Source organism: Pseudomonas sp. BF-R-19 (assembly GCF_019956445.1).
GTDB lineage: Bacteria > Pseudomonadota > Gammaproteobacteria > Pseudomonadales > Pseudomonadaceae > Aquipseudomonas > Aquipseudomonas fluorescens_BH.
Map to the genome: position 1 here is coordinate 1 of NZ_JAHBDN010000042.1, position 85,935 is coordinate 85,935.

General features: G+C 60.3%; 87 protein-coding genes and 6 pseudogenes. 49 read left to right on the forward strand and 44 right to left on the reverse strand.

The window, feature by feature from the left end:
• Nucleotides 1–1,727: RHS repeat-associated core domain-containing protein (locus KGB28_RS09445; RefSeq protein ID WP_223444414.1), on the forward strand; the 1,727-nt coding region annotated here is incomplete at its 5' end.
• 21 nt (nucleotides 1,728–1,748) lie between these two features.
• Here the strand turns inward: KGB28_RS09445 and KGB28_RS09450 are convergent.
• Nucleotides 1,749–1,991 (reverse strand): annotated as a pseudogene (locus KGB28_RS09450) (class I SAM-dependent methyltransferase); the annotation flags it as partial.
• 104 nt (nucleotides 1,992–2,095) lie between these two features.
• Between KGB28_RS09450 and KGB28_RS09455 the strand changes: the two are divergent.
• Nucleotides 2,096–4,888, forward strand: a complete 2,793-nt coding sequence (locus KGB28_RS09455) for an RHS repeat domain-containing protein (protein ID WP_223444416.1) — start codon at nucleotides 2,096–2,098, stop codon at nucleotides 4,886–4,888.
• A gap of 35 nt (nucleotides 4,889–4,923) precedes the next feature.
• Here the strand turns inward: KGB28_RS09455 and KGB28_RS09460 are convergent, their stop codons facing one another.
• Entirely contained in the window at nucleotides 4,924–5,865 is a 942-nt protein-coding gene (locus tag KGB28_RS09460; protein WP_223444418.1) for a class I SAM-dependent methyltransferase, read from the reverse strand.
• Nucleotides 5,866–6,146: 281 nt separating this feature from the next.
• Between KGB28_RS09460 and KGB28_RS09465 the strand changes: the two genes are divergently transcribed.
• The 5 genes from KGB28_RS09465 (at nucleotide 6,147) to KGB28_RS09485 (ending at nucleotide 9,311) form a co-directional block, all read left to right on the forward strand.
• Nucleotides 6,147–6,764 (forward strand): cytochrome b/b6 domain-containing protein, encoded by a 618-nt coding sequence (locus tag KGB28_RS09465; protein WP_223444420.1) that lies wholly within the window; start codon nucleotides 6,147–6,149, stop codon nucleotides 6,762–6,764.
• Nucleotides 6,761–7,546, forward strand: a complete 786-nt coding sequence (locus KGB28_RS09470) for a molybdopterin-dependent oxidoreductase (protein ID WP_223444422.1) — start codon at nucleotides 6,761–6,763, stop codon at nucleotides 7,544–7,546. Before KGB28_RS09465 ends, KGB28_RS09470 begins: the two co-directional genes overlap by 4 nt.
• 53 nt (nucleotides 7,547–7,599) lie before the next feature.
• A complete protein-coding gene (locus KGB28_RS09475; protein ID WP_223444424.1) occupies nucleotides 7,600–7,869 on the forward strand; it encodes a pentapeptide MXKDX repeat protein in 270 nt (89 codons plus the stop codon).
• A gap of 308 nt (nucleotides 7,870–8,177) precedes the next feature.
• Nucleotides 8,178–8,585 carry a response regulator gene (locus KGB28_RS09480; RefSeq protein ID WP_223444425.1) on the forward strand — a complete coding sequence of 136 codons (408 nt, stop codon included), beginning with the start codon at nucleotides 8,178–8,180 and terminating at the stop codon, nucleotides 8,583–8,585.
• A 60-nt stretch (nucleotides 8,586–8,645) separates the two neighbouring features.
• On the forward strand, nucleotides 8,646–9,311 hold the full coding sequence (locus tag KGB28_RS09485) for an HAD-IA family hydrolase (protein ID WP_223444426.1): 666 nt from the start codon (nucleotides 8,646–8,648) through the stop codon (nucleotides 9,309–9,311).
• A 122-nt stretch (nucleotides 9,312–9,433) separates the two neighbouring features.
• Here the strand turns inward: KGB28_RS09485 and KGB28_RS09490 are convergent, their stop codons facing one another.
• Together KGB28_RS09490 and KGB28_RS09495 are read right to left on the reverse strand one after the other, a co-directional pair.
• A complete protein-coding gene (locus KGB28_RS09490; RefSeq protein ID WP_223444427.1) occupies nucleotides 9,434–10,093 on the reverse strand; it encodes a methyltransferase family protein in 660 nt (219 codons plus the stop codon).
• Nucleotides 10,094–10,165: 72 nt separating this feature from the next.
• Entirely contained in the window at nucleotides 10,166–11,110 is a 945-nt protein-coding gene (locus KGB28_RS09495) for a GlxA family transcriptional regulator (RefSeq protein ID WP_223444428.1), read from the reverse strand.
• Nucleotides 11,111–11,234: 124 nt separating this feature from the next.
• Between KGB28_RS09495 and KGB28_RS09500 the strand changes: the two genes are divergently transcribed.
• Both KGB28_RS09500 and KGB28_RS09505 read left to right on the forward strand, forming a co-directional pair.
• Nucleotides 11,235–12,026: an SDR family NAD(P)-dependent oxidoreductase gene (locus tag KGB28_RS09500; protein ID WP_223444429.1), complete on the forward strand. Its 792-nt coding sequence runs from the start codon at nucleotides 11,235–11,237 to the stop codon at nucleotides 12,024–12,026.
• 102 nt (nucleotides 12,027–12,128) lie between these two features.
• Nucleotides 12,129–13,061, forward strand: a complete 933-nt coding sequence (locus KGB28_RS09505) for a pyridoxal-phosphate dependent enzyme (RefSeq protein WP_223444431.1) — start codon at nucleotides 12,129–12,131, stop codon at nucleotides 13,059–13,061.
• A 53-nt stretch (nucleotides 13,062–13,114) separates the two neighbouring features.
• Here KGB28_RS09505 and KGB28_RS09510 read toward each other — a convergent pair whose 3' ends face one another.
• Entirely contained in the window at nucleotides 13,115–13,435 is a 321-nt protein-coding gene (locus KGB28_RS09510) for a DUF2388 domain-containing protein (RefSeq protein ID WP_223444433.1), read from the reverse strand.
• Between the two features lie 122 nt (nucleotides 13,436–13,557).
• On the opposite strand from KGB28_RS09510, the pseudogene KGB28_RS09515 reads away from it, so the two are divergent.
• Both KGB28_RS09515 and KGB28_RS09520 read left to right on the forward strand, forming a co-directional pair.
• A pseudogene (locus KGB28_RS09515) lies at nucleotides 13,558–13,662 on the forward strand (hypothetical protein); the annotation flags it as partial.
• Between the two features lie 72 nt (nucleotides 13,663–13,734).
• Nucleotides 13,735–14,331 (forward strand): DinB family protein, encoded by a 597-nt coding sequence (locus tag KGB28_RS09520; RefSeq protein WP_150756555.1) that lies wholly within the window; start codon nucleotides 13,735–13,737, stop codon nucleotides 14,329–14,331.
• On the opposite strand, the gene KGB28_RS09525 is transcribed toward KGB28_RS09520, so the two are convergent.
• Entirely contained in the window at nucleotides 14,252–15,172 is a 921-nt protein-coding gene (locus KGB28_RS09525; protein WP_150756554.1) for a LysR substrate-binding domain-containing protein, read from the reverse strand. The genes KGB28_RS09520 and KGB28_RS09525 overlap by 80 nt on opposite strands.
• A gap of 275 nt (nucleotides 15,173–15,447) precedes the next feature.
• The gene (locus KGB28_RS09530; protein WP_223444435.1) at nucleotides 15,448–16,347 is read right to left on the reverse strand and encodes a LysR substrate-binding domain-containing protein; all 900 of its coding nucleotides are present in this window, start codon (nucleotides 16,345–16,347) and stop codon (nucleotides 15,448–15,450) included.
• Between the two features lie 116 nt (nucleotides 16,348–16,463).
• Here KGB28_RS09530 and KGB28_RS09535 point away from each other — a divergent pair, with 116 nt between their 5' ends.
• From KGB28_RS09535 to KGB28_RS09545, 3 genes are read left to right on the forward strand one after another with little or no spacing between them, the layout of a single operon-like run.
• Nucleotides 16,464–17,480 (forward strand): aldo/keto reductase, encoded by a 1,017-nt coding sequence (locus KGB28_RS09535; protein ID WP_223444437.1) that lies wholly within the window; start codon nucleotides 16,464–16,466, stop codon nucleotides 17,478–17,480.
• A 2-nt stretch (nucleotides 17,481–17,482) separates the two neighbouring features.
• On the forward strand, nucleotides 17,483–18,280 hold the full coding sequence (locus KGB28_RS09540; protein WP_223444439.1) for an SDR family NAD(P)-dependent oxidoreductase: 798 nt from the start codon (nucleotides 17,483–17,485) through the stop codon (nucleotides 18,278–18,280).
• 26 nt (nucleotides 18,281–18,306) lie between these two features.
• Nucleotides 18,307–18,717 carry an SRPBCC family protein gene (locus tag KGB28_RS09545; protein WP_223444440.1) on the forward strand — a complete coding sequence of 137 codons (411 nt, stop codon included), beginning with the start codon at nucleotides 18,307–18,309 and terminating at the stop codon, nucleotides 18,715–18,717.
• Nucleotides 18,718–18,854: 137 nt separating this feature from the next.
• Here the strand turns inward: KGB28_RS09545 and KGB28_RS09550 are convergent, their stop codons facing one another.
• Nucleotides 18,855–20,258 carry a sensor histidine kinase gene (locus KGB28_RS09550; RefSeq protein WP_223444441.1) on the reverse strand — a complete coding sequence of 468 codons (1,404 nt, stop codon included), beginning with the start codon at nucleotides 20,256–20,258 and terminating at the stop codon, nucleotides 18,855–18,857.
• On the reverse strand, nucleotides 20,236–20,919 hold the full coding sequence (locus KGB28_RS09555) for a response regulator transcription factor (protein WP_020796732.1): 684 nt from the start codon (nucleotides 20,917–20,919) through the stop codon (nucleotides 20,236–20,238). The genes KGB28_RS09550 and KGB28_RS09555 overlap by 23 nt, the downstream gene beginning before the upstream one ends.
• Nucleotides 20,920–21,094: 175 nt before the next feature.
• Between KGB28_RS09555 and KGB28_RS09560 the strand changes: the two genes are divergently transcribed.
• Nucleotides 21,095–21,403: a hypothetical protein gene (locus tag KGB28_RS09560; RefSeq protein ID WP_223444518.1), complete on the forward strand. Its 309-nt coding sequence runs from the start codon at nucleotides 21,095–21,097 to the stop codon at nucleotides 21,401–21,403.
• Nucleotides 21,404–21,558: 155 nt separating this feature from the next.
• Here KGB28_RS09560 and KGB28_RS09565 read toward each other — a convergent pair whose 3' ends face one another.
• Entirely contained in the window at nucleotides 21,559–22,164 is a 606-nt protein-coding gene (locus KGB28_RS09565) for a glutathione S-transferase (RefSeq protein WP_223444442.1), read from the reverse strand.
• A gap of 369 nt (nucleotides 22,165–22,533) precedes the next feature.
• On the opposite strand from KGB28_RS09565, the gene KGB28_RS09570 reads away from it, so the two are divergent.
• The 3 genes from KGB28_RS09570 to KGB28_RS09580 all read left to right on the forward strand — a co-directional run bounded on the left by KGB28_RS09570 (nucleotide 22,534) and on the right by KGB28_RS09580 (nucleotide 25,114).
• Nucleotides 22,534–22,938 (forward strand): TraR/DksA family transcriptional regulator, encoded by a 405-nt coding sequence (locus tag KGB28_RS09570; RefSeq protein ID WP_007907888.1) that lies wholly within the window; start codon nucleotides 22,534–22,536, stop codon nucleotides 22,936–22,938.
• A 619-nt stretch (nucleotides 22,939–23,557) separates the two neighbouring features.
• Complete coding sequence (locus KGB28_RS09575; protein ID WP_411740582.1) at nucleotides 23,558–24,781, forward strand: methyl-accepting chemotaxis protein; 1,224 nt, start codon at nucleotides 23,558–23,560, stop codon at nucleotides 24,779–24,781.
• 129 nt (nucleotides 24,782–24,910) lie between these two features.
• On the forward strand, nucleotides 24,911–25,114 hold the full coding sequence (locus KGB28_RS09580) for a hypothetical protein (protein WP_150726044.1): 204 nt from the start codon (nucleotides 24,911–24,913) through the stop codon (nucleotides 25,112–25,114).
• Between the two features lie 91 nt (nucleotides 25,115–25,205).
• Here KGB28_RS09580 and KGB28_RS09585 read toward each other — a convergent pair whose 3' ends face one another.
• Together KGB28_RS09585 and KGB28_RS09590 are read right to left on the reverse strand one after the other, a co-directional pair.
• Complete coding sequence (locus KGB28_RS09585) at nucleotides 25,206–25,436, reverse strand: hypothetical protein (RefSeq protein WP_007973761.1); 231 nt, start codon at nucleotides 25,434–25,436, stop codon at nucleotides 25,206–25,208.
• Between the two features lie 161 nt (nucleotides 25,437–25,597).
• Entirely contained in the window at nucleotides 25,598–25,846 is a 249-nt protein-coding gene (locus KGB28_RS09590) for a hypothetical protein (RefSeq protein WP_223444443.1), read from the reverse strand.
• Between the two features lie 412 nt (nucleotides 25,847–26,258).
• On the opposite strand from KGB28_RS09590, the gene KGB28_RS09595 reads away from it, so the two are divergent.
• From KGB28_RS09595 to KGB28_RS09610, 4 genes are all read left to right on the forward strand, one after another.
• Complete coding sequence (locus KGB28_RS09595) at nucleotides 26,259–26,729, forward strand: hypothetical protein (protein ID WP_007986246.1); 471 nt, start codon at nucleotides 26,259–26,261, stop codon at nucleotides 26,727–26,729.
• Nucleotides 26,729–26,932 carry a hypothetical protein gene (locus KGB28_RS09600; protein WP_223444444.1) on the forward strand — a complete coding sequence of 68 codons (204 nt, stop codon included), beginning with the start codon at nucleotides 26,729–26,731 and terminating at the stop codon, nucleotides 26,930–26,932. Before KGB28_RS09595 ends, KGB28_RS09600 begins: the two co-directional genes overlap by 1 nt.
• A 118-nt stretch (nucleotides 26,933–27,050) precedes the next feature.
• A complete protein-coding gene (locus KGB28_RS09605; RefSeq protein WP_223444445.1) occupies nucleotides 27,051–28,064 on the forward strand; it encodes an ABC transporter substrate-binding protein in 1,014 nt (337 codons plus the stop codon).
• Nucleotides 28,065–28,165: 101 nt separating this feature from the next.
• Nucleotides 28,166–28,603, forward strand: a complete 438-nt coding sequence (locus tag KGB28_RS09610; RefSeq protein ID WP_223444447.1) for a DUF3995 domain-containing protein — start codon at nucleotides 28,166–28,168, stop codon at nucleotides 28,601–28,603.
• A gap of 133 nt (nucleotides 28,604–28,736) precedes the next feature.
• Here the strand turns inward: KGB28_RS09610 and KGB28_RS09615 are convergent, their stop codons facing one another.
• From KGB28_RS09615 to KGB28_RS09645, 7 genes are all read right to left on the reverse strand, one after another.
• Nucleotides 28,737–29,099, reverse strand: coding sequence for a Na+/H+ antiporter subunit G (locus KGB28_RS09615; protein ID WP_007973772.1), 363 nt, complete (start codon nucleotides 29,097–29,099; stop codon nucleotides 28,737–28,739).
• Nucleotides 29,096–29,374: a K+/H+ antiporter subunit F gene (locus KGB28_RS09620; RefSeq protein WP_007986253.1), complete on the reverse strand. Its 279-nt coding sequence runs from the start codon at nucleotides 29,372–29,374 to the stop codon at nucleotides 29,096–29,098. The genes KGB28_RS09615 and KGB28_RS09620 overlap by 4 nt, the downstream gene beginning before the upstream one ends.
• A complete protein-coding gene (locus KGB28_RS09625; protein WP_223444449.1) occupies nucleotides 29,371–29,859 on the reverse strand; it encodes a Na+/H+ antiporter subunit E in 489 nt (162 codons plus the stop codon). The genes KGB28_RS09620 and KGB28_RS09625 overlap by 4 nt, the downstream gene beginning before the upstream one ends.
• Nucleotides 29,856–31,541: a monovalent cation/H+ antiporter subunit D gene (locus tag KGB28_RS09630; protein WP_223444451.1), complete on the reverse strand. Its 1,686-nt coding sequence runs from the start codon at nucleotides 31,539–31,541 to the stop codon at nucleotides 29,856–29,858. Before KGB28_RS09630 ends, KGB28_RS09625 begins: the two co-directional genes overlap by 4 nt.
• Nucleotides 31,538–31,882, reverse strand: a complete 345-nt coding sequence (locus KGB28_RS09635; protein WP_007986256.1) for a Na+/H+ antiporter subunit C — start codon at nucleotides 31,880–31,882, stop codon at nucleotides 31,538–31,540. The genes KGB28_RS09630 and KGB28_RS09635 overlap by 4 nt, the downstream gene beginning before the upstream one ends.
• On the reverse strand, nucleotides 31,882–34,800 hold the full coding sequence (locus KGB28_RS09640; protein ID WP_223444452.1) for a monovalent cation/H+ antiporter subunit A: 2,919 nt from the start codon (nucleotides 34,798–34,800) through the stop codon (nucleotides 31,882–31,884). Before KGB28_RS09640 ends, KGB28_RS09635 begins: the two co-directional genes overlap by 1 nt.
• Before the next feature lie 266 nt (nucleotides 34,801–35,066).
• Nucleotides 35,067–36,068: a DMT family transporter gene (locus KGB28_RS09645; protein WP_411740581.1), complete on the reverse strand. Its 1,002-nt coding sequence runs from the start codon at nucleotides 36,066–36,068 to the stop codon at nucleotides 35,067–35,069.
• 15 nt (nucleotides 36,069–36,083) lie between these two features.
• Between KGB28_RS09645 and KGB28_RS09650 the strand changes: the two genes are divergently transcribed.
• The 3 genes and pseudogenes from KGB28_RS09650 to KGB28_RS09660 form a co-directional block, all read left to right on the forward strand.
• Nucleotides 36,084–36,647, forward strand: coding sequence for a helix-turn-helix domain-containing protein (locus KGB28_RS09650; protein ID WP_150726054.1), 564 nt, complete (start codon nucleotides 36,084–36,086; stop codon nucleotides 36,645–36,647).
• A gap of 14 nt (nucleotides 36,648–36,661) precedes the next feature.
• Entirely contained in the window at nucleotides 36,662–38,068 is a 1,407-nt protein-coding gene (locus KGB28_RS09655; protein ID WP_223444454.1) for an FAD/NAD(P)-binding protein, read from the forward strand.
• A gap of 294 nt (nucleotides 38,069–38,362) precedes the next feature.
• Nucleotides 38,363–38,626, forward strand: a pseudogene (locus KGB28_RS09660) (leucine zipper domain-containing protein); the annotation flags it as partial.
• Here KGB28_RS09660 and KGB28_RS09665 read toward each other — a convergent pair.
• Together KGB28_RS09665 and ppnN are read right to left on the reverse strand one after the other, a co-directional pair.
• The gene (locus KGB28_RS09665) at nucleotides 38,580–39,023 is read right to left on the reverse strand and encodes an NUDIX hydrolase (RefSeq protein ID WP_223444455.1); all 444 of its coding nucleotides are present in this window, start codon (nucleotides 39,021–39,023) and stop codon (nucleotides 38,580–38,582) included. The pseudogene KGB28_RS09660 and the gene KGB28_RS09665 overlap by 47 nt on opposite strands.
• Nucleotides 39,024–39,112: 89 nt before the next feature.
• Complete coding sequence (gene ppnN / locus KGB28_RS09670; RefSeq protein ID WP_223444460.1) at nucleotides 39,113–40,486, reverse strand: nucleotide 5'-monophosphate nucleosidase PpnN; 1,374 nt, start codon at nucleotides 40,484–40,486, stop codon at nucleotides 39,113–39,115.
• A gap of 171 nt (nucleotides 40,487–40,657) precedes the next feature.
• On the opposite strand from ppnN, the gene KGB28_RS09675 reads away from it, so the two are divergent.
• Nucleotides 40,658–41,248 carry a DUF3087 family protein gene (locus KGB28_RS09675; RefSeq protein WP_411740583.1) on the forward strand — a complete coding sequence of 197 codons (591 nt, stop codon included), beginning with the start codon at nucleotides 40,658–40,660 and terminating at the stop codon, nucleotides 41,246–41,248.
• Nucleotides 41,249–41,332: 84 nt separating this feature from the next.
• A complete protein-coding gene (locus tag KGB28_RS09680) occupies nucleotides 41,333–42,877 on the forward strand; it encodes a sensor domain-containing diguanylate cyclase (RefSeq protein ID WP_223444461.1) in 1,545 nt (514 codons plus the stop codon).
• Nucleotides 42,878–42,957: 80 nt separating this feature from the next.
• On the opposite strand, the gene KGB28_RS09685 is transcribed toward KGB28_RS09680, so the two are convergent.
• The 3 genes from KGB28_RS09685 to KGB28_RS09695 all read right to left on the reverse strand — a co-directional run bounded on the left by KGB28_RS09685 (nucleotide 42,958) and on the right by KGB28_RS09695 (nucleotide 45,477).
• A complete protein-coding gene (locus KGB28_RS09685) occupies nucleotides 42,958–43,320 on the reverse strand; it encodes a DUF2784 domain-containing protein (protein ID WP_223444466.1) in 363 nt (120 codons plus the stop codon).
• Nucleotides 43,321–43,380: 60 nt separating this feature from the next.
• The gene (gene dapA / locus KGB28_RS09690) at nucleotides 43,381–44,256 is read right to left on the reverse strand and encodes a 4-hydroxy-tetrahydrodipicolinate synthase (RefSeq protein WP_223444467.1); all 876 of its coding nucleotides are present in this window, start codon (nucleotides 44,254–44,256) and stop codon (nucleotides 43,381–43,383) included.
• A gap of 285 nt (nucleotides 44,257–44,541) precedes the next feature.
• Nucleotides 44,542–45,477 carry a sensor domain-containing diguanylate cyclase gene (locus tag KGB28_RS09695; RefSeq protein WP_223444468.1) on the reverse strand — a complete coding sequence of 312 codons (936 nt, stop codon included), beginning with the start codon at nucleotides 45,475–45,477 and terminating at the stop codon, nucleotides 44,542–44,544.
• Nucleotides 45,478–45,645: 168 nt separating this feature from the next.
• On the opposite strand from KGB28_RS09695, the gene KGB28_RS09700 reads away from it, so the two are divergent.
• Genes KGB28_RS09700 through KGB28_RS09710 form a run of 3 tightly spaced genes read left to right on the forward strand, consistent with a single transcriptional unit; the run spans nucleotide 45,646 to nucleotide 46,867 of the window.
• Nucleotides 45,646–46,344, forward strand: a complete 699-nt coding sequence (locus KGB28_RS09700) for an AzlC family ABC transporter permease (RefSeq protein ID WP_223444469.1) — start codon at nucleotides 45,646–45,648, stop codon at nucleotides 46,342–46,344.
• On the forward strand, nucleotides 46,344–46,655 hold the full coding sequence (locus KGB28_RS09705) for an AzlD domain-containing protein (protein ID WP_162130365.1): 312 nt from the start codon (nucleotides 46,344–46,346) through the stop codon (nucleotides 46,653–46,655). Before KGB28_RS09700 ends, KGB28_RS09705 begins: the two co-directional genes overlap by 1 nt.
• A gap of 59 nt (nucleotides 46,656–46,714) precedes the next feature.
• The gene (locus KGB28_RS09710) at nucleotides 46,715–46,867 is read left to right on the forward strand and encodes a hypothetical protein (RefSeq protein ID WP_158273957.1); all 153 of its coding nucleotides are present in this window, start codon (nucleotides 46,715–46,717) and stop codon (nucleotides 46,865–46,867) included.
• A 60-nt stretch (nucleotides 46,868–46,927) separates the two neighbouring features.
• On the opposite strand, the gene KGB28_RS09715 is transcribed toward KGB28_RS09710, so the two are convergent.
• The gene (locus KGB28_RS09715; RefSeq protein WP_223444470.1) at nucleotides 46,928–47,608 is read right to left on the reverse strand and encodes an SOS response-associated peptidase family protein; all 681 of its coding nucleotides are present in this window, start codon (nucleotides 47,606–47,608) and stop codon (nucleotides 46,928–46,930) included.
• A gap of 197 nt (nucleotides 47,609–47,805) precedes the next feature.
• On the opposite strand from KGB28_RS09715, the gene KGB28_RS09720 reads away from it, so the two are divergent.
• Entirely contained in the window at nucleotides 47,806–48,705 is a 900-nt protein-coding gene (locus KGB28_RS09720) for a polysaccharide deacetylase family protein (RefSeq protein WP_223444471.1), read from the forward strand.
• An 84-nt stretch (nucleotides 48,706–48,789) separates the two neighbouring features.
• Here KGB28_RS09720 and KGB28_RS09725 read toward each other — a convergent pair whose 3' ends face one another.
• Nucleotides 48,790–49,677 (reverse strand): LysR family transcriptional regulator, encoded by an 888-nt coding sequence (locus KGB28_RS09725; RefSeq protein WP_223444473.1) that lies wholly within the window; start codon nucleotides 49,675–49,677, stop codon nucleotides 48,790–48,792.
• Nucleotides 49,678–49,804: 127 nt separating this feature from the next.
• Between KGB28_RS09725 and KGB28_RS09730 the strand changes: the two genes are divergently transcribed.
• The 9 genes from KGB28_RS09730 (at nucleotide 49,805) to KGB28_RS09770 (ending at nucleotide 58,246) form a co-directional block, all read left to right on the forward strand.
• A complete protein-coding gene (locus tag KGB28_RS09730) occupies nucleotides 49,805–50,944 on the forward strand; it encodes a muconate cycloisomerase family protein (protein ID WP_223444475.1) in 1,140 nt (379 codons plus the stop codon).
• A gap of 10 nt (nucleotides 50,945–50,954) precedes the next feature.
• Nucleotides 50,955–51,245 carry a muconolactone Delta-isomerase gene (gene catC, locus KGB28_RS09735; RefSeq protein ID WP_223444477.1) on the forward strand — a complete coding sequence of 97 codons (291 nt, stop codon included), beginning with the start codon at nucleotides 50,955–50,957 and terminating at the stop codon, nucleotides 51,243–51,245.
• Between the two features lie 52 nt (nucleotides 51,246–51,297).
• Nucleotides 51,298–52,227, forward strand: a complete 930-nt coding sequence (gene catA / locus KGB28_RS09740; RefSeq protein WP_223444482.1) for a catechol 1,2-dioxygenase — start codon at nucleotides 51,298–51,300, stop codon at nucleotides 52,225–52,227.
• 196 nt (nucleotides 52,228–52,423) lie between these two features.
• Entirely contained in the window at nucleotides 52,424–53,383 is a 960-nt protein-coding gene (locus KGB28_RS09745; protein WP_150724243.1) for an AraC family transcriptional regulator, read from the forward strand.
• A 261-nt stretch (nucleotides 53,384–53,644) separates the two neighbouring features.
• A complete protein-coding gene (benA, locus tag KGB28_RS09750) occupies nucleotides 53,645–55,009 on the forward strand; it encodes a benzoate 1,2-dioxygenase large subunit (protein ID WP_223444483.1) in 1,365 nt (454 codons plus the stop codon).
• On the forward strand, nucleotides 55,006–55,494 hold the full coding sequence (gene benB, locus KGB28_RS09755) for a benzoate 1,2-dioxygenase small subunit (RefSeq protein ID WP_223444484.1): 489 nt from the start codon (nucleotides 55,006–55,008) through the stop codon (nucleotides 55,492–55,494). The genes benA and benB overlap by 4 nt, the downstream gene beginning before the upstream one ends.
• Nucleotides 55,495–55,504: 10 nt before the next feature.
• Nucleotides 55,505–56,518, forward strand: a complete 1,014-nt coding sequence (gene benC, locus KGB28_RS09760) for a benzoate 1,2-dioxygenase electron transfer component BenC (RefSeq protein ID WP_223444485.1) — start codon at nucleotides 55,505–55,507, stop codon at nucleotides 56,516–56,518.
• Between the two features lie 213 nt (nucleotides 56,519–56,731).
• On the forward strand, nucleotides 56,732–57,505 hold the full coding sequence (locus KGB28_RS09765) for a 1,6-dihydroxycyclohexa-2,4-diene-1-carboxylate dehydrogenase (protein WP_223444486.1): 774 nt from the start codon (nucleotides 56,732–56,734) through the stop codon (nucleotides 57,503–57,505).
• Nucleotides 57,506–57,547: 42 nt separating this feature from the next.
• Nucleotides 57,548–58,246: an alpha/beta hydrolase gene (locus KGB28_RS09770; RefSeq protein WP_223444487.1), complete on the forward strand. Its 699-nt coding sequence runs from the start codon at nucleotides 57,548–57,550 to the stop codon at nucleotides 58,244–58,246.
• 3 nt (nucleotides 58,247–58,249) lie between these two features.
• Here the strand turns inward: KGB28_RS09770 and KGB28_RS09775 are convergent, their stop codons facing one another.
• Entirely contained in the window at nucleotides 58,250–58,612 is a 363-nt protein-coding gene (locus KGB28_RS09775) for an NUDIX hydrolase (RefSeq protein WP_150724237.1), read from the reverse strand.
• A gap of 216 nt (nucleotides 58,613–58,828) precedes the next feature.
• On the opposite strand from KGB28_RS09775, the gene KGB28_RS09780 reads away from it, so the two are divergent.
• The gene (locus KGB28_RS09780; RefSeq protein ID WP_223444488.1) at nucleotides 58,829–59,029 is read left to right on the forward strand and encodes an SPOR domain-containing protein; all 201 of its coding nucleotides are present in this window, start codon (nucleotides 58,829–58,831) and stop codon (nucleotides 59,027–59,029) included.
• A gap of 51 nt (nucleotides 59,030–59,080) precedes the next feature.
• Here KGB28_RS09780 and osmE read toward each other — a convergent pair whose 3' ends face one another.
• Both osmE and KGB28_RS09790 read right to left on the reverse strand, forming a co-directional pair.
• The gene (gene osmE / locus KGB28_RS09785) at nucleotides 59,081–59,431 is read right to left on the reverse strand and encodes an osmotically-inducible lipoprotein OsmE (protein WP_223444489.1); all 351 of its coding nucleotides are present in this window, start codon (nucleotides 59,429–59,431) and stop codon (nucleotides 59,081–59,083) included.
• Between the two features lie 13 nt (nucleotides 59,432–59,444).
• The gene (locus KGB28_RS09790; RefSeq protein WP_223444495.1) at nucleotides 59,445–59,684 is read right to left on the reverse strand and encodes a hypothetical protein; all 240 of its coding nucleotides are present in this window, start codon (nucleotides 59,682–59,684) and stop codon (nucleotides 59,445–59,447) included.
• A 252-nt stretch (nucleotides 59,685–59,936) separates the two neighbouring features.
• Here KGB28_RS09790 and KGB28_RS09795 point away from each other — a divergent pair, with 252 nt between their 5' ends.
• Nucleotides 59,937–60,272, forward strand: coding sequence for a hypothetical protein (locus KGB28_RS09795; RefSeq protein ID WP_223444527.1), 336 nt, complete (start codon nucleotides 59,937–59,939; stop codon nucleotides 60,270–60,272).
• A 93-nt stretch (nucleotides 60,273–60,365) separates the two neighbouring features.
• On the opposite strand, the gene KGB28_RS09800 is transcribed toward KGB28_RS09795, so the two are convergent.
• Nucleotides 60,366–60,926 carry an RrF2 family transcriptional regulator gene (locus tag KGB28_RS09800; RefSeq protein ID WP_223444496.1) on the reverse strand — a complete coding sequence of 187 codons (561 nt, stop codon included), beginning with the start codon at nucleotides 60,924–60,926 and terminating at the stop codon, nucleotides 60,366–60,368.
• Nucleotides 60,927–61,235: 309 nt separating this feature from the next.
• Between KGB28_RS09800 and KGB28_RS09805 the strand changes: the two genes are divergently transcribed.
• From KGB28_RS09805 to KGB28_RS09825, 5 genes are all read left to right on the forward strand, one after another.
• The gene (locus KGB28_RS09805; protein WP_223444497.1) at nucleotides 61,236–62,438 is read left to right on the forward strand and encodes an NAD(P)/FAD-dependent oxidoreductase; all 1,203 of its coding nucleotides are present in this window, start codon (nucleotides 61,236–61,238) and stop codon (nucleotides 62,436–62,438) included.
• 136 nt (nucleotides 62,439–62,574) lie between these two features.
• The gene (locus KGB28_RS09810; RefSeq protein WP_223444498.1) at nucleotides 62,575–63,864 is read left to right on the forward strand and encodes an NAD(P)/FAD-dependent oxidoreductase; all 1,290 of its coding nucleotides are present in this window, start codon (nucleotides 62,575–62,577) and stop codon (nucleotides 63,862–63,864) included.
• Between the two features lie 25 nt (nucleotides 63,865–63,889).
• Entirely contained in the window at nucleotides 63,890–64,444 is a 555-nt protein-coding gene (locus tag KGB28_RS09815) for a helix-turn-helix domain-containing protein (protein WP_007976194.1), read from the forward strand.
• A 20-nt stretch (nucleotides 64,445–64,464) separates the two neighbouring features.
• A complete protein-coding gene (locus tag KGB28_RS09820; protein WP_223444499.1) occupies nucleotides 64,465–65,811 on the forward strand; it encodes a glutamine synthetase family protein in 1,347 nt (448 codons plus the stop codon).
• A gap of 56 nt (nucleotides 65,812–65,867) precedes the next feature.
• Entirely contained in the window at nucleotides 65,868–66,257 is a 390-nt protein-coding gene (locus tag KGB28_RS09825) for a hypothetical protein (RefSeq protein WP_223444500.1), read from the forward strand.
• 311 nt (nucleotides 66,258–66,568) lie between these two features.
• On the opposite strand, the gene KGB28_RS09830 is transcribed toward KGB28_RS09825, so the two are convergent.
• The 12 genes and pseudogenes from KGB28_RS09830 to KGB28_RS09885 form a co-directional block, all read right to left on the reverse strand.
• Entirely contained in the window at nucleotides 66,569–67,480 is a 912-nt protein-coding gene (locus KGB28_RS09830) for a DKNYY domain-containing protein (RefSeq protein WP_223444503.1), read from the reverse strand.
• Nucleotides 67,470–68,735, reverse strand: a complete 1,266-nt coding sequence (locus KGB28_RS09835; RefSeq protein WP_223444529.1) for a DUF6396 domain-containing protein — start codon at nucleotides 68,733–68,735, stop codon at nucleotides 67,470–67,472. The genes KGB28_RS09830 and KGB28_RS09835 overlap by 11 nt, the downstream gene beginning before the upstream one ends.
• Before the next feature lie 19 nt (nucleotides 68,736–68,754).
• Nucleotides 68,755–70,017, reverse strand: a pseudogene (locus KGB28_RS09840) (sel1 repeat family protein).
• Nucleotides 70,017–70,859: pseudogene (locus tag KGB28_RS09845) on the reverse strand (phospholipase D-like domain-containing protein); the annotation flags it as partial. The pseudogenes KGB28_RS09840 and KGB28_RS09845, both read right to left, overlap by 1 nt.
• Nucleotides 70,860–71,024: 165 nt before the next feature.
• Nucleotides 71,025–72,287, reverse strand: a complete 1,263-nt coding sequence (locus KGB28_RS09850) for a sel1 repeat family protein (protein ID WP_046044019.1) — start codon at nucleotides 72,285–72,287, stop codon at nucleotides 71,025–71,027.
• On the reverse strand, nucleotides 72,287–74,116 hold the full coding sequence (locus tag KGB28_RS09855; RefSeq protein ID WP_223444505.1) for a phospholipase D-like domain-containing protein: 1,830 nt from the start codon (nucleotides 74,114–74,116) through the stop codon (nucleotides 72,287–72,289). Before KGB28_RS09855 ends, KGB28_RS09850 begins: the two co-directional genes overlap by 1 nt.
• A pseudogene (locus KGB28_RS09860) lies at nucleotides 74,113–76,858 on the reverse strand (type VI secretion system Vgr family protein). Before KGB28_RS09860 ends, KGB28_RS09855 begins: the two are co-directional and overlap by 4 nt.
• 491 nt (nucleotides 76,859–77,349) lie before the next feature.
• Nucleotides 77,350–78,708: a purine-cytosine permease family protein gene (locus KGB28_RS09865; RefSeq protein WP_223444507.1), complete on the reverse strand. Its 1,359-nt coding sequence runs from the start codon at nucleotides 78,706–78,708 to the stop codon at nucleotides 77,350–77,352.
• Nucleotides 78,709–78,713: 5 nt separating this feature from the next.
• Entirely contained in the window at nucleotides 78,714–79,391 is a 678-nt protein-coding gene (locus KGB28_RS09870; RefSeq protein ID WP_223444508.1) for a cysteine hydrolase family protein, read from the reverse strand.
• A gap of 92 nt (nucleotides 79,392–79,483) precedes the next feature.
• Nucleotides 79,484–79,636 (reverse strand): hypothetical protein, encoded by a 153-nt coding sequence (locus KGB28_RS09875; protein WP_223444509.1) that lies wholly within the window; start codon nucleotides 79,634–79,636, stop codon nucleotides 79,484–79,486.
• Nucleotides 79,637–79,784: 148 nt separating this feature from the next.
• The gene (locus tag KGB28_RS09880; RefSeq protein ID WP_046043514.1) at nucleotides 79,785–80,828 is read right to left on the reverse strand and encodes an LLM class flavin-dependent oxidoreductase; all 1,044 of its coding nucleotides are present in this window, start codon (nucleotides 80,826–80,828) and stop codon (nucleotides 79,785–79,787) included.
• Between the two features lie 245 nt (nucleotides 80,829–81,073).
• Nucleotides 81,074–81,559, reverse strand: coding sequence for a flavin reductase family protein (locus KGB28_RS09885; protein ID WP_008000480.1), 486 nt, complete (start codon nucleotides 81,557–81,559; stop codon nucleotides 81,074–81,076).
• Nucleotides 81,560–81,882: 323 nt separating this feature from the next.
• Between KGB28_RS09885 and KGB28_RS09890 the strand changes: the two genes are divergently transcribed.
• Nucleotides 81,883–83,289: a purine-cytosine permease family protein gene (locus KGB28_RS09890; RefSeq protein WP_223444511.1), complete on the forward strand. Its 1,407-nt coding sequence runs from the start codon at nucleotides 81,883–81,885 to the stop codon at nucleotides 83,287–83,289.
• Between the two features lie 70 nt (nucleotides 83,290–83,359).
• Here the strand turns inward: KGB28_RS09890 and KGB28_RS09895 are convergent, their stop codons facing one another.
• Both KGB28_RS09895 and KGB28_RS09900 read right to left on the reverse strand, forming a co-directional pair.
• The gene (locus tag KGB28_RS09895; RefSeq protein ID WP_223444512.1) at nucleotides 83,360–83,980 is read right to left on the reverse strand and encodes a glutathione S-transferase family protein; all 621 of its coding nucleotides are present in this window, start codon (nucleotides 83,978–83,980) and stop codon (nucleotides 83,360–83,362) included.
• A gap of 32 nt (nucleotides 83,981–84,012) precedes the next feature.
• Entirely contained in the window at nucleotides 84,013–84,225 is a 213-nt protein-coding gene (locus tag KGB28_RS09900; RefSeq protein WP_223444514.1) for a hypothetical protein, read from the reverse strand.
• 111 nt (nucleotides 84,226–84,336) lie between these two features.
• Between KGB28_RS09900 and KGB28_RS09905 the strand changes: the two genes are divergently transcribed.
• Nucleotides 84,337–85,662: an OprD family porin gene (locus KGB28_RS09905; RefSeq protein WP_223444516.1), complete on the forward strand. Its 1,326-nt coding sequence runs from the start codon at nucleotides 84,337–84,339 to the stop codon at nucleotides 85,660–85,662.
• The last annotated feature ends 273 nt before the right edge of the window (nucleotides 85,663–85,935 follow it).

Below are 85,935 nucleotides of genomic sequence, written 5' to 3' on the forward strand. Positions count from 1 at the left end.
AGCGCTTCGAGTACGACCGGGGCGGGAACTTGATCAGCCGCCAGCGCAGCGGTGCGCCCGGCTTCTCGATGTTCACCTCGGCACGAAGCAACCGTAGCCTCGCGCAGCGCGATGACGGCTCGCTGCCCGGCGAGCCCGAAGTCGCCTTGGCTTTCGATGCCTGTGGCAACCAGTTGGAACTGCAACGCGGGCAAGCCATGCTCTGGGACAACCGCAATCAATTGAGCCGCGTGACGTTGGTCAAACGCGAAACCGAGCCCGACGACTACGAATGCTACCGCTACGACCGCCCTGGCCATCGCTTGCGCAAAACGGGATTCGCCCACAGCAGTGGCCGAACCCTGCGCAGCGAAGTCCGTTACCTCCCCGGTCTGGAAATCCACCGCCAGGCCGATGGCGCAGAGCACCACGTCATCAGCGTCGAAGCCGGGCGCAGCAACGTGCGGGTACTGCACTGGCCCGAAGGCGCGCACCGTGACCAGTTGCGTTACAGCCTCAGCGATCACCTCGGTTCCAGCACCCTGGAACTGGATGACGAGGCGGGCATGCTGACCCAGGAACACTATTACCCCTTTGGCGGTACGGCGTGCTGGGCGGGGAAAAGTGCGTTGGTGGCTAAGTACAAAACCATCCGCTATTCGGGCAAGGAGCGGGATGCGACCGGGCTTTATTTCTATGGCTATCGGTATTACGCACCGTGGTTGCAGCGCTGGGTTTGTCCGGATCCGGCCGGGGAAGTGGATGGTCCCAATCGTTATGCAATGGTGGGCAACAACCCAATCATCTTCGCTGATCGATTCGGGTTGAACGGAGAACAGGTTACGGGCACCCAGATTTTTGGAGGGGTCATTCTCGTGTTCTTGCTGACCTTGATCGGGGCCGGATTGGGTTGGTTGGCGGGCAATGCCATGACAGGTGCTTCAGTCGGGGCCCTGCTGGGTGGGGCGCTGTTTGGGATTGTACGAACGCACGAGTATCTACAGTTACGACCAGAGGCTGTAGCCGCCAATTCCGACGCAGTGGAACGGCAGTTTGGTCAGGACCTTAGAAATCTGGCTACCAGCCTTGCGGCAAACGAAAACCTGACACGGGAGGAAGCTGCGAGGTTTTCGAACTTTGCTTTTGACCACCGTAATATTCCAGGGGGTGATGGGTTGGTGCTTAGACTTTTCCGTGCGCAAACAGGAAAAATCTTTGGGTATACAGGCCCCGAAAACAACGCTGATAAGACATGGCGTGTCCTTAGTACGGAAAAAAATCCAGTTCAAGGGCTCAAGCGGCTTGGCTACAGTACGCTGTTAATTCGAGACACGCCGAGTGAGCAATCATCCACTGAACAGTCTCCCTACGTTGAATCATTTGATGTAGGAGGTGCCGCCTCTGTCGCGAGCGTGCGCAAGGCCGGAAAAAAATCACACTTCAGTTTGGGCTCGGCCACATCATCAGCGGCACCAGCATCTATCCAGCACTGGGAAATTGATACCCGAGCGGTGGATTCAATCCTGGATGATCCGACTGACCCTAGCCACAAAAGCGTTTCCTCAACGATCAACAGTTTGCGTGAGCGTCGCACTGGAGCGATCAGTTGGCATCGCCATCAGGACGGTTTGTGGTCAGCGGATCTGCGGGGGGTTCCTGGAACTACCGGGCGGGGAGCTTACCGTCTGATGTTGAGCCACCAAGGTGGCGTTCACTACAAGGTCGAAGGGATACGGAATCCGCATTAATGGTGTCCAGGCTGCGAACTTTTAGCCTTGCAACTTGAACACCAACGCCTTCAACCCGCACTCCACATCAGCATCCGGAAACTCCGGCGGATTCTCCAGCCGCTGCTCAAAGTGCAGGCTCGGAGCCTCACGGGTCACGCCATCGATCAGGAAGTCGACACCAAACGCCGGGTCGTTCATGCAGGCCAGTACGGTGCCTTGAGGGCTGAGCAGTTCCGGCAGGCGGCGCAGCACGCGCTGGTAATCATTGGTTAGCAGCCTGCTCGCGAAGGCGATTTCACAGGCGCCGACCTGTAACTTCTTACAGTTTCGGTCCGGCGAAAAAAGGCTCAGTCTGTCCTCAGTCAGAGCGAAGGACCGTCAATGCCGTGAGCGCTCACCACCACACCGCGACACCGACGCTGTCGGTCATCGACCCTCGTGCACTGTCGATTCGCAGCGTGGGTTACTGCCGTCATCCCGACAGCCCGGACATTGACCCAAGGATCACCCGGCAATGCTTCGACGCGGCAGGCCGCTTGGTCGAGTCGTGGGACCCACGGTTGTGGGGCACGGCGCCGAAGCCGAACCTGACCACGGTCTACGGCTTGAGTGGGCAACCGTTGTTGACGGACAGCGTCGATGCCGGGTGGCAGTTGAGTGTGCTGGACCAGGTTGGGTTACCTCTCTCGTTCTGGGATGCACGAGGCAGTCAGCGTCACACCGAGTTTGACGAACAACAGCGGCCCATCACCGTCACGGAACAGGCCGCGGGGGAACGACTTCGCGTGGTGGAACGCTTGACCTATGGTGGCTCAGAACCCGCGTACGCCGCACACAACCAATGCGGGCAGGTGATCCGTCATGACCACCCGGCAGGCACACACTGGGCTGCCGACTACGGGCTCGCCGGTTCGGTACTGGTTGAAGAGCAACGCTTGCTCCTCGAACTTGAAACACCCGACTGGCCAATCGAAATCGATGCCAGAGATGAGTACCTGGAAGCTCAATCATTCATCACCCGCCACAGCTTCAATCCCACCGGCGAGCTTCAGGAACAAACCGATGCCATGGGCAACGTTCGCACCTTTGCCTACGACGTGGCAGGAAAATCGAGTGAAGTCTGGCTGCAAATGGCCGGTGAGAACAAGCAGCGACAATCCTTGGTCAGCGACATCCGCTACAACGCCCAGGATCAGGTCGAACGCGAAACCGCCGGCAATGGCGTGCTGACCCTCATCGAGTACGCTGCCGAAGACGGACGGCTGATCCGGCTGGTGGCGGCAGTCGGGAGTCAAAAACCGTTGCAGGACCTGAACTACGTCTACGACCCGGCGGGCAATATCGTCAAACTGCACGACGAGTCCCAAGCTGTCAGCCATTTCAACAACCAGCGCATCGAGCCGATCAACCGCTACCGCTACGACAGCCTGTATCAGCTGGTCGAAGCCCAGGGCTGGGAGGTCAGCCAGCCGAGCCATGGCCCGGCGCTGCCGACACTGCTGCCCACGCCGCTGGACCCCAATCAGCGGCGCAATTACACCCAGCGCTTCGAGTACGACCGGGGCGGGAATTTGATCAGCCGCCAGCACAGTGATGCGCCCGGGTTTTCGATGTTCACCTCGACACGAAGCAACCGCAGCCTGGCGCAACGGGACGATGGCTCGCTGCCGGGTGAGCCCGATATCGATTCGGGTTTCGATGCCGGCGGCAATCAACAGGAACTGCAATGCGGGCAAGCCATGCTCTGGGACAGCCGCAATCAATTGAGCCGTGTGACGTTGGTCAACCGCGAAACCGAGTCTGACGACTACGAATGCTACCGCTACGATCGCCCCGGCCACCGCTTGCGCAAAACGGGATTCGCCCACAGCAGCGGCCGCACCCTGCGCAGCGAGGTGCGTTACCTCCCGGGGCTGGAAATCCACCGCCAGGCCGATGGCGAAGAGCATCACGTCATCAGCGTCGAAGCCGGGCGCGGCAACGTGCGGGCACTGCACTGGCCCGAAGGCGCGCACAACGATCAACTGCGCTACAGTCTCAGCGATCACCTCGGCTCCAGCACCCTGGAACTGGATGACGAGGCGGGCGTGCTGACCCAGGAACACTATTACCCGTTCGGCGGCACGGCGTGCTGGGCGGGTAGACGTGCGCTGGTGGCGCAGTACAAAACCATCCGCTATTCAGGTAGAGAGCGGGATGCGACCGGGCTTTATTACTATGGCTACCGGTATTACGCGCCGTGGTTGCAGCGCTGGATTTGTCCCGATCCTGCGGGGAGTGTAGATGGTCTTAATATCTATCAAATGGTTGGAAACAATCCAGTCAGCTTCTACGACTGGCAAGGCACGTTAAAGATTCCGGCGGACATTTTTATTGCCGATATTGTTAATCCCACCGCAAAAAGTATTGGAACAGGGTGGTTCGAAGAACTTGTGTGGAATGAACAAAAAAGTACTTTCGTGAGTGTCGGGCCCGTTTATGGTCGTGGGTTGAAAGTAATCGAGGGGGAAAGTTCCGAGTGGACACCTGGTTCATTCGGGCACGCGGTTGCCCTGTTTCGCGATCAGGACCGTAAGCTTCGACTTTTTGTAAATATGTACTTTCAGCATATGGGCATACAACCCGAGATGGGCCTGCCAGAGTTTGCCGGGGTGTTGAAGGTTGATGAACAGGACTCGTCAAGATTCATTATCACCAACCATTCCGGGCACTACAAACCGGAGTCATCGATTGACGTCGAGGCGATGATTCGTGAGGTCGTTCCGCAACAACAGTCAGTGAGCTATGTCCCGACTCCTGAAAGTTCGACCTTTGATTCAGCGCTGCGATTGAGTTTCATTGATTCCCCCGAGAAATATTCGGACCTCGTAAAGAAGTTTAGAAGTGATTTCACTGGTTTTATCGGGTATCTAAAAGAGCAAGATGTTTGGGAAGCAGCCAAAGAACGTTGGGCCGATAGCGAAGGGATGAATATCATTTTTGAGATGGACGCTACAGGATTGACAGCCCAGCAAATCTATAGCAAAAAATCCGAATCCAGGAAAGCCGAATCAAGTAAAACTGAACCTTTGAATAAACTTGGAGGAGCCAACAGAGCTTTGGCTACCGCGCCACCTCCACCGGCCCGTAGAGATCCCAGGAAGCCTTCGTTTTTACAAAAACTGTTTGGTAAGCGGTGAGAGGGCGACGTTGATCCTTGATGCGAAACATCACGTTATTTAGCCAGTTTGAACACCAACGCCTTCAACCCACACTCCACATCAGCATCCGGAAACTCCGGCGGATTCTCCAGCCGCTGCTCAAACCGCAAGCTCGGCGCCTCACGGGTCACGCCATCAATCAGGAAATCGGCACCAAACGCCGGGTCGTTCATGCACGCCAGCACGGTACCCTGAGGGCCGAGCAATTCCGGCAAGCGGCGCAGCACACGCTGGTAATCCTTGGTCAGCAAAAAGCTGCCTTTCTGGAACGACGGCGGGTCGATGATCACCAGGTCGTAAGGCCCTTTGCCGATCACCTTGCCCCAGGACTTGAACAGGTCGTGGCCGAGAAAGGTCACGTTGCTCAGGTCGTGGCCGTTGAGCCGGTGGTTGTCGCGGCCACGGCTCAGGGCCGGGCTGGACATGTCGAGGTTGACCACGTGGCTCGCGCCGCCTTCGATGGCCGCCACCGAAAAGCCGCAGGTGTAGGCGAACAGGTTCAGTACCCGCTTGCCCTCGGCATTGGCGCGGACCCAATCGCGGCCGTAGCGCATGTCGAGAAACAGCCCGGTGTTCTGCTTGCGGCCCAAATCTACACGGTACTTCAGGCCGCCCTCGGTGATGGTCATTTCCTCGATGATGTCCCCCAGCAGCCACTCGGTGGTGCTTTGCAGCAGGTAGCGATGTTGCAACAGCAGCGTGTGGGCACCGGATTTTACCCACTGCTCAGACTGGGTGATCGCCATCAGCACCTGCTTCAGGTCTTCCAGCTGCGCCGCTTCCGGCTCCTTGAACAGCGCTACCAGCACCACGCCCTGCAACCAGTCCACGGTCACTTGCTCCAGCCCCGGCCAGCAGCGGCCACGGCCGTGGAACAGGCGGCGGGTTTCGGCGGGGGCGGCCGCCAGGGCGGTCAGCAGGTGCTGGTTGAGGGTGGCGAGGGCTTCAGGGTTCATCGGGTCGGGTCGGTCATTTGTGGGGGGCGGCATTTAAACATAATTGCGCAATGGGCGGACCACACAAAACCCTGTGGGAGCGGGCTTGCTCGCGAAAGCGGTGTGTCGGCCAACATCGATAGCGACTGACACTACGCATTCGCGAGCAAGCCCGCTCCCACAGGATTCCGGGGCGCATTCGGATGCGAGTTATCACGTTTAATTTAACTTTACGTGAGGATTTGGCGATCTTCCGGCTCCCATACTCGGCCCCAACGAACAACAACAAACGGGAGCCGGACATGTCGCAGAGCACTGCTTCACCCAAGTCCAGTCATCCACGCTGGCTACGCCTGACCCATTGGCTCAACGCCTTGGCGGTGCTGGTGATGGTCACCAGTGGCTGGCGCATCTACAACGCCTCGCCGATCTACGATTTCAGTTTTCCCAATTCGATCACCCTCGGTGGCTGGCTGGCAGGCGCGCTGCAATGGCATTTCGCGGCGATGTGGTTCCTGGCGATCAACGGCCTGATATACCTGGCCTTCAACCTGTTCAGCGGACGCCTGAAGCGGCGTTTCTTCCCGGTTTCGCCCAAAGGTGTGCTGCATGACCTGTGGGCCGCCTTGCGCGGAAAACTCGGGCACGCCGATCTCAGTCATTACAACCAGGTGCAGCGTTTTGCATACCTGTTCGTGATGGTCGACATCCTGCTGCTGGTGCTCTCCGGGCTGGTGTTGTGGAAGTCGGTGCAGTTTCCGCTGCTGCGTGAATTGCTGTTCGGCTACGAGGGCGCACGCCGCGTGCACTTCTTCGCCATGGCATTGCTGGTGGCCTTCGTGGCGGTGCATCTGCTGATGGTCGCATTGGTTCCAAAAACGCTGTTGGCCATGATCGTCGGCCGCAAGGAGCAGGTATGAAAAAGCGCATTCAGGTACCCGGGCTGGACGAGGCTTCGATCCTGACCGACGCCCGCAAGATCCTCGCGCCACAGATCGAAGACCGCTCGCGCCGCTCGTTCCTGTTGCGCGGCCTGACCCTTGGCGGCGTGGCGATGTTGTCCGGTTGCAACATCACCGACAACGACAGCGTCGAGACCGCGCTGTCGTCCATGTCGCGCTTCAACGACCGGGTGCAGGGCTGGCTGTTCAACCCCAACGCGATGGCGCCGACCTATCCCGAATCGATGATCACCCGGCCGTTTCCCTTCAATGCCTTCTACGGCATCGACGAAGCGCCGACGGTGGAGGAGGAGGGCTATCGCCTGGAAGTCACCGGGCTGGTCGCCGACAAGCGCAGCTGGCGCCTCGAAGAACTGCGGGCCATGGCCCAGACCGAGCAGATCACCCGGCACATTTGCGTCGAAGGGTGGAGCGCGATCGGGCGTTGGGGCGGCGTGCGCTTCAGCGATTTCCTCAAGCGCATCGGCGCCGACACCGACGCCAAATACGTCGGTTTCAAATGCGTCGACGACTACTACACCAGCATCGACATGGCCACCGCGCTGCATGCGCAGACCCTGCTGACGCTGACCTGGGACGGCGCGGTGCTGCCGCGTGAATACGGCTTCCCGATGAAGCTGCGCATGCCCACCAAGCTTGGCTACAAGAACCCCAAACACATTCAGGCGATTTTCGTCAGCAACACCTACAACGGCGGCTACTGGGAAGACCAGGGCTACAACTGGTTCGGTGGCAGCTGACGGGTGCCTGGCCATTTCACACCTCCACAACCCACGCTCCAAGGAGTTTCATCATGAAAAAGTTGACCACTGTTGTTCTGTCCATGTGCCTGGCCGTTGGTGCTGCCTCTGTGTTCGCCGCTGACACCATGAGCAACGACAGCATGAGCAAGGATTCGATGTCCAAGGACGCCATGTCCAAGGACGCGATGAAGAAGACCGATTCGATGTCCAAGGATGCGATGTCCAAAGACGGTATGTCCAAGGATGCGATGTCCAAGGACGCGATGAAAAAAGATGCGATGTCCAAGGAAGCGATGAAAAAAAGCGAAATGTCGCAGTAAGTCCAAACAGCCGAAATCCCCTGTGGGAGCGGGCTTGCTCGCGAAGGCGGTGTATCAGTCAACATTGATAGCGACTGACACTACGCCATCGCGAGCAAGCCCGCTCCCACAGGTTTTTGTCGCCGCTCAAAAGGACATCGATCAAGTGATCCAGGGCCGCCACCTGATGGGCAAAATTGATCAGCACACTTGATACCGGTCACCTGGCTGCAACAAAAATGAATTTCCGCCGAGTCCGCTGCTCATACCTTTTAGGTAGCGGATCAGAACCCGCGAAATCATTGAGGCAATCAGGGAGCAGCACGGTCATGAGTCGAGTACCGACGGCGGGTGGGGATCTTCCTGGCGGGTTGATTCTGGTGGTTGAGGACGACCCGCTGATCCTGGAGTTTCTCTGCGAGATTCTTCAGGAGGAGGGTTTTGTCGTCGAGCCGCAAATCAGTGCGGACGCAGCAGCGATCTATCTGGAACAGCATGCACCGCAGGTGCACATGTTGCTGACAGACATCACCATGCCCGGCACGCTCAATGGCGCGGACCTGGCCAACCAGTTCGGCGATCGCTGGCCGGACAAGCCGATCATGATCATGTCCGGTTTCGAAACCCCTGAAAGCGCAGGTGTGCGGCACGCGGTCTCGTTCATCAAGAAACCCTGGATGATTGGCGGGCTGCTCGATTGCGTGGGCCAGACCTTCAAGTCCAAACGACTCAACTGAGCTGCGCGCAGATGCTACATTGCCGGGCAAATCCGTCTGGCACCTGCGAGGTTCTGTTCCTTGTCCGATCACTCTGTATTCAACTCGACTTACCGTGCCTTTCTGTTCGACATGGACGGTACGGTCCTGACGTCCATTGCCGCCGCCGAGCGGGTCTGGACCACCTGGGCCGTGCGCCATGGTGTCGATGTCGACGCCTTCCTGCCGACCATTCACGGTGCCCGTGCCATCGACACCATCAGGCGCCTGGGCTTGCCCGGGGTGGATGCCGAGGCGGAAGCCGCGTGGATTACCGAAGCGGAAATCGTCGACGTCGAGGGGGTATTGGAAGTGGCTGGCGCGGCGAAGTTCTTGCGGTCCTTGCCAGCCAGCCAATGGGCCATCGTCACTTCCGCCCCGCGGGAGCTGGCGTTGCGGCGGATGGCGGCGGCGGGGATTCCCGAGCCTGCCGTGATGATTACCGCCGAGGATGTGACTGCCGGCAAACCGGACCCCGCGGGTTACCGCCTCGCAGCCCGGCGCCTGGGTGTCGAGCCTGGGCAGTGCCTGGTTTTTGAAGATGCCACTGTGGGGATTCTGGCGGCCGAGGCGGCGGGGGCGGACTTGATGATTGTCACGGCGACCCATGAGCAGCCGATCGAGACGTTGCATGGGACGTTGGCGGGTTATGACATGGTTGCCGCGAGCGTGGATGCCGACGGTCTGATTCGTTTGCAGTTTTTGTGAACGACACATTTCCCCTGTGGGAGCGGGCTTGCTCGCGAAGGCGGTGTGTCATGCAATTGCAATTTCGACGGATACTCCGCTTTCGCGAGCAAGCCCGCTCCCACAGGGGATCAGTGTTCCAGTTAGTAAAGCCCGGGGATCAGCCGCCAGCTGCGGGCGCAATAGGCCTCGTATTCGCTGCCGAACTGTGCCCTCAGCAAGGCCTCTTCCGAGTGAATGCGCGCGATCAGCGGGATCAGCGTCAGCGCCACCAATATCAGCCCGACACCCGAACGAAAGGCCAGTGCCCAACCCATGCCGATGACCATCATCCCCAGATAACTGGGGTTGCGCAGGTTGCGGTAAATGCCCTCGGTGACCAGTCGATGCCCCGGCTGAATGGCCACCAGCCCGCTGAAGCGCTTGCCCAGCACAAACACCGGCCACAACCGCAGCGCGCCGCCGACGATGAACAACAGCGCCCCGAGCCAGCGCACACCCTCACCGCCAAAGGTCCAGAAATCGATGCGGTCGGTATAGGCCGGCAGAAAGCCGCTCAGTAAACCGATCACGCCGAAGGCCGGAATGACCCAGCGATTGGCCCGGTCTTCGCGTTCCCCCGAACTCAGATTGACTTCGGTGAACAGTGATACGACGGCCATGATCAGGGTGACCAGGGCAATGACGACCAGTGCACCGTGGCTGAAGTAAGCCGCGAAACCACCCAGTCCCCAGATCGCCAGGGCGAGGTAGGCGAGGGTGCTGACGACGGCGAAAAACGCCAGTTTGGCCGAAATTTTCATGGTGCCTCCAAAAGTAACCTCCGTCAGGTTGAGTGTAGATTCCGATGGTTCTCAAGCCGGGCGAGGGCGCGATCAAGGCACCTCTGCTCGAGCATTGCGCCGAATCACCTGTGGCGGTTGCCCGAACACCCGCAGGAAGGTTTCGCGCATGCGTCGGCGGTCGGTGAACCCGGTTTCCAGGGCGATCTGGTCGAGGGTCAGGCGTCCGCGTTCGAGCATCTGGCGCGCCGCTTCCAGGCGCAGGCTTTCGATGGCCTTGGCCGGCGATTGCCCGGTTTCGGCGCGAAATGCCCGGCTGAATTGTCGGGGGCTGAGGTTGGCCACTTGTGCCAGTTGCTCCACCGAAAGGGGCTGGGCCAGGTGTTCCCGGGCGTAGCCGAGCACGGTTTGAATACGATCGGATTTCGGCTCCAGCTCCAGCAGCGCCGAGTGTTGCGACTGGCCGCCAGCGCGGCGGTGGTACATCACCAGTTTTTGCGCCACGGCCCGGGCCAGCTCGGCGCCGTGGTCCTTTTCCACCATGGCCAGTGCCAGGTCGATACCCGCCGTCATGCCGGCGGAGGTCCAGATCGAACCGTCGATCACATAGATGCGATCGGCCTCGACCTTGATCGCCGGAAACCGTGCCTGCAGTTCCCGGGCGTAGGCCCAGTGGGTGGTGGCCCGCCGTCCGTCGAGCAAACCGGCCTGGGCCATGACGAACGCCCCGGAGCAGATCGACGCCGTACGGCGTGCAGTGTTGATGCTGGCCTGCAGGTAATCCAGCACGGCCTTGGGCGCCTGTTCGACGATGGAGTCGCCACCGACCACGATCACCGTGTCGAACACGCGCCCGTCGAATGCCTCGGTGCCGACGCTCAAACCGCCGGAGGCGCGCAGGTTGTGACCGTTTTCGGACAGCACGCGCACGTCATACAGCGTCTCGGCGGCACTGAAATTGGCGTACTCGAACACCGGCATGGCGGCCAGCGCCATGGACTGGAAACCCTCGAAAACCACGAACGCCACGCTGATCATCGACCTGTCCTCAAACGGTTGTGTCCGAAAAACGTACTTTAAACGTCATTTGAGACATTCGAAAGTCCCTTTATAACGGTCAGCACCCGGCGACTCTCTCGCCTCACCGTAGAGGAATTGCACCATGGCGCTCTCATCCAAAGGCACTGCACTGATCACCGGCGCTTCTTCGGGCATTGGCGCGATGTATGCCGACCGCCTGGCCCGGCAGGGTTACGACCTGATTCTGGTAGCCCGCAGCCAGGGCAAGCTCAATGCCCTGGCCAGTCATTTGAGCGACGAAACCGGGCGCACCGTGGAGGTGGTGGCCGCCGACCTGACGAACAAGGCGGACTCGCTGCGGGTCGAACAGATCCTGCGCAGCGACGCCAGCATCACCCTGTTGGTCAACAACGCCGGGGTCGGTGGCGTCATGCCGCTGCTGGCAAGTCCCGTGGACGACATGGAAGCGATGATCGACCTCAACGTGACGGCGTTGATGCGCCTGGCCTATGCCGTCGTACCGGGCTTTGTCGCCCGGGGCACCGGCACCGTGATCAACATCGCCTCCATCGTCGCCATCGCCCCGGAAATCCTCAACGGCGTGTACGGCGGGACCAAGTCGTTCGTCTTGAGCCTGAGCCAGTCGATGCAACATGAACTGGCGGACAAGGGCGTACGCATCCAGGCGGTGTTGCCGGGGGCGACCGCCACCGATTTCTGGAGCGAGGCCGGCAACCCGGTGGAAAACCTGCCGCAGGAAATCGTGATGTCCGCCGAAGACATGGTCGATGCCGCGCTCGCTGGCCTGGCGGCTGGCGAAGTGGTGACCATTCCGGGGCTGCACGATGGCAGCCAGTGGGACCGCTACGAAGCCCAGCGCCGGACGCTGTCCGGGTTGTTTGGCAATTGCGTGGCGGCGCCGCGTTATCGCTGAGACGGTCGCCCCGAGGCCGGGTGAACTAAGCTTGGGAGAGAGGACCGTTCACCACCGGCTCGCGCAAGCTCCGCGAGCCGGTGGCGTGTAACAGGAGCCCATATGCTTCACATCCGAACACCTTTGATCCTGCACCCAGGCCTGTCGACCCCGACCCGCCGTATCTGGCTGAAACTGGAAAACCTGCAACCCAGCGGCTCGTTCAAATTACGCGGCATGGGTTTGCTGTGCAGCCGGGCTCAGCAGCAGGGCAAGCGCAAGGTGGTCTGTCCCTCAGCCGGGAACGCGGGGCTGGCCACGGCCATGGCCGCTGCCCGCCTGGGGCTCAAGGCATGCATCGTGGTACCGCACACCACCCCGCAAAGCACCCGGGCGCGGATCAGCAAGACCGGCGCCGAAGTGATCGTGCACGGCAAGGTCTGGGACGAAGCCAATCAACGGGCAAAGGAACTCGCCCAGGACCCACGCAGTGAATTTGTGCCGGCCTTCGACCACCCGCTGTTGTGGGAAGGGCACAGCACCATGGTCGATGAAATCCTTGAAGACTGCCCGCCAGTGGATGTGCTGGTGACATCGGTGGGCGGCGGTGGCTTGCTGGCAGGGCTGCTCACCGGACTGATTCGTCATCGGCACACCGATTGCCGCATCGTAGCCTGCGAAACCGAAGGCGCGGCGTCGTTCGCCGCGGCGGTGGCGGCCGGGTACCCGGTCAAACTGGCGAAAATCGACACCGTCGCCACTTCCCTGGGCGCCGCGCAAGTGGCCGCCTGGCCGGTCAGGCACATCGGCGATTTTTCCCATGAGTGCGTGGTGCTCAGTGATGATGACGCGATCATGGGCGTGGTGCGTTACGCCAATGATTTGCGTCAGTTGGTCGAACCGGCGTGCGGTGTTTCATTGGCGATTGCCTACCTGGATCACCCGGCGATTGCCGACGCCCGTGACGTGGTGATCGTGGTATGCGGCGGGGTGAGTATCAACGCGCAACTCGTGGCCGGGTGGGCACGCTTGTCCACTGGCACGCACGCCAGGTAGGGCTGGAAACGCTATCCCGGTGTCACAAGCCCCACCGCTGGCGATGACGATCTTCAGTGATCGGTGGCAACACCTTCCTGGACGAGAATGGCGCGGGCCAGGTCCTCGTCGCTTGCGTTGTTGAGGGCGGGATTGTCCTGGCGGATCTTTTTCAACACCGACTCCAGGTAAGCACCACGAATTGCACCGCCGCTGGCGACGAAGCTGGATGCGTCATCCCGGGCGGGAATCATGAGTTTGTGGTCTTTGAACGTCGAGTACAGCGAGGCGGATACCCCGGCGGAAGTGGCGACGTCACCCGCATCCACATCGGCCAGAGCCGAGCCGAAAGGTAAACAAAGTACCAGGGAAGAAATGATAAACATCCGGCGCATGACGGTGTCCTCCGACAGCATGAAGCATAAGGGAAGTACCACATAGTTTAGGATGCGCGGCGATCACCAAGAGTTCCGTGGAGCGTTTTCGCTTTATTGCCGACAACGCCGATCAGTCCATACATGGCGTGGCGGGGCTGGTGAACCTGTTCGGCATCGAATCACCGGGGCTGACCGGTTGCCTGGCGCTCGCCGAGCGCGTGGTGAAACGCCTGAATGACCGATGATCAGTGCTCGCGCTGCATTGCGGGCATCGGGTCTATGCTAGGGGGTGCGCTTACTGCCATCGGAGAACTCTGATGATCACCGTACGCACTGCCTGCCTGCTGGCCGATTACAAACGCTGGGCCAATCAGCGCCTCTTTGACAGCCTCGCGGCGCTCCCTCCGGGCGAAGTCAAAAAAGAACGGGTGTCGGTGTTCAAGAACATGATCGGCACCCTCAATCACGTGTACGTGGTGGATTGCATCTGGCAGGCGCACCTCGAAGGCCGGGGGCATGGCTTCAAGACCTCACACGACCTGCTGCATGCCGACCTGTCCGAACTGCGCATGGCGCAAAAAGCCATCGATCGCTGGTACTGCGACTGGAGCGCCCGGCAAACCGATGCCTCCCTGGACAAGCTCCTGGAATTCACCTTTGTCTCAGGCGAAAGCGGCACCATGAGCGCCGGCGCGATGCTGATGCACGTGGTCAACCACGCCAGCTATCACCGTGGCTGGGTGGTGCAGATGTACTTCGAGATTCCGGCCATGCCACCGGTGACCGACATGCCGGTGTATTTGCGCGAGTCCGAGCCGGTGGTCCTGCAGTCGCTCAATGCCCCGATAGTGGCGCCGCCATGTGCTGTACAATTTTCGAGCGCAACCAGCGTTCTGCCGGATCGTTATCGTTGACCCCGTTCCAGACCATCGACAGTTCGGACAGGTTGATATCAAACGGTGCATCGTCTGCCCGTAACTGGCTGCTGCCTTCGATCAACGCACTGGCCGCGTAATCCGGCACGGTGGCGAGCATGTCAGTACCCGCCAGCAAGGCCCGCAACCCCGCGAACTGTGGCACCGCCAGCACCACCCGGCGTGAGCGGCCGATCCGGGCCAGGTCATTGTCGATGGCGCCGCTCAGATCCCCGGAAAACGACACCAGCGCGTGAGGTCGTTCGCAGAACTCGTCCAGGGTCAACGGGCCCGGACGATCGTCGCCGCGCAGGATCTTCACGCTCAAATCGCGCAATTTCTTGCGCTTGGCATTGGCCGGCAATTCCGTGGTGTAGCTGATGCCGACAGAAATCTCGCCGCTGGCCAGCATCGACGACATCAGCAGGAAATTCACCCGGCGCACCACCACCACAACGTTCTGCGCTTCTTCACGAATCTGCTTGAGCAGCGGCGGAAACAGCCCGAACTCGGCGTCGTCGGACAGGCCGATACGAAACACCTCGCGGCTGGTGGACGGATCGAAATCCTTGGCTCGGCTGACGGCCCCGGAAATGGTGTCCATCGCCGGCTGCAATTCCTTGAGAATCTGCAATGCCCGCAGGGTCGGCTCCAGGGTTCGTCCGTTGCGCACCAGCAACGGGTCGTCGAACAGATCGCGCAACTTTGCCAGCGACGCGCTGACAGCGGGCTGGCCGAGGAACAGCTTTTCCCCGGCCCGGGTCAGGTTCTTCTCGAACATCAGGGTTTCGAAAATCACCAGCAGGTTCATGTCCACGCGGCGCAGGTCGTTGCGGTTCATGGTGGAGGGCTCGCTGGGGATTGGGGTCTTTTCAGTAAAGCACCAAACCCTGTAGGAGCGAGCCTGCTCGCGATAGCGGTGTGTCAGCTACATAAATGTTGAATGTGCCGCCGCCATCGCGAGCAAGCTCGCTCCCACACTGGATTTTCAGCGAGCACAAATGCTGCGTACGACCCCCATCAACTGTGGGAGCGAGCTTGCTCGCGATGGCGGTCTGACAGTCACATAGAGCTGAATGTGCTGCCGCCATCGCGAGCAGGCTCACTCCTACAAGGTTATGTGGCGGAGTCTGGCTCCGTCAGCACCTTCCTGAACGTCTCCACCAGCGGCCGCAGGTTGATCCGGTGCCACGCTGCCCACAGCGGCGTGGTGAAGCAAATCCACGGCACTTCCCGCAGCACCACACCCGGCGGGGCGTTGCGGCTCAGGCCTTTCTGGATCATCGCGATGCCCAGCCCCGGCGCCACCAACCCAAGCGCGGTGAAAGGCTCGGTGGCTTGCATGCGGATGTCCGGGGTGAAGCCGGCCCGGATGCAGGCGCTGACGAAGTCGTCGTGGCAGCTGGCGTTCTGTCGGTGTTGCACGCCGATCCATTCCTGGTCGGCGAGGTCCGCCGGGGTCAGCACAGTCTGCTGCGCCAGCGGATGGTGCTCGGGCAGGGCCAGCAGCATCGGATCGTCCAGCACCTGAAAACCCAGCAGGTCCGGGTCGTCATCGGTCGGTGGTTCGCTCACCAGGGCAATATCCAGGCTTCGCTGGCGCAAGCCTTCGAGTTGTTCGGCCGAGCTGAGGTTGTACAGCGCCACGTGTACGTTCGGCCGGTCGACCCGCAGCACGCGCAAGGCATTGGGCAGCACGCCGGCGTGCATGGCATTTTCGATGTAGCCAATGCACAGGCCGCCTTCTTCGCCACGCCCCAGACGCTTGCCAAGGGATTCCAGTCGATTGGCGTGGATCAACAGGGCGCGGGTTTCGGCGAGGAACGTCTGGCCGTCGCGGGTCAGGCGGATGCGTTGCTGGCTGCGCTCGAACAGGGTCAGGCCCAGGCGCTCTTCGAGCTGGGCGATCTGCCGGCTCAGGGGCGACTGGGAAATGTGCAGGCGTTCGGCGGCACGCCCGACGTGTTCTTCCTCGGCGACAGCGACGAAGTAGCGCAATTGGCGGATGTCGATCATGTTAGACCTGTAGGGACTCAAGTGCTGCATATTATGTCTTGGACGGTCCGATCCTCGCAATCTAGGATCTGCTCAACGGTCATCACTGACCCCTGACTACTGACGAGGAATCATCCATGAGCTTGAAAGACAAACTGCCCGGCGCGCTGGGTCTCGGTACCGCGCCGTTGGGCAACATGTTCCGCGCCATCCCGGAAGAAGAAGCGCAAGCGACTGTCCATGCCGCCTGGGATGCCGGCGTGCGCTACTTCGATACCGCGCCGTTCTACGGATCGGGTCTGTCGGAGATTCGCCTTGGCACCGCACTGTCACGCTACAACCGTGACGACTTTGTACTCAGCAGCAAGGTCGGCCGGGTGATCCTCGATGAAATCGAAGACGCCGCCGCCCGTGACCTGGGCGAGAAGAGCGGAGTGTTCGAGCATGGCCGGCCGAACAGGATCGTCAACGACTACAGCGCCGATGCAACGATGCGTTCGATTGAAGACAGTCTCAAGCGCTTGCAAACCGATCGCCTGGACATCGTCTGGGTGCACGATATCGCCCAGGATTTCTACGGCGATCAATGGCTGGAGTACTTCAACCAGGCCCGTACCGGTGCCTTCAAAGTGCTGACGCGTTTGCGCGAAGAGGGCGTGATCAAGGGCTGGGGCCTGGGGGTGAACAAGGTCGAGCCGTGCGAGCTGACCCTTGATCTGAGCGAAGCGCAGCCGGACGGTTTTCTGTTGGCCGGCCGCTACACTCTTCTCGACCATGATCGTGCCTTGCAGCGTCTGATGGACGCTGCCCTGGCGCAGAACGTCGAGATCGTGGTCGGTGGCCCGTACAGCTCGGGCATCCTCGCCGGTGGTGCGCACTTCGAATACCAGAAGGCCAGCCCGGCGATCATCAACAAGGTCGAGCAGATCAAACGCATTGCGGCGGCCCATGGTGTCGACATCAAAGCGGCGGCGTTGCAGTTCTCGTTGGCCAACCCGGCAGTGGCCGCGGTGATTCCCGGTTCCAGCCGCCCGCAGCGGATTGCCGAAGATGTGGCTGCGTTGTCGGCGGTGATTCCCGCTGCATTCTGGCAGGCGATGCGTGAGGCGAAGCTGGTATCAGAGCGCGCACCCTTGCCCCTCATTGGAGCTTGAGCATGAAAATCGATTTGAGCGGAAAACTCGCAATTGTCAGCGGCAGCACAGCCGGCATCGGCCTGGGCATCAGCAAGGCACTGGCCGAGGCGGGCGCCACGGTGGTGGTGATCGGCCGCGACACGGCCAAGGTCGAGCAGGCAATGGCGAGCATTCGCCAGCGTGTTCCTGCTGCGCAATTGCGTGGGGTGACCGCCGACCTCGGCACCGCCGAAGGTGCCGAAATATTGTTCGCCGCCGAACCTCGGGCGGACATCCTGGTGAACAACCTCGGGATCTTCAACACGGTCGATTTCTTCGACGCCCCGGACAGTGAGTGGACGCGCTTCTACGAGGTCAACGTGATCTCCGGCGTGCGCCTGTCCCGGCATTACACGCCGGACATGGTCAAGCAGGGTTGGGGGCGGGTGATCTTCCTGTCTTCGGAATCCGGCGTGGCGACCCCGGCGGACATGATCAACTATGGCGTGACCAAAAGCGCCAACCTGGCCGTGTCCCATGGCCTGGCCAAACGCCTGGCCGGCACCGGTGTTACGGTCAATGCGATCCTGCCCGGCCCGACCTTTACCGATGGCCTGGAAGACATGCTCAAGGACGCCACGGCCGAATCCGGACGCAGCGCCCGGGACGAAGCCGATGCGTTCGTGCGTAAGGCCCGGCCGACGTCGATCATCCAGCGTGTGGCGGATGTCGAGGAGGTCGCCAATCTGGTGGCCTACATCGCTTCGCCGTTATCCTCGGCCACCACCGGCGCGGCTCTGCGGGTCGACGGCGGTGTCGTCGACAGCCTGGCCATCTGAACCTTATTGATTGGAGAGAGTATTTCATGGCAACTGCATCAGCCTTCATCGACATCCCGGCTTCGGCCGATCAGGTCTGGCAATTGATTGGCGGTTTCAACTCGCTGCCGGACTGGCTGCCGTTCATTCCCAAGAGCGAACTGAGCGAAGACGGGCGCGTGCGCAGCCTGCAAACGGCGGACGGCGCCGTGGTGATCGAACGCCTGCAAGCCTTCGACAACGCGAGCCAAACCTACAGCTACTCGATTTTGCAGGCACCGTTTCCGGCGACTGATTATCTGGCGACGATCAAGGTTCAAGCGCAAGGCGAGGGCGCGCGGGTGACCTGGTCCGGAAGGTTCGAGCCGGTGGGTGTGAGCAACGAGGAAGTGGAGGCGTTGTTTACCGGCATCTATCAGGGCGGGCTTGAAGCGCTACGGGCCAATTACCCGGCCTGACAGTCACGACACCAACTCCTGTGGGAGCGAGCTTGCTCGCGATGACGGTGTATCAGGTAAAAATGTATCGCCTGACACTCCGCCATCGCGAGCAAGCTCGCTCCCACAGGGGATCTGTTTTGTTCTTCAGATGAACGCTAGGCTTGAGGAATCAGACTCTCCCGACAATCAAGCACCAGCCGCGCGCCACCCAGTTCGCTGCTGCCCACCTCCAGCGTAAACCCGTGCAGGCTGACAATCGCCGCGACGATGGACAGCCCCAGCCCGAAGCCGCTTTTGTGATTGCCCGCCTCGGCGCGATAGAAACGCTGGAACACCGCTTCACGTTCCGCCTCGGGAATGCCCGGGCCGGAGTCAAGCACTTCGATCCGCGTGTGCCCGCCATCATTGACCCCGCGCAAGATCACCGCGCCACCGGGCGGGGTGAATTTGATCGAGTTGCTGAGCAGGTTCGCCACCGCTTCGAACATCAGCGCACGGTCGCCATTGAGGGGCGGCAATGACGCGGGCAGATGCAGTTGGAACATAAGGTCGTCGTCTTCCGCCAGGGGCAAGTAGAACTCATGCAGCTCTTGCAACAACGCCACCGGGTCCACTTGCACGAAACCGGAGCGACGCTGACGGTCTTCCAGTTCGGAGATCCGCAGCAAGCCACGGAAACGCGCCATCAGCGTATCGGCTTCGGCCAGCACCAGGTCCAGTTGCATGGCCTGCGCCGAGCCCTCGCCGGCTTGCTGCTGCATGCGGTAAAGCTGCGCGCGCAGACGGGTCAGGGGTGTGCGCAGGTCATGGGCGATGTTATCGCACACGCCCTTGACCTCGTTCATCAAGCGCTCGATGCGTTCGAGCATGGCGTTGACGATGGCGGCGAGCATGTCCAGTTCGTCACGCCGATTGGACAGTGGCAAGCGCCGGCTCAGGTCGCCGGCGACGATGGCTTCGGCACTGGCCTGAATCCCGCGAATGCGCCGCAACGGCCGGCGCCGCAGCAAAGTCCAGCCGACGATGCCCGGCACGATGGTCAGGGTCACACCCCAGAACAAGGCGTGAAGGATGATCCGGGTCACGGCGAACAGCGAACCGTTGTCGCGCACCAGCACCAACCAGCGGCCGTCGAGGGTGCGGGTCGCCACGGCGTCGCAACTGTCGGCGGGTAGCGTCTGCTCGTCGCTGTCGTCGGAGGCATCGCAATCGCGCAGCATGTGGATCTTGCCATCGAGCGGCAAGCCGTCCGGAATGTAGCGCAGGGCGCCGCTGAGGTGACGGTGTTGGCCATCGAACAGGCCGTAGGCGTCGATGCCGCGGATGTCGAAGGTCATGCTGACGGCGAGGGCGTCCACCAGTTGCTCGCCAGAGAAGCGCGAAAACAGGTGCTGGCGTTGCATCAGCGAATGCTTGGCCAGGTTGTCCAGGTAAGCGGAAACCTCGTAGTACATGACCCCCATGAGGATCCCGCTCCAGAGCACGAACAGCGAACTGTAGAGCGCCAGCAGACGGCTGCTGGAAGAGCGCCAGCCTTTAGACGGGTTCGGCAATGACATAACCCGAGCCTCGCACGGTCCGAATCAGTGGGACATTGCCAGGCGGGTCGATCTTCTTGCGCAGACGGCCAATGTGTACGTCGATCAGGTTGGTGCCGGGGTCGAAGTGATAACCCCAGACTTCTTCGAAAATCATCATCCGCGAGAGGATTTGCCCGGTATTGCGCATCAGGAATTCCAGCAGTTTGTATTCGGTGGGCAATAGCGTCAGCAGTTGACCGTCGCGGCTGGCTTCGTGGCTGATCAGGTTCAGCTCCAGATCCGCCACCCGCAGCGTGGTGGCCTGTGCGGTCACGGTGTTCTGCCGGCGCAGCAGGACTTCGACCCGGGCAGCCATTTCATCGGTGGCGAAGGGTTTGGTCAGGTAGTCATCGCCACCGGCGCGCAGGCCGCGCACTCGCTCATCGACGTCGGACAGGGCGCTGATCATCAGGATCGGCGTGGCCACTCCCATGGTCCGCAGGGTGGTGACAATCGCCAGGCCATCGAGCTCGGGCAACATGCGGTCGAGGGTAATCAGGTCATAGTTGCCGCTGACCGCGCGCTCCAGCCCTTCGCGGCCATTGTCGACCCAGTCGACGTCGAGGCCGTGGCTACTCAGTTCGGCGACAATTTCCCGGGCGGTCACGGCGTCGTCTTCGATGGTCAAGATGCGGGTCATAGGGCTGGCCTGATAAGCAGTTCATTACGAAGTTGCGAGCATTTTGCCAAGAATTGCCCGCGACTTAATAAATTAACTTTCATCTAGCAGGGATCGCAGTTCTCAACGTTGATATCATTGGGCCACAGCTTCAATAGGGTGATGCATTGTGCGCAACTCGATCCGCTGTGGCTGGATGCCGATTTGTCTGTTGCTGTTCAGTGTTTTCAGTTCGCCTGCCTGGGCTGGCAATACCCCCTGTTCCGGGAAGAAAGGTGGAATCGATCGATGCGACGGCGATCTGTTCCTGTGTAATGACGGCTCCATCAGTGGTTCGAAGAAAAGTTGCTCGGCAATGTTTGGCGGTAAAAACCAGGCACGACCGCAAGCATTGTTCCAGGACACACAGGGCTGCTCCTGTGGCACCGGATCGTTTTGTACGGGGCCCAGAGGCGGCGTTTACTGCCTGACCCCCAGTGGTAATAAAAGCTATAAGCGCAAATAGCCAATGCATGTGTCGAATGACCCAGCGTCATCGGCGGAACGCCGCCCGGAGCAAGCTCGCTCCATTGATGTTGAACACAAAGTCCGCGTACGACGAAAATTACTGTGGGAGCGGGCTTGCTCGCGAAGACGGCAGGTCAGGCGAAGCGAATCTATCTATTCGATCGGCGTATCCACAAACACCTCAAGCCCCTCGGCATACTTCGTGAACGCTGCGATCCGCGGAAACTGCGCCGCACTCACCTGGTCCGGTACTACCAGATTGGTAAAACTCCAGGCTACGGCGAGGGTAATGCCATCCTGCTCGATCGAGCCGTCAGTCTTCAGCGGCTGCTTTTCCAGCTCCCGCTCCAGCGCCGAATAGGCTGCCTTCAGCTGTCCTTCGACCCGCTGCACCCAGGGTTCGAATTGAATCTCCTCGGGCCGCAGGTTGCGCTCGTAGTAAAGCTGCACGGATTTTTCGCTGGCGGCCAGCGCCAGGCCAATCAGACGCAACGCGCGCAGGCGTTGTCTCGGCTCGACGGGCAGCAGGCTGTTGCCGGCCAGGGTTTCCAGGTAGTCGATGATCAGCGTCGAGTCCATCAACACCTCACCGTCATCCAGCACCAGGGTGGGCGCCTTGACCACCGGGTTGATCTGCTGGAATTGTTCGAAGTGGCGGAACACCGAGACCGATCGGTGTTCCAGCGTGATTCCCAGGCATTTGGCAGAAATGGCGGCGCGCCTGACATAGGGCGAGTCCAGCATACCGATCAGCTTCATGGTCCTTTCCTTTATATGGCCATTTCGGGAGGGACAACCTTAGCTGAGGTTCCCGGCCCTGCAAATGACCGTGAATAATGCCCGGTGCCGCCGTTTGTCTTCTATATACAGCCGCTCGATTGAATTTCTTGCTATAAACGCACTCCGATTACCGCCTCAAAGCCTGTCTTAGAGCATTTTCAGGGCTTTGTCGGACAAATTCGCAGTCTTTTCAGTTGCTGAGGCCTCAAGTCGGCCGTAGACTGCCGCCCCTCGTAAATTGAGTGCCGGGTGGCGCTTGGAACAAACGGCGCCTTTCCGATGGCCTGCCCAGGTCTGCCGGAACGCTCCCTTATTCGCCTTAATGCACGTTTTTTTATAGAGATATCAATGACAAAGGACAAGTTGCTGGCCATGCCGGCGGATGACTACATGAATGCCGAGCAACATGCTTTTTTCTCCGAGCTGTTGCAGAACATGAAAGTCGAAACCCATGAGCGCATCGAACAGAACCGTATCGCCATCGAAAGCCTGGACACCCCGGCCGATCCGGCAGACGCGGCTTCGGTCGAAGAAGAGCGCACCTGGCTGGTGAACGCGATCGATCGCGACCAGCGCATGCTGCCTCAGTTGGAACAAGCCCTTGAGCGCATCAAGGAAGACAGCTTCGGCTGGTGCGACGACAGCGGCGAGGCGATTGGCCTCAAGCGCCTGCTGATCAGCCCGACCACCAAGTACTGCATCGAAGCTCAGGAACGTCACGAGCAAATCGACAAGCACCAGCGTCAGGCCTGATTCTGCGAGGCAGTCCATCAAGATGGACTGCCTTTGAAAAGATCGCAGCCTGCGGCAGCTCCTACGCAATTGAAGTAGGGCGCTGCCGCAGGCTGCGATCTTTGTTTTCTGCCGTCTTCGATTTCCCGGTTCTTCTATTGATCTCCTGCAACGTTCGCGACTAAAGGCTCATGGATAATGGCCTTATAGTGGCGTTTAATGCGAAGACAACAATTAGAAGCTTTCCGGGGTGACGATGATGACGAGAGACGGGTCTCTGGTTGCGGCAGTGCCCGCACCCGTGCTGTTGCCGAACAACCGCTGGCTGACGCCAACGCTGCAAAGCATCGCCCTGATGCTGTTGTTAAGTGGCATGACGCTGGGCGACGGGTCGCTTTACCTTGGCCTGCCCCTGGCCGTATTGATTATCTGGCTGCCTCGACTGCGCTCGCGCGCGACCCCGCAGGCGGCTGCCCCCGCCAACCCCGATGCCATCGGCGAATTGACTCGCGATCTTTCCTGCACCACCAGCCATAACGCACTGTCGGCCGCCGGTGTGGCGTTTTCGGTTCGGCAACTGGCGGACAAACTGCAATCGCAGCTCACGGCGGCAGCACAGATCGTCAGCAATGCCGAAGTCATGATCACCACCGAACAGGCCACCTCGACGCTCAGTCGCCAGGCGCTCAGTGCCGCCAGCGAAGCTCATCAAAGCGGAGTGGTCGGGCGTACTGAATTGATCGAGTCCATCGCGCGCATGCATCAGCTCAGCCAGCGCGCCAGCAACAGCCGTGAACTGATCGAAGCCTTGAGCCTGCGCAGCGATGATATCCAGCGAGTGACCCTGGTGATTCAGTCCATCGCCAGCCAGACCAACCTGCTGGCGTTGAACGCAGCGATAGAAGCGGCGCGGGCGGGGGAGCACGGTCGCGGCTTTGCAGTGGTGGCCGACGAAGTTCGCGGGCTTGCCGCACGCACGGCGACCGCCACGGGCGAAGTGGGCGAAATGGTGGCCGACATCCAGCAACGCACGGCGCAGGTGGTGGAGCAGATCCGTCAACTGTCCAGCGACCTTGACTCCGGCGTCGAGCAGGTAGAGCGCACGGGGCAGCACCTGGAAAACATTGCCCGACTGGCGGCCAGCGTCGAGTCCCAGGTCGGAGCAATCGCCCAAGGGGCAGACACCAACCGTGAGCAACTCGACAGCCTGTTTCACGCCATCGAACAGATGCGCAGCGATCTGGCGGTCAGCGACCAGCAGACTCAGCGCCTGGCCCAGGCGGCGGTGCAAATGGAAGGGCAAGCCGAAACCATCAGCGAGCGTCTTGCCGAGGTGGGGCTGGATGACTATCACCAGCGTATCTATGACCTGGCCCGGGAAGCCGCGAGGCAGATTGCCGCGCGTTTCGAGGCGGACATCGATGCCGGTCGAATCAGTCTCGACGATCTGTTCGACCGCAATTACCAGGCCATCCCCAATACCAGCCCGACCAAGTACCAGACGCGTTTCGACCGTTATACCGATCAGGTGTTGCCAGCGATTCAAGAACCGTTGTTACCGCGTCACGAAGGATTGGTGTTCGCCATTGCCTGCACCCAGCAGGGTTATGTGCCGACCCACAACAAGGCGTTCAGCCAGCCGCTGACGGGAGATGCGCAGGTCGATGCGTTGCAGAGCCGGACCAAGCGCAAGTTCGCTGACCGCACCGGGATCCGCTGTGGCAGCCATCAGAAGGCCGTGTTGCTGCAAACCTATACGCGCGACACCGGCGAGTTGATGCATGATCTCTCGGTGCCGATCATGCTCAAGGGCCGGCATTGGGGTGGTTTGCGCCTGGGCTACAAACCGGAAAAGCCGCGCTAGAAAGCCCGGGCTGCAGGACGATTGTTACGAATCCTGTAATGAACCTGTGCAGGGTTTTGCTGTTTCCTCGTCGGTAAACTGATTAACATACCTACTAATTAGGTTGCTAATGAATTTCGAGGGGTCAGCATGCAAGGCAAAGTTGATGTCGCGGTCATGATCGGCAGCGGAGTACCCGCCAATTTGCGATCCATGGGGCGCAGGGTCTGCTGGGTCGTGTTGCTCAATGGCGAGCGCCGGGGTACGGCGTTCTCCAGTCGCGACGAAGCGGAGGAGTGCAAGGCTGCCTGGGTGGCGCAATTGAGCGCCGAAAGCCCTGGCAGCCTGCATTGAGGTTGTTGTCAGTGGGTCTGGTGCATGCGCAGGTTCAGGTCGTCGACCACCTGCGCCCAGTCAGCGTCTTCGCTCACCGCCAACCCGGCAATCAGGCTTTCAATGCCCCCGCATCGACTGCGGCCTTCAGTTCCCTGGCCGATTCCTGGGCCGCAATGGCGGCGACATCCGGGGTTTTGAACCAGCGATCCTTTTCGACCTGGTGATACGTCACGGTCTTCAGCGGTGGTTTGGCCCGCATGACAATCACGGCCTGGAATTCACCCTCGACTTCTCTGGCTTCACCCCGGATAAAAAACTCGCCGATATCAAATTCCGTCACGTTGCCGACTTCCCCTGGAAAAACATTGTTGTTGTCAACGCAACCCGATTTTCTGCGGGTCCGTTTTATTTGGCGGGCAGTATGGCAGTAGTTGCCCGTCGACGGCTGAGATAAGTCGGCGGGCAGACGAAATGTCGATGGAAATGAGCACGGCGGGCATGTCAACAATGTGATTCCAGAAACCGGGCGAGGGCACAGGCTTCGTTATGATCAGCTCGGAAACCTCTTACGCAGCCTGTCGAAATATCCTTGATATGAAAGAAGGCAATGCCCGCCATCACCACCTGAAATCGCGGGCGGGCCGGGACATCGGGAAGCGGTTCATGGTGGCGAAACCGTATCGGGTGCGGGATCGGCGCTGTTTTCGAGTCAGGCACCACGGGATAAGCAAAGTGAGTCAGCGTGCACATATGAAGTCCTTTTCATTGTTTACCGACGTATGTACGTCGTTTTGGCTAGTCTCCAAGAGCATCGCTGCTCTAGAATCACCCCCACTGGTGGGTGAATGATGTTTATCTAAAGCAATTTTTTGCGGACGATATGTAGGAAAAGATTTTTTCTTGATGAGATTTTTCCCCGAAGTTGATAGTCCATGATTTTCTGGCAGCAGGGAGGGCGTTTTCCTTCAGTCTGTGACGAACGCCAGGCAGGACGACGCGAGTGACGTTCCAGTAGTCTTCTCAAGCTTCGTGATGAATGAGTGCACTGCTCATTCAGGACTTCAATCCGGGTTCTTTGGCGACACCTTCGGCATTGCCGCTTTTTTGGCTGTGCGTTTATTTTTCGCGCACGGCACCATTTTTCAGATGTGGGGATGTTTCCTTGGCAGTAAGTAATCTCGATATGCATGCTTTGTTCGTGCTGGGTGATTTGCGCGCAAAGCTGGTCAAGCAGTTTCAGTCACGTTTCGTTTACATCACTGAACAGAACGCTGAAGGCATTTACATTGCCGAAATCGACACCGAATCAGCCCTGGTGGTGGACGACAAACCCGGACTCAAACTCAAGGTCGGCGATCATTTCAGCGCGTCCGTGCTGCCCAGTCGCGAAGGCGGCAAGCTGGACATCAAGTTCCGCGACATCAAGCTGACGGTTTACGGCATTGGCGACTACGCCTTCGTGACCACGGCCGACGGTCAGGGGATCGTGTTCAAGGAAGGTCACAGCGTGGTGATGGTGTTCGCCGCCCATCAACAGTTGCAGGAAGGCCTGACCAAGACCCTCAAGGCCGTGACCGCCAAGGCGGCCAAGTGGCGCAAGGGCGAGCTGGTGACTTTCAAGGCCAGCGAGTGATGACCCTGACCCGCGCCGACTTCCACGAACAGAACCTGGCCAGCGCTCAAGATGAAGCGCGGCGGCTGTTCGGGCAGAAGACCATTCTGCAGGGAGCCTGGCTGAATTGGGTGGCGTCACAGCTTTACCAACTGCAACCGGCGGCATACGCCAGCATGGTCAGACGTGAACTGATGCGTTTGCAGGAAACCTCCGAAAACTGACCCACGCACCTCGAAAGCAGGAACCTCTACTACAGTCAGTGGACTGAGTATTCAGAGGCTTCGCGGTCTACTGCCAGGCCATCCTGCTATTGCTGTGAACAGCACGAGGTGCAAAAGCATGAACGGATTTCGACGGTTGCTGGCTGCGGTCCTGGCCACTTTCGGTTTGCTGGCGACACCCGCCCCGGTGTTTGCCGCCCAGACGCCGATCCACTTCGCCGACCTGAACTGGGAAAGCGGCAGCCTGATCACCGACGTCTTGCGCATCATTGTCGAGAAGGGCTACGGGCTGCCGACCGACACCTTGCCGGGCACCACCATCACCCTGGAAACCGCGCTGGCCAACAATGACATCCAGGTCATTGGCGAAGAGTGGGCCGGTCGCAGCCCGGTGTGGGTCAAGGCGGAAGCCGAAGGCAAAGTCGTCAGCCTCGGCGACACGGTCAAGGGCGCTACCGAAGGCTGGTGGGTGCCGGAATATGTGATCAAGGGCGACCCGGCCAAGGGCATCAAGGCGTTGGCGCCGGACCTGCGCAGCGTCAGCGACCTGCCGCGTTACAAAGACGTGTTCAAGGACCCGGAAGCCCCGACCAAGGGACGTTTCCTCAACAGCCCCATCGGCTGGACCTCGGAAGTGGTCAACAAGCAGAAGCTCAAGGCGTATGGGCTGGACGACAGCTACGTGAACTTCCGCAGCGGTTCGGGCGCGGCACTGGACGCAGAGATCAGTTCGTCAATTCATCGTGGCAAGCCGGTGCTGTTTTACTACTGGTCACCCACGCCGTTGCTCGGCCGCTTCAAGCTGATCCAACTCGAAGAGCCACCGTTCGACGCCGAAGCCTGGAAGACCTTGACCGACGCCGACAACCCCAATCCACAGCCGACCCGCTCCCTGGCCTCCAAGTTGTCGATCGGTGTGTCCACTCCCTTCCAGAAGCAATACCCGCAGATTGCCGAGTTCTTCGCCAAGGTCGACTTTCCGATCGATCCCCTGAACAAAGCACTGGCCGAAATGAGCGAGAAACATACGCCGCCACGTCAGGCGGCGGAAGCGTTCATGAAGGCTCATCCGGACGTCTGGCGGGCGTGGTTGCCCAAGGACGTGGCGGATAAAGTCGCCGCCGGAATGTGAGCGGCCGCCGGTATGAGCTTTTGGTCTTGCACTCGACCGCGCACTTCAGGAAAAGCCGACTAGCCTGTTCAGTTCATATCCCTTTCAAGGATCTCTGAACCATGACCCTGTTGTTGGCTCAATGGCTGGTGACGATCTTCGCAGTGATCAGTCTGGTGCATGTGTATTGGGCGTTGGGTGGCGAGTGGGCGGCGGTGGCGGCGGTCCCGCAAGTACCGCAGGAGGGCAGCGCGCAACTGCGACCGGCGTTCAAGCCACGAGGCTGGATCACGCTGGTGGTGGCCGGGGTGTTGCTGTTGATTGCCGTGCTGGTGTGCTTGCGGGTGGGTTGGTGGCTGCCATCGTTGCATCACTGGTCGTTGCAGTGGGTGATCAGTGCGATTGCGATTTTGCTGTTTGCCCGGGCCATTGGCGATTCGGAGCTGGTGGGGTTTTTCAAAGAGGTTAAAGGCTCGAAGTTTGCCCGGCTCGACACCTGGGTTTACTCGCCGTTGTGTGTGGTGTTGGGGGCGGGGTTGTTGGCGGTGGCCTGGGTCTGAGGCAGACCGGTCTTGCTGTGTTGGCTGGTCTATAGCCTTCGCGAGCAAGCCCGCTCCCACAGGGTTCAGCGCAATCCCTGTGGGAGCGGGCTTGCTCGCGAAGAGGCCGGTCCAGTCAATACAAAACTTTGGTCTAACTACCACTCTCCGTACGCCGGCTGCTCACTTCGGCCGGCACATCATCCCCGGCCATGCGTTTGCGAAACAGCGCCGCCCGGGCCAACAGCAAGGTCGTCACCGGCACGGTAATCGCCAGCAGGATCGGAATCAGCCAGGCGTGCAATACCGGCGCGGACTTGAGCGCCGAAAAGTAGATGATCGAAGCCAGCGCCACGCACCAGGCGCCGAGCGTCGAGGCCAGGGCCGGTGGGTGCATGCGCTGGAAGTAGTCCTTCATGCGCAGCAGGCCCGTGGCGCCGATCAATGCAAACAGGCTGCCGAGCACCAGCAGGATCGCCACCGGGATTTCCACCCACAACGACAATGGCGTATTCATTCGATCACCTCACCACGCAGCAGGAATTTCGCCAGGGCGAACGAGCCGACGAAACCGAACAGGGCGATCAGCAGCGCTGCCTCGAAGTAGGTGTCGCTGGCATAGCGAATGCCCAGCGCCAGCATCATCAGCATCGCGACGATGTACAGGTAGTCCAGCGCCAGAACCCGATCCTGGGCCGACGGCCCCTTGAACAGGCGGATCAGGGTCAGGATCATCGCCAGGGAAAAGAAGAACAGGCTCAGCAGGATCGCGTTCGACAGCAACGGGCTCATTCGAAGATCTCCATCAACGGACGTTCGTAGGTCGCCTTGAAGTGCTGGATGAACAGCGCCTCGTCGTCCAGGTCGAAGACGTGCAACAGTAGAATGCTGCGGTCCAGCGCCAGCTCCGACCAGACCGTACCGGGCACTACCGTGGTGATCATGGACAGTGCAGCCAGGCCGTTGGCGTCCCGCAAGTCCAGCGGCACCTTGATGAATTGCGAGCGGGGCGGGCGACGCCCCGCATTGAGCACGCTCCAGGCCACGGCAATGTTGGACACCAGTACATCGCGCCCGACCAGCAGGACCAGGCGCAGGATTACCCAGGGACGACGGATGCGCACCGGCAGCGGACGCAGCCTGCGCATCATCAATGGCGCGCAGAACCCCAGCGCAGCACCCAGCAGCAGGTTGCCGGGGCTGATCGACAGGTTCAGCAACAGGCACAGCAACCACAGGGCCAGCGACAGCAAGGGTGCCGGAAACAGGCGCTTCACGGTTGCACCTCCTGCGGGGCCGCTACGGCCGACGGGTTCGGTACGACGCGTGTGTCGAGCACCGCCATTACGTATTGCTGCGGGTTGTACAAGGCATCGGCGGCGGCCTGGGTGTAGCGCAGCAGCGGATCGGCCTTGAAGGTCAGCGCAATGCTCAAGCCCAGCAGGGCGAAGATCGGCACGCATTCCAGGCGTCGCAGCAGGGGCGATGGTCGTTCCGCTGGCGTCCAGAAGCGCTGGATGCCCAGGCGCGAGAACGCGATCAGCGACGCCAGCCCCGACACAATCAACAACACCAACAGGCCCCACGCGGCGTTGGAAACCGGTGTGTCGCCGCTGTTGCCCAGACCCAAGGGGTTGAGCAGGGCGCCGATCAACCCGAGTTTGCCGATAAAGCCGGAGAGCGGCGGCATGCCGATGATCAGCAAGGCGCAGGCGATGAAGCTCAGGCCGAGAAACGCCATGGTCCAGGGAATCACCTGGCCGACCACGGCTTTCTGGTCGTCGTCGAGGTTGGTGCCTCTGGGCGGATGCAGGGATTCCAGTGGCCGCGGCAGCAATTCGGTTTCATCTTCGAGCAGGATTTCGTTGGCCGAGCGCGAGCGCTCGATCAGTTCGGCCAACAGGAACAGCGCGCTCAGCGCCAGGGTCGAGCTGAACAGATAGAACAGCGCCGCGCCGACCAGATTCGGCTGGGCGAAACCGATGGTCGACAGCAGAATGCCCGCCGACACCAGAATGCTCAGGCTGGCCATGCGCTCCAGGCGTTGCGCGGCGAGGATCGCCATGGCGGCGCAGACGATGGTCGCCATGCCGCCATAGATCAGCCAGTCACCGCCAAAGAACGCCGATGCCCCGGCCTGGGCGGAGAACAGCAGCGTCCACAGGCGCAGCAAGGTGTACACGCCGACCTTGGTCATGATTGCGAACATCGCCGCCACCGGTGCGCTGGCCGAGGAATAGGCCGGCACCAGCCAGAAGTTCAGCGGCCACATGCCGGCCTTGGCCAGGAACGCGACGGCCAGGATCCCCGCACCGGCGTGTAGCAAGCCACGATCAGCCTCGGACACCAGCGGGATTTTTACCGCCAGGTCGGCCATGTTCAGCGTGCCGGTGACCCCATAGATCAGCGCCGCGCCAATCAGGAACAGCGACGAGGCCAGCAGGTTGATCGAGATGTAATGCAGCCCCGACGACACCCGCGCCCGGCCCGAGCCGTGGAGCATCAACCCGTAGGACGCGGCCAGCAGCACCTCGAAGAACACGAACAGGTTGAACAGGTCAGCGGTGAGGAACGCACCGTAAAGGCCCATCAACTGGATCTGGAACAGCGCGTGAAAACTCGAACCGGCGCTGTCCCAGCGTGCCATGGCGAACAGCAGGGCACTGACGCCGATGATGCCGGTCAGCACCAGCATCAACGCCGACAGGCGGTCGACCACCAGCACCAGGCCGAACGGCACTTGCCAGTTGCCCGGCAGGTACACACCGATGGAGCCGGGCACGCCGGTGGTTTGTGTCCATTGCAACAATGCCACGGCAATGCCCAGCCCGAGCAGGCTGGAGAACAGATTGATCTTCGCCTTGAGCGGCCGGTGCTTCTCGCCGAGCATCAGCATGATCGCGGCGGTCAGCAGCGGCAGCAGAATGGGCGCGACGATCAGGTGGGTCATCGCCATCATTCTTTAGGCTCCCGGCCATCCACATGGTCGGTGCCGGTCAGGCCCCGGGAAGCCAGCAGCACCACCAGGAACAGCGCGGTCATGGCGAAGCTGATGACGATCGCGGTCAGCACCAAGGCTTGTGGCAACGGGTCGGTGTAGTGCAACAGGTCCTGCGGCACGCCGTCCTTGATGATTGGCTCCTTGCCGATGAACAGGCTGCCCATGCTGAAGATGAACAGATTGACGCCGTAGGACAGCAGGCACAGGCCCATGACCACCTGGAACGTCCGTGGGCGCAGGATCAGCCAGACGCCGGACGCGGCCAGTACGCCGATGGCGATTGCGATGACTTCTTCCATCAGACGGCTCCTTTGGCGGCAACGGATCTGGGTTGGGCAGCAGTTTTGTGGCCGCGCACTGATTGGTGGGCGAGGGCGGTGAGGATCAACAGGGTCGAGCCGACCACCACGCCGTACACACCGATGTCGAAGAACAGCGCGCTGGCCAGGTGAATGTCACCCAGCAGCGGCAACGAGAAATGCCAGGTGTGGGTGGTCAGGAACGGATAGCCGACGACCATCGCGCCCAGCCCGGTGGCCGTGGCAATCATCAGTCCGGTGCCCATCCAGCGCAGCGGCCTCAGGCTCATTTGCGCCTCGACCCACTGAGTGCCGGCGACCATGTATTGCAGGATGAACGCCACCGACATCACCAGCCCGGCGACAAAACCGCCGCCCGGTTGATTGTGCCCGCGCATGAACAGGTAGAACGACACCACCAGCGCCACCGGCAACAGCAGGCGCACCAGCACCGCCGGCACCATCATGAAACCGAGCGCGGTGTCGCTGGCGTGACGCGGGTTGACCAGGTCGGTGACCACATCCGGCGCGAGCAAGCGTTGCTGGGCCGGCAGTTGCAGGCTTTCTTTCGGCGGACGGAAGCGGCGCAGCAGGGCGAACACGGTCAGGGCCACGGCCACCAGCACGGTGATTTCACCAAGGGTGTCGAAACCACGGAAGTCCACCAGCATCACGTTGACCACGTTGCTGCCGCCGCCTTCGGGCAAGGCGCGGCTGAGGTAGAACGAGGAAATGTCGTTGGGGGTCTGGCGCGTCAGCATGGCGTAGGCCAGCAACGCCATGCCGACACCGACCGCGGTCGACAGCAGCAAGTCGCGGATACGTCGCACCCGCGCCCGACGCAGGCTGCCCGGCAACGGCGAGACCTCCTCGATCCGTCGTGGTAGCCAGCGCAGGCCCAGCAAGATCAGCACCGTGGTCACCACTTCGACTGCCAGTTGGGTCAGGGCCAGGTCCGGCGCGGAAAACCAGACGAAGGTGACGCAGGTCATCAGGCCGCAGACGCTGACCATGGTCAGGGCCGCGAGACGGTGATACTTGGCCTGATAGGCCGCGCCAAGGGCGCAGGCGATGGCCAGCAACCACAAGGTGACGAACACGATCGACCCGGGGATTTTCGGCCGGTCACCCCAGTGAAGGCTGCTGTGGAGCATGGGAATCAACCCCGCCAGCACGGCGGCGAGTACCACCAGGAACAACTGCATTTGCAGGCGCCTGGTGCCAATCCGCGGCTCCAGGCGACGGGCCAGGCGCATGATGGCGACCAGCGCGTATTCGAACAGGTGCTTGCCGTCCAGGCGACCGATGACGGGCGGACGGTCGAAACGCCCGTGCTTGAATTGATTGCGCAGCAGCAGATAGAGCAGGGTGCCGCAGGACAAGGCGATCAGGCTCATGATCATCGGCGCGTTCAGTCCGTGCCAGATCGCCAGGCTGTACTCGGGCAGCGTGCCGCCGACCACCGGTTGCGCCGCCGCCGCGAGCAGCGGGCCGACTATCTGGGCCGGGAAGATCCCCACCAGCAGGCAAGTGAACACCAGCAATTCCACCGGCGCGCGCATCCAGCGCGGTGGCTCGTGGGGCGTGTGAGGCAAGTCGGTCGCGGGCGGGCCGAAGAACACATCCACGGTGAAACGCAGGGAGTAAGCCACGCTGAAGGTACCGGCAATCGTTGCCACGATCGGCAAGCTCAGTTCGACCCAGCGCGTGGCATTGATGAACACGGTTTCGGCGAAGAACATCTCTTTGGAGAGAAAACCGTTGAGCAACGGTACGCCGGCCATCGAGGCGCTGGCGACCATGGCCAGGGTGGCGGTGAACGGCATCAGCTTGTACAGGCCGCTGAGTTTGCGGATATCGCGGGTGCCGCTTTCGTGGTCGATGATGCCCGCGGCCATGAACAACGAGGCCTTGAACGTCGCGTGGTTGAGGATGTGGAACACCGCGGCGACGGCGGCCAGCGGGCTGTTCAAACCGAGCAACAGGGTGATCAGGCCCAGGTGGCTGATGGTCGAGTAGGCCAGCAAGCCCTTGAGGTCGTTCTGGAACATCGCGCAGTACGCCCCGAGCAACAGGGTGCAGGCACCGGCGCCGCTGACGATGTAGAACCATTCTTCACTGCCCGACAGCGAAGGCCATAGCCGCGCAAGCAGGAAGACCCCGGCCTTGACCATGGTCGCCGAGTGCAGATACGCCGACACGGGCGTCGGCGCGGCCATGGCGTGGGGCAGCCAGAAGTGAAAGGGAAATTGCGCACTTTTGCTCAGGGCGCCGATCAGGATCAGGGGTAATAGAATTGGGTAGAGGGCATGGGCGCGAATCAGGTCGCCGGCGGCCAGGACCTTGTCCAGGTCATAGCTGCCGACCACATGGCCAAGCAGCATGACCCCCGCCAGCAGGCACAAGCCGCCCGCACCGGTCACCATCAGCGCCATGTAGGCACCGCGCCGGGCATCGGCGCGATGGTGCCAGTAGCCGATCAACAGGAACGAGAAGAGGCTGGTCAGCTCCCAGAAAAACACGATCTGGATCAGGTTGCCGGAAATCACCAGCCCGAGCATGGCGCCCATGAAGGCCAGGAAAAACGCGAAGAAGCGTGGCACCGGATCGTTCGGCGACATGTAGTAGCGGGCGTACAGCGAAACCAGGGTGCCGATGCCCAGCACCAGCATGGAGAACAGCCAGGCGAAACCGTCCATGCGCAGGACGAAGTTCAGGCCCAGGCTGGGCAGCCAGGAAAACTCTTCACGAATGACGCCGCCATCGGCGATCTGCGGGTACAGGAACGCGACTTGAACAGTGCCGATCAGGGCGATCAGGCCAGCCAGCAGGGATTCGGCGTTACGGGCATTGTGCGGCAACACGGCCGCCAAACAGCTGCCTATGAAAGGCAGAAGCAGTAGAACTATCAGGGACATAGGCTTCTAATCTGCGGAGGTTTGTGAAGCATCATACGTGCCAGTTCCCGGATCACCAAACGCCAAGCTGTCGCAGAATCCTACACGGTAGACGGAAAAGCCCTGATTCACATTGTTTCAGAGAGAGGTCGGGGAGCCAGTTCCGGCCCCTTCGCGAGCAAGCCCGCTCCCACATTGAATGGTGTACGCGGTCAAATGTGGGAGCGGGCTTGCTCCGGGCGGCGTTCCGACGAAGGCGGCCTATCCAGCCATACAGAACCCGCGGTTTATCGCTGGGTTTCCTGCTCCAGCTCTTCCTCAGCCGCAGTCTTGCCCTTGGTCTTCAACTCACTGACTATCACCGCCGCCACAATCAACCCGGCCCCGACCAGGGCAATCGCCGGCAAGCGTTCCCCGGCAATGCGCCCGACAATCCCGGCCCATACCGGCTCGCCGGCATAGATCAGCGTGGCGCGGGTCGGTGAAACGCTTTTCTGTGCCCAGTTCATCGCCACCTGAATCGCCGCACTCGCCGCCCCCAGGCCCAACGCGCTGCACAGCAGCAACCAGGAGAAGTCCGGAATCGCCTCGTTGGTCGGCACCACCATCAGGAACGACAGCACCGAAGTGACTGCCAGTTGCACCGTCGTCACCCGGCGCACATCGACCTGGCCGGCATAGGTGCTGATCAGGATGATCTCGGCCGCAATGGCCACGGCGCTGATCAAGGTGGCGATTTCACCGGGGCTGAAGTTGAACGACGCGCCGGACGGCCCGGACAACAGCATCAACCCGGTAAAGGCCAGCATGATGCCGATGCTCGGCATCAACCCCGGACGCCGTCCCAGCACCAGCCATTGCAGCAATGGCACGAAAGGCACGTACAGCGCGGTAATGAATGCCGATTGGCTGCTGGGAATGCTCTGCAGCCCGACCGTCTGCAAGCCGTAGCCGAGCATGATGGCCACGCCGATAAACGCCCCGGCCTTGAGTTCGAACAAGGTCAGGTCGCGCAGGTGACGCCAGGAAAACAGGGCGACGATGCTCGCGGCGGCGGCAAAGCGCAGGCCGACGAAAAACATCGGGCCACTGACGGTCATCGCATGCTGTACCAGCAGGAAGGTACCGCCCCAGACCATCGTGATCAGTACCAGCACGCATTCGGCCTTGCTGAACCTTGTAAAACGGGAGGAAGCCTTTGGGGAGTTCACCGACGTCATGACCTTGCACGCTACTGGAGGGGGACGCACAATGCGCCGAATGTTGGGCAGTATACTGCCCAACCCCACTCAGTGAGCAATATAGTGCACAAAGATTCTACCCAACGGGCTTCGGTCCTCCAGCACGTCAGTCAAAACGTCCGTCGCTTGCGCCATGCCGCCGACCTGAGCCAGACCGCGCTGGCCGAAAAGTCCGGTGTCAGCCGTCGAATGCTGGTGGCAATCGAGGCGGGGGAAAAGAACGTCAGCCTGACCACCCTCGACCGCGTGGCCGAAGCCCTCGACGTCGCCTTCAGTGATTTGATCCAGGCGCCCGACGCCCGCGATCCCAGCCGTATCAATGAGCTGGCCTGGACCGGCACGATCCCCGGCAGTAAAGCGGTGTTGCTCTCCAAAGCCCAGGCCAGCCGCGAAGTCGAGCAGTGGGAATGGTGCCTGCAACCGGGCGAGGTGTATCCGTCGGAGCCGGACGCCGATGGCTGGAGCGAGCAGATTTATGTCTTCGAAGGTTGCCTGACCGTTATGCTCGGCGACCAGGCGCAAAATATCGCGGCGGGTGAATTCTTCATGTTCGCCAGCAACCAGCCACACTGTTATCGCAACGACGGGGCGGTGGCGGCGAAGTTTGTGCGTAATGTGGTGATCTGAACAGGGAGTGCACGATGGGCCAGACCTTGACCAATGACGCCGACATCCTGATTGTCGGTGGCGGCCTCAGTGGCGCGCTGCTGGCGGCGCAATTGATGCGTTTGCCGGGCCGGCGCCGGGTGCTGGTGATCGAGCCCCGGGCCGAGTTGGGGCGGGGCGAAGCCTACAGCGCGGTGGAGCTGGGCCATACGCTCAACGGCAACGCGGCGCGGATGAGTGTCGACCCGGACAACGCCGACGACCTGACCCAATGGTTGACCGGGTACATCGAGGCTGGCGGCTGGCCGGAATCGGATCAGCAGCACGTGCCGATCAGCGAACTGTTTCCGCCACGGGGGATTTTCGGCTTGTACGCCCGGCAACGCCTGGCTGAAGCGCAGGCGGTGGGCGCCTTGAACGGTTCGACGGTCGAGCATGTGCAGGCCGAGGTGGCCGATTTGCAAACCGATGCCGACGCCGTGCGGTTGACCTTGAGCGATGGCCGATGCTTGCAGGGCGCTTTTGCGGTGCTGGCCACCGGGATGTTTCCCGCCGCGCGCACGCCACAAACCCGGTCCAGCGGCTTGAATGCGGCCGCCCTCGATCCGTGGGACGTGGCGGCCATGCAGCGGCTCGATCCGCAATCGACGGTCATGATCATCGGCTCGGGCCTGACCATGGTCGACGCCGTGGTGTCCCTGGAACAGGCCGGGCATCGCGGGCCGATCGAAGTGTTTTCCCGGCATGGCCTGCTGCCCCATGTGCGTCGCCAGCCACCGGCCTGGGTGGATTTTCTCGCTGAGGATCAGAGCATCCGCACACCTCGCCAGTTGATGCGCGAACTGCGTCGGCACTGTCGGGACGCGATCGCCCAGGGCATTGACTGGCAGGCGCCACTGGACACGGTGCGGGCACATATCGGCCGCCTGTGGCATCAGGCGACGGACGTGCAGCGCCGGCAGTTCGTGCGGCATGTGCGGCCGTGGTGGGAAAGCCATCACCACCGCTCGCCACCCTTGAGTGCCGAACTGGTGGAGCGCTTATATAAAGAAGGGCGGTTACGTATTCACGCAGCCTCTTACCAGGGCCTTGAGCCTTCGCTGAATGGCGAGGTGAGTATTCGCCTTCGACGGCGCGGCGAGGCGCACAGCTGTGTGGTCAGCGGTGCCGCCCTGATCAACTCCAGCGGTATCGAATACGACTGGCGCCGGGTTGCGCGGCCGTTGCCCCGGCAATTGCTCGCCCGTGACCTGATCCGGCCCGGGCCGCTGGCCTTGGGCATCGCGGCAGAGGTCGATGGCGCGGTCCTGAACGCCGAGGGTCAGCCCGCCCGCCGCCTGTTTGCCATGGGCCCGCCGTTGCGCGGTCTGTGGTGGGAAAGTACCGCCGTCACCGACGTGGCGAGCCAGGCCAAGGCGTTGGCCGGGCGGCTGGTGCGCTAGTCTTCCATTCAACACACCGCGCAGTCAGCGCGGTGTGTTGGCGCTCAGCCAGCACCTCTTGCCAGTGTGCCACTGACGGGACTCGTCGATCAGGTTGTGGGTCTGAGTGCATATCCGTTGCTGCGGTAACGGCGGCTGGCGGTTTCGCCCTTACTGCGCCTTCCTTTTTTACAAGCGCCTAAAAAAGGAAGCGAAAAAACGCTCGGGTATGACTCACCCACATAGGTAACAAAACAGTTCAAGCACATAGGTAACAGTTTTTAACTGGCACTGGTCGATTCCGAGGATCTGACCATGCCGTGGCGAGAGCTGAAACCTATGGACCTGAAAGTGATGTTCATTGCCGACTATCTGTCTGGTCGACTCAATTTCAGCCAACTCTGTGCGGCTCACAGCATCAGTCGCAAGACTGGTTACAAGTGGGTGGCCCGCTACAGCGCGGACAGCATCAATGGCTTGGCCGAGTGCAGCCGCAAGCGCCACTCCCAGGCTCAGGCCGTGCCGTTTGCGGTCAAGGAGGCCATTGTTGAGCTGCGCGGCCAAGGGCAAACCACACCGTTTCTCGGGTCTCTCGCAGCTCGGCTACGGACCACCATTTATGGTCCGCCATTACCCGGACTTCGTTAGCTGTCCATCCCTCACGGGACAGGCGTTCAGTGTCGGTATGAACCACAAAATACCGTTCAACCGACAGCACCGTTTCACCACTGGGCAACATCATCGGAAAACGCCGCTCTGCAACGCTGGCTCCCACAGCAGCGACATTCAGTCCGGTTTCTTCAAACAGTTCACGAACCGCCGCCGCCTCAAAGGATTCACCCTGCTCAAGCCCCCCACCAGGTGTCGCCCAGTGGCTTTGGCCGGCGAGGGCATCGTTTTTGTGTTGGAAGTGAAACAGCAGAACCTGTTGCGAGGGATTGATCACCAGCAGTCTGGCGGAATTACGTTGGCGCATTTTTTTCTTTCCATAGAGTGCCGCGAACCGCAGCTTTCACTGCGGTTCGCGACGGTACAGCTCATGTCGGCGTTATTACACCGAAAGGGTTATGCCACGACCCGATAACACGGCACATACGCCGCGCCACCCGGCAGTTTCATGCGGTGCTGGGCGACGAAGGCTTTGAGCAGCAGGTCCAGCGGTTGCATGATCGCCGCGTCGCCACGGATCTGGTACGGCCCGTGTTCTTCGATCAGGCGGATGCCCTTGTCCTTGACGTTGCCGGCGACGATGCCGGAGAACGCGCGACGCAGGTTGGCCGCCAGTTCGTGGGACGGCAGGTCGAGGCTCAGTTTCAGGTTGGCCATGTTTTCGTGGGTCGGGTCGAACGGGCGCTGGAAGCCTTCGTCGATTTTCAGTAGCCAGTTGAAGTGGAAGGCATCGTTGCGCTCGCGGCGGAACTGCTTGACCGCTTTGAGGCCCTGGGTCATCTGCCGCGCCACTTCGGCCGGGTCATCGATGATGATCTGGTAGTGCTGCTTGGCGGTTTCGCCCAGGGTCGCACCGACGAACGCATCCAGTTGTTCAAGGTACGGCGCAGCATGTTTCGGCCCGGTGAGGACGACCGGGAAGGGCAGGCCTTCATTGCCCGGGTGCATCAGGATGCCCAACAGGTACAGGAACTCTTCGGCCGTACCGGCGCCGCCCGGGAAGATGATGATGCCGTGGCCGACGCGGACGAAGGCTTCCAGTCGTTTTTCGATGTCCGGCAGGATCACCAGTTCGTTGACGATCGGGTTCGGCGCTTCGGCGGCGATGATCCCGGGTTCGGTCAGGCCCAGGTAGCGGCCGCCGTGGATGCGTTGCTTGGCGTGGGCGATGGTCGCGCCTTTCATCGGGCCTTTCATCACGCCGGGGCCGCAACCGGTGCAGATGTCCAGGCTGCGCAGGCCCAGTTCGTGGCCGACTTTCTTGGTGTATTTGTATTCTTCGGTGTTGATCGAGTGCCCGCCCCAGCACACCACGATCCTCGGCTCGACGCCGGGGCGCAGGGTGCGGGCGTTGCGCAGCAGGTGGAAGACGTAGTCGCTGATGCCCTGGGAGCTGCTCAGGTCAATGCGTTGGCTGTCGAGTTCGTTTTCGGTGTAGACGATGTCACGCAGGGCGCTGAACAGCATTTCCCGGGTACTGGCGATCATTTCGCCGTCGACGAAGGCGTCGGCCGGGGCGTTCAGCAGTTCCAGGCGTACGCCGCGGTCCTGCTGGTGAATGCGGATTTCAAAATCCTTATAGGCTTCAAGGATGGTCTTGGCGTTGTCGACATGGGCGCCGGTGTTGAGGATGGCCAGGGCGCACTGGCGGAAGAGGGTGTAGGTGCTGCCGGAACCGGCTTCGCTCAGTTGCTGGACTTCCCGTTGCGAGAGCGTTTCCAGGCTGCCTTTGGGACTGACGGAGGCGTTGATTACTTGGCGTTGGGTCATTCAATGATCCTTAAAACGATGTCATTCACACAGCAATCACGAATGGCATCCGAATAATGTGTATTCATGAAAGAAGATGGCACGAACTACGCAGTCTCGCCATGTCCCCCGCTTGACGATGAAAAAATGAAAAGGAGCCCCAGCATAGCTAAATCCCACGCAGAGGCGATAATGGCCCGCTGTCTTTTTGCCTCAGACCCCTTTTTACCATTGAAGCTCAGGAAACCCGACGCAATGTTCGAAATCCAGCCGATGAACGCCGACACCTACCGGCAACAGACACGGCGCAGCACGGTCATCATTGCCCTGATCTTTCTGGCGCTGGCGATGGTGCTGTCCACGGCGGCGGTGGCTCTGTTCGGCACGCCGGGGGGCGACAATCTGCGCTTCAACATCGGTGGCGTGTTTGTTGCGGTGCTGGCGATGGCGGCGCTGATGCGCAAGGTGTTCTGGCGCCAGGAATGGATGGCGCCAGCGGTCTATAGTTGGCAACTCAAGCGCAGCCTGATGGGTATTACCAATGTCATGCATCATGTAACGGCGGCCGTGGAAAAGGCTGATCCGGTTGCCATGAAGCTGTTGCGTTTCTACCATTTGGGGTTGAACCAGATGCATCAGCTCGATGGCAACTCCAGCGACCACGGCCAGTTGATCCGTGAAATGGATCAGCACAAGGAACGAATGCAAGCGCTGGGGATCGATACCGAACAGACGCGGCTGAATCCGACGTGGCTGGAGGCGGTAAAGCAGGCGTCGCGCTAACATCATCGCGAGCCTGGATCAGGCATAGTGAGCAACAGCGGCGATCAGGAAGACTCGTCCGGTCATAGATACTCAGGGAGCACCATGGGACATCCGTCGATCAACGATCATATTGAAATGCTCCGGCCAGCCGTGACCCGGCTCAAGGTTCGCTCGGCGGTGATCCTGCTGATCGCGGTGTGCCTGTCGATGACGGCGATCGTGATCTGGGAAGCCTGGAGCTCGCGCCAGTACTACCTGCATGACAAGGAAGTGGCGATGTCCAACCTTGCGCAGACCCTGGCATCGCAAGCGCAGGCCACGATCAAGCAGGCCGACACGCTGCTGTTCACCCTGGTCGATCGTCTGGAACACGACGGCGTGGATCAATCCCGGTTGCCGCTATTGCTCAACGCCCAGCGCAGTGAGTTGAGCCAGCTCCATGGTGTATTTGTTTTCGACGAAAAAGGGCAGTGGGTCGCCAACTCCAATGGTGCCGGCCAGACCGGCGTCAACAATTCCGACCGCGAATACTTCATCTTCCATCGCGATAACCCCAGCCGTGGGCCGCACATCGGGCCGTCGATCAAGAGCCGTTCGAGCGGTGAATGGATCATGACGGTTTCGCGCCGGGTCAATCATCCCGACGGCAGCTTTGCCGGGGTGGCGCTGGCGTCGATCTACCTCAGTCATTTCCTGCAGCTCTACGACAGCATCGACATGGGCAGTAACGGCGTGATCAACCTGATCGCCGACAATGCCACCATTGTCATTCGCAGACCCTTCAAGGAGACGGAGATCGGCACCAGCCTCGCCAAGAGCCCGTTGTTCACCCAGTTGTTGTCCAAGGGCGATGCGGGTACGGCCACGATCAGGTCGGTCATCGACGGTGTCGAACGGGTGGCGGGGTATCGCCGGGTCGAGGGTTATCCGTTGACCGTTTTTGCCGCGCTGAACAAGGATGAAGTGCTCGGCAGCTGGCGCAAGGAGACGCTGCTCAGCGTCTGCATCGTCACGCTGTTGCTGGGTTTTCTCGGGGTATTGGGGATGCGGCTCATCAAGCTGATGAAGCAGCAGAATCTGGTGCAGGTCGAGTTGCTGGACACCCAGGACAAGCTCCTGGAGGTCAATCGCAACCTCGAAGGCCTGGCCCTCAAGGACGCGCTGACGGGGCTGGCCAACCGGCGTCAACTCGACGCTTTCATCGATGCCGAAATGGGACGTGCCCGGCGCAGCCAGACCGAGTTGGCACTGCTGATGATCGATGTCGATCATTTCAAACCGTTCAACGACCGCTACGGCCACCTGGCCGGTGATGAGTGTTTGCGCAGGGTCAGTGCGATCATCACGGACAATATCAAGCGCCCCGGTGGCCTGGCCGCCCGTTATGGTGGTGAAGAGTTCGCCGTGGTGCTGCCCGGCACCGACTACGTGGGGGCATTTCTGGTGGCGGAGAAAATCCGCCACGCGGTGCTACAGGCCGACATTGCCCACAGTGACAGCCCGGAAGGCACCGTGACCGTCAGCGTCGGCGTGTGTGCCTGCAATACCGCTAGCCAGGTCCGCCCCGAGGACCTGATCGGTGCGGCAGACAAGGCGCTGTACGTGGCCAAGGCCGGTGGGCGGAACATGAGCGTGATTGCCAACTGAACGCCCGGCGTCAGACAAGCCGGTCCGTTCCCTGGATCAACCACCATGCCCAGGGCATGACCGTCAGGGTGGCTGAAGATTCAGGCGGCCCATCGCTTGATCAATCGAAGATAGACCACCAGATTGATCACCAACACCACGCTGCCCAATCCCAGTTGAATGGTCGGTGTCAGGCCCGCCGGGTAAATCACCGGCCAAACGTAATGCTCGATGAATCCACCGCCATAGCCGGTTTGCCCGGCTCCATGGCGCATGCGGTTCTCCCAGTCGGTCAGCGGGCAGGGCAGGTGGAAGAGCTCCACCGCCATACCCCACAACGCGGCCGGCGGATGCCACCAGATCAGGTGGCGCCATTTGAGCACCAGCAACCCGCCGAACAACACGAACACAATGAACAGCAAGTGAAACAGCATCAGCCCATCGGCGGCGATTCGGTACAGCATGTCGGTGCCCCTGAAGGCTGAACGAATCGCTCCATGGTACTCGGGCCGGCGGCGGACGCTCTATCGATTGTCGCGGCCCAATGCGCCGAGCACGCCTTTCAAACGCTCGGTCATCGATTCACTGCTGCGCTGCATCGGTGCGCGCAGTTCGTCACCGATCAGACCTTCCAGGGCCAGCGCGGTTTTCACCGGGGCCGGGTTGGGCTCCAGGAACAGGCTGTTGATCAGCGGCAGCAAACGGAAAAACGTGGCGCGGCCTTCAGCCAATTGGTTGTCGCGGATCTGCCGGTGCAACTGCACGAACAGTTCGGGATGGACATGCGCCGACGCGGCAATCGCGCCTTTGGCGCCAAGGCACAGGGCATTGAAGATCTGGTTGTCTTCGCCACACAGCACGTCGACCTGGCCGCTATTGAGCAAGGCGAGGGTGTTCGAAAAATTACCGCCGCAATCCTTGATGGCGACGATCCGCTCGTGGGCGACGATGTTGAGCAGGGTCGCCTGTTCGAAGGCCACGCCGGTACGGTAAGGGATGTCGTAGAGAATCAGCGCAACGCTGGAGGCATCGGCGACCGTGCGGAAAAACGCTTCGAGGCCGGCCTGGGACGGGCGGATGTAATACGGCGCCGGCACCAGCAGGCCAGCCACCGGGCGCTTGAGGATCTCGCTCTGGAACTGCAACAACTCGGTCAGGTTGTTACCGGCCAGGCCCATGGCCACCCGTTGCGCCGGCACCAGCTCCAGCACCGCATCCAGCACCGCCAGTTGCTCATGCTTGCCCATCGCCGCCGGTTCACCGGTGGTGCCGCAAACGATGAGGCCGTCGACACCTTTTTCCAGCAGATGGCTGACGAGCCGGCGCAAACCGACGAAATCGATGGCGCCGTTGTGGAAGGGTGTGACCAGTGGAACCCAGATACCTTGAAACGCTGACATGCACTTTCTCCTGATGGTTGACCGATTTCGTCACCGTCAGGAGCGTGGAAGGAGAGTAAGCAAGGGGAGGGTGGTCCGTCGCGCTCAATGTCCTGTCAGCTCATCTGACGGGACAGCGCGCCCCGGTCACATGAGCGACTGTTTCTTCGATTTGAGGGCGCGCGCAACGCAACCTTGCGCCTTGGCAATCAAGCCAATGACGGAAAAGTCGAGATTGAAGGTTGCGGACATACTTGCTTACACCCTGAGTGAGGCGCCCAGTTTTAAAAGCCGGCGCGCCGTTTGTCAATCACGAAAATCAGCGAACTCGGCGCGCATCCGGCCATTGTGCTTGGCCTTGTAGAGCAGGTGATCGACCTGTTCGACGAATTCCAGCGCCGTGGCATGCGGTGAAACGGCGGTGGTACCGACGCCGAGGCTGACGCTCAGCAGGTTCGACACCCTGGAGAATTCATGGGGGATCTGCTGCTGGCGAATCAGGTGCAGGCATTTGTGCGCCACCATCCGCGCGGACTCGGCATCGGTTTCCGGCAGCAGCCAGACAAACTCTTCACCGCCGATCCGCGCAATGAAATCCCGTGGCCGGTTGGCCGCCAGGGACAAGGTCTGCGCGACGCGGCGCAGGCATTCGTCGCCCTTGATGTGGCCGTAATGGTCGTTGTATTGCTTGAAGTAATCGATATCCAGCACCAGCACCGACAATGGCAAACCGGTGCGCTGGGCGTGGTTCCACTCGCGCTCCAGCACGGTGTCGAACATGCGCCGGTTGGCGATGCCGGTCAGGCCGTCCTGGAAGGAATACTCTTCAAGCTGCTTTTGCAGGCGGATCAGGTGCTCTTCGGTTTTCTTGCGCTCGCTGATATCGAACATGAAGCCCACCAGCGCCTCGATTTCACCGTTCTTGCGCACCACATGCACCACATCGCGGATCCACACGTACTCGCCGCTTTCGGTGAGTGCGCGATAGTCGGCCTCGTGATCGATACCGGCGCGCGATTGCGAGACGCAGAAGTCCATCACGTAGTCGCGGTCATCGGGGTGCATGCGCTCGACCCAGTCGTTGACCGACGCCCAACTGTCCTGTTTCCAGCCCAACAGCTCTTCGATCTGTGGCCCGATGTAGCTGAACGTCATGGTTTTCCAGTCGATGCGCCAGGGAATCGCCCGGGTTGACTCAAGCAGGGTTTTATAAACGTCGCTGTCTGTTTCGACTGAACTCATGAAGGGCCTGCCTCGATGAAAATGCAGCGCAATCATGTTGCTAGCACTTTGGCGAATCAAGCGGGCAGCCGATGAATGGCACGTTGTCGTATGAGTGAGCAAGATTGTTCAAGCCTTCGGCCGCGACTGCTGGCAAAGTCTGGGGTCTTTCCCTGTCTGTAGAGCGTTATGTCCAACTCAACCATGCCGCGCAGTGCCTTTTTGCGTGGCGCAGCGGCGATCATGCCGTTGTCCCTGGCCACCGCGCCCTGGGGCTTGCTGGCCGGTTCCATGGCCATCGAAGCCAACCTCACGCCCCTGCAAGGCCAGGGCCTGTCGAGCATTGTGTTTGCCGGTGCGGCGCAACTGGTGGCCATCGGCATGCTCAAGGGTGGTGCCGGGATTTTTTCGATCTTGCTGACCACGCTGCTGCTGACTTCCCAGCATTTGCTCTACGGGATGAGCATGCGCTCGGTGATTTCGCCATTGCCGGGGCGCTGGCGTGCAGGGCTGGGGTTCTTGCTCACCGATGAGTTGTTCGCCCTGACCAGCCAGCACGACAAACAGCAGTTCAACCGCTGGTACGCCCTGGGCGTGGGCCTGACGTTCTACATCGCCTGGAACCTGTTCACCCTGGCGGGCATTGTGCTTGGCAGCAGCATTCCCGGCCTTGAACACCTGGGCCTGGATTTCTCCATCGCGGCGACCTTCATCGCCCTGATCACGCCGGTGGTGCGCAACGTGCCGACCGTGGTGTGCGTGGCGGTGTCGCTGTTCTGCTCGGTGCTGTTCAGCTATTGGCAATGGGGCTCGGCGCTGGTGCTGTCGGGGCTGGCGGGCATGACCGCCGGGTTTGTCTGCAATAAATTCTACGGTGGCCGCACATGATGGTCTGGGCAGTGATTATCGGAATGGGCGTGTTGGTGTTCCTCAACCGCTATGTTTTTCTGGAGCCGCGACTGCCGCTACGCTTGAGCAGCAATGCCCGGCAGTTCCTCGGGTTTGCCGTACCGGGCATGTTGACCGCCATCTGCGGGCCGATTGTGTTCATGCCGGAAAAACAGCTGAATCTGCACTGGGACAATCCCTATCTGATCAGCTCGCTGGTGGCGGTCGCTCTGGTGCTTTACACACGCAATACGTTGCTCAGCATGCTGTTGAGCATGGGCTTCTTCTTTTTGCTGCGCTGGTGGCTCTGAGCGGAGCAGGGGAACTGATCTAAGCTTAAAGTTGATGACCGATCCCTTCAGGAAGCGAGGTGAACATGGCCAATGAACCCAAGCAACCGGACCTGGAAGAAGACGAGGACGAACCCACGGAAGAAGAGATTGAGCAGCAGAAACGTTCGGTACCGGACTGGAAGCATCCTGACGACGGTAAGGAACTGTCAGAGCCTGACCGCAAGTTCTGACCGGCACGCGAATACAACAAAGCCCCGCCATCAAACGGGGCTTTGTCGTGATTGATAAGTTCATGGAGCTTTATTGATGAGCGCGGCGCCCTGGTTCCTGACATTGCCAATGGCCTTGTCGACCTGGTACCACTCAAATACCTCACTGACTTCGCCCTGGGATAGCGCCATTTCCTCGGCCCGTTCCTTGGGCGTGGCCGGGTCCAGCCATTCCCGCGCCAGTTCGGGCGAGAACACCACCGGTCGCCGGTCATGCACGTCAAGCAGACCGCCTGCGCTGTCTGCCGTCAGGATGACGAAACCGTCGTGCTCCCTGTGAGGCGCTCCGCCGATGGGGTACTGGCCGATAGCCGCGCAGAAAACCGGTGCCCGGTTCCGTCGCCGGATCAACCACGGTTGTTTGTTGCCGTCACCGGCGTCGACCCATTCGAACCAGTTATCAATCGGGCAGATCGCACGATGCGGCCAGATCGCCCGGAAGTACGGGCCGTGGGCGACTTTCTCGACCCGGGCATTGACCGGCTCCGTGCGATCCGTCGCCCAGTGCGGTCGCCAACCCCAGCGCACGGCGTCGGCGTGCAGCCGCTCGTTCTCCAGATGCAGCAGGGCGAGTTGCGTGGTGGGCGCGGCGTTATAGTGCGCCAGGGGTTCGTTGCCGACGTGGTTGATCAGCGCGTCGGGGATGCTCAGCACCGCCACGAAGTCGTGGATTCCGCGGTATTGCGACAGTCGTCCGCACATGGCCTGACACTCTGGTTGAGCATTTTTTTCAGTTTAGTTGGTGGCGACGAAACAGGCCTGGCAAGCACCGGAACCAAACCCTGTGTACCCTATCCAACCTCGGCCCGCCGTCTCGATGCGGGCCGACGACGGATGAGCGGGCGAAGGATCCTTGCCCATTGAAGTATCGCCCGTGATGGTCTGGCCCAAGGCAAAAGATGAAACGATTGTTCAAGTGTTTAACGGTGTGCGCCCTGGCAGTGGGTCTGCTGGGCTGTATCGCTGCACCGATCGAAATGACTCCGCAGACCGAACAGCGTTTGCAGGCGCAACCGCCTATCCGGTTTCTGCTGACGTTCGATGACGGTCCCAGTGCCTCGAGCTGGTGGAATCCGACCGTCACGGTATTGGAGAGCCTGGCGCAAAACCCGCTGCAATCGGACATCAAGGCGGTGTTCTTCGTGCAAACCCGCGCTCCGCGAGCCGGTGGCAGCGAGTTGGGCCGGGACATCATGCGTCGTGAACATGCCGAAGGTCATATCCTGGGCTTCCACACCGCCACGCCCCGGCACACCAATCATCGCTCCCTTGACCCGCCAGCGCTGGAGCAGGCCCTCACTGATGGCTGCGCCGACATCGCCGCGATTACCGGCGCTCCGCCAACCCTGTTGCGCCCGCCATTCTGGAACTACGACAAACGCACCTTCGCCGCCTATCAGCAGCATGGCCTGCACGTGCTGCTCACCGACTTGAGCGCCAACGACGGCAAGATCTGGGGCTTCAACGCCAGTCCCCGGCGCCGGTCGCACATGTTGCGCTCGATGTCTGAAGTTCGCGAGCGCATTGCCCGCGGCGAATTGCCGGTGGTCGATGGGGTGATTCCGGTGGTGGTGACCTTTCACGACCTCAACCGCTATACCGCCCGGCATACCCGCGAATACCTGCAGATCCTGCTCGACAGCGCCCGGGAGACCGGGGTGAAAACCGCCGACAAGCCGTTTTACGACGACCAGTTCGCGTTGCAGCGCGCGGCCATGGCGCGAACCGTGCGCGACGATTCGCAGCCGGTCGAGTTGCCGGGGTTCTGGAACTGGATCTGGGGCGGGAACACCCATTAGAAAACGTGCAGATAGGGCCGCGGCGCGCCCCAGCGGGGTGGTGCGGCGTTCCGACAAGCGCCCTCGCCACAGGTATTTACTGCGTTAAATTGCCGGTGGCAACAGCTCATCTATCATCCGCAAACAATGGTTCAACCCCGGCGACACATCGCCCACCCGTCGGCTGAGAATGATCGGCGAGGTGGCGTTATCCTCCAGCAGCGGGGTGAAGCCGATGTCGTCGCGGTGCAGCAACTGCACCGAGGCCGGCACCAGCGTGACTCCGATTCCTGCCCCCACCAGACCGATCGCCGTTTGCAGCTCGTTGGTCCATTGCGCGACGTGGATGCGCACGCCGTAGGACTCGAACAGGGCAATCACATGGTCGGCGTAACTCGGTCGCGGATTGCCGGGGTACAGCACAAAAGGTTCCTTGGCCAGTTCCCGCAGGCTGATGGGACCTGCAAGCAACGGATGCCCGGCGGGCAGGGCGGCGACCAGGCGGTCTTCGGTAAGCACGGTCTGGATGATGGCCGGGTCGTCGATACGGATCCGGCCGAAACCGATGTCGATGCGCCCGGCCTTCAAGGCCTGCACCTGTTGCAGGGTGGTCATTTCCGAAAGCCCCAGCTCCAGCTCCAGCGGTTCGCCACTGCGTAACCGCCGGATCAGTTCCGGCAGCACGCCATACAGTGTCGACGGCGCAAAACCGATACCCAGCCAGGTTTTCTCACCCAACCCGATACGCCGGGTGTTGTCGCAGACCTTGTTCAGTTGTTCGAGCAGGGCGGTGGAGTGCTCATGGAAAAACCGCCCGGCGTCGGTCAGCTTCAGCGGTCGGCCGCGCTCGAGCAGCATCACCCCCAGTTCGTCCTCCAGTTGCTGGATCTGCCGGCTCAAGGGCGGCTGGGCGATGTGCAGCAGCTCGGCGGCGCGGGTGAAGTTGAGGGTTTGAGCCAATACCTGGAAATAACGCAGGTGACGCAGTTCCATGGAGCCTCCAGACGCGGATCGGTTGCATACCTTTAAGGTATCAAGTCAGACCAATTCTATATTGGCATCGGGAAAAAAGCCGTACGAGAATCGATTCCAGAACTTCAAGAACCTGACGGGTATCGAAATGCTTGCAACAGCCATTGAGTCGATCGAGACGATCATCGTCGATCTGCCGACCATCCGCCCGCACAAGCTGGCGATGCACACCATGCAGAACCAGACCCTGGTGATCATCCGCGTGCGTTGCGCCGACGGCATCGAAGGCATCGGCGAATCCACCACCATCGGTGGCCTGGCCTATGGCAATGAAAGCCCGGACAGCATCAAGACCAACATCGACACGCACTTCGCACCGCTGTTGATCGGCCAGGACAGCAACAACGTCAACGCTGCCATGTTGCGCCTGGAGCGCAGCATTCGCGGCAACACCTTCGCCAAATCCGGTATCGAAACCGCACTGCTCGATGCCCTGGGCAAACGCCTCGGCCTGCCGGTCAGCGAATTGCTTGGCGGCCGTGTTCGCGACGCGCTGCCAGTGGCCTGGACTCTGGCCAGCGGCGACACCGAGAAAGACATCGCCGAAGCGGAAAAAATGCTCGACCTGCGCCGCCACCGCATCTTCAAACTGAAAATCGGCGCCGGTGAGGTCAACCGCGACCTGGCCCACGTCATCGCCATCAAAAAAGCCCTGGGTGACCGCGCCAGCGTGCGGGTCGACGTCAATCAGGCTTGGGACGAAGCGGTGGCGCTGCGGGCCTGCCGGATTCTCGGCACCAATGGCATCGACCTGATCGAACAGCCGATCTCGCGCAACAACCGCGCCGGCATGGCTCGCCTCAACGCCATGAGCCCGGCGCCGATCATGGCCGACGAATCCATCGAATGCGTGGAAGATGCGTTCAACCTGGCCCGCGAAGGCGCGGCTTCGGTGTTCGCCCTGAAGATCGCCAAGAACGGTGGCCCACGTGCTGTATTGCGCACCGCCGCCATCGCCGAAGCGGCCGGTATCGCCCTGTACGGCGGCACCATGCTTGAAGGCGGCCTGGGCACCATGGCGTCGGCCCATGCCTTCGTCACCCTGAACAAACTGGCGTGGGACACCGAGCTGTTCGGCCCGCTGCTGCTGACCGAAGACATTCTCAGCGAACCGCTGGTGTACCGCGATTTTGAACTGCACGTGCCGAACACCCCGGGTCTGGGCCTGAGCCTGGATGAAGAGCGCCTGGCATTCTTCCGCCGCGACAAGACCATTCATCAAGCCTGAGGAGAGCATTATGCTGTTCCACGTAAAAATGACCGTGAACCTGCCGGTCGACATGAATCCGCAAGCGGCAGCCAAACTCAAGGCTGACGAAAAAGCCCTGGCCCAGCGCCTGCAGGAGCAGGGCAAGTGGCGCCACCTGTGGCGCATCGCCGGGCACTACGCCAACTACAGCGTGTTCGATGTCGACAGCGTTCAGGAACTGCATGACCTGTTGATGCAATTGCCGCTGTTCCCGTACATGGTCATCGAGATCGACGCGATGTGCCGGCATCCTTCTTCCATCCGTGACAATGACCGCTGAGCCCAGCCTGTTCAGCGCGCTACGCTAATAATTACAAGATGAGGAACCCAGAATGAACGTCAAGATTTCCCACACTGCCGAAGTCCAGAAATTTCTCGAAGAGGCCAGCGGCCTGCTCAACGACGCCGGCGACCCACGGACCAAGGCACTGGTCTACCGCATCCTGCGTGATTCGGTGAACATCATCGAAGACCTGGCCGTGACCCCGGAAGAGTTCTGGAAAGCCGTCAACTACCTCAACGTACTGGGCGCGCGCCAGGAAGCCGGGCTGGTGGTGGCCGGTCTCGGTCTGGAGCACTACCTTGACCTGCTGATGGACGCCGAAGACGAGCAGGCCGGCAAGTCCGGCGGCACCCCGCGCACCATCGAAGGTCCACTGTACGTTGCCGGTGCACCGCTGTCGGAAGGCGAAGCGCGTCTGGATGACGGCGTCGATCCGGGCGTGACCCTGTTCATGCAAGGCCGCGTATTCAACACCGCTGGCGAACCTCTGGCCGGCGCCGTGGTAGACGTCTGGCACGCCAACACCGGTGGTACCTACTCGTACTTCGATACCACGCAATCGGAATTCAACCTGCGTCGCCGCATCGTTACCGATGCCGAAGGCCGTTACCGTTTCCGCAGCATTGTGCCGTCGGGCTACGGCTGCCCACCGGACGGTCCGACCCAGCAACTGCTCGATCAACTGGGCCGTCATGGCCAGCGCCCGGCGCACGTGCACTTCTTCATTTCTGCGCCGGATCATCGCCACCTGACCACCCAGATCAACCTCGACGGTGATCAATACCTGCACGACGATTTCGCCTACGCCACCCGCGACGAGCTGATCGCCAGGATCACCTTCAGCGACGATCAACAGCGCGCGGCGGCCCATGGTGTGAGCGGTCGCTTTGCCGAAATCGAATTCGATTTCACCCTGCAGTCGTCGGCCCAGCCTGAAGAGCAACAGCGCCACGAACGGGTTCGTGCACTGGAAGACTGATAGCAAATCCATGTGGGAGCAGGCTTGCTCGCGAAAGCGGAGTGTCAGTCAACGTTGATGTTGAAGCTGACTCCGCCTTCGCGAGCAAGCCCGCTCCCACAAGGGGTTCGGTTAACGGTCCGGAAAAACCTCAAGGGACTGACGCAGTGTTCTAGAATGGCCCGACGCAACCTATAACAACAATGAGAGTGACCCGATGATGCAAGCTCAACTGTTGAGTCAGCGCAGCAGAGTATTCGACCATGCCGACCCTTATGCGGTGTCGGGCTACGTCAATCAGCATGTCGGTAACCACTGCATTCTCATGCCCCGTGCCGGCAGCCCGCTGGCCAGCCTTGACCATCGAAAGTTCGCCAGCCTCGACCTGTGCCGCATCAGCTACGGCGCCAGTGTGCGCGTGACGTCCGGTGCGCTGGACAGCATTTATCACTTGCAAGTGCTGCTGCGCGGCAATTGCCTGTGGCGCGGCCACGGCCAGGAACATTACTTCGCTCCCGGCGAATTACTGCTGATCAACCCCGACGATCCGGTGGACCTGACGTATTCCGCCGATTGCGAAAAATTCATCCTCAAAGTCCCGACCCGCTTGTTTGAATCGGTCTGCGATGAGCAGCGCTGGCGCTATCCGGGGCAGGGCGTGCGGTTCCTGGAAAACCGTTATCAGCTCAATGAACTGGAAGGTTTCGTCAACCTGCTGGCGATGATCTGCCAGGAGGCCGAATCCACCGAGCAGATCCCCAGGGTGCAGGAGCATTACACGCAGATCATCGTCAGCAAGATGCTCAGCCTGATGAAAACCAATGTCTGCCGCCTCGAACTGGGCTCGCAGACGGCCACGTTCGAGGCGATTGCCGATTACATCGCCAACAACCTCAAACAAGACATCGACAGCGAAGCGCTGGCACGCCAGGCGCACATGAGCTTGCGCTCGCTGTACGGACTGTTCGAGCGCAATGCCGGCCTTACGCCGAAAAACTACCTGCGCCAGAAACGCCTGGAACGCATCAACGCCTGCCTCAGCGACCCGACCTGCAACGTGCGCAACGTCACGGAAGTGGCGATGGATTACGGCTTCCTGCACCTGGGACGGTTCTCCGACAGCTATCGCAAGCAGTTCGGCGAGTTGCCGTCCGATACCCTCAAGCGTCGGCATTGAGCCTTCAGGTTTGATGTTGTCTGGTCTGGCGCCATCGTCGGAACGCCGCCCGGAGCAAGCTCGCTCCCACATTGGATTGCTTCGCCCCTGTGGGAGCGAGCTTGCTCGCGATGGGGCCGGCACATTCAACATTGATGTCGCCTGACACAACGCTGACTCCCTGCACAAAACGGATAAAGGTCTGCACCCCGCGGATATTCCAGCCTGCCCCCCCGTCCTAGCATGACCCCTGCCTGAACAATAACAATGGAGGCGGCGGCCATGACCCTGCGACCCGAATACGTGCATTCCCTGCTTGAAGACGATCCCGAGCAGGGCCTCTATCGCTGCAAACGCGAGATGTTCACCGACCCCCGGTTGTTCGACCTGGAGATGGAGCACATCTTCGAGGGCAACTGGCTCTACCTGGCCCACGAAAGCCAGATTCCCAACATCAACGATTTCTACACCACCACCATGGGGCGCCAGTCGATTTTCATCGCGCGCAACAAGGACGGTGTACTCAACGCCTTCATCAATGCCTGCAGCCACCGTGGCGCGACCCTGTGCCGGCACAAGTCCGGCAACAAGAGCTCCTACACCTGTCCGTTCCACGGCTGGACCTTCAACAACTCCGGCAAGCTGCTCAAGGTCAAGGATCCGGCCAACGCCGGCTACCCGGCGAGCTTCAACTGCGAAGGCTCCCACGACCTGACCAAGGTTGCGCGTTTCGAGTCCTATCGCGGCTTCCTGTTCGGCAGCCTCAAGGCCGATGTACTGCCACTGGTCGAGCACCTGGGCGAGTCGGCGAAGATCATCGACATGATCGTCGATCAGTCCGCCGATGGCCTGGAAGTGCTGCGCGGCTCCTCCAGCTACATCTACGAAGGCAACTGGAAACTCACCGCCGAGAACGGCGCCGACGGCTACCACGTCAGCTCCGTGCACTGGAACTACGCGGCCACCCAGAACCAGCGCAAGCAGCGCGAGGCCGGCGACAGCAATCCGACCATGAGCGCCGGCAGCTGGGCCAAGCAGGGCGGTGGTTTCTATTCCTTCGACAAGGGCCACATGTTGCTCTGGACCCGTTGGGCCAACCCCGAGGACCGTCCGCTGTACGAGCGCCGCGATGAGCTGGCGCAAGACTTCGGCAAGGCCCGCGCCGACTGGATGATCGAGAACTCGCGCAACCTGTGTCTGTACCCGAACGTGTACCTGATGGACCAATTCAGCTCGCAGATCCGCATCGCCCGGCCGATCTCGGTCAACCGCACGGAAATCACCATCTACTGCATCGCCCCCAAAGGCGAAAGCGATCACGCCCGTTCGAGCCGGATTCGCCAGTACGAGGATTTCTTCAACGTCAGCGGCATGGCCACGCCGGACGATCTGGAGGAGTTCCGTTCCTGCCAGACCAGCTACCAGGGCAGCGTCACCACCTGGAACGACATGTCCCGTGGTGCCGAGCACTGGATCGAAGGCGCCGACGAGGCAGCCAAGGAAATCGACTTGCATCCGCTGCTCAGCGGCGTGCGCACCGAAGACGAGGGCCTGTTCGTGCTGCAACACAAGTACTGGCAGCAGACCATGCTCAAGGCCCTGGCGGCCGAGCAGTCGAAGCTGATCGCCGTGGAGGACGTGCAATGACCATTTCCTATGAAACGGTGCGCGACTTCCTCTATCGCGAAGCACGCTACCTCGATGACCGTCAGTGGGACGAATGGCTGGAAATGTACGCCCCCGACGCGACGTACTGGATGCCGTCCTGGGACGACAACGACGAGTTGACCGAGGACCCGCAGCGGGAAATCTCGCTGATCTGGTACGGCAACCGCACCGGCCTGGAAGATCGCATCTTCCGCATCAAGACCGAGCGCTCCAGCGCCAGCGTGCCGGACACCCGCACCTCCCACAACATCAGCAACATCGAGCTGCTCGAACAGAGCGACGGACTGTGCAAGGTGCGCTTCAACTGGCACACCCTGAGCTTTCGCTACAAGACCGTCGACAGCTATTTCGGCAGCAGTTTCTACACCCTCGACGTGCGCGGTGAAAACCCGTTGATCAAGGCCAAGAAAGTGATCCTGAAGAACGACTACGTTCGTCAGGTCATCGATGTTTATCACTTGTGAGACTGCCGTCATGACCCATTCCATTGCGTTCAACTTTGAAGACGGCGTCACCCGGTTCATCGACGCCAACGTCGGCGAAACCGTGGCCGATGCCGCGTACCGCCAGGGCATCAACATCCCGCTGGACTGCCGCGACGGCGCTTGTGGTACCTGCAAGTGTTTTGCCGAAGCCGGCACCTACGATCTGGGCGAGGAGTACATCGAAGACGCCCTCAGCCCTGAAGAGGCCGAGCAAGGCTTTGTCCTGACCTGCCAGATGCGCGCCCAGAGCGATTGCGTGGTGCGGGTGCCGACGTCCTCCGAGGTCTGCCGCACCCGTCAGGCCAGCTACGACGCGACCATCAGCGCCGTGCGCCAACTGTCCGACAGCACCATCGCGCTGTCGATCAAGGGCGAAGCCCTGAGCAAGCTGGCGTTCCTGCCGGGTCAATATGTGAACCTGGGGATTCCCGGCAGCGAGCAGACCCGCGCCTATTCGTTCAGCTCGTTGCAGCGCGACGGTGAGGTCAGTTTCCTGATCCGCAACGTGCCCGGCGGCCTGATGAGCAGCTTCCTGACCGGCATGGCCAAGGCCGGCGACTGCATGAGCCTGGCCGGTCCCTTGGGCAGCTTCTACCTGCGGGACATCCGTCGGCCGCTGTTGCTGCTGGCCGGTGGCACCGGGCTGGCGCCGTTCACCGCGATGTTGGAGAAGATCGCCGAGCAGGGCAGCGATCATCCGCTGCATCTGATCTACGGCGTGACCCACGATTTCGACCTGGTGGAAATCGACCGCCTCGAAGCCTTTGCCGCGCGCATCCCCAACTTCACCTTCAGCGCCTGCGTCGCCAGCCCCGAGAGCCAGCACCCGCTCAAGGGCTATGTGACCCAGCACATCGAGCCCAGGCATTTGAACGATGGCGACGTCGACGTCTACCTGTGCGGCCCGCCACCGATGGTCGAAGCGGTCAGCCAGTTCATTCGCGAACAAGGCATCGCACCGGCCAACTTCTACTTCGAGAAATTCGCCGCCAGCGCGGCGTGAGTCACGCACGAACTCCCGGTGTCGGTAAAGACCCAATGTGGGAGCGAGCACAAATACCGTGCACGGCGCAGATCCAATTTGGGAGCGGGCTTGCTCGCGAAGGGGCCGGAACATTTAGCATCTATGTCGCCTGTCAGGCCGCTTTCGCGAGCAAGCCCGCTCCCACAGGACTGGGTTTCGACCGATACATCGTCATTGACCGATGAGGTACACATGAACAGATTTCAAGAAAAAGTCGCCCTGATCACCGGCGCTGCCCAAGGTATCGGGCGACGGGTGGCCGAGCGTATGGCCGCCGAAGGGGCGAAGCTGATCCTGGTGGATCGCTCCGACCTGGTGTTCGAAGTCCAACAGCAGCTAGCCTCGACCACCCAGGTATTGGCCCTGACCGCCGACCTTGAGCAATACGAGGAATGCAGTCGGGTGATGCAAACCGCTGTCGAGCGCTTCGGTCGCCTCGATGTGCTGGTCAATAACGTCGGCGGCACGATCTGGGCCAAGCCATTCGAGCACTATGAAGCGTCGCAGATCGAGGCCGAGGTTCGCCGTTCGCTGTTCCCGACCTTGTGGTGTTGCCATGCCGCGCTGCCGTTGATGCTGGAGCAGGGCAGTGGTGCGATCGTCAACGTATCCTCCATCGCCACCCGCAGCCTCAACCGCGTGCCCTACGGTGCGGCAAAGGGTGGGGTCAATGCCTTGACCGCTTGTCTGGCGTTCGAAACCGCCGGTCGTGGCGTGCGGGTCAACGCCACGGCGCCTGGCGGCACCGAAGCACCGCCGCGACGCATACCCCGCAACGGTGCCGAGCAGAGTGAGCAGGAAAAACTCTGGTACCAGCAGATCGTCGACCAGACCCTCGACAGCAGTCTGATGAAACGCTACGGCACTCTGGATGAGCAGGCTGGGGCTATTCTGTTTCTGGCCAGCGACGATGCGTCCTATATCACCGGCATGGTCATGCCCGTGGGCGGTGGCGATCAGGGCTGACGCGAGCGATTAACAATCCAATCCGCAAACGGAGTCATGGTGATGAGTGACAAACCCACGATCGTGCTGGTCCATGGTTTCTGGGGCGGTGCCGCCCACTGGAACAAGGTCATCGTCAAATTGCTCAGCCGGGGCGACACGCACATTCGCGCTGTCGAGTTACCGCTGACGTCCTTGGCCGAGGATGCCGAACGCACGCGCAAGATGGTCGCCCAGGTGCCCGGTCCGGTGCTGCTGGTGGGGCATTCCTATGGCGGCGCGGTCATCACTGAAGCGGGGGATATGCCGAATGTGGCCGGGCTGGTGTACATCGCCGCATTCGCGCCGGACGCCGGTGAAAGCCCCGGCGGCATCACGCAACGGCACCTGCCTGCGGCAGCGGCCAACCTGACGCCGGATAGCGACGGTTACCTGTGGGTCAAGCCTGAGCTCTACCACGAGAGCTTTTGTCAGGACCTGCCGGCGACCGAAGGGTTGGTCATGGGCCTCACCCAGAAAGCGCCGTTGGCGAGCACCTTCGACGACACCATTGGCACGGTGGCCTGGAAGAACAAGCCATCGTGGTATCAGATCTCGACCGCAGACCGGATGATCGCGCCGCAGAACCAGCAATGGATGGCTGCGCGGCTCAACGCCCGGGAGATTCTGACCTTGAACGCCAGCCATGCGTCATTGGCGTCGATGCCCGCCGAAGTGGCGGCATTGATCGACAGGGCCGCGATGGCGTTGGCCAACGGCTAGGGCCTACAAGCGGCGCACAAAGGTGCTGACAATACTGCGCATGGTGTCGCTGATGTTCAGATTGTGTAGCGCATCCAGCGGGTGCCAGATGCAATCGGTGATTTCGTTCAGCGGTCGCAATTGCTCCAGGTTCAGCACCGACACCTCGAATACGTGGTGTCGGGTGCCGTCCGATTCCAGCTCCAGCACGTACATCAACTCGTCGACCCGCAGGCCGGTTTCTTCCAGCAGCTCGCGAACGGCGGCATCGGCTGCGCTTTCACCCCGTTCGAGCTTGCCGCCGGGCAGCGTCCAGCGTCCTCCTGGCTTGCGTACCAGCAATACATGCCTGTCCTGCTCGAAGATGATCGTTGCGCGTACTTTCATGGATTACCCGATGGCCGTTGTCATGGAACAGGCATGGACGTGCAGCATTCGGGCGAGGGCCGCGATTGTGCTGCTATCTGAGTAATTTGAGGTGCCAATGTGACGAAAAGTGCAACCAGAAGGAATTTCCATGGCGACGTCTGGTCGGTATTTTGGACAAGGGTGGGTGTAAGGTAAGCAAGTCAACCTGAGATCACTGCCCAAGAGGAGGTGACTATGAGCGTTCCGATGCTGAACAAAATGCACATGAACGGTTACGACGTACTCAGCGTGAACCACGGCCCCTGGCGGGTGTGCACCCAAGGCGACCGACTGGGCTCGTTTGCCAGTCGGGAAGAAGCACTGGCGTTTGCCGCTTCGCTGCCCGGCTACAGGGCGCGTGCTGGCAGGCCTGGCGGCAGCCATCAAGCAAAATGAAGTCGTGCCCGAAGCCCCGGTTTTCCGGGGCTTTTTCATGATGCGACGGCGCTAATAGCCACCGCCTCCGCTAGGGCGGGAGGGTTCCCGGGCCTTTTGTTGCGTGTGGCTCCACTGCGCGCAGGTCATGAAGCTTTTGTTGTCGACCATGCCACGGTCGTCAAAGCTGACATTGAACGCTTGTTGATGGCCGGCCTGAGTCAGTTTGTAGTCAAAGCACGTGCCGGGTACGACAGTCCGGCCGGTGACCGCCAGGGGCTGGCCGCCGATTTTCCGGACTTGCTCCTGGGTCATGCCGGTGTCGACTTTCGCGACCAGCGGCTGGTCCTGGTAGATCGAGTTGGTGCTGCAGCCTGCCAACGCGGTCAGTGCGACGACCAACGTAAATAGAGGCCTGTTCATGGCAGCGCTCCCGCTATTGAGTCTTGTTGCGGCTAATGACCTTGGCTTTCACTTCCTCGGCATAGCCGGACAGTTTTTCTTCATCACCCTGAAACAAAGCACACAGTTTCTGAACGGCTTGCGCGTCGGCTTCGTTGCCGAGCAGGCGCAATTGCTGCTCGATGCGCAAAAGCTCCACGGCCGACCAGCGCAAATCCGACGCAAGCCCTTGCAGATCACGCCGAAGTTCCTGTTCCGATTCGTTAAGCCACATGATGACCTCCTGAACTCCTCACTCAGGAATTTTAGACCTGTTTACCGCACCGGATGTTGTGTTCGTCTGAATCAGCGGGGGCTCCCTTGGTCGGGAAAACTCCAGCGAGTGAGAAAACAAGCTGTCCTGTTTTATCTGAACGCAAGGAACTAACCGGGCGAAGTGATATCAATGACAGTCGCCGAATCGTTGGGGATGGCTGTAGGGACGACGGCGAGCTACATTTTCTTATTTCGAATTAAAGGAAACAGCATGCGGATGTTGATGGGGGGAGTCGTGTTGGCATTGCTGGGCGGGTGCTCGTTGCCGGCGTCGCTGGTACCGGGCGAGCCGAATGTCAGCAAGCACAGCGAGAAGACGCCAAAAGAGTATGCGGCGTGCGTGTTGCCTGCCTGGCAAAAGGAAGTATCGAATACGACCCAGGTTTCGATATCCAACGGATTTCGCATCACCGCGCCCAGCGTAATCACAGCCGACGAAGTGCTGGATATCGTGAAGTACAAGGACGGCAGCCGGGTTTCGCTGTATCAGGGGCCACCTTGGGCCAAGTCCGGCGACCTGCGCAAAATCGTGCGCGACTGTTTGTAAACGCGAGAGGGTGAAAATCGGTCACCGACCGTTTTTCGACTCAATTGAGAAAAAACCGGATGCCTGGTGTGCATCCGGTTTTTTTTGTGTGGATCAGTCTGGAAGGTTGGTGGTCGGGATGATTTGCTCGTTCGCCTGGGCGGCACTTTTACGTTCCCGACGCTCGTTCATCCAGCTTTCCACCTTGACGCCGAATTCTGGCGGGGCCTTGCGCCCGAATTTCCTGGCGATGTCGAGGATGGTTTGTTGGGCGAGTGCCTCTTCCATGCGTTTTTGCGCAACCATCATCGCGCCATGGATCGCGCACAGTCCGTCCAATGCCCATTCAGGCGGGACGCCGTCAAACACAGCGCAACGGCCACGGATCTCCCGGCAATCGAAGATCGACTTGCGGCCGTCGATGGCATTGACGATATCCAGCAAGGTGATTTCGTCAGCGGGCCGGGCCAGCTTGAAGCCACCGCGCATGCCTTCGGTGGCGACCACCAGATTGGCCTTGGCCAACTTGGTGAAGATTTTCGCCAGATAGTCCTGGGGGACGCCTTGCAGATCGGCAAGGTCGCGCACGCTCGCTTCGCGCGAGTCGCCACCGTTACCCACCAGAAAAAGCAGGCAGTGGATGCCGTATTCGACACCCGCGCTGTAAAGAGACATGCAGATCTCCGACTGAATTAGTCGCAAATTCTAACAGCCGAAAGCAAGTCAGGCAACGAATCCCTCCTCGTTCAATCTTTTTTCATGACAGCGAACGCTCTTCTGATGCGCTGAATACATGGCGTTCAGGTCAGGGATCAGGGTTTTCGATGGCAGCCATTGATCAAAATCTGTTGCAGGATTTAACTTGGATCAATAGAGTCGTAGTTGTTCGGTCGGAGTGGCAGGCACTTATCCCGGTACAACCCGACGGCGGTCCTTGAACCCCTCAACGATTTTCAACACTTGGTTATCCCTCTGGAGTTAAAGATGAAGCAGCACATTCTGGTAATCGGCGCAGGTTTCGGTGGCATGTGGACCGCTTTGAGTGCCACGCGCCTGTTCGACATTCATGGCCACAACGACGTTGAAGTGACCGTGCTGGCTCCTCAGGCCGAACTGCGTGTGCGTCCGCGCTTCTACGAGCCGAACGCCCACCGACTGGCTGCACCGATTGGCGACTTGTTCGATGCCGTAGGGGTCAAGTTCATCCAGGGCGCGGCGCAAACCATCGACGTCGGGCAAAAACAGGTCGGCTATGTCGATGCCACAGGTGCCCGACAAGTCCGCAGCTACGACAAACTCGTTCTGGCCACCGGCAGCCGCCTGGCTTCGCCGAACACTCCGGGCGTGGCTGAACATGCGTTCGACGTCGATCAGATCGAACAGGCCGTGCGTCTGGAAAACCACCTCAAGGCGCTGGCCAATCAGCCGGAAAGCAAGGCGCGCAACACGGTGGTGGTAGCCGGTGGCGGTTTCACCGGGATCGAAACGGCGACTGAAATGCCGAGCCGCCTGCGGGCCATCCTCGGCGACCGTGCCGACATCAATGTGATCATCGTCGACCGTGGCGACAAGATTGGCGGCTCGATGGGTGAGGAAATCGCCGAATCGATCGTCGAGGCCAGCCTGGCAACCGGCGTGGAATGGCACTTGAAAGCCTCGGTTGTGTCGGTCGATACCAACGGCGTGACCCTGTCCGACGGTACTCGTATCGATGCCAACACCGTGGTCTGGACCACCGGCGTTCGCGCCAGCTCCCTGACCGAGCAGATTCCGGCCGAGCGTGACCACCTGGGCCGTCTGCATGTCGACGCGCACCTGAAAGTCATTGGTCAGGACGACATCTTCGCCACCGGCGACGTCGCCTACGCGGCCAGTGACGAGATCGGCAACTACGCCTTGATGACCTGCCAGCACGCCATTGTCCTGGGGCGTCACGCCGGCAATAACGTGGCGGCGCAAATCCTCGGTGTCGATCCGACGCCGTACAGCCAGCCGAAATACGTGACCTGCCTCGACCTGGGGGCCTGGGGCGCGGTGTACACCGAGGGTTGGGATCGTCAGGTCAAGTTGGTCAAGGAGGAGGCCAAGTCGCTGAAAACCCAGATCAACACCCAATGGATCTACCCGCCAGCGGCGAACCGCGACACCGCGTGGGCCGCAGCGGATCCGTTGATCCCGATTGCCTGATACGGTCGCTGACGCGTCTGATTAAACATCCCGCCCAAGTCTTCTTGGGCGGGATTTTTTTGCGTGCCATTTGCCTGTGTGAAATTTACCGTGTATTTTTTCATGAAATTAAAAATACAAAATTTCACGAGGCCGTATGTTTCAGCAATCCACCCGGCATGTCGCCAGTTACTACGCCCATACCTGCGCCGATCGCCTGGTCGATCGAGCCGCACTGGAAGGTGAGCAAGACACCGAAGTGCTGATCATCGGGGCCGGTTTCAGTGGATTGCACACGGCTTTGCGCCTGGCGCTGGCCGGCAAGCGCGTGACCTTGCTCGAAGCCAGCCGGGTAGCCTGGGCCGCGTCCGGGCGTAATGGCGGACAGGCGATTCTCGGCTGGTCGTGCGACATGCCACCGCTGGAAGCGGCACTGGGTTACGAACGGGCGCGGCGCTTGTGGGACGGCATGCGCTGGGCCGCGCGCGAGTTGCGTGACTTGCCCGGCCGCCATGAGTTCGATTGCGACTACCGCGCCGGCCATCTCTGGACCTCGGTGATGCCCCGTCGGGTAGGCCTGCTGACCGAGTGGCAACACGAGGCCAGCCACAAGTGGGGCCACGACAAACTGCAATTTATCGAGCGCAGCGAATTGCCCCAGTGGGTTGCCAGCGAGCGCTATCAGGCCGGGCTTTTCGATCCCGAAGGCGGGCATTTGAACCCGCTGAAACTGGCCCTCGGCCTTGCCGATGCGATCGAGCGCGCCGGTGGCCGCATCCACGAGCAAAGCAAGGCGCTGAGTTATGGCGAGGAGGGCGACGGGTTTGTGGTGACCACCGAGCGCGGTCGTATTCGCGCCGATGTGCTGGTGCTGGCGTGCAACGCTTACCTGGATCGACTCGACCCGCAACTGGCCAGTTGCGTGTTGCCGGTCGGGACTTATCAGGTCGCGACCGCACCGCTCACCGAGGAGCAAGCCACCGCGCTGCTGCCGAGCAACGTGTGCGTGACCGACAATCAGTTCGTGCTCGATTATTTCCGGCGTACCCCGGATAACCGCCTGCTGTTCGGCGGCGGTTGCACTTACCTGGGCGGGATGCCCAAGGATATCGCCGCCGCGACCCGGCCGTTCCTGGAACGCGTGTTCCCGCAACTCACCGGCGTCGGGCTGGAGTTTGCCTGGGGCGGCCACATCGACCTGACCCTCAAGCGCACGCCGGATATCGGACGGCGCGGCGATCTGTACTGGATGCAGGGGTATTCCGGGCATGGCGTGCTGCCGACACTGGCCGCGGCGCGGGCGGTGTCCGACGCGGTGCTCGGTCAGCCCGACGAGTTGTCCCTGTACCAGGGCTTGAACAACGGCAGTTTTCCCGGCGGCAAATACCTGGCCGCGCCGCTGGAAGCCATCGGCAAGGCCTGGTATCGACTGCGCGACAGCATTTGAAGCGACACTTTCTGGAAGCCTCTAGATGGACATGCAAGAAGAAATCTCGGCGTTGGCGATCCTGATCCAGGACCTGCGCAAACACAAAAAGTACACCCTGAAGGAACTGGCGGACAAAATCGGCCGCTCCGTGGGTTTTCTGTCCCAGGTCGAGCGTGGCCTGTCGCGCCCGACCGTGGCGGACCTGACCGCCATCAGCGAAACCCTGGGCGTGCCAACCACCTATTTCTACAGCCTGCCCAAACCCATGGCCTTGTCCTGGGTCACCCGCCCGGACGAGCGCCGCACGCTGTACTACGCCGACGGCATCACCGACATCCTCGTCTCGCCAAAGATGCGCGCGTCCTTTTCGATGCTCGAAAGTCAGCTCGAGCCCGGCGCCAGCAGCGGCGACCGACACATGAAGGACAGCTCCGAGCAGGGCGGTTACGTCCTGGAAGGGCAGTTGACCCTGTGGCTCGACGACAACGAACCGGTGACCCTGCATCCCGGCGACAGCTTTCAACTGGCCAGCCATGCGCACTGCCGCTACGGCAACCTGTCCGACCAACTGACCCGTGTGCTTTGGGTTTACACCTGATAACAACAAGGAACAAAACGATGGATGCTGTGTGCTCTGAACTGCTGGCCGAGGTTCGCAACTTCCGCCACTGCAACCCCGAAGTGCGTTACGTCGACCTGATCTCCCTGGACATTCCGGGGCATTTCTACGGCAAGCGCTACCCGATCGAGATGCTGGAAAAAGTCGCTGCCGGCAGTGCCCTGAAGCTGCCGCAGAACTGCGTGTTGCTCGGCACCCAGGGCGGACTGTTCAAGATCGGCGATTACTGCTTCAACGATGGTGACCCGGATGCGCTGCGCCGTTTGGTGCCCGGCACCTTGAAGCTGGTGAGCTGGGAAAAGCAGCCCTTGGGCCAGATGCTGATCACCTCCGACGGCACCGAAAAACCCATCGAATTCGAGCCCCGCGAAGTGCTGGCGCGGGTGCTGGATCGACTCAAGCGCAAGGGCATTTTCCCGGTGGTGGCCTTCGAGCTGGAATTTTACCTGTTCGACAGCCGCTTGAAGGACGGCTTGCCGCAGTTCCCCCGTGATGAGCTGAGCGGCGATGCCGACGATCAGCCGAACATGCACATCGAACGCTTGTCGCGCTTCGCCCCGGTGCTCGATGAAATGGTCGAGACCGCGCGAGCGCAGGGCGTCGATGCCACGGTGATCACCGCCGAACTCGGCCCGGGCCAGTTCGAAATCAACTTCGGCCATTGCGATGACGGCCTGCGCGCCGCCGACTGGGCGGCCCTGTTCTGCCGCAGCACCCGGGGCGTGGCGCTCAAGCACAACTACCGCGCCAGCTTCATGGCCAAACCCTACCTGCAGCACCCCGGCAGCGGCATGCACGTGCATGTCAGCCTGTATGACCAGGCCGGCAACAACCTGCTGGCAGCAAACGGCCAGCGGGCGCTACGCCATGCAGTGGCCGGTTGCCTGGATGTGTTGCCGCATTGCATGCCGATCTTTGCCCCGAACCACAACGCCATGCGTCGCTTGAGCGGCACGGTGAACGTGGCGTCCCGCGCCAGTTGGGGCTTCGAGGATCGCGATGCCTGCTTGCGTATTCCAGAGTCGGACATCAAGAACCTGCGTATTGAGCATCGCCTGGCGGGCGCCGATGCCAACCCGTATCTGGCGTTGGCGGCGATTCTGGTGGGGTTGGAGCAAGGCCTGCAAGGGGAGCGCGAGCCGATTGCACCGCTCAACGAAGACCGCGGCAGTGGCATCGATTTTCCGCTGGAAATGCTCGAAGCGGTGCAGTCCATGCAAAATCATGCATCGCTGCGCGAAGGCTTGGGGGCGGAGTTCGTGGACGTCTATTGCGAAAACAAGCGCCAGGATCATCTGGCATTTCTGCATGACATCAGCGCGCGGGAGTATCGCTGGTTCCTCTAGTCGCCCTTAGAAAACATGTGGATATTGAAGGGGTTAGGAGGATTAGTAACTGGATAGTGAATAAAAATATCTTGTTACAGGCCGAAATATTCCGTAATATCCGCGCCGCGTTCACCACCACGGTTTATGCATTTTTAAATCCCAGGCGTCCATCAGCTGCCTGGGATTTTTTTTGCCTGAAAATAATTGAGACTGCAATGGAGCACACTCATGGCTATCAGCCGAGAGGCGGGACAGGCGGGGTTTCTCTCGATTCAATCCACTTGACCACTGGCCGAATCGCCTTGGCTAACGATAATTTGGCAGTCTTTGGTGATTGTTTGCTTGAGGTTTTGACCGGTGAATTCCATTACTTGGCCGTCAATGAAGTTGCCTTCAAGGACTACTTGAATTGTGCTTTCACCCATTGTAACCACAAGCCTCTCGTGGACCTGCTACAACGGTAACTTCTATTTCGCCTGCTTTAAATTTTCTCATTGTGCTACTCCCTGTAAGTTCCGGAATTGGCGGTGTTATTTCAGCTGCATCAGGTTTCTGTTTTAACGGTGCATCAGGTTGCATCTTCCTGCAGGGTCGAAGGCCAGAACTCTACAATTCATTGGATAAATGCAGGCCCCGATAAAATTCAGGTCACCAGTGTATTATCACATTGCTCAGCGGTGGAATGTCAATTCACGGATGTAATGCCATCGGGATTTTGGCAGCAATGCAAACTCCGAAGTGCTATCAAAACCTCTTCCTCAGTCGAGAGCCTTAATCAATAGTTATAGCGCTCATAAAATTCAACATCCATTTTAATTAGCTTGTCATGATCGCCGCTCAACTCATAGAAGGATTTCTTAGCGTAAAGGTAGGTTTTATATCTACTCCTGAACATGAACGTGTCTGGCGATACCATACCAGGAAAACGACTAATGCCATTTTCGTGGAGAACTAAAACAGCATCGCCTATCCATCCAATTATTCCATGGCGCAAATTATCATTTTTAATATCTTCGAATTTTTTAACACAACTGAGCCCGTTTTCCGGGCATCGAACTGGAGTGAATGCACGAAATTGATTCAGCTCAATATTTCCAATCGGCTTCCATTTGGAAAATAACGATTTTCCACTTTGTGAGACGCTGATATTTTTCCACATTTCGTCATCCCCAAATGGAAAAACGACTTCAAAATTATTTGGGTCGGCACCAACAATTTCAATGTTTTTAAAAAAAACTGACTTTTCATCTTTCGCATAACTTGCCATTTGCTCCTGCTGCCAGGTTGTTAGTAGAGGCGAGCTGCCCTCGAGCGCTTTAAACTGAGGAGAGTATGGTGCAACACTCCTAAGTCGGCGTTCCTCAACATGATCGATCTGATTGCTTTCTGATCTAAAACATCTCCACGACATGAGATTGTGGAAAAAAAAAGGCATGCCTAAACCGCAGGGCTTTTCCTTGCGCTCTGTTTTGGTCATCCAGTAAACATGCCCTTTTTTAACAACATAGTTGCTGGAGATAAAACGCAGTTTGGTTGTGCATTTGCCCTGCGAGTCATTGGTGAACTCGCGACAAATTTCTTTACCCGGATTATTCTTGGTTTCTGTCTCCGGTCTATTGGCAGAGGAAGTGTCACAGCCGATCAAGGCCGTGCCCAATATATAGATCAATAAATACTCAGGCCTCACCGAACAGCCTCCATTCGATATTTTCCTTCTCGACCGTCACACGGTCGGCGAGCAGGAAGCGGCTGTGACGATGCTTGACGTTCAGGGTCGGCATGATCTCGCCCTTCTCGAAGCGCCGGGGCTCGCCTTTTTCCAGGCGCGACCAGGATTGACCGGCGATACTTTCCGCCAGCCAATAACCGGTATGCGTGCAGGCTTGGCCGCTGATGCAGGTCGGTCTTTTGATGTAGTCGATCGGTATAAAGGCCGAGGAGCCTGGCATGGGCCGGCCGGTGGCGGGTTCGAGGACTTTGGCCTTGGTCAGTTGGTGAATCAGTGCTTCGCTGGGTTTCTCGGGCGGGATGTTGGCCAGGCGCTCTTCGAGCCATTGGAGCTTGCCGTCCCAGGCTGGCAACGGGACAGGCGGCAGCGGGAGGATCTCGTTGATCTCGGGGACCTTGGGATTGGCGTAGGAGTAGCCCGAGAGGATTTTCCAGATTTTTTCGTAGCGATCGGCGCGTTCGAGGTCTTCCTGTTGGCCCAGGTAGTACAACCGATCATCCGGCTCCGGACCACGGAAGCCTTTGCTCAAAAAAGAAGTCGAAGTGCTGTCACCGGCCGCTGCCCCGAGCTGGAATGCTTCGAGTGCTTCCTGATAACGCCCTTTCGTCGATAAATTAATACCTAGTGCTCTTGCCGCTTTGCCGTTTCCTTGCTCCCCAGCGCAACGGCGCATTTGCCGGGCAACGTCCGGGGCAATGTTGATCGGCGCCAACTTGTCTGCGACATAGGCTTGAGCTAGCGCATTACCTTCATCAGCGGCTTTACGGTAGTAACGCAACGCTATTTCGTGATCTTTCTGCAGCCCGGCTGCGCCGTGCTGCAGGAAGATGCCAACAAAGTAGTATCCTGTTGCCACTCCCGCGTTGATCAGTTGCTCACTCATGCGCAAATGCTCTTCACCGCGCAGTCCGAAATACCCGCGCATGGCACCGTTCTGCAGATTGATATTGGCCTTGTAATGGCCGTTCTCACTGGCGATGCGGTACAAGCGCGCTATCTCTGCATCAACAGTCTTGTCCTGCTTAAGCTGGTTGTTCTTTTGCAGCCAGCGCGCGTAATGGAACAGCACATCGGCCTCGGCGGAGGTCGCCGGAATTGTTTCGTGTTGGCAGGTGAAGGCGAGACTAATGTTGATATCGGTGAGCGGGTTTACAAAGTCCACCGACAAAGGCTCGGCATTGTTAGCGCCACAGCCGGTCAAGGCGATGAGTATCAAACAGCCCCATAAATGCTTAGGCCTCACCGAACAATATCCATTCGATGTTTTCCTCTGCGACGGTAATTCGGTCGGCGAGCAGGAAACGGCTATGGCTACGCCGGACGTTCAGGGTCGGCATCATTTCGCCTTTCTCGAAACGTCGGATCTCGTCGACAATGCCTTCCGCTTTCCAATAGCCGGATTGCGGGCAGGCTTGACCGCTGTTGCAGGTCAGCTTGCGGTAAGGCTCCCGGATGAAATCGGGAGATGCTGGCAGCGGTCGACCGGAGGCGGGGTCGAGGAGTTTGGCCTTGGCCAGTTGGTGGATCAGCGCTTCGCTGGGTTTTTCTGGCGGGATGTTGGCCAGGCGTTCTTCGAGCCATTGCAGCTTGCCGTCCCAGGCAGGGAGTTTGGCCGGTGGCAGCGGGAGGATTTCGTTGATTTCGGGGACTTTGGGGTTGGCGTAGGAATATCCCGCAAGGATCTTCCAGATTTTTTTGTAGCGGTCGGCGCGTTCGAGATCTTCGGTTTGGCCGTAATAGTCCATCTCGTTGGTCTTAGGATGGCCGCGAAAGGCGTCGTCCAAGCGGCCAGCAGCATGTTCGTACCCTCCGGCAACCCCCATCTGCAAGATTTCGATTGCTTCGCTGTATTTTTGATTTCTTTTTAAATAAAGCGACAACATGACAGCAGCTCTGCCATGCCCCTGTTCAGCAGCACAACGGCGCATCTGCCGGGCAACTTCTGGAGCAATGCTCTTTGGCGCTAGCTTGTCCCCCACATCGTATTGCGCCTGGGCGTTGCCTTTATCTGCGGCCTTGCGAAAATAACGTAACGCCATCTCCGGATCCTGCTTAAGCCCGGCCGAACCCTGCTGAAGAAAAATCCCTACAAAGTAGTAACCTGTCGCCACACCAGCATCCATCAGTTGTTGACTCAAACGCAGGTGTTCGGCGCCACGCAACTGGAATCGTTGGCGCATCGACCCGTTTTGCAGGTTGATGTTGGCTTTGTAATGTCCATTCTCGGCGGCGATGCGGTACAACCGCTAGATTTCGACATCGACAGTTTTGTCCGGTATGAGCTGATTGTTTTTCTGCAACCAGCGGGCGTAGTGGAACAGCACGTCGGTTTCAGCACTGGCTTCCGGGATATTTTCGTGGGCACAGGTGAAGGCCAGATTGGCTTTGATTTCCGTCAGAGGTTTCACATGAGGATCCTTCTTCAGATAGTTAAAGGTGCTGCGGCTATCGCAAGCCGCCAACAGCAGGCAGGTGAGCAAGAGAAAACGGCGCATCAGTCGAGGTCGCTCAGTTTGGCTTTTCCGTAGAAAAATTCGACGAGGGGGGCGTAAGGAGTTGTCTCGTCTTCTTGTCTCTCTTTGTTGTAATCGATGATTGTCTGCCAAGCTTCGAATGCATCACCCGCATCCTCCTGCACCCCCTTTCCATCCGTATGCAGGTCCCACAACCGCCGCCTCAACGCCTGGGTCACACTCATCCACTCATGGGCAATGTTCAGCTCACTATCTACCTGCATGCTCCGGGTATTGATGTTGGCCGAGCCGTGGGTGGTGAATACGTCATCGACGATCATCAGCTTGGAGTGGACGTACACCGGCATCCATTGCCAGCCCGGTGAGTCCGGAGCAACCAGCGAACACAGGTGTACTTTCAGGCCGGGGATGTCCTCCGGGGTGACGGTGCTGTCCTTGATTTGCTTGATGTGCCAATCAAGTTCGGCCTGCCACTCGGCCAGCTCCCGGTGCCCGGCGCGGTCGCGGGGCTCGGGCATTGGCCGGGGAGATGCTTGCGCTTTTACCTGTTCGATGCGCCGCAGCTTGGTCACTTCGGGAATGGTCTCGGCCCGCCCGAGGCTTTCGAGCATGCGTTGGGTGTTGCGGGTGCCAGCGCCCACGCTGTCGTCGCCGGCGTTGGTAATGACGAACAGGTGCAGGGGGCCGTGCAGCCCGGGATCGCGACCACCTTCGGTTTGAGCGGCGGCGACTTTCTTGATCCGTTCAGCCAGGGGTGGCCAGCGAAAGTACTGGTTCTCGATGTAGATGAACTGGGTCGCGTTGTTCACCGCTTGCAGGTAGAGCGTCTCAATGTCGCATTTGCCTTTTTGTGCCTGCCTTCGCGGTCTGAACATAGCTATGCCTGTAGTCGTTTCACCTCCATGTGCGTCTGCCTCAAACTGGGTCATTGCGCTGCTCTTGTGGTTGCCGGAATTGGCGTTGATTTGTCAGGCTCTTGCTACCGATCAACCGCCGAGTGCCTCGACTGATAATCGGATCAGAAATGCTCAGGCTTCACCGAACAATATCCATTCGATGTTTTCCTCTTCGACGGTAATTCGGTCGGCGAGCAGGAAACGGCTATGGCTACGCCGGACGTTCAATGTCGGCATGATTTCGCCTTTATCGAAACGTCGGATCTCGTCGACGATGCCTTCCGCTTTCCAATAGCCGGATTGCGGGCAGGCTTGACCGCTGTTGCAGGTCAGCTTGCGGTAAGGCTCCCGGATGAAATCGGGAGATGCTGGCAGCGGTCGACCGGAAGTGGGGTCGAGGAGCTTGGCCTTGGCCAGTTGCTGGATCAGCGCTTCGCTGGGCTTTTCTGGCGGGGCGTTTGCCAGGCGCTCTTCTAGCCATTGCAGCTTGCCGTCCCAGGCGGGGAGTTTGGCCGGTGGCAGCGGGAGGATTTCGTTGATTTCGGGGACTTTGGGGTTGGCATATGAATAACCCGCAAGGATCTTCCAGATTTTTTTGTAGCGGTCGGCACGCTCAAGGTCTTCCGATTGGCCTAAGTAGTCCAACTTGTTGCTACTGGAAGGGCCGCGAAATGCATCGCCCAAGCGGCCAGCAGCATGTTCATACCCTCCGGCAACACCCATCTGGAGTACTTCAACTGCCTCTTGGTAAATTCCCTTGTTTTTAAGATTAACAGCCAGTGCCACGGCCGCTCTGCCATGTTTCTGCTCGGCGGCACAACGGCGCATTTGCCTCGCGACATCCGGAGCAATATCACTCGGTGCCAGCTTGTCGCCCACATAGTATTGCGCTTCGGCACTGCCTTTATCAGCAGCCTTACGGTAGTAGCGCAAGGACATTTCCGGATCCTGTTTAAGGCCCGCCGAGCCTTGCTGTAGAAAGATCCCCACAAAGTAGTAACCTGTGGCCACACCAGCATCCATCAGTTGTTGACTCAAGCGCAGGTGTTCGGCGCCACGCAACTGGAACCGTTGGCGCATCGACCCGTTTTGCAAGTTGATGTTGGCTTTGTAATGACCATTTTCGGCGGCGATGCGGTACAACCGCTCGATATCGACATCTACGTTTTTGTCTTGCTTGAGCTGGTTATTTTTCTGTAGCCAGCGGGCATATTTGAACAGCACGTCAGATTCAGCACTGGCTTCGGGGATATTTTCGTGGGCGCAGGTGAACGCCAGGTTGGCTTTGATTTCCGTCAGAGGTTTCACATGAGGGTCCTTCTTCATATAGTTAAAGGTGCTGCGGCTATCGCAAGCCGCCAACAGCAGGCAGGAGAGCAAGAGAAAACGGCGCATCAGTCGAGGTCCTGCAGTTTGGCCTTGCCGTAATAAAACTCGACAAGAGGTGCGTCGGGAACGCCGTTTTCTTTGTCCTTTTGAAGATCTTTGTTGTCATCGATGATTTTCTGCCAAGCTTCGAATGCATCGCCCACCTCCTCTTGCACCCCCTTCCCATCCGTATGCAGATCCCACAACCTCCGCCGCATTGCCTGGGTCACACTCATCCACTCATGGGCAATGTTCAGCTCACTATCCACCTGCATGCTGCGGGTATTGATGTTGGCCGAACCGTGGGTGGTGAACACGTCATCGACGATCATCAGCTTGGAGTGGACGTACACCGGCATCCATTCCCTGCCCGCCGGTGAGTCCGGAGCAACCAGCGAACACAGGTGCACTTTCAGGCCGGGGATGTCCTCCGGGGTGACGGTGCTGTCCTTGATTTGCTTGATGTGCCAATCAAGTTCGGCCTGCCACTCGGCCAGTTCCCGGTGCCCGGCACGGTCGCGGGGCTCGGGCATCGGCCGGGGTGATACTTGCGCTTTTACCTGTTCGATGCGCTGCAGCTTGGTCACTTCAGGAATGGTCTCGGCCCGCCCCAGGCTTTCGAGCATGCGCTGGGTGTTGCGGGTGCCGGCGCCCACGCTGTCGTCGCCGGCGTTGGTGATCACGAACAGGTGCAGGGGGCCATGGAGGTCGGGGTCGCGCCCGCCCCTGAGCTGGGCAGCGACCGCCTGCTTGATCAGCTCGGCCAAGGGTGGCCAGCGAAAGTACTGGTTCTCGATGTAGATGAACTGGGTCGCGTTGTTCACCGCTTGCAGGTAGAGCGTCTCGATGTCGCGTTTGCGTTCCTGGGCCTGGGTGCGCAGGATCTGCGCGATTTGCTTCGTTGCGCCGGGATTGCATTGCAGCCGCAGCCCGAGCTGCTTGGCCTCGCGCGACGCCATCAGGTCCTCGCCGGTCTCCTTGAACCAGGCCGTGGCAAAGTTGTGGTGCAGGTGTTCGAGGATCGGGCCGCTGACCTGGCTGGAGATGTCCTGACGCGGGGTACTGCCCCGTGGGCCTTGGTTGGGTGCCGGCTTGTTGCCTTCGGCACGGTTCAACGCTGTGTGAGCACTGGTGTCCCAGTATTCGTCGAGCATGTTGTGGCCCATGACGAAGCCGACGGCGCTTTCAGGGAGTTCGTAGTCGACCAGCACGGTCTTTTGGTGGTGGGTGGCGGTGAGCTTCAGGGTTTGGCGCATCTTGCTGCTGATGTCCGGGTCGAGACTTTCATACTTCACCCAATGGGAAATTTCAGCCCTTTCCTCCCAACTGAAACCACGACTGACGAATGCTGGCAGTCCGTTCGCGACCTGTTGCGCCGCTTTGTTGCCTGAGACCGCACAGCGGGCAAACCACTCGCGGTCTTCGGTGTATTGCGCCTCGGTGGAGCGCTGCAGCGCCCGATCGGCAATACGCAGCGAGCCTTTGCCGGGCAGGTTGGCTTCGCCGCCCACCCCCGCCAGATTGAATGGCATTTCCCAGCCCAGTATCCGTACCTTGACGCCTGGCTTGGTCCTGGCCTTGGCCTTGGCCAGGAGGAGTTCACCGATGCTCGGCGCCTTGCCGTCGCGGATGAAAAACATCGACGGCTGGAACCCCCAGCAGATGATGTCGACGGATTGTTTTGCTGCCGCGATGGCCTCGTACACGGCTTTGAAGGCTTCCTCGCCGTTGATCAACGCTTGATAGGTAGCGCCTACCGGATGGTATTCGGTGTTGCATACGTACCAGGGCGCCGTGCAGGTGGCCGTGTTGGTGTGCTGCAGCGCGATGGGCACCACGCATTCGAATTGAGTCATCGGGTTTTCTCTCCTTGAGGGGCGATGTGCGCGGCGTACTGCCCGCGATGATCGGTGTGCGAAGCGGGCTGGTTGACGCTGGTATCGGTTTGCGAGGGGTGGTTGTGCAGACCCTGATTGGCGAGTACCGCCTGCTCGGCATTGCGGTAGTCGGTCGGTACCGGGATCTGGTAAACCGTGCCGTTGGCCAGGACAACGCGATAGCCTCGGGTCACCACCTGATGGTCAATCGATATGAGGCCGGTCTTGTCCAGCACGCCTTTCTTGAGTACCGCGCCGTCGGCCAACAGCGTGTAGGGCATGCCGGCCCAACCGTGACTGGAGGCGTTCGGAGCGGGCGCCAGGCTCAGGTTAATCATTTCTTTCGACAGGATTTTGGGGTAGTCCGGGTGCGTGGCCTTCATGCTCGCCGGGCCACTGTAGTCGTAGTGCGCCGCCTTGACCTTGTGATCCCCCGCCGTGCCGGACTCGATGCAACACTCATCCAGGCTGAGGTAGCTGCCACCGCCATTGAGGACGATTTTCTTCTTCGCCGTGATGTGGATTTCATCTTCGGTGCTGGTGATGTCCAGGCCGTGCCGGGCGATCAGTTCCAGTTTGTCGTTCTGTGCCTGCACACTCACCGGCCCCTGATTGGCGATCAGCTTGATGCCGAGCTTGCGCACAAACAGGCTCAAGCCCTGACCGACGCCAACGAACAGGCGCTTGATCACACTGAGGTCGGCTTCGCCCCCGGCGTTGAGCATCAGGTTGTCCTTGGCCGCCAGTTGCAGGTGTTTTCCACTGGTGAGAGCGATGCCTTGCGGGGCGCTGAGGAGCAGGACCTGGGACTTGAGCTGTTCCAGGTCCTGGCGCAGCAGGTTGAGTTGAGCGGCCACGTCCGCCGGTTCGGCTTTAGCGGTCTGCGCGTCAGTGGAGAGCTGCTGCAACTGTTCGCCGGCCTGCTGCAGGCGGTCGACGGCATCCGCCATGTTCAGTACCGGCCCCTGCGCCTTGGCCTGCGCATCGGCACTGATGAACAGGCCTTTGCCCGCGCGCAGACTGCCCCAGTCATCCGTACGCAGCTCAAACCCTTCCCCGCGCTTCTTGCGCTGGCCATCCACCAGATGCCCCAGATTGAGCTGACTCTTGCCGCCATACTCGGTACTGAGCTTGACGTGCTCCTGCCCCCGCGTGTCGTCCATCCGCAGCTTGTTGTTGGCCGGCGTACGCAGCACGTTGCGGTGGTCGTTGCGCTGGGTCACCAGGTCGGGGTGCTGGTCGTCGTGCAGGGCGTGGGCGATGTAGGGGCGGTCCGGGTCGCCCTGTTCGAAGGCGATGGCCACTTCGGTGCCGGCGATCAGCGGCAGGTGCAGGCCGTAGGTGTCGCCGGCGTAGGCGCGGGCCTGGCGCAGCCACTTGCTTTCGCGGCCGGCGGGCCAGGTGTCGCGGTCGAAGAGGAACTTGACCCGGTAGCGCCCTTGCAGGTCGATTTCGGTGTACAGGGGGTTGCTCTGGGGGGTGAGTGATGCGTGCTGGCAGGGTGCCGGCGATTTGTGGTTTGGGCGGGACCTCTGGGCGGAAGCACAGGCGCAAGGCGTAGGGCATGGCTTCGAAATCGCAGGTCAGGCTGCGGTCGCGGGCAGCGCGCGTGGTGATTTTTGTGATCACCACGCGGGAAGCGAAGGCCTTGGGGGCGTCGCCGCTGATGGTCAGGACCTGACCCGGGGCCAGGGTGGCGCTGCTGCTGGTGCCGCTGAGGTGGGTCTGGTTGTTGAGGTAGCGTTCGTGGCGCAGGCGCGCGTAGAAAAAGCCGCTTTCACTTTGCAGGTCTTCGTCGCGCAGGTGGGACTTGCCGAGCACGCGGTAGGGTTCGGCGTAGTGGTAGGCCTCGCCGTAGGTGTTGTCGGCGACGCCGCGGGTCGTGGCCACGCCGTGGGTGGTGGGCTCGCCGAGGGTCTGGTCGACCTCGCCGTCGAGGTAGGCGCGGCTGTCGTCGGGGTGATAGGCGCGTACGCTGACCTGCTGTTCCACCACCTTGTGGCGGGTTTGCAGGGCCCAGACGCTGTCCTGCTCGCTGTTGCTGAAGCCCGAGGGCGAGCGCAGCGGCAGTTCGACGTCGAACTGGTAGCAGCGCTGGTCGTCGCAGAACTCGACGACGTCGAAGGCGAGCTCTTCGTGCTGGATGCAGCGGTACCAGATGCCGACGTCGGCCAGGATCCGGCTGATGAAAGCCAGGTCGCTTTCCTGGTACTGCATCACCTGCTCGCGCTGCGGGTACTCGCGCTTGAGGTTGAAGCGAAAGTGCCCGGTGTCGAGACCATGGCGGTCGCGCAGAATGCTTTTGACGATGTCCGGGACGGACTGGTGCTGGTAGATCCGTGTCTGCTGGCCGCGATCGAGCAGGGCCAGGCGCGGTTGCAGGGTGACTTCGTAGCGTGCTTCGTCGATTGAGCCGGACAGGCGTTGGCAGGCGGTGATGCGGCCGTACAGCGTGCGCAGCGGCATTATCGGCCTGGGCACTTCCCAGTCGAACACGGGCACGTTGGACGGTGCGTCGTACAGGCTGAACTCGGCGAACTGGCCGATGAATTTTTCCGCGCCGATGTCGAGGTCGCTGGCGGTGAATTCGATGCGGTAGAGGTAGGGTTGGCTGAGGTATTCATGGCCCTCGAAGGTAAGGACGTCGAGGTGGGTGTCGAGCTGGTCGATCTTGAGAGTGTGGCGGTTGTGGTCGATGAAGGTGCGCGATACGTTGGACAAAGTCAGACCTCCCTGGCCTATCGAAGCGGATGGGGGGGCTTTCGTTAGCCCCCTCGTTCAAGCGCTCGACAGCTTTCAGGAAGGCAAAAAAGGTTGATATAGGATGTTTCTGGTGGTGACGTAGGAAGCGTCTTGGTGTCGACCCGCTTGGTCTGTGGGATGTTTTACGACCTGTTCGATGTTAAGCGGTGGCGCTTCTTTCGATGTCGTCTATCCGTTCGGGTTGAGCCCGAGTAGAGGATCAAAAATATCGTCCGAACGCGGCCCGAACCTTCGGCAACTCCACTGGAGTACGCCACTCCTACGTAGGACCCTACGATCTTCTGCTTTCAGCTTATGGCGATCAATGTGGCGCCAAGTCCATGACCACGGTTTATGCATATCAAAAGATCGACCAAACCTCTAGGAGCCGGCTTGCTGGCGAACCGGACGACGCGGTGTGTCAGGCAAGTCACCATCGCTGGCAAGCCAGCTCCTACAGGAGATCTTCGTTACGCGGACTCTGCCACCGGCGCACGCTTGCCGAGCCTCATCAGCCAGTAATAACTCAACGCCGGCACCAGCAACCCGACGATCCACGCCAGATCCACCCCGTCCAGCGCCGTAGCGATCGGGCCGACGTACAGCGTGGTGTTCATGAACGGAATTTCCAGGGCAATCGCCAGCAGGAAGCTGCCGCAGGCGATCCAGTTGACCCGCCCATAGATCCCGTTCAGGTCGAAGATGTCGTCAATCCGGTATTGACCTTTGCGCAGGCAGTAGTAGTCCACCAGATTGATCGCCGTCCACGGGATCAGGAAGTAGCTCATGAAGAAGATGAAGTTGAGGAAGAAGGTGATGAAGTCGTCCTGACTGATGGTGCACAGGGCCGTGGCCACCAGGCTGATCAGCAGCATGAACACACCGCGTACTCGCGGGGTCACCTTGAGTCGGGCGAAAGGCTCGATCACGGTGATGGTCGACATGAACGCGCCGTACAGGTTGAACACGTTGATCGACACCTGGCCGTAGACGATGAAGGCGAACAGCAGCACCGCGCCAGCGCCGAACAGACCGGCGACATGCCCGCCGACGTTGCTGGAGAAGTCGCCGATGCCGACGCTCAGGATCGCCCCGAGAATCATCATCCACGCACCACCGCTGACCGTGCCGGCGTAGCTGTACCAGAACACCTGGGCGGTCGGCGTGTTGCTCGGCAGGTAGCGCGAATAGTCGGCGACGTAAGGCGCGTAGGACAGTTGCCAGGTCACGGCGATGCTCACCGCCACCAGGAACTTCGACAGCGAGAAGCCTGTTGGCAGCCATTGTTCGGCCGGGATCGGCAACTGCAAGGCGAGCACCGTGGCCGCCACGAACACCACCAGCGACAGAATCGACAGCAGCTTCTGCAAGCGGTGGATCAACCGATAGCCATAGAGCGCGACGACGAAGCACAACGCGCCAATCAGGTAGATATTGCCGGACATCGGCAGCGGGCTGACGGACTCCAGCGCCTGGGCCGCGAGCAAGGTGTTGCTGACGAAGAAGCCCAGGTAGATCAGCATTACGAACAGCAGCGGCAACACCGCCCCCAACACGCCGAATTGCGCCCGGCTCTGGATCATTTGCGGAATGCCCAGCTTCGGTCCCTGGGCCGAGTGGGAGGCCATGAAAATCGCCCCCAGCAACGAGCCGATGATGATCGCCAGCGCACTCCAGAACAGGTTGAGCCCCATCACCACCGGCAACACGCCGGAGGCGATGGTGGTGATGTTCATGTTGGCGCCGAACCAGATATAGAACAGCGAACCCGGCTTGCCGTGGCGTTCGGTCTCGGGGATGAAATCGATGCTTCTTTTTTCGACTTGCATGGCGATCACTCCTGAGTCCGGACGAGACGGGATTGCAGACGGGCGATGGTGCTTTGCAGCTCATGGGGCTGGTGGGCAAACAGGTCCGGACGCTCGGGGATCAGGCTGATGTAGTCGAGTTGTTGCAGGGCGCGCAGGCACTGTTCACTTGTGAGGATTTCCAGCGCGTAGACCCAGTTGGCCATGATCAGTAGGGCCGAGTAATGCCCGGCCTCACTGGTCGTAGTGCAGGCATCGCTGACCAGGCGCACGCGATAACCCAGGGCGAAGGCATCGAACACGCTGGTGAGCACGCAGACGTCGGTCAGCACGCCGCAGACGATCAGCGTGTCGACTTCCATTGCCTTGAGTCGGGCATCGAGGTCGGTGCGGTGAAAGGCACTGTAACGGCCCTTGTCGATGATCAATTCACCGGGCTGCGGCGTCAGCGACTCGATGATTTCCACTTGCCGGGTGCCGGCGCGGTAACTGCCGGGGCCACCGTCGGCGGCCAGCGGTTCGCCGTGGGGCAGGTCACTGCCGTCGGCCTGATTGATGTGGCGGGTATAGATGACAGGCATCCGCTGATGGCGGGCGGTATCGAGCAGGGCGGCGGTATGGGCGACCACCCTGTCGAGGTTTTCCAGGACGAAGCCGTCCTCCTGCTGCATGTCGATGATCAACAGCGCGTTGTTATTGTTCATTGGGCAAACCTGATCAAAGGCGAAACACAAGGCACCGCACGCGCCATGCAATGGCGAGACGCGGGGGTGCGTGATTGGCTGTTCGGGTGGGCTCAGTGAACTGTTTGCCAGAAGCCGTTCTGCTTGGCCGAAACGCTGGCGCGCAGGCGCTTGAAATGCAGGTGCGAAGCGGTCCATTCACCGCGCAGGTAGGCCCGCGCGGCGCCGGAGGGAAGGGCGAGTGATGGAAGGCGACCAGTAATCATTGGAATCGACCCTTGTGGGAGCGAGCCTGCTCGCGAAAAACTTCTGGACAACGCGGTCATTCAGATGGCGCGCGTTATCGTTAGCGTCCATCGCGAGCGAGCTCGCTCCTACACCCCGGCTTCGCGTCCGGGGAGCAGGGCGGCGCAATCAGCGGAACGCTGGCACCACGTGCTTGATGAACAGCTCCAGGGATTTTTTCTTCTCCGCATGGGGCAGGCTGTTATCGCACCAGAAGCTGAATTCGTCGACCCCCAGTTCCTGGTAGTACTTGATGCGCGGAATGATTTCTTCCGGGGTGCCGATCATGGCGGTCTTGTGCAGGCTTTCCAATTCGAACTCAGGGCGACCGGCGAATTTCTCTTCCGGGCTCGGCGCGAGGAAGCCGTTGACCGGGGTGGTCTTGTTGCCGAACCAGGCATCGAAGGTGCGGTAGAACCTGGAGATCGCCTTGGCCCCGACTTCCCAGCCCTGCGGATCGTCGGCGGTGTGCACGTGGGTGTGACGCAGCACCATCAGTTGCGGACGCGGCACGCCAGGGTTGTTGTCCAGCGCGGCCTGGAATTTGTTCTTCAGGTCGAGGACTTCCTCGTCGCCTTTCATCAGCGGCGTGACCATGACGTTGCAGCCGTTGGCCACGGCGAAGTTGTGCGAGTCCGGGTCGCGGGCAGCGATCCACATCGGCGGGTTCGGCTGCTGGATCGGCTTGGGCACGCTGGTGGAGGTCGGGAATTTCCAGATGTCGCCGTCATGGGCGTAGTCGCCGTTCCACAATGCCCGCACCACCGGAACCATTTCCCGCAACGCCTGGCCGCCGGAGGACGCCGGCATGCCGCCGGCCATGCGGTCGAACTCGATCTGGTAGGCACCACGGGCCAGACCGACTTCCATGCGTCCGTTGCTGATCACGTCGAGCAACGCGCATTCACCGGCCACCCGCAGCGGATGCCAGAACGGCGCGATGATGGTGCCGGCGCCCAGGTGAATGGTGGTGGTCTTGCCCGCCAGATAAGCCAGCAGCGGCATCGGGCTTGGCGAGATGGTGTACTCCATGGAGTGGTGTTCACCGATCCACACGGTACTGAAACCACCGGCCTCGGCCATCAGCGTCAGCTCGGTCAGGTCTTCGAACAACTGGCGGTGGCTGACGCTTTCGTCCCAACGTTCCATGTGTACGAACAGGGAAAACTTCATGACGCTTACCTCGGATCTATTGTTGTCGGCCGGTCGATCGCGGGCCTGTTGTTTATTGGTATACCATAATACATATTTTCCGCAAATGACTTCTCTTCGCGGCTAACGCTAACCAGTGTGGGAGCGGGCTTGGTCCGGGCGGCGATCCGACGAAAGCGAACTTCCAGGCGGCATATGTGTTGACTGACACTCCGTCTTCGCGAGCAAGCCCGCTCCCACAGGGGTATGCGGTGATATCAGAGGGATCAGGCCAGAACGGGCAGGGCACCCATCTTGCCGTGGCAATACACCAGCGGCCCGCTGCTCTGCCGGGGCACGATCAGGTTTTTCACCGCGCCGACCATGATGGCGTGGTCACCGCCTTCATATTCGCGCCACAGTTCACATTCGATGACCGCCGTGGCGTTGGCCAGAATCGGGTTGCCCAGCTCGCTCAACGTCCACTCGATCCCCTGGGCCTTGTCCTTGCCCTTGCGTGCGAAGGCATAGGCTTCGTTTTGCTGGCCGCCGGACAGCACGTGGATGGCGAAGCGCTTGTTCTTGATCAGGACCGGGTATGAATCGGAGCTGTAGTTGGGGCAGAACAGCACCAGGGCCGGGTCCATCGACAGCGAACTGAAGGCGCTGGCGGTCAGGCCGACGATTTGCCCGTCGTCATCCAGGGTGGTGATCACGGTCACTCCGGACGGGAACGAACCCATGACTTGTTTGTAGATGGCGGCATCGATCATTGGACGGTCCTCGGGTGGTGTGACGCGTTTTTATATGTTTGTAGGTCTGATGGTATACCGTAATACATCGATTGCAAGGTCTTTTTGGGTGAACCGATAAACGTACGGCTTTTGTCTGAAACCCAATGATTACTGGGCTTTCAGCTAGCCAGCGCTGACGTGAATCAGGCAGGATGCCGGCTCAGATGCTTGTTAAAAGACCGGATCAGTCTTGTTTAAAGTTTGGAATACCATAATATGGTTCGCATCTGAGGGGCGGCCAGAGAGTCCCCCCGGTTTGGCTTCATACAAAGATAAGAACAGACAAACTCGAGTTCATGCACATGTCCCAGATGTCCCGGCAAGATCCGTTGATCGAGAACCATACGGTCGACTACGTTCCACTCGCAGAGCGCCACGGGAAGGCCCGCGATCTCTTCACCCTGTGGTTCAGCACCAACATCGCGCCACTGCCCATCGTCACCGGCGCCATGGTGGTCCAGGTGTTCCACCTCAACCTGTTCTGGGGTTTGCTGGCGATTGCCCTCGGGCACATGGTCGGCGGCGTGGTGATTGCGCTGGCGTCGGCCCAAGGGCCGTGCATGGGCATCCCGCAGATGGTGCAGAGCCGTGGTCAGTTCGGCCGCTATGGTGCGCTGTTGATCGTGTTCTTCGCGGCGTTGATCTACATCGGTTTCTTCATTTCCAACATCGTGCTGGCAGGCAAATCGATTGTCGGCATTGCGCCGTCGGTTCCGGTGCCGGCCAGCATTCTCATCGGTGCCCTCAGTGCCACCGCCATCGGCGTGATCGGTTATCGCTTCATCCATACCCTGAACCGCATCGGCACCTGGGTGATGGGCAGTGCCTTGCTCGCCGGCTTCCTCTATATATTCGCCCATGATCTGCCGGCGGACTTCTTCACCCGTGGTGGGTTCAACCTGTCCGGCTGGCTGGCCACGGTGTCGCTGGGCATCATCTGGCAGATCAGCTTCTCGCCGTATGTGTCGGACTACTCGCGCTACCTGCCGGCGGACATCGGCATCACCCGGCCATTCTTCGCCACCTACCTGGGGGCAACCCTGGGCACCATCCTGTCGTTCACCTTCGGCGCCGTAGCGGTATTGGCGACTCCGGAAGGCACCGAGGCGATGGCGGCGGTCAAGCAGTCCACCGGGTGGCTGGGGCCGATCCTGATGGTGTTGTTCCTGCTCAACATCATCAGCCACAACGCCTTGAATCTGTATGGCGCGGTGCTGTCGATCATCACCTCGATCCAGACCTTCGCCAGCCAGTGGACGCCCAGCATCAAGGTGCGCGTGGTGTTGTCGAGCATCGTGCTGGCGGGTTGCTGCGTGGTGGCGCTGGGGGCCTCGGCGAATTTCATTTCGCAGTTCATCGGCCTGATTCTGGCGCTGTTGCTGGTGTTGGTGCCGTGGGCGTCGATCAACCTGATCGACTTCTACCTGATCAAGCGTCGTCGCTATGACATCGCCTCGATCTTCCGGGCTGATGGCGGTATCTACGGTCGCTTTAACCTGCACGCGATCATTGCCTACTTCATCGGCATCATCGTGCAGCTGCCGTTCGCCAATACTTCGCTGTACGTCGGGCCATACGCCAACCTGGTCGAGGGCGCGGACCTGTCGTGGCTGATGGGGCTGGCGGTGACGTGCCCGTTGTATTACTGCCTCGCAACACGAAACCAGTCGCAGGAAAGCCGCTCGGTAGAGCTCGGCTACAGCGACTGAGGCAGAATCGTTTGGTGTTCGTCTGAAAATGCCCGGCCCGTCGCCGGGCATTTTTGTTTTCGGCAACCGCTCAGCAATGCTTGAACGCATTCAGACCGCGTTGTACCGCCGGCCTGGCTTCGACCGAATCGAACCAGCGCGAAAGTTGCGGAAGCTCTTTCCATTCCAGTCGATCACGGAACGCTGTGGCGATGGTGAACGCCGAAATGTCGGCCATGGAGAACTGCTCTCCGGCCATGAAGCCGGCAGTCAGAAAACTTTCCGCGTAAGTCAGTTGCTCGATCACCCGCAGATCGATAATCGCCGCCGCCTTGTCCTGCCCCGCCTGGTGCAGAAAAAAGGCGGCATGGCTGGGGGCGATGACATCGGTCACGAAAAAGAAATAGCGGTCGATCACCCGGATGCGCGCAGGTCCCGGCTGCGCCGGTGCCAGCCGTCCAGGCGCCTGGGCATCGGCGTACTGAATGATGGCGTTGGACTGGTTGATGATCAGCGCCGGCGTTGTCCCGTGATCGATCATTGTCGGCACTTTTCCGGCCGGGTTAAGCGCCAGGAAGGCCGGGCCACGCTGCTCCTGTGCGTACAGGTCGAGCCGGCGTGCGGTGTAGGCGATGCCCGACTCTTCCAGGGCAATCGCTGCCCGCAGGCTGTTGCCGGTGTTCGCGCCGTACAGTTCGATTTGATCGTTCATGGGTCATTGCTCTTGTTGGGACATGCAAGCAGTCACCGAACACTGCCGATGATGTCAGTATGATGAAAATCCGCCGCACCGATATGCAAAAACAGTGATCGTCCATACCCCTGCGCGACAAGGCTTATCCCTGTACGAAAACTACTTTCACCGTGTTTGATAATAGCCTCTCGAAATGTTTTAAGAGTTTCACAAACCAGCCAGTCAACCCTCACCTCGAACGTCCGATGACTCATGTCACTCATCGAGCGCGCCTGTTTTCGCGCTCGTGTTGAGCGCTGTTGCGTGGGCGGCAATCGGGTTCTGTCTGGCGGTGAAACCTTCAAATAACGATAAGAAACACCCAGGAGCACCCTATGTTCAAACGAGCGATTCCCACCGCAGTCCTGCTGGCCACCGGTTCGGTGTGCGCCCAGGCTGCCGATACCGCAGGCCATGGATTTCTGGAAGACAGCAAGGCCATCCTCTCGATGCGCACCCTGTACTTCAACAGTGACAATCGCGATGGCAGCGCGGCCCCTTCGAAAACCGAAGAGGCGGCCCAGGGTTTCGTGTTGCGCTATGAGTCCGGGTTTACGCAGGGGGCGCTGGGGTTCGGGCTCGATGCCCAGGCATTGCTTGGCATCACACTGGACAGCGGAGCGGGGCGCCACGTCGGCAGCGGCATGATTCCCTCTGACGGCGACGGCGCGGCCGCCGCCTGGAGCAGCTTCGGTCCTACGGCGAAGATGCGCCTGGCCCGGACGGAATTTCGCTACGGCACCTTGCTGCCGAAATTGCCGATCCTTCTGGCGAACGATGCCCGTGTGTTGCCGCAATCGTTTACCGGCGCGCAGGTCACCTCGAACGACATCGATGGCCTGACGTTGACCGGCGGTGTGCTGGAACACGCGGTAGGGCGCGCCTCGACGGACCGCACAGGCCTGTCGGTCGCCGGCAGCACGCAGGACAGCAACAAGTTCTACTACGCCGGCGGTGACTACAACCTCACCAGGAGCCTGAAGACCCAGTATTACTTCGCGCAGCTGGAAGACTTCTACAACCAGAACTTCCTTGGCCTGACGCACATTTTACCCATCGACAGCGCAAGCTCACTGACCACCGACCTGCGCTACTTCCGTACCACGTCGAGCGGTGCCAACAGCTCTGCCTCCGGCCGCGCGCAAGGTTATCGGGTGTCGGGTTACACCGACGACAACGACGGTGAAATCGACAACAGCACCTGGGCTGCGATGGTCACCTACACCCACGGTGGTCACGCGGTGTCGGTGGGGCATCAACAGGTGGGCGACGGCAGCAACTTCGTCCAGCCCAACCAGGGCAGCCTGGTGGACAAAGGGGCGGGCGGCGGCAGTGTCTACCTGCCCACCGACAAGATGATCCAGAACTTTGCCCGGGCCGGCGAGCAGACCAATTTCGGCCAATACACCTACGACTTCGCGCCCTTGGGCGTACCGGGCCTGAAAGCCTCGATCGTGTATCTGAAGGGCACGGACATCAAGGCGCAAAACGCCAGCGACCAGTCCGAGTGGGAGCGCGACATGACCCTGGACTATGTGTTGCAGTCGGGCACGTTCAAGGGGGTAGGGTTCACACTGCGTAACGCCAGGTCCAACACTGACGCCGGGCGCAACGTCGATCAGAACCGATTCATCATCAATTACACCTTGTCGTTGTTGTAATCACACACATCCCCTGTGGGAGCGGGCTTGCTCGCGAAGGCGGATTGTCAGGCGACATCGATGTCGAATGTGCCGGCCTCTTCGCGGGCAAGCCCGCTCCCACAGGGTTCGCGGCTATCCGCAAAATCCGCGAGCAACCAACACGACTGTGGGAGCAACTGTCTTCACTGTGCCACTCGTCACCGCCATTCGGTGCCATCGCGCAACATGGCATTCAGCCTAATCAGTAAGACCCGCATGCAGGAAAGAGCGCGACTTTCGCGCTCTTGCCTC

Coding starts and splice junctions, on each gene's coding strand:
- KGB28_RS09460 (WP_223444418.1), bottom strand. CDS start 5,865: ATGAACCCTGAAGCCCTCGCCACCCTCAACCAGCACCTGCTGACCGCC.
- KGB28_RS09465 (WP_223444420.1), top strand. CDS start 6,147: ATGTCGCAGAGCACTGCTTCACCCAAGTCCAGTCATCCACGCTGGCTA.
- KGB28_RS09470 (WP_223444422.1), top strand. CDS start 6,761: ATGAAAAAGCGCATTCAGGTACCCGGGCTGGACGAGGCTTCGATCCTG.
- KGB28_RS09475 (WP_223444424.1), top strand. CDS start 7,600: ATGAAAAAGTTGACCACTGTTGTTCTGTCCATGTGCCTGGCCGTTGGT.
- KGB28_RS09480 (WP_223444425.1), top strand. CDS start 8,178: ATGAGTCGAGTACCGACGGCGGGTGGGGATCTTCCTGGCGGGTTGATT.
- KGB28_RS09490 (WP_223444427.1), bottom strand. CDS start 10,093: ATGAAAATTTCGGCCAAACTGGCGTTTTTCGCCGTCGTCAGCACCCTC.
- KGB28_RS09495 (WP_223444428.1), bottom strand. CDS start 11,110: ATGATCAGCGTGGCGTTCGTGGTTTTCGAGGGTTTCCAGTCCATGGCG.
- KGB28_RS09500 (WP_223444429.1), top strand. CDS start 11,235: ATGGCGCTCTCATCCAAAGGCACTGCACTGATCACCGGCGCTTCTTCG.
- KGB28_RS09505 (WP_223444431.1), top strand. CDS start 12,129: ATGCTTCACATCCGAACACCTTTGATCCTGCACCCAGGCCTGTCGACC.
- KGB28_RS09510 (WP_223444433.1), bottom strand. CDS start 13,435: ATGCGCCGGATGTTTATCATTTCTTCCCTGGTACTTTGTTTACCTTTC.
- KGB28_RS09520 (WP_150756555.1), top strand. CDS start 13,735: ATGATCACCGTACGCACTGCCTGCCTGCTGGCCGATTACAAACGCTGG.
- KGB28_RS09525 (WP_150756554.1), bottom strand. CDS start 15,172: ATGAACCGCAACGACCTGCGCCGCGTGGACATGAACCTGCTGGTGATT.
- KGB28_RS09530 (WP_223444435.1), bottom strand. CDS start 16,347: ATGATCGACATCCGCCAATTGCGCTACTTCGTCGCTGTCGCCGAGGAA.
- KGB28_RS09535 (WP_223444437.1), top strand. CDS start 16,464: ATGAGCTTGAAAGACAAACTGCCCGGCGCGCTGGGTCTCGGTACCGCG.
- KGB28_RS09540 (WP_223444439.1), top strand. CDS start 17,483: ATGAAAATCGATTTGAGCGGAAAACTCGCAATTGTCAGCGGCAGCACA.
- KGB28_RS09545 (WP_223444440.1), top strand. CDS start 18,307: ATGGCAACTGCATCAGCCTTCATCGACATCCCGGCTTCGGCCGATCAG.
- KGB28_RS09550 (WP_223444441.1), bottom strand. CDS start 20,258: ATGTCATTGCCGAACCCGTCTAAAGGCTGGCGCTCTTCCAGCAGCCGT.
- KGB28_RS09555 (WP_020796732.1), bottom strand. CDS start 20,919: ATGACCCGCATCTTGACCATCGAAGACGACGCCGTGACCGCCCGGGAA.
- KGB28_RS09560 (WP_223444518.1), top strand. CDS start 21,095: ATGCCGATTTGTCTGTTGCTGTTCAGTGTTTTCAGTTCGCCTGCCTGG.
- KGB28_RS09565 (WP_223444442.1), bottom strand. CDS start 22,164: ATGAAGCTGATCGGTATGCTGGACTCGCCCTATGTCAGGCGCGCCGCC.
- KGB28_RS09570 (WP_007907888.1), top strand. CDS start 22,534: ATGACAAAGGACAAGTTGCTGGCCATGCCGGCGGATGACTACATGAAT.
- KGB28_RS09575 (WP_411740582.1), top strand. CDS start 23,558: ATGATCACCACCGAACAGGCCACCTCGACGCTCAGTCGCCAGGCGCTC.
- KGB28_RS09580 (WP_150726044.1), top strand. CDS start 24,911: ATGCAAGGCAAAGTTGATGTCGCGGTCATGATCGGCAGCGGAGTACCC.
- KGB28_RS09590 (WP_223444443.1), bottom strand. CDS start 25,846: ATGTGCACGCTGACTCACTTTGCTTATCCCGTGGTGCCTGACTCGAAA.
- KGB28_RS09600 (WP_223444444.1), top strand. CDS start 26,729: ATGACCCTGACCCGCGCCGACTTCCACGAACAGAACCTGGCCAGCGCT.
- KGB28_RS09605 (WP_223444445.1), top strand. CDS start 27,051: ATGAACGGATTTCGACGGTTGCTGGCTGCGGTCCTGGCCACTTTCGGT.
- KGB28_RS09610 (WP_223444447.1), top strand. CDS start 28,166: ATGACCCTGTTGTTGGCTCAATGGCTGGTGACGATCTTCGCAGTGATC.
- KGB28_RS09615 (WP_007973772.1), bottom strand. CDS start 29,099: ATGAATACGCCATTGTCGTTGTGGGTGGAAATCCCGGTGGCGATCCTG.
- KGB28_RS09620 (WP_007986253.1), bottom strand. CDS start 29,374: ATGAGCCCGTTGCTGTCGAACGCGATCCTGCTGAGCCTGTTCTTCTTT.
- KGB28_RS09630 (WP_223444451.1), bottom strand. CDS start 31,541: ATGATGGCGATGACCCACCTGATCGTCGCGCCCATTCTGCTGCCGCTG.
- KGB28_RS09635 (WP_007986256.1), bottom strand. CDS start 31,882: ATGGAAGAAGTCATCGCAATCGCCATCGGCGTACTGGCCGCGTCCGGC.
- KGB28_RS09640 (WP_223444452.1), bottom strand. CDS start 34,800: ATGTCCCTGATAGTTCTACTGCTTCTGCCTTTCATAGGCAGCTGTTTG.
- KGB28_RS09655 (WP_223444454.1), top strand. CDS start 36,662: ATGGGCCAGACCTTGACCAATGACGCCGACATCCTGATTGTCGGTGGC.
- KGB28_RS09665 (WP_223444455.1), bottom strand. CDS start 39,023: ATGCGCCAACGTAATTCCGCCAGACTGCTGGTGATCAATCCCTCGCAA.
- ppnN (WP_223444460.1), bottom strand. CDS start 40,486: ATGACCCAACGCCAAGTAATCAACGCCTCCGTCAGTCCCAAAGGCAGC.
- KGB28_RS09675 (WP_411740583.1), top strand. CDS start 40,658: ATGGCCCGCTGTCTTTTTGCCTCAGACCCCTTTTTACCATTGAAGCTC.
- KGB28_RS09680 (WP_223444461.1), top strand. CDS start 41,333: ATGGGACATCCGTCGATCAACGATCATATTGAAATGCTCCGGCCAGCC.
- KGB28_RS09685 (WP_223444466.1), bottom strand. CDS start 43,320: ATGCTGTACCGAATCGCCGCCGATGGGCTGATGCTGTTTCACTTGCTG.
- dapA (WP_223444467.1), bottom strand. CDS start 44,256: ATGTCAGCGTTTCAAGGTATCTGGGTTCCACTGGTCACACCCTTCCAC.
- KGB28_RS09695 (WP_223444468.1), bottom strand. CDS start 45,477: ATGAGTTCAGTCGAAACAGACAGCGACGTTTATAAAACCCTGCTTGAG.
- KGB28_RS09700 (WP_223444469.1), top strand. CDS start 45,646: ATGTCCAACTCAACCATGCCGCGCAGTGCCTTTTTGCGTGGCGCAGCG.
- KGB28_RS09705 (WP_162130365.1), top strand. CDS start 46,344: ATGGTCTGGGCAGTGATTATCGGAATGGGCGTGTTGGTGTTCCTCAAC.
- KGB28_RS09715 (WP_223444470.1), bottom strand. CDS start 47,608: ATGTGCGGACGACTGTCGCAATACCGCGGAATCCACGACTTCGTGGCG.
- KGB28_RS09720 (WP_223444471.1), top strand. CDS start 47,806: ATGAAACGATTGTTCAAGTGTTTAACGGTGTGCGCCCTGGCAGTGGGT.
- KGB28_RS09725 (WP_223444473.1), bottom strand. CDS start 49,677: ATGGAACTGCGTCACCTGCGTTATTTCCAGGTATTGGCTCAAACCCTC.
- KGB28_RS09730 (WP_223444475.1), top strand. CDS start 49,805: ATGCTTGCAACAGCCATTGAGTCGATCGAGACGATCATCGTCGATCTG.
- catC (WP_223444477.1), top strand. CDS start 50,955: ATGCTGTTCCACGTAAAAATGACCGTGAACCTGCCGGTCGACATGAAT.
- catA (WP_223444482.1), top strand. CDS start 51,298: ATGAACGTCAAGATTTCCCACACTGCCGAAGTCCAGAAATTTCTCGAA.
- KGB28_RS09745 (WP_150724243.1), top strand. CDS start 52,424: ATGATGCAAGCTCAACTGTTGAGTCAGCGCAGCAGAGTATTCGACCAT.
- benA (WP_223444483.1), top strand. CDS start 53,645: ATGACCCTGCGACCCGAATACGTGCATTCCCTGCTTGAAGACGATCCC.
- benB (WP_223444484.1), top strand. CDS start 55,006: ATGACCATTTCCTATGAAACGGTGCGCGACTTCCTCTATCGCGAAGCA.
- benC (WP_223444485.1), top strand. CDS start 55,505: ATGACCCATTCCATTGCGTTCAACTTTGAAGACGGCGTCACCCGGTTC.
- KGB28_RS09765 (WP_223444486.1), top strand. CDS start 56,732: ATGAACAGATTTCAAGAAAAAGTCGCCCTGATCACCGGCGCTGCCCAA.
- KGB28_RS09770 (WP_223444487.1), top strand. CDS start 57,548: ATGAGTGACAAACCCACGATCGTGCTGGTCCATGGTTTCTGGGGCGGT.
- KGB28_RS09775 (WP_150724237.1), bottom strand. CDS start 58,612: ATGAAAGTACGCGCAACGATCATCTTCGAGCAGGACAGGCATGTATTG.
- KGB28_RS09780 (WP_223444488.1), top strand. CDS start 58,829: ATGAGCGTTCCGATGCTGAACAAAATGCACATGAACGGTTACGACGTA.
- osmE (WP_223444489.1), bottom strand. CDS start 59,431: ATGAACAGGCCTCTATTTACGTTGGTCGTCGCACTGACCGCGTTGGCA.
- KGB28_RS09790 (WP_223444495.1), bottom strand. CDS start 59,684: ATGTGGCTTAACGAATCGGAACAGGAACTTCGGCGTGATCTGCAAGGG.
- KGB28_RS09795 (WP_223444527.1), top strand. CDS start 59,937: ATGCGGATGTTGATGGGGGGAGTCGTGTTGGCATTGCTGGGCGGGTGC.
- KGB28_RS09800 (WP_223444496.1), bottom strand. CDS start 60,926: ATGTCTCTTTACAGCGCGGGTGTCGAATACGGCATCCACTGCCTGCTT.
- KGB28_RS09805 (WP_223444497.1), top strand. CDS start 61,236: ATGAAGCAGCACATTCTGGTAATCGGCGCAGGTTTCGGTGGCATGTGG.
- KGB28_RS09810 (WP_223444498.1), top strand. CDS start 62,575: ATGTTTCAGCAATCCACCCGGCATGTCGCCAGTTACTACGCCCATACC.
- KGB28_RS09815 (WP_007976194.1), top strand. CDS start 63,890: ATGGACATGCAAGAAGAAATCTCGGCGTTGGCGATCCTGATCCAGGAC.
- KGB28_RS09820 (WP_223444499.1), top strand. CDS start 64,465: ATGGATGCTGTGTGCTCTGAACTGCTGGCCGAGGTTCGCAACTTCCGC.
- KGB28_RS09850 (WP_046044019.1), bottom strand. CDS start 72,287: ATGCGCCGTTTTCTCTTGCTCTCCTGCCTGCTGTTGGCGGCTTGCGAT.
- KGB28_RS09855 (WP_223444505.1), bottom strand. CDS start 74,116: ATGACTCAATTCGAATGCGTGGTGCCCATCGCGCTGCAGCACACCAAC.
- KGB28_RS09865 (WP_223444507.1), bottom strand. CDS start 78,708: ATGCAAGTCGAAAAAAGAAGCATCGATTTCATCCCCGAGACCGAACGC.
- KGB28_RS09870 (WP_223444508.1), bottom strand. CDS start 79,391: ATGAACAATAACAACGCGCTGTTGATCATCGACATGCAGCAGGAGGAC.
- KGB28_RS09875 (WP_223444509.1), bottom strand. CDS start 79,636: ATGATTACTGGTCGCCTTCCATCACTCGCCCTTCCCTCCGGCGCCGCG.
- KGB28_RS09880 (WP_046043514.1), bottom strand. CDS start 80,828: ATGAAGTTTTCCCTGTTCGTACACATGGAACGTTGGGACGAAAGCGTC.
- KGB28_RS09885 (WP_008000480.1), bottom strand. CDS start 81,559: ATGATCGATGCCGCCATCTACAAACAAGTCATGGGTTCGTTCCCGTCC.
- KGB28_RS09890 (WP_223444511.1), top strand. CDS start 81,883: ATGTCCCAGATGTCCCGGCAAGATCCGTTGATCGAGAACCATACGGTC.
- KGB28_RS09895 (WP_223444512.1), bottom strand. CDS start 83,980: ATGAACGATCAAATCGAACTGTACGGCGCGAACACCGGCAACAGCCTG.
- KGB28_RS09900 (WP_223444514.1), bottom strand. CDS start 84,225: ATGAGTGACATGAGTCATCGGACGTTCGAGGTGAGGGTTGACTGGCTG.
- KGB28_RS09905 (WP_223444516.1), top strand. CDS start 84,337: ATGTTCAAACGAGCGATTCCCACCGCAGTCCTGCTGGCCACCGGTTCG.